Origin of the sequence: Chondromyces crocatus, from assembly GCF_001189295.1 — a bacterium.
In the GTDB taxonomy this organism is placed as follows: domain Bacteria; phylum Myxococcota_A; class Polyangia; order Polyangiales; family Polyangiaceae; genus Chondromyces; species Chondromyces crocatus.
On sequence record NZ_CP012159.1, the window covers coordinates 10195518 to 10310860 of the forward strand.

General features: G+C 68.7%; 82 protein-coding genes and 1 pseudogene (1 of these 83 only partly in view). 47 read left to right on the top strand and 36 right to left on the bottom strand.

Annotation, left to right across the window (positions count from 1 at the left end; all coding sequences use genetic code 11):
* The 4 genes from CMC5_RS36895 to CMC5_RS36910 form a co-directional block, all read right to left on the bottom strand.
* Positions 1 to 487, bottom strand: the 5' portion of a protein-coding gene (locus CMC5_RS36895; protein ID WP_050434791.1) for a Uma2 family endonuclease. 86 nt of this gene lie to the left of the window's left edge; 487 of the gene's 573 nt are visible here — the first part of the coding sequence; it begins with the start codon at positions 485 to 487; its stop codon lies off the left edge, out of view.
* Positions 488 to 1340: 853 nt separating this feature from the next.
* Positions 1341 to 1613 carry a hypothetical protein gene (locus tag CMC5_RS36900; RefSeq protein WP_050434792.1) on the bottom strand — a complete coding sequence of 91 codons (273 nt, stop codon included), beginning with the start codon at positions 1611 to 1613 and terminating at the stop codon, positions 1341 to 1343.
* A 196-nt stretch (positions 1614 to 1809) separates the two neighbouring features.
* Entirely contained in the window at positions 1810 to 2148 is a 339-nt protein-coding gene (locus CMC5_RS36905) for an ArsR/SmtB family transcription factor (RefSeq protein ID WP_050434793.1), read from the bottom strand.
* Positions 2135 to 2629 (bottom strand): SRPBCC family protein, encoded by a 495-nt coding sequence (locus tag CMC5_RS36910; RefSeq protein ID WP_050434794.1) that lies wholly within the window; start codon positions 2627 to 2629, stop codon positions 2135 to 2137. Before CMC5_RS36910 ends, CMC5_RS36905 begins: the two co-directional genes overlap by 14 nt.
* A 185-nt stretch (positions 2630 to 2814) precedes the next feature.
* Here CMC5_RS36910 and CMC5_RS36915 point away from each other — a divergent pair, with 185 nt between their 5' ends.
* From CMC5_RS36915 to CMC5_RS36925, 4 genes are all read left to right on the top strand, one after another.
* Complete coding sequence (locus CMC5_RS36915) at positions 2815 to 9465, top strand: RHS repeat-associated core domain-containing protein (RefSeq protein WP_169796770.1); 6651 nt, start codon at positions 2815 to 2817, stop codon at positions 9463 to 9465.
* Positions 9462 to 10022: a suppressor of fused domain protein gene (locus tag CMC5_RS43600; protein ID WP_169796771.1), complete on the top strand. Its 561-nt coding sequence runs from the start codon at positions 9462 to 9464 to the stop codon at positions 10020 to 10022. The genes CMC5_RS36915 and CMC5_RS43600 overlap by 4 nt, the downstream gene beginning before the upstream one ends.
* A gap of 175 nt (positions 10023 to 10197) precedes the next feature.
* Positions 10198 to 11400: an RHS repeat domain-containing protein gene (locus CMC5_RS36920; protein WP_050434796.1), complete on the top strand. Its 1203-nt coding sequence runs from the start codon at positions 10198 to 10200 to the stop codon at positions 11398 to 11400.
* Positions 11369 to 11668, top strand: coding sequence for a VOC family protein (locus tag CMC5_RS36925; RefSeq protein WP_245678063.1), 300 nt, complete (start codon positions 11369 to 11371; stop codon positions 11666 to 11668). The genes CMC5_RS36920 and CMC5_RS36925 overlap by 32 nt, the downstream gene beginning before the upstream one ends.
* 58 nt (positions 11669 to 11726) lie before the next feature.
* On the opposite strand, the gene CMC5_RS36930 is transcribed toward CMC5_RS36925, so the two are convergent.
* The 4 genes from CMC5_RS36930 to CMC5_RS36950 all read right to left on the bottom strand — a co-directional run bounded on the left by CMC5_RS36930 (position 11727) and on the right by CMC5_RS36950 (position 19186).
* Positions 11727 to 13112 carry a hypothetical protein gene (locus tag CMC5_RS36930; RefSeq protein WP_050434797.1) on the bottom strand — a complete coding sequence of 462 codons (1386 nt, stop codon included), beginning with the start codon at positions 13110 to 13112 and terminating at the stop codon, positions 11727 to 11729.
* A gap of 288 nt (positions 13113 to 13400) precedes the next feature.
* Positions 13401 to 14771 carry an NHL repeat-containing protein gene (locus CMC5_RS36935; RefSeq protein WP_050434798.1) on the bottom strand — a complete coding sequence of 457 codons (1371 nt, stop codon included), beginning with the start codon at positions 14769 to 14771 and terminating at the stop codon, positions 13401 to 13403.
* 247 nt (positions 14772 to 15018) lie between these two features.
* Complete coding sequence (locus tag CMC5_RS36945) at positions 15019 to 15756, bottom strand: YwqG family protein (RefSeq protein ID WP_050434800.1); 738 nt, start codon at positions 15754 to 15756, stop codon at positions 15019 to 15021.
* On the bottom strand, positions 15749 to 19186 hold the full coding sequence (locus CMC5_RS36950) for an ankyrin repeat domain-containing protein (RefSeq protein ID WP_050434801.1): 3438 nt from the start codon (positions 19184 to 19186) through the stop codon (positions 15749 to 15751). The genes CMC5_RS36945 and CMC5_RS36950 overlap by 8 nt, the downstream gene beginning before the upstream one ends.
* Before the next feature lie 287 nt (positions 19187 to 19473).
* Between CMC5_RS36950 and CMC5_RS36955 the strand changes: the two genes are divergently transcribed.
* From CMC5_RS36955 to CMC5_RS36965, 3 genes are all read left to right on the top strand, one after another.
* Positions 19474 to 20877 (top strand): DUF1254 domain-containing protein, encoded by a 1404-nt coding sequence (locus CMC5_RS36955; RefSeq protein ID WP_050434802.1) that lies wholly within the window; start codon positions 19474 to 19476, stop codon positions 20875 to 20877.
* Between the two features lie 195 nt (positions 20878 to 21072).
* Entirely contained in the window at positions 21073 to 21501 is a 429-nt protein-coding gene (locus CMC5_RS36960) for a hypothetical protein (RefSeq protein WP_156339139.1), read from the top strand.
* Entirely contained in the window at positions 21491 to 22423 is a 933-nt protein-coding gene (locus CMC5_RS36965; protein ID WP_050434804.1) for a hypothetical protein, read from the top strand. Before CMC5_RS36960 ends, CMC5_RS36965 begins: the two co-directional genes overlap by 11 nt.
* A 54-nt stretch (positions 22424 to 22477) precedes the next feature.
* On the opposite strand, the gene CMC5_RS36970 is transcribed toward CMC5_RS36965, so the two are convergent.
* Positions 22478 to 24433 carry a hypothetical protein gene (locus CMC5_RS36970; protein WP_050434805.1) on the bottom strand — a complete coding sequence of 652 codons (1956 nt, stop codon included), beginning with the start codon at positions 24431 to 24433 and terminating at the stop codon, positions 22478 to 22480.
* A gap of 120 nt (positions 24434 to 24553) precedes the next feature.
* Here CMC5_RS36970 and CMC5_RS36975 point away from each other — a divergent pair, with 120 nt between their 5' ends.
* From CMC5_RS36975 to CMC5_RS37000, 6 genes are all read left to right on the top strand, one after another.
* Positions 24554 to 25663, top strand: coding sequence for a 2'-5' RNA ligase family protein (locus CMC5_RS36975; protein ID WP_050434806.1), 1110 nt, complete (start codon positions 24554 to 24556; stop codon positions 25661 to 25663).
* Between the two features lie 416 nt (positions 25664 to 26079).
* On the top strand, positions 26080 to 27078 hold the full coding sequence (locus tag CMC5_RS36980; RefSeq protein WP_050434807.1) for a PLL family lectin: 999 nt from the start codon (positions 26080 to 26082) through the stop codon (positions 27076 to 27078).
* Between the two features lie 682 nt (positions 27079 to 27760).
* Positions 27761 to 29059, top strand: a complete 1299-nt coding sequence (locus tag CMC5_RS36985; protein WP_218920155.1) for a hypothetical protein — start codon at positions 27761 to 27763, stop codon at positions 29057 to 29059.
* Positions 29056 to 30177: a metallophosphoesterase family protein gene (locus tag CMC5_RS36990; RefSeq protein ID WP_050434809.1), complete on the top strand. Its 1122-nt coding sequence runs from the start codon at positions 29056 to 29058 to the stop codon at positions 30175 to 30177. The genes CMC5_RS36985 and CMC5_RS36990 overlap by 4 nt, the downstream gene beginning before the upstream one ends.
* A 52-nt stretch (positions 30178 to 30229) precedes the next feature.
* Positions 30230 to 31519, top strand: a complete 1290-nt coding sequence (locus CMC5_RS36995) for a metallophosphoesterase family protein (protein ID WP_245678064.1) — start codon at positions 30230 to 30232, stop codon at positions 31517 to 31519.
* A 311-nt stretch (positions 31520 to 31830) separates the two neighbouring features.
* The gene (locus tag CMC5_RS37000; RefSeq protein ID WP_169796773.1) at positions 31831 to 32919 is read left to right on the top strand and encodes an alpha/beta hydrolase; all 1089 of its coding nucleotides are present in this window, start codon (positions 31831 to 31833) and stop codon (positions 32917 to 32919) included.
* 40 nt (positions 32920 to 32959) lie between these two features.
* Here CMC5_RS37000 and CMC5_RS37005 read toward each other — a convergent pair whose 3' ends face one another.
* Positions 32960 to 33733: an SDR family oxidoreductase gene (locus tag CMC5_RS37005; protein ID WP_050436353.1), complete on the bottom strand. Its 774-nt coding sequence runs from the start codon at positions 33731 to 33733 to the stop codon at positions 32960 to 32962.
* A 136-nt stretch (positions 33734 to 33869) separates the two neighbouring features.
* Here CMC5_RS37005 and CMC5_RS37010 point away from each other — a divergent pair, with 136 nt between their 5' ends.
* The 4 genes from CMC5_RS37010 to CMC5_RS43605 all read left to right on the top strand — a co-directional run bounded on the left by CMC5_RS37010 (position 33870) and on the right by CMC5_RS43605 (position 36927).
* Positions 33870 to 34355 (top strand): hypothetical protein, encoded by a 486-nt coding sequence (locus tag CMC5_RS37010; protein ID WP_156339141.1) that lies wholly within the window; start codon positions 33870 to 33872, stop codon positions 34353 to 34355.
* 118 nt (positions 34356 to 34473) lie between these two features.
* Positions 34474 to 35001: a hypothetical protein gene (locus tag CMC5_RS37015; RefSeq protein ID WP_050434813.1), complete on the top strand. Its 528-nt coding sequence runs from the start codon at positions 34474 to 34476 to the stop codon at positions 34999 to 35001.
* A gap of 167 nt (positions 35002 to 35168) precedes the next feature.
* Positions 35169 to 35960, top strand: a complete 792-nt coding sequence (locus CMC5_RS37020; RefSeq protein WP_050434814.1) for an alpha/beta fold hydrolase — start codon at positions 35169 to 35171, stop codon at positions 35958 to 35960.
* Positions 35961 to 35997: 37 nt separating this feature from the next.
* Entirely contained in the window at positions 35998 to 36927 is a 930-nt protein-coding gene (locus CMC5_RS43605; protein WP_050434815.1) for an STAS domain-containing protein, read from the top strand.
* A gap of 69 nt (positions 36928 to 36996) precedes the next feature.
* Here CMC5_RS43605 and CMC5_RS37030 read toward each other — a convergent pair whose 3' ends face one another.
* Positions 36997 to 37803, bottom strand: a complete 807-nt coding sequence (locus CMC5_RS37030) for an acyl-CoA thioesterase (protein WP_050434816.1) — start codon at positions 37801 to 37803, stop codon at positions 36997 to 36999.
* 108 nt (positions 37804 to 37911) lie between these two features.
* Between CMC5_RS37030 and CMC5_RS37035 the strand changes: the two genes are divergently transcribed.
* Positions 37912 to 39105, top strand: coding sequence for a hypothetical protein (locus CMC5_RS37035; RefSeq protein ID WP_050434817.1), 1194 nt, complete (start codon positions 37912 to 37914; stop codon positions 39103 to 39105).
* A 22-nt stretch (positions 39106 to 39127) separates the two neighbouring features.
* Here the strand turns inward: CMC5_RS37035 and CMC5_RS37040 are convergent, their stop codons facing one another.
* Both CMC5_RS37040 and CMC5_RS37045 read right to left on the bottom strand, forming a co-directional pair.
* The gene (locus CMC5_RS37040) at positions 39128 to 39718 is read right to left on the bottom strand and encodes an FxsA family protein (RefSeq protein WP_050434818.1); all 591 of its coding nucleotides are present in this window, start codon (positions 39716 to 39718) and stop codon (positions 39128 to 39130) included.
* Positions 39719 to 39843: 125 nt separating this feature from the next.
* Positions 39844 to 40761, bottom strand: coding sequence for a diacylglycerol/lipid kinase family protein (locus CMC5_RS37045; RefSeq protein ID WP_050434819.1), 918 nt, complete (start codon positions 40759 to 40761; stop codon positions 39844 to 39846).
* A gap of 171 nt (positions 40762 to 40932) precedes the next feature.
* Between CMC5_RS37045 and CMC5_RS37050 the strand changes: the two genes are divergently transcribed.
* On the top strand, positions 40933 to 43008 hold the full coding sequence (locus CMC5_RS37050) for a protein kinase domain-containing protein (protein ID WP_050434820.1): 2076 nt from the start codon (positions 40933 to 40935) through the stop codon (positions 43006 to 43008).
* Between the two features lie 32 nt (positions 43009 to 43040).
* On the opposite strand, the gene CMC5_RS37055 is transcribed toward CMC5_RS37050, so the two are convergent.
* Complete coding sequence (locus CMC5_RS37055; protein WP_063796418.1) at positions 43041 to 44366, bottom strand: MFS transporter; 1326 nt, start codon at positions 44364 to 44366, stop codon at positions 43041 to 43043.
* A 145-nt stretch (positions 44367 to 44511) separates the two neighbouring features.
* Here CMC5_RS37055 and CMC5_RS37060 point away from each other — a divergent pair, with 145 nt between their 5' ends.
* From CMC5_RS37060 to CMC5_RS37070, 3 genes are read left to right on the top strand one after another with little or no spacing between them, the layout of a single operon-like run.
* Entirely contained in the window at positions 44512 to 48204 is a 3693-nt protein-coding gene (locus tag CMC5_RS37060; RefSeq protein WP_050434821.1) for an ATP-binding protein, read from the top strand.
* Positions 48205 to 48260: 56 nt separating this feature from the next.
* Entirely contained in the window at positions 48261 to 49742 is a 1482-nt protein-coding gene (locus tag CMC5_RS37065) for a formylglycine-generating enzyme family protein (RefSeq protein ID WP_245678067.1), read from the top strand.
* Positions 49739 to 52483, top strand: coding sequence for a glycosyltransferase family 4 protein (locus CMC5_RS37070; protein WP_050434823.1), 2745 nt, complete (start codon positions 49739 to 49741; stop codon positions 52481 to 52483). The genes CMC5_RS37065 and CMC5_RS37070 overlap by 4 nt, the downstream gene beginning before the upstream one ends.
* Positions 52484 to 52491: 8 nt before the next feature.
* On the opposite strand, the gene CMC5_RS37075 is transcribed toward CMC5_RS37070, so the two are convergent.
* From CMC5_RS37075 to CMC5_RS37085, 3 genes are all read right to left on the bottom strand, one after another.
* Positions 52492 to 52869, bottom strand: a complete 378-nt coding sequence (locus tag CMC5_RS37075) for a dihydroneopterin aldolase (RefSeq protein WP_050436354.1) — start codon at positions 52867 to 52869, stop codon at positions 52492 to 52494.
* Positions 52870 to 52943: 74 nt separating this feature from the next.
* The gene (locus tag CMC5_RS37080) at positions 52944 to 53717 is read right to left on the bottom strand and encodes a Crp/Fnr family transcriptional regulator (protein WP_245678068.1); all 774 of its coding nucleotides are present in this window, start codon (positions 53715 to 53717) and stop codon (positions 52944 to 52946) included.
* 194 nt (positions 53718 to 53911) lie between these two features.
* Positions 53912 to 54445, bottom strand: coding sequence for a hypothetical protein (locus CMC5_RS37085; RefSeq protein ID WP_050434824.1), 534 nt, complete (start codon positions 54443 to 54445; stop codon positions 53912 to 53914).
* Between the two features lie 88 nt (positions 54446 to 54533).
* Here CMC5_RS37085 and CMC5_RS37090 point away from each other — a divergent pair, with 88 nt between their 5' ends.
* A complete protein-coding gene (locus CMC5_RS37090; RefSeq protein WP_050434825.1) occupies positions 54534 to 58481 on the top strand; it encodes a hypothetical protein in 3948 nt (1315 codons plus the stop codon).
* 33 nt (positions 58482 to 58514) lie between these two features.
* On the opposite strand, the gene CMC5_RS37095 is transcribed toward CMC5_RS37090, so the two are convergent.
* On the bottom strand, positions 58515 to 61106 hold the full coding sequence (locus CMC5_RS37095; RefSeq protein WP_050434826.1) for a hypothetical protein: 2592 nt from the start codon (positions 61104 to 61106) through the stop codon (positions 58515 to 58517).
* 252 nt (positions 61107 to 61358) lie between these two features.
* Here CMC5_RS37095 and CMC5_RS37100 point away from each other — a divergent pair, with 252 nt between their 5' ends.
* From CMC5_RS37100 to CMC5_RS37135, 8 genes are all read left to right on the top strand, one after another.
* Positions 61359 to 62336, top strand: a complete 978-nt coding sequence (locus CMC5_RS37100; RefSeq protein WP_050434827.1) for a hypothetical protein — start codon at positions 61359 to 61361, stop codon at positions 62334 to 62336.
* On the top strand, positions 62333 to 63481 hold the full coding sequence (locus tag CMC5_RS37105; protein ID WP_050434828.1) for a peptidase MA family metallohydrolase: 1149 nt from the start codon (positions 62333 to 62335) through the stop codon (positions 63479 to 63481). The genes CMC5_RS37100 and CMC5_RS37105 overlap by 4 nt, the downstream gene beginning before the upstream one ends.
* Before the next feature lie 648 nt (positions 63482 to 64129).
* Positions 64130 to 65008: a hypothetical protein gene (locus tag CMC5_RS37110; RefSeq protein ID WP_050434829.1), complete on the top strand. Its 879-nt coding sequence runs from the start codon at positions 64130 to 64132 to the stop codon at positions 65006 to 65008.
* A gap of 94 nt (positions 65009 to 65102) precedes the next feature.
* On the top strand, positions 65103 to 66314 hold the full coding sequence (locus CMC5_RS46725) for a DUF5050 domain-containing protein (RefSeq protein ID WP_050434830.1): 1212 nt from the start codon (positions 65103 to 65105) through the stop codon (positions 66312 to 66314).
* 238 nt (positions 66315 to 66552) lie between these two features.
* Positions 66553 to 67347 (top strand): hypothetical protein, encoded by a 795-nt coding sequence (locus CMC5_RS37120; protein ID WP_156339142.1) that lies wholly within the window; start codon positions 66553 to 66555, stop codon positions 67345 to 67347.
* Between the two features lie 53 nt (positions 67348 to 67400).
* The gene (locus tag CMC5_RS37125) at positions 67401 to 68492 is read left to right on the top strand and encodes a hypothetical protein (RefSeq protein ID WP_050434832.1); all 1092 of its coding nucleotides are present in this window, start codon (positions 67401 to 67403) and stop codon (positions 68490 to 68492) included.
* Positions 68493 to 68686: 194 nt separating this feature from the next.
* Positions 68687 to 69940, top strand: coding sequence for an SPFH domain-containing protein (locus tag CMC5_RS37130; RefSeq protein WP_050434833.1), 1254 nt, complete (start codon positions 68687 to 68689; stop codon positions 69938 to 69940).
* A 99-nt stretch (positions 69941 to 70039) separates the two neighbouring features.
* Positions 70040 to 71326, top strand: a complete 1287-nt coding sequence (locus CMC5_RS37135; protein WP_050434834.1) for a CDP-alcohol phosphatidyltransferase family protein — start codon at positions 70040 to 70042, stop codon at positions 71324 to 71326.
* A gap of 29 nt (positions 71327 to 71355) precedes the next feature.
* On the opposite strand, the gene CMC5_RS37140 is transcribed toward CMC5_RS37135, so the two are convergent.
* The 3 genes from CMC5_RS37140 to CMC5_RS37150 form a co-directional block, all read right to left on the bottom strand.
* Complete coding sequence (locus CMC5_RS37140) at positions 71356 to 72417, bottom strand: serine/threonine-protein kinase (protein WP_169796775.1); 1062 nt, start codon at positions 72415 to 72417, stop codon at positions 71356 to 71358.
* 159 nt (positions 72418 to 72576) lie between these two features.
* The gene (gene glnA, locus CMC5_RS37145) at positions 72577 to 73989 is read right to left on the bottom strand and encodes a type I glutamate--ammonia ligase (RefSeq protein WP_050434836.1); all 1413 of its coding nucleotides are present in this window, start codon (positions 73987 to 73989) and stop codon (positions 72577 to 72579) included.
* 45 nt (positions 73990 to 74034) lie between these two features.
* Entirely contained in the window at positions 74035 to 74373 is a 339-nt protein-coding gene (locus tag CMC5_RS37150; protein ID WP_050434837.1) for a P-II family nitrogen regulator, read from the bottom strand.
* A gap of 343 nt (positions 74374 to 74716) precedes the next feature.
* Between CMC5_RS37150 and CMC5_RS37155 the strand changes: the two genes are divergently transcribed.
* The 7 genes from CMC5_RS37155 (at position 74717) to CMC5_RS37185 (ending at position 85867) form a co-directional block, all read left to right on the top strand.
* Positions 74717 to 77476 (top strand): serine/threonine-protein kinase, encoded by a 2760-nt coding sequence (locus CMC5_RS37155; protein WP_050434838.1) that lies wholly within the window; start codon positions 74717 to 74719, stop codon positions 77474 to 77476.
* A 5-nt stretch (positions 77477 to 77481) separates the two neighbouring features.
* The gene (locus CMC5_RS37160; RefSeq protein WP_050434839.1) at positions 77482 to 78057 is read left to right on the top strand and encodes a GNAT family N-acetyltransferase; all 576 of its coding nucleotides are present in this window, start codon (positions 77482 to 77484) and stop codon (positions 78055 to 78057) included.
* Positions 78058 to 78065: 8 nt separating this feature from the next.
* Positions 78066 to 79604, top strand: coding sequence for a sensor histidine kinase (locus tag CMC5_RS37165; RefSeq protein ID WP_245678070.1), 1539 nt, complete (start codon positions 78066 to 78068; stop codon positions 79602 to 79604).
* A gap of 29 nt (positions 79605 to 79633) precedes the next feature.
* Entirely contained in the window at positions 79634 to 81508 is a 1875-nt protein-coding gene (locus CMC5_RS37170; RefSeq protein WP_050434840.1) for a sensor histidine kinase, read from the top strand.
* 40 nt (positions 81509 to 81548) lie between these two features.
* Positions 81549 to 82571, top strand: coding sequence for a Holliday junction branch migration DNA helicase RuvB (ruvB, locus tag CMC5_RS37175; protein WP_050434841.1), 1023 nt, complete (start codon positions 81549 to 81551; stop codon positions 82569 to 82571).
* Positions 82572 to 82640: 69 nt separating this feature from the next.
* Positions 82641 to 84686, top strand: coding sequence for a PAS domain S-box protein (locus CMC5_RS37180; protein WP_245678072.1), 2046 nt, complete (start codon positions 82641 to 82643; stop codon positions 84684 to 84686).
* 110 nt (positions 84687 to 84796) lie between these two features.
* Complete coding sequence (locus CMC5_RS37185; protein ID WP_245678073.1) at positions 84797 to 85867, top strand: sensor histidine kinase; 1071 nt, start codon at positions 84797 to 84799, stop codon at positions 85865 to 85867.
* Positions 85868 to 85880: 13 nt separating this feature from the next.
* On the opposite strand, the gene CMC5_RS37190 is transcribed toward CMC5_RS37185, so the two are convergent.
* From CMC5_RS37190 to CMC5_RS48165, 8 genes and pseudogenes are all read right to left on the bottom strand, one after another.
* The gene (locus CMC5_RS37190) at positions 85881 to 86396 is read right to left on the bottom strand and encodes a hypothetical protein (protein WP_050434843.1); all 516 of its coding nucleotides are present in this window, start codon (positions 86394 to 86396) and stop codon (positions 85881 to 85883) included.
* Positions 86393 to 87148 (bottom strand): anti-sigma factor family protein, encoded by a 756-nt coding sequence (locus CMC5_RS37195; RefSeq protein WP_050434844.1) that lies wholly within the window; start codon positions 87146 to 87148, stop codon positions 86393 to 86395. The genes CMC5_RS37190 and CMC5_RS37195 overlap by 4 nt, the downstream gene beginning before the upstream one ends.
* Positions 87145 to 87945, bottom strand: coding sequence for a sigma-70 family RNA polymerase sigma factor (locus tag CMC5_RS37200; RefSeq protein WP_245678074.1), 801 nt, complete (start codon positions 87943 to 87945; stop codon positions 87145 to 87147). The genes CMC5_RS37195 and CMC5_RS37200 overlap by 4 nt, the downstream gene beginning before the upstream one ends.
* A gap of 38 nt (positions 87946 to 87983) precedes the next feature.
* A complete protein-coding gene (locus CMC5_RS37205; protein WP_245678075.1) occupies positions 87984 to 88985 on the bottom strand; it encodes a S1C family serine protease in 1002 nt (333 codons plus the stop codon).
* Positions 88986 to 89143: 158 nt separating this feature from the next.
* A complete protein-coding gene (locus CMC5_RS37210; protein ID WP_245678076.1) occupies positions 89144 to 89449 on the bottom strand; it encodes a DUF1844 domain-containing protein in 306 nt (101 codons plus the stop codon).
* The gene (locus CMC5_RS37215; protein WP_050434845.1) at positions 89446 to 89697 is read right to left on the bottom strand and encodes a hypothetical protein; all 252 of its coding nucleotides are present in this window, start codon (positions 89695 to 89697) and stop codon (positions 89446 to 89448) included. Before CMC5_RS37215 ends, CMC5_RS37210 begins: the two co-directional genes overlap by 4 nt.
* Positions 89698 to 89869: 172 nt before the next feature.
* Entirely contained in the window at positions 89870 to 90208 is a 339-nt protein-coding gene (locus CMC5_RS48160) for an FKBP-type peptidyl-prolyl cis-trans isomerase (RefSeq protein WP_245678632.1), read from the bottom strand.
* Positions 90209 to 90226: 18 nt separating this feature from the next.
* Positions 90227 to 90400, bottom strand: a pseudogene (locus CMC5_RS48165) (FKBP-type peptidyl-prolyl cis-trans isomerase); the annotation flags it as partial.
* An 81-nt stretch (positions 90401 to 90481) separates the two neighbouring features.
* Between CMC5_RS48165 and CMC5_RS37225 the strand changes: the two are divergent.
* From CMC5_RS37225 to CMC5_RS37240, 4 genes are read left to right on the top strand one after another with little or no spacing between them, the layout of a single operon-like run.
* Positions 90482 to 91894, top strand: a complete 1413-nt coding sequence (locus CMC5_RS37225) for an efflux RND transporter periplasmic adaptor subunit (RefSeq protein WP_245678078.1) — start codon at positions 90482 to 90484, stop codon at positions 91892 to 91894.
* An 8-nt stretch (positions 91895 to 91902) separates the two neighbouring features.
* A complete protein-coding gene (locus CMC5_RS37230) occupies positions 91903 to 92670 on the top strand; it encodes an ABC transporter ATP-binding protein (RefSeq protein WP_050434847.1) in 768 nt (255 codons plus the stop codon).
* Positions 92667 to 93887 carry an ABC transporter permease gene (locus CMC5_RS37235; RefSeq protein WP_050434848.1) on the top strand — a complete coding sequence of 407 codons (1221 nt, stop codon included), beginning with the start codon at positions 92667 to 92669 and terminating at the stop codon, positions 93885 to 93887. Before CMC5_RS37230 ends, CMC5_RS37235 begins: the two co-directional genes overlap by 4 nt.
* A complete protein-coding gene (locus tag CMC5_RS37240) occupies positions 93884 to 95119 on the top strand; it encodes an ABC transporter permease (RefSeq protein WP_050434849.1) in 1236 nt (411 codons plus the stop codon). The genes CMC5_RS37235 and CMC5_RS37240 overlap by 4 nt, the downstream gene beginning before the upstream one ends.
* Positions 95120 to 95196: 77 nt before the next feature.
* Here CMC5_RS37240 and CMC5_RS37245 read toward each other — a convergent pair whose 3' ends face one another.
* The 4 genes from CMC5_RS37245 to CMC5_RS37260 all read right to left on the bottom strand — a co-directional run bounded on the left by CMC5_RS37245 (position 95197) and on the right by CMC5_RS37260 (position 101402).
* Positions 95197 to 96843 carry a S1 RNA-binding domain-containing protein gene (locus tag CMC5_RS37245; RefSeq protein WP_245678079.1) on the bottom strand — a complete coding sequence of 549 codons (1647 nt, stop codon included), beginning with the start codon at positions 96841 to 96843 and terminating at the stop codon, positions 95197 to 95199.
* 362 nt (positions 96844 to 97205) lie between these two features.
* Positions 97206 to 98306 (bottom strand): Mrp/NBP35 family ATP-binding protein, encoded by a 1101-nt coding sequence (locus CMC5_RS37250; RefSeq protein WP_050434851.1) that lies wholly within the window; start codon positions 98304 to 98306, stop codon positions 97206 to 97208.
* A 172-nt stretch (positions 98307 to 98478) separates the two neighbouring features.
* Positions 98479 to 99783, bottom strand: a complete 1305-nt coding sequence (locus CMC5_RS37255) for a hypothetical protein (protein WP_050434852.1) — start codon at positions 99781 to 99783, stop codon at positions 98479 to 98481.
* A gap of 311 nt (positions 99784 to 100094) precedes the next feature.
* A complete protein-coding gene (locus CMC5_RS37260) occupies positions 100095 to 101402 on the bottom strand; it encodes a hypothetical protein (RefSeq protein WP_050434853.1) in 1308 nt (435 codons plus the stop codon).
* Between the two features lie 181 nt (positions 101403 to 101583).
* On the opposite strand from CMC5_RS37260, the gene CMC5_RS37265 reads away from it, so the two are divergent.
* From CMC5_RS37265 to CMC5_RS37275, 3 genes are all read left to right on the top strand, one after another.
* Entirely contained in the window at positions 101584 to 102282 is a 699-nt protein-coding gene (locus CMC5_RS37265) for a TlpA family protein disulfide reductase (protein WP_245678080.1), read from the top strand.
* A 14-nt stretch (positions 102283 to 102296) separates the two neighbouring features.
* Complete coding sequence (locus CMC5_RS37270; RefSeq protein WP_050434854.1) at positions 102297 to 102845, top strand: peroxiredoxin family protein; 549 nt, start codon at positions 102297 to 102299, stop codon at positions 102843 to 102845.
* Positions 102846 to 102942: 97 nt separating this feature from the next.
* Entirely contained in the window at positions 102943 to 104994 is a 2052-nt protein-coding gene (locus CMC5_RS37275) for a hypothetical protein (protein ID WP_245678081.1), read from the top strand.
* 40 nt (positions 104995 to 105034) lie between these two features.
* Here CMC5_RS37275 and CMC5_RS37280 read toward each other — a convergent pair whose 3' ends face one another.
* Positions 105035 to 106351 carry a hypothetical protein gene (locus CMC5_RS37280; RefSeq protein ID WP_050434855.1) on the bottom strand — a complete coding sequence of 439 codons (1317 nt, stop codon included), beginning with the start codon at positions 106349 to 106351 and terminating at the stop codon, positions 105035 to 105037.
* A 149-nt stretch (positions 106352 to 106500) separates the two neighbouring features.
* On the opposite strand from CMC5_RS37280, the gene CMC5_RS37285 reads away from it, so the two are divergent.
* Both CMC5_RS37285 and CMC5_RS37290 read left to right on the top strand, forming a co-directional pair.
* On the top strand, positions 106501 to 107499 hold the full coding sequence (locus tag CMC5_RS37285) for a diacylglycerol/lipid kinase family protein (protein WP_050434856.1): 999 nt from the start codon (positions 106501 to 106503) through the stop codon (positions 107497 to 107499).
* 34 nt (positions 107500 to 107533) lie between these two features.
* Positions 107534 to 108559 carry an acyl-CoA desaturase gene (locus CMC5_RS37290; protein ID WP_082363146.1) on the top strand — a complete coding sequence of 342 codons (1026 nt, stop codon included), beginning with the start codon at positions 107534 to 107536 and terminating at the stop codon, positions 108557 to 108559.
* Positions 108560 to 109266: 707 nt separating this feature from the next.
* Here the strand turns inward: CMC5_RS37290 and CMC5_RS37295 are convergent.
* Both CMC5_RS37295 and CMC5_RS37300 read right to left on the bottom strand, forming a co-directional pair.
* A complete protein-coding gene (locus CMC5_RS37295; protein ID WP_050434857.1) occupies positions 109267 to 110952 on the bottom strand; it encodes a CTP synthase in 1686 nt (561 codons plus the stop codon).
* A gap of 414 nt (positions 110953 to 111366) precedes the next feature.
* Positions 111367 to 115140 (bottom strand): DUF3857 domain-containing protein, encoded by a 3774-nt coding sequence (locus tag CMC5_RS37300; protein ID WP_050434858.1) that lies wholly within the window; start codon positions 115138 to 115140, stop codon positions 111367 to 111369.
* Positions 115141 to 115343 lie beyond the last annotated feature (203 nt).

The following is a 115343-nucleotide window of genomic DNA, read 5'->3' on the forward strand; positions in this document are numbered from 1 at the left end:
CCAGCTCCCACAGCTTGCGTGGCCCGAGGTGGAACACTTCCAGCGTCTGTGCCAGCGGATCGACGAGCCAGATCCACGGGATGCCCGCAGCCGCGTAGAGCGGCATCTTTGCCGCCCGGTCATGCATCGCCGTCGAGGGGGAGAGAATCTCGCACACCCAGTCCGGCGGAAGCGTGAAGAACGTGGTCTCCGGGATCTCTGGCAGGCGTTCGCGGCGCCACCCACCGAGATCGGGCACGAGAAAGTCTGCGCCGAGCTGGAGCTTCGGCTCCGGCAAGAGCCACCAGCCACCTGGCCCCCCGCGGCCCCGCATGAAGGGACCGCCCAGATCGGCCAGCAAGATGCCTTCTGCCTTGGCGTGGCGGCTGCCCGGCCTGGAGAAGCTGTAAAGCACGCCTCCGATGATCTCCGCGATCATGTCCTGCGGCACCGCTTCGAGATCGGCAACAGTGGCAGAAGCAGGCCGTTTTTCCGCGGGTCCACCCATCGCCACGATGGTAGCGCGCCAGGGATGGCTCCGCGGTCAAATGACGAATGCGCCAGCCGAGCGGAGCAAGGCCAGACGACGCGCCTCCAAAGCGGGATGACCCGCAGGGATGAGCGGAAGGTCGGCTCTCGCGTTCGCGACGGCGGCCACCCAGGTCGGGAGTGATGGTGGTGGTGACGCCAGCACCAGGGCAGGTGCGCGGAGCTCAGACGACAAGGACTGGCGCCCCATCGCATGGCGCGCGTCGCGGCAGCGACAGCATCGTCATCGCTGGCGACGAGCGCCTGCAACGCTGCGATGGCGCCATCGTTGCGTGACGTGAACGCTGGTCGCTTCGTGTCGACTCGCCTTCCCGGGGAGGCAATGGCCGCTCTCTGGGCGTCGGTTTGCTTTCCCGTGACAGCGATCGCCGTTCGCGTGGCGTCGGTTTGCTTTCCCGTGACAGCGATCACCGTTCGCGTGGCGTCGATTTGCTTTCCCGTGACAGCGATCGCCGTTCGCGTGGCGTCGGTTTGCTTTCCCGTGACAGCGAACCGCGTTCGCGTGACAGGCATCCATCGTTATCCCACCTCATGCGCACATCTTCACCATCCAACGGTCCATCACGAGACAGCGAATCGCTTTCGTGTCGCGTCGATTCGCGTTCACGTGCCGTCGAACGAGTTTCCCTTGGCAGCGAACCGCGTTCACGTGCCGTCGATCCAGCTTCCTGCGTCCGTGAATCTCTCTCCTGTGACGGCGAACCTTCTTCCCGTGTCGTCGAACCGTGTTCACGTGACAGCGAATCGGCTTCCCCGTTCAGCCATTGGACCTTCCACGACACGAAGCGTCGACCTTCCCACAGGGTCCGCGTTCACTCTCCGTCGAACCGCTTTCGCGTCTCGTCGAACCGATTTCTCGTGCCGTCGAACCGCTTTCGCGTCTCGTCGAACCGATTTCTCGTGCCGTCGAACCGCTTTCGCGTCTCGTCGAACCGATTTCTCGTGCCGTCGAACCGCTTTCGCGTCTCGTCGAACCGATTTCTCGTGCCGTCGAACTGCCTTTCCGTCTCGTCGGACCGCTTTCCCCTGCCAGCAAGTCGCCTTTGCGTCGCGGCGTAGCCCTTTCTGAGGATCGCGAAGGCCATTCCAGGGGGAAAGAGGTGGCTTTCATCCCGAGCCTCCTCCTCAGCCGAGCACGAGAATCCGCTTCAGCCGCGAAGAGACCGCATCACCTCGGTCGAGACGGAAAGAGAAGCCACGGGAACGAGCCACCCCCGAGCAGGCAGTGCCGGCCTGAAGGCGACCAGTCCCCTCCTCCACAGCGAGGACGCCCGCCCCCCTTCAGGGCGTCTCGACGAACGCTTTGAGGCGGCCGAGCGCCGCGTCCCATTCCCGGGAGATCTCGTCGAGGGCGCGCTGGGCGGCGAGCATGCGCCCGGGATCGAGTTCCCAGATGCTCTCGCGCCCGCGCCGGATGCTGCGCACCAGGCCGGCGCCTTCGAGCACGCGCAGGTGCTTGCTCACGCCTTGCCGGGTGATGCCTGCGCCCTCGGCGAGCCGGGTGACCGACGTGGGACCGCCGCTGCACAGGCGCCGGACGAGCGAGAGGCGGTGCTCGTCGCCGAGCGCTGCGAACACGGGGACCGCCTCTCGGTCGACGGCAGCGCTACCCGCCAGCATGGGCGAGGTACCTGGCGATGAGCTGCGTCTGGATCGCCCAGCCGCCCTCGTTGTCGGCGAAGGCCTTGGCGCGGCGTTCGAGCGGGATCTCGTCGAATCCCGACTCGCTGACCGTGAGGAGCGTACCGCCGTCGGCGTCCTCCAGCTCGAACACCACGAGGGTCGTCGGCGCGGTCCCGTAGTCCTGCTTCTCGACGGTGTACGGGTGCCAGCGGAACGAGAACAGCCGCATGGGCTCCATCTGCTCGATGTAGAGTTCGAAGGGCGCCCCATCGAAGGCCTTCTGCTTCTCGGCGACCTCGGGGTCGACCTGGGTCGGCACGATGCGCGCTCCGAGCGTCGTGTGGGGGGCGAACTCGCCGTCGACCTGCATGCCGAACCAGGTCCCGAACTCGGCCGACCGGCTGATCGCACGCCAGACGCGCTCGCGCGGCGCCCGCAGGTGAACCTTCTTTTCGATGCGATCCGTGGGTGATGTCATCACGCAACCTCCTGGTTGCGTTTCTAGGACAGAACCCCGAGATACGCAACCAGGCGGTTGCTGTTTTCTTGGCGACCGCTCACGGCCACTGGAGGCCGGCTGCTGGTCGCCAAAAGCCGGGGATTAGGATGCGAGGCACGTCTCACCGCGCACCATTTCCCCGCCGGAGACAAGACAACGCGTCCATGTCGACATCCACCCCGCGCGCTCAGCGTGCCTTCCGCTCTTCATCAGCACTCTCGTCACCCTCTCGACGACGCCATCCCTTTCCGTCAGCGCTGCTCTTCCTCATCGCTGTGCTCGTCGTCGGCGCGTGCAGCGACGCTGGCTCTCCGCTCCTCTGGTCCAGCGCCTCCCAGGCCCTCTGGGATGCCTCCCCGATCCCGCCGATCCCTCCGCTCCTGTGCCTCGGCCCCGACGACGGTTCCTCCCCCATCCCGCCTGACCTCGCGCAGGGACCCACTGCTGCGGCGGGGACCCTGCCAGGGAGCTTCTCGGTCACGAGCACGGGCGAGGCGACGTACACGATCCCGGTTCCCACCCTGCCAGGCCGCGCCGGCATCGAGCCTTCGCTGGCGATCACCTACGACAGCGCGCAGGGCGAAGGACTGCTCGGCATCGGCTTCCACTTGCAGGGCCTCTCGTCGGTCGAGCGATGTCCGAGGAATGTGGCGCAGGATGGTCACATCGTGCCGGTCCGGGATGCCGAGGACGACGCCTTGTGCCTCGATGGGCAGCGGCTCGTCCCCGTGGACCCGCAGCCAGGGCGCGTGGCGCGGGAGTACCGCACGTTCCCGGACAGCTTCACGCGGGTCGAGGCCGACTTTGCGGAGAGCGAAGGCTGGCCGGCGACGCGTGGGCCGAAGCGGCTGCGTGCATATGGCAAGGCGGGGCTGATCTACGAATACGGTGGAGAATCGTCGGGCCGGGTGCTGGCGCAGGAGGAGGTGGTGCGGTCGTGGCTGCTGACGCGGCTCAGCGACCGGGATGGCAACACGATGGAGGTGGTCTATCGGAATGACCTCCACGCGAAGGGCTACACGGTCGAGCACGCGCCGCAGCGGATCACGTACACCGGGCATCCGACCCTGCCGGCGTCGCGCACGGTGGAGTTCACGTATGGGCCCCTGGAGGCGGCGGATGTGCGCGTGCTCTACGCCCGTGGGATGGAGCTGCGCCGCTCGCTGAGCCTGCGCTCGATCCAGATGTTCGGGCCGGGGCAGGTGCTCGCGAGGGAGCTGCGCTTGTCGTACGGGCATGGGCCGGCGACGGGTCGCTTGCGGCTGGAAGCCGTCCGGGAGTGCGGGGGAGACGGGACGTGCAAGCCACCGACACGCTTCACCTGGCACACGGCTGGAGCGGCTGGCTACAGGCAGCAGCAGACGCCCGTGGAGGTGCCACTGTCGGAACGCGGGACGCTGATGACGATCGACGTCAGCGGCGATGGCCTCGACGACCTGGTGATGTCCGACATGGTGGTGGAGGCCGGCACGGAAGAGCCGATCACCCGCTGGTCCGTCGCGCTCAACCGAAGCCAGGAGCTGATGCATGCGTTCTTCGAGGCGGCCGTCACTGGACAGGAGCAGCCGCATTTCATCGACGGGGAGCCACCGTACCAGCCGGAGCAGGGGACGCCGCTCGACTACGATCACGATGGCCGGATGGACCTGTTCCTGCACGATGTGTACGGGCAGGCGCTGACGTGGGAGGTGCTGCTGTCGAAGGGCGATGGGAGGTTCACGCGGCGGGATACGGGGGTGCCGCGACCGTTCACGATGGGCATGACGCCGGCGGGATTGCGCAGCCCGGATGCGTCGACGCACCTGGTGGATGTCGACGGCGATGGGATGGTGGATCTGCTCCAGTGCCACAGGAGCGCGCACGAGCAGCTCTGGTATCTGCATCGCTGGACGGCGGTGGCGGAAGGCTTCGAGCCGCATGGGGATCGGGTGCATGCGCTGAGTTCCTATCCGTGCCACGCCGAGCTGCACGCGGTCGATGTCGACGCGGATGGGCGGGTGGACCTGGTGATGCAGGAGCTGGTCCTCGTCGGGAGCCAGGTGCGGGCGGGGTCGCAGTACGTCGCGTTCTCGTACGAGCTGTCCGATGGATCGTGGACGCGCGCGCTGACGAAGCTGCGGCTGACGCCACCGGGTGACCGGGTGTTCTTCCTCGACGTCAATGGCGATGGGCTACCCGATGCGGTGCAGAGCAACCGGGACGATGAGCAGCTGTACACGTCGATGAACACGGGCGCGGGCTTCGCGGCGCCGGTACCGAGCCTGGCGACACCGACGCTCGGGGCTGCGAGGTTCGTTCGTTTCGCGTCGGTGCTCGATCACAACGCCGATGGGCGGCAAGACCTGCTGCTCGCCATGAGCGATGGGGGCTCGGAGTCGCTGCCCGCGTGGAAGGTGCTCCAGGCGACGGGGGAGGTCGGGCCGGGGACGTTCGAGATCGTCCATCCCGGGCTACCGATGGGCATCGTGCTCCAGCAGGACGAGCTGCCCACGCCCGACCATCCGCTCACGCCGCGGGTCACCGATGTGAATGGGGATGGGGCGCAGGACCTGCTCTATGCGTTCAACAACCGGGTCCATGTGTTCGAGAACGTCCTCGGTCAGGAGGACCTGCTCGCGGCCGTGACGGATGGCATGAACGCGCACGATCCGGAGGACGCCGAGTACTTGCCCAACGTGCAGATCCGGTACGACCACCTGATCGATCGTGCGCGCACGACGGCCGGCTTCGAGGACACGCCCGGAATCCCGTCAGCCGAGCAACGCACCTACCGGCCTCTGGAGCACAGCGATGAGGAGCCGTGCCGCTATCCGGTGCGATGCGTGGTCGGGCATCGCAGGGTGGTGAGCGGCTATGTGCTCAACAATGGCGCGGATCGGCCGCGCACCTTCCAGGTGGCCTACCGCAATGGCCGTCATCACCGCCTGGGCCGAGGATTTCTGGGGTTCGGGACGAGGATCGTGCGTGACCTCGACACCGGCGCGGGGACGGCAGAGGTCTACGACAACGTCACGTTCGATGGGGCGTTCCAGGCCTTCCCTTTCCGAGGGCAGGTGCAGCGTTCATGGAGGTGGAGTCCGAGCTTGCCGCTGGACGCGCACAGCGCAGAGCCGGTCTCGGTCGAGCTGCTGACCACCCGCAGTTACCCGGTGGTGATCCCCACGCAGGCGGGGACCTACTTCACGCTCTCGCTGCTGGAGGGCAAGAGCCGTCATCAAGGCACGTTCTCGCCGGGGAGTGAAAAGACGCTCGAAGAAGCCGTGCGCGCTCTGGAGGGAGATCTCGCCTCGCGGATGAGCGACACGCTGCGCACCGTCAGCGACTTCGACCTCTACGGGAACATCCTCGCCGAGCAAACGCAGACGGAGGGCGTCGACCTCGAACTCTCGGTGACCCGCACCTTCGACAACGACCCGCTCTCCTGGCGCCTAGGCGAGCTGACGCGAGAGACGACGTGCAGCAAAGCGGGCGGCGAAACGCAATGCCGGGTGATGCACCGGAGCTATGACGGGCGCGGCCATGTCCGCCTGGAGCGCGTCGGAGGAGAGCCCTTCGACGCCGAGATGCAGCTGGATGTCTGGTTCTCGCGGGATGCGCTGGGCAACATCCACAGCACCCGCTCGCGCGACGGGACGGGGCAGGTGCGCGCGAGCTGCACCAGCTACGACGCGCTGGGCTTGATGCCTTATGCCCACCGCAACCTGGAGGGCCACCAGAGCTATACGCGCTACGACCCGGCCCTGGGCGTGCTGCGGGCGTCGGTGGATCCCAACGGCCTGGTGAGCCGCTGGGCCTACGATGGCTTCGGGCGGGTGACGCTGGAGAGCCTTCCCGGGCGCATGCCTACGGCCATCCGGCGGACGTGGACGAAGGATGGAGGAGCGGCTGGCAACGCCTGGAATTTGAAGCTCCGCACCGCCTCGGTGGGGGGCCAGGACGAGACCGTGCAGTTCGATGGGCTCGGGCGGGAGGTGCGCTGGTGGTGGCAAGCGCTCGACGTGGGGGCAGAGCAAGCGCCGCGGATGATGCAGGAGGTCGGCTTCGATGCACGGGGCGAGCACCTCGCCTGGCGCTCGCTGCCGATCGCGGAGCCCGCGCCACCAGGCTCGGTGCAGGTGCGAGAGACGTGGCAATACGACGGGATGGGGCGGGTGCTCCGGCACGTCACGCCGTGGGGAGCGGCGACGACGCACGAGTACATCGGGCGGGACGAGGTCATCACCGCGCCTGGGCAAGCGGTCACCCGCATCGCCACCGATCCGCTCGGGAGGCCCACGGCAGTGGGTGCTCCCGAAGGTGGCGTCAGCCGGTACACCTACGGTCCCTTCGGGGGGCTGCGCGAGGTGACCACGCCCGCTGGTGCCGTGACGCTGACCGAGCGGGATGCGTTTGGCCGCGTGCGACGGCAGGTGAGCCCGGACCGGGGAGTCTCTACTGCGCACTACGACGGTTACGGGCAGAAGATCTCATCGCTCGACGCGGCAGGACGCGCGGTCACGACCCGCTACGACACGCTGGGTCGGATTTTCAGGCAGGTCGACGAAGACGGCGTCACCGAGTTCCGTTGGGATGACGCGCAGCATGGAGTGGGTCAGCTCGCGCTGGTGGTCAGCCCCGATGGGCATCGGCTGCGCTACGGCTTCGACCACCTCGGGCGACCAGCGACGACGACGCTGGAGATCGGAGGGGAAAGCTTCACCAGCCGGCTGTCTTATGATCTGAGCGGCCGGCTCGAGCGGATCGAGTACCCGAGCGCGCCGGGGATCGGCAGCTTCGCCGTCGAGCGGGAGTACGATCCTCACGGGCGGCTGCGGGCGCTGAAGGATGCGGGGTCGGGGGCGGAGTTCTGGCGAGCCACCGCGATCGATGCGGGGAATCGCATCACGGGGGAGCGCTTCGGTGGGGGGACCGCCACCACGCTCCGCACGTTCGACGCGGCACAGGAGCGGGTGAGTCGGATCGAGACGCAGACGGCAGGGGGGCCCGTCCAGCAGCTCTCCTACCTCTGGAACGATCGTCGCAAGCTCGTCGAGCGCTCCGATGGCCTCCACGCCAACGTCGAGCGCTTTCGTTACGACCTGCTGGACCAGCTGACGTGCGCGCAGTTCGGTCTGATCAATGCTGCCCTCTGCCAGCGACCGTTCACCTACGGACCCGACGGCAACCTGCTCCAGAAGCCCGGCGTCGGTGCCTACGAGTACGACCCCGCGCAGCCCCACGCCGTCATTCGGGCGGGGAGCGCGTTCTACGGCTACGACGCCGTCGGCAACCAGACGTCGCGACCCGGCGCGACCATCGCCTACACCGCGTTCGACCTACCGAAGCGAATCGCGCTCACCAGCGGCGACACCGTCGACTTCGCGTACGACGGCCTCCAGCAGCGGGTGCTCAAGACCACGGCGACGCAGGAGATCGCCTCCTTCGGCGAGGTGTACGAGCGCGTGACCGATGTCGTCACGGGAGCCGTCGAGCATCGCTACCACGTGCGCAACGACGAGCGCGTCGTCACGCTGGTGCGGCGCTCGATCGCGCAAGGCACGCGCACGCTGCATGTCCATGTCGACCACCTCGGGTCGATTGACGTGCTCACCGACGGTGTGACCGGCAGCGTCGCCGAGCGCCGCAGCTACGATGCCTTCGGCGCACCGCGCCATCCCGACTGGGGTTCGGGTCAGCCTCCGTCACCCCACGAGCTGTCGTCGCTTGGCTTCACCGGGCACGAGGCCGATCTCGACCTCGGCCTCGTGAACATGAAGGGCCGCATCTACGACCCCAAGCTCGGACGGTTCCTGACGCCGGATCCGCTCGTACCGCGGCCCCTCTTCGGGCAGAGCTGGAACGGCTATTCTTACGTGCTCAACAGCCCGCTGTCGCTGATCGATCCCAGTGGGTTTCAGGAGCAGCCACCTGCGACAGAGGACGGATGCTCGCAGGGCTGCACCATCTGGGTGTTCGGTCCCCCGCGCGAGCCGAAGCCGCCCGCGCCGCCCAAGGTCGTCGAGGGCAACCTGGAGGAGGCCGCGGGTGCTGGTTCGACCCAGGCGCCGGTCGATGTCGGGACCTCCGGGGTCCGTAGCGGATGGAGTCCGCAGCTCCCGGCCACGTTGCAGACCTTGGGCCGTGGTGACGCCATCGCCAGGCGCATCATGGACGGCGTCCGCATCGGGATGGCCAGGATGCTGCTGGAGTCCGCAAAGCTCGGCATCCTGGGCGGCACCAGCCGCGTCTACGTCGCCTACACCAACCTCACCGCCGCCTGGAATGGCTACAAAGAGAGCGGGCTCCCCGGCGCTCTCGACGCCGTCAATCCCGCCAGCCAGATGGTCCAAGCCGGCGTGGAGGCCTACGAGGCTGCCGCCGCAGAGGACTGGGAGGCCGCCGGCGCCAGCTTGTTCAAGGCCGGGTCGATCGGGATGTCGATCCTGGCGACGGCTGTTGGGGTCGGGGGCGCCATCTCCGCAACCGTCGGGTCAACGGCGGGGGCGGCAGGAAGGGCGGCGGCTGGGACTGCTGGGGGGGTAGCGAAACGGCCGGGGAGTTTTCGTAAAGGCACCGTTCAAGGAGCGTGGGACTCTGCTGCTGAAGGACCGATGGGCGGACGGCTCTGCCCTACCTGTGGCAAAGAGGTTAAAGTCGCACCAGGAAAGGGCACACGCGAAGCACCGAGGGACTGGGACGTGGATCACCAACCTCCATGGAGCACGCGCGAGCAGGTCGGCAAGGCACGCAAGGGGGTCCTCGACGACTACAACAATGGTACGCGCCTAGAATGCCCCTCATGCAATCGGAGTCGCGGAGCGAGGCCTGCAGAATGACACGCACCATCGACCAGCACATGGAGCGCTACCTTGGTCCGATAGCCCGAGGCTGGGGAAGTCGCGTTGGGGAGTCGGCCGACGTTCAGGTGTGCCTGTTCGAAGAATGCCCTATTCCAGGAACCGTGACGTATGCAACGCTTGGACTGAGCCGTCACGTTTTGAAGATGCCACAAGGGCGCGAGGTCCGTCAGGAACTCCTCCTATCTGTTTCGCTTCGCTTCGCTGACGAAAATCGTGCAAGACTGCTGGCGCACATTGCCGACAACCTGGTCCACGACCATCAGGCATTGCTTCGAGGCGAGGTGTTTCACCTCGGGTTTGCCGTCGCGCCTGGCTCCCCTTGCACTGGACTCTATATTGCGCTGCCAGTGGTATTCCCCGACGCATTGGCAACATACCCCGAGACACAACCACCAACCGTTTTCCCTTGGCTTATTCCTGTTCACCGGAATGAGGCAGCGCTCGTTGCAAGACTCGGGTGGGATGCGTTTGAAGATCGCCTCGAACACGCAGATCCGGATCTATTCGACCTCACCCGGCCATCTATCGCATAGCAAGAAGCGGGTGCGCCGTAACATGTGCGACATTGCAGCTTGAGGGGTAGCGCTCCTTCCTTCACGTACCGGCGTACCGTATTGCAATCCATATTCACGGCTTCGGCGAGCTATACGAGCGCGTGGTCACACCGGGGCGGCGTTCGGCCGCGCAAGGCACGCGCGCGCGCTGCATGTGCACGTCGACCACCTCGGATCCATCGATGTGCTCACCGACGGTGTGACCGGGAGCGTCGCGGAGCAGCGCAGCTACGACGCCTTCGGCGCGCTACGCCACCCCGATTGGGGCTCGGGGCAGCAGGCGTCACCCCACGAGCTGTCCTCGCTGGGATTCACCGGGCACGAGGCCGATCTCGACCTCGACCTCGGCCTCGTGAACATGAAGGGGAGGATCTACGACCCGAAGCTCGGCCGGTTCCTCACGCCGGATCCACTCGTGCCTCGAGCTCTCTTCGGGCAGAGCTGGAACGCGTACTCCTACGTGCTCAACAGTCCGCTGTCGCTGGTCGATCCGAGTGGGTTTCAGGAGCAGCCACCTGCGACAGAGAACGGATGCTCGCAGGGCTGCACCATCTGGGTGTTCGGTCCCCCGCGCGAGCCGAAGCCGCCCGCGCCGCCCAAGGTCGTCGAGGGCAATCTGGAGGAGGCCGCTGGTGCTGGTTCGACCCAGGCGCCGGTCGACGTCGATACCTTTGGGGTCCGTAGCGGATGGAGTCCGCAGCTCCCGGCCACGTTGCAGACCTTGGGCCGCGGTGACGCCATCGCTCGGCGCATCATGGATGGCGTCCGCATCGGCATGGCCAGGATGCTGCTGGAGTCCGCCAAGCTCGGCATTCTGGGTGGCCCCAGCCGCGTCTACGTCGCCTACACCACCCTCACCGCCGCCTGGAATGGCTACAAGGAGAGCGGGCTGCCCGGCGCCCTTGATGCCGTCAATCCCGCCAGCCAGATGGTCGAAGCTGGCGTGGAGGCCTCTGAGGCTGCCGCCGCGGAGGACTGGGAGGCCGCTGGCGCCAGCTCGTTCAAGGCGGGGTCGATCGGCATGTCCATCCTGACGACGGCTGCTGGCGTCGGCGGTGCCATCACCGCCACCGTCGGGTCGACGGCAGGCAGGTGCCGCGGGGAGGGCAGATGCGAGGGCCGTCCGGCACTGTCCGATGCCGCGCATGCTCGCGCTCGATGGGGTACCCATGGGCGGCATGGAGCACGCATCACGCAAGGCGACGGATCGGTCGGACGAGTCCGTGGCCTCACGCGCCCGGCCTCGGGCCAGCAAGCTGTTCCCCATGCTGTCGGTCAGCGACCTGAGGCGCTCGCTGGCGTTCTACGGCGGGCTGCTCGGTGGCGTGGAGAGCTACCGTTTCCCCGAGGAGGGTGAACCCGCGTTCGTGGTGCTCACGCTCGGTGCTTCGGAGATCGGTCTGGGGGCGATGACGGCGACGACCGGCATCCACGGGGAGCCCCTTCGTCCAGCCAGCGGCCACCGCATCGAGCTGTGCGTCGACGTCGACGAGGTCGATGCCACCGTTCACGAGGCGCGCGCGGCTGGCTTCGAGGTCGTCGTCGCGCCGGTCGATCAGCCGTGGGGAGAAAGGATCGCGTACCTCCGCGATCCGGACGGGAACCTGGTCATGCTGACGAGCTGACCCGGGGTCGGCGACACACGCCGCGGGCGCTCACGGCAGGCCGGCGTGGCCCGCGCGCTCACCGAGGGAGCTTCGCCACGAAGATGGAGAAGCCATACCCACCGAGGCCGGTCGCGATGCGCCCGCTACCGAAGTCCACCTCGCCTCCGAAGAAGCCGACCATCACCGGGTGGGTCGTGCCGGACATGACCATGTCTTCCACCATCACGCAGGCGATGGCCTTGTCATTGACGAAAGCGTCTCCCCAGCGCGCCTTGCCAGCGGCATCGAGCCGGTAGGCGAAGCCCGTGTGACAGTCTCGCCCGGCGACCCTGACGCCACCGAGGTCCATGGCGTTGTCGAACGTCCCCGCCAGGGCGATCTCGTCGCCCACGGCGGCGATGGCAAGTCCTCCTGAATGATCCCCATCTCCGAAGCGCTCGGCCCAGAGGGGTTCGCCCGAGGGATCGAGCTTCGCGATGAACCCCTCGTGGTCGGTGTTGCCCGGGTCCACCGGGGGGTCCGCGTAGGCCTCCAGGGTCAGCCCAGCGACATCGAGGGAGTCATTGAACAATGCCGTCACGAGCACGTTGCCCTCGGCGTCGGTGGCGATGCGGTTGGAGCGCCCGTAGCTCAACGCGCCCTGGAAGGGCTGGCGCCAGACGATCTCGCCGTTCGCATCGAGCTTCATGACCTCGTAGGTCTGGCTCGTGTAGAGCGACAGGAGGGCTGCTCCCGTCGCGTCGATCGTGAGGCCGTCGCCGAAGGTGCCATCGGCCAGGAGCCGGCTCCACTGGTGGTTTCCCTCGGCGTCGAACTGCGCGGCGAAGGCTGCATAGGAGGAGGCCGTCAGAGGGCCACCACCGAGGTCGAGCGTTCCCCTCAGGGTGCTGACGAGCATGATCTCGCCGCTCTCCTTCAGCGCGAGCGCCGAGATCCCGTACCCCGCCGGCCCGAAGGCGTTGCTCCAGAGATGGTCACCGTTTCCGTCGAGCTTCAGGGTGAAGACGTCGTATTCGTTGGGGTGCGTGAGCGTTCCTCCTCCGAAGTCCGTCGCGCCCTGGAGCATGCCGGCGATGACCAGGTTGCCCGCAGCATCGAACCGGACGTCGATGGGAAGGGCTTGCGGGAAGACGTGGCTCCAGACGATGGTTCCCTTCGAATCGAACTTCACCACGAAGCCCTGCTCCTGGTTGAAGCTCGAGAGCTTCGTGCCACCGAAGTCGATCTCACCCGCCGCGAACCCGACGAGCGCGATGTTGCCGGCCTGGTCGACGGCCACCTTCAGCCTCGAGTCGAACTCATCGCGGAGGACCGAGCCGTAAGGCGCGCTCCAGGGCGTCGCATCGGGCGTAGGGGGAGGTCGATCCTCTTCGCCCTCGTCGGTGGGGTTCGTGTCGTCACCGCCGCAGGCAACCAGGAAGGTGAGAACGAGGGGGGCAAACCAGGAGAGGGAGCGGGGCATGATCAAGGTTCCATGATCGAGGCAGCAAGCGCTCCGCGCCAGAGGTCTCACGGGGTGCTCTCGAAGCGAAGAATTACGCTCTACCTGACGGTGCCTCGTGGCGTGCTTGCCCGAGAGACGGGCGACGGGACGACGTCATGCAACGATCGGGCGCCAGGGGCACCGAAGGAGGCGCAGGCGCACCAGCGAAGCGCTCGGCACACACCGGAGGACTTCGGCGCGGCGCGGCAGGGCCCGAGGGCGCTCCCGTCCATCAGGTCACACGCGCCAGGAGAGCGCGTCCCATGCTCACCGAGGGAGCTTGGCGATGAAGATGGACCACCCGAACCCAGCGAGACCGGTCGAGATGCGGCCGGCGCCGAAGTCGACGTCCCCTCCAAAGAAGCCGACCATCACCGGGTTGGTCGTGCCCGACATGACCATGTCCTCCACCACCAAGCAGGTGAGGGCATTGTTGTTGATGTAAGCATTTCCCCAGCGCGCCTTGCCCGTGGCGTCGAGCCGGTAAGCGAAGCCCGTGCTGCAGTCAGCGCCGGGCGCCCTGCGACCGCCGAGGTCCAGGACGTGGTTGAACGTCCCGGCGAGGGCGATCTCGTCGCCGACGGCAGCAACAGCCATTCCTCGCGCGAAGTTGCCATCACCGAAGCGCTCGGCCCAGAGCGGGACCCCCGAAGGATCGAGCTTCGCAATGAACCCCTCGTAGTCGCGGGCTCCGGATTCCAGGGGTGGGTTCGCATGGGCCTGCAGCCGCAGATCACCGAGACGTAGCGTGTCCGTGAACATCCCCGTCACGAGCACGTTGCCCTCGGCGTCGCAGGCGACGCGGTTGGAGCGGGTATCGCCCGAAGCGCCGTCGAACTCCCTGATCCAGAGGGTGTCGCCCCCCGCGTCGAGCTTCAGGAGCATATGGCCGAGCGACACCAGCACATGCCCCGTCCTGTCGACCGTGAGGCCGTCGACGTAAAATCCATTCGGTAGGCGCCGGCTCCACGCGTGCTCCCCGTCCGCGCTGAACTGCGCGAGGATGGCTTGCTCGGCGCTGGCCGGGAGGGGGCCACCGCCGACGTCGGCCGTGCCCGTCATGGTGGCCGCGAGGAGGATCTCGCCGCCGTCTTTCACCGTCAGGGCGGCGCTGGGATATTCGTCGCTGGGGCCGAAGCGCTGGCTCCAGAGGTGCTTGCCATCCCCGTCGAGCTTGACGAGGAAGAGGCGCGCTTCGTCGGCAGGAGCGAGGGACCCTCCTCCGAAATCCGTCTGCCCCAGGAGCGCGCCCGCCACGATCACGCTGCCAGCGCCGTCGAAGGCGACGTCGTAGGGGCGCGTCTCGGTGAGCACGTGACTCCAGACGAGCTCCCCCTTCGGATCGAATTTCACCACGAACCCAGCCAGCTGCGGTGAGCTGGCGAGCTTGGTGCCACCGAAGTCGATCTCGCCAGCGGCGAACCCGGCGAGGGCCACGTTGCCGCTCCCGTCGACGGCCACCTTCAACCTCGGCACCCGCAGCTCGTTCTCGATCGAGCCGTACACGACGCTCCAGGGCGTCGCGTCGGGCGCCGCCGGGGGCGGGTCGACCTCGATGCGGCCGTCGTCCGCGTCGCCGCCGCAGGCGACCAGGAAGGTCAGGGCGAGGGGGGCGAGCCAGCGAAGGCCGCTGGGCACGCCAGGGACATCAGGGCCATGGCGACGTCGGCCTGGCGCGGGAAGAAGCCTCCCGGCGGTCTCTCGAAGCGCAACATCACGGTCATCCCTGATCTCCTTTCCCTTCGGCTGATGGATTCGCATGTCCGAGGGACGGGCAGCGGGACGACGTCATGCATGGTTCGAGCGCGGAAAACCTGCTCTCCAGACGCGAGGGAGAAATCTTCAGCCCGTGCGGTTCGGAGCAAGGTCTCGGGGGGCGCTCGGGTCAGGTCGAGGACCACGAGAAGGCGAGCTTCGTCGGGTGCTTCGCGCACTGGTGGACGTAGCCGAGGCCGGCGTCGCCGAAGTCGACGAGGCGAGCGCTGAGCTGGAAGACGAAGCGCATCGGGGCGTCGCAGGTGGGGCACGAGGCGGGCTGAGGTGCCTGGATCCAGCTCGGGTAGCCGCCGAGCTTGTCGCCGCCTCGGCTGCGCTGCGCTTGCGTGAGGCGGAGCTCCTTGGCGTCGAGGCGCAGCGCGTCGGCGTCGCCGCTGCTCGGGAGGTCGACGCCAGGCTTCCAGCCGATGATGCGGCTGGCCTGGCCCCGGGCGACGGGCTTGGCTTTCTTCGAGGTGGCGCTGGTGGCCCTGGAGGAAGCCTTCGGCAAGCCGAGGCGGAGGCGCACGCCGGTGCCGCCAGGCGCGTGGGTGAGATCGCCGTGGTCGCAGTCGTGGTTGCCGCAGTGGAAGACCTGCAAGGGGCCCTCGCCGACGAGAGGCGCCCCTTCGGGCAGGGTGGCCGGGTCGAGCTGAAGAAGCAGCACCATCGTCCGCTGGCAGCCCTTGCAGACGGGGGAGGCGCCGAGGGGCGTGCCGCCCATCTTGGCGTCGTCGGGCGTGCCGTCGCCAGGCTCCAGGAGGGGCTCGAAGCAGGGGCGTCGCGCAGCGTCGAGCCAGGTGGCCAGGCGCTCTCGTCGCAGGTCGTCGGAGCGGAGGATCGGGTCGAGATCCGTCGTGTCAGTCATCACCGGCCTCCTCGCTGTCGTCGCTGCTTTCGTCGTCGCTGCTTTCGTCGTCGTCGCTGCCATCGCCTCCGTAGCCGCCGTGGGAGCTGCTGCGGGTCGGGAGGCCGAGCGCGCGCTTCACCTCGGCGTCGCTCCAGCGGGCCCGGTGGGCCACGGTCTCGCCGTTCTCGTTGGCGTGGCCTGCGCGCGCGCCCCGGGCGAGGAGGAGCTTGATCAAGGCGATGTTCTCCTGTTCGACGGCGTAAAAGAGGGGGGTCTCGCCGCGTTCGTCAGGGATGTTCGGATCTGCTCCAGCGTCGAGGAGCAAGGCGGCGAGCGCCGCGTCGGCGAAGGCTGTCTGGTGGAGTGGGGTGCGGGCCCAGGCGTCCTTCGCGTCGAGGTCGACGCCGAGGGTGTCGAGCACGTACCGGATCATGGCGGGGTTCCCGGAGTCGACGGCGCCATGCAGCACGCCTTCCCGGGACGAGCCGAGGCGGAGGACCTCGTCCAGCACGGCGCGGACGCCGCTCTCTGCGGCAGCACGCGCGGCGGTGAAGCCTTGCTGTCGGACGAAGGCGGCGGAGGCGCCGAGTTCGCTGGCGAGGGCGACGGCGGCGAGGTCGCCGGTCCCGGCAGCCGCGTGCAGAAGCCAGGTGGTGGAAGCGCCGAGCGCCACGAGCTCGCGCGCCCTGTCGAGCTGCTTCATGGCGAGGTGGTGGGCGGCGGTGCTCCAGTGCTCGTCAGAGCCCGCGGTGAGGCTGGCCCCCGCCTTCGTGAGCAGGTCGACGACGGGGGGGTGCTTCTCGGCGAGGGCGAGGAGGAGGGGGGTGAGGCCGTCGGTCGTGAGGCCGTCGAGGGGGGCGTTCGCGGCGATGAGGGCCTCGACCGAGGCCTCGTCGCCCGCCTTGGCGACGTGGTGGAGTGCGGTGAGGCCTTCGTCGTCGGCGGTGTCGAGCCGGTCGCCTCCGGCGAGCGCCGCCTCGATGGCTTCCGCGGTGATCGGGTCGCCAGCGTTCGCGCGCTGGAGGAGGCCGCCGACGGCCTTCGCGCCATGCGCCTCGAGCAGCGCCTCGATGGGCGCTTCGGCGCGGGCTCTCGCCCGGAGGAGGGGGGTGTCGCCGTGCTCGTCCTTCGCGTTCGGGTCGAGGCCGTGTTCGAGCAAGGCGCGGAGCACGTCGAGGTCGTCCGAGGTGGCGCTCTCCAGCACGGCCGCGCCGGGGTCGTCGAAGGTGGCGTCGACGCCTTCGGCCCAGAGGGCGACGGCGAGGCGGCGCGCGGCGCTGGCGTGGCCAGGGAGCGGGAGGCCCCGCTGGATGAGGACGCGGGCGATGTCGGGCTTGTCGTCGAGGGTCAGCGCCAGGGTGGTGGCGTCCGCGCTGGCGCCGAGGGCGAGGAGGGCGAGGGCCGTCTCGTCGTTGCCGTAGTCGAGCGCCCTGTCGAGCGCGCGCTTGCCTTCGCCGTCGGCCGCGTCGACGTCGGCGCCTGCGGCGGCGAGAGTGCGCACGATCTCGGTGTGGCCACGGGCGGCCGCGCTCACGAGCGCAGGTTCTTCGTAGGTGTCGGTCGTGCTCGGGTCGGCGCCACGGGCGAGCAGCTCGCGCACGATGTCGACGTGGCCTGCGGTCGCGGCGGCGAAGAGGGGCGTGCGCCCGGAGCCATTCCGGTCGTGTGCGGACAGGCCGCGGTCCAGCGCGAAGCGCACGACGTCGAGGTGCCCTGCCTCGGCGCTGAGGTGCAGGATCGAGGCGCCGTACTCGGTGAGGTGCAGTGGGCGCCCCTTCTCGTGGAGCCGCACCAGCGCGGCGCGATCGCCTGTTCGGGCGGCCTCGAAGAGGTCGGGGCGCCAGTCGCGATCCACCTCGCGCTCGCGGAAGAGGGTGATGACGGCGCGGTGGCCGCCACGCTCGGCGAGGGCGAAGGCAGTGAACTGCTGGGCGTCCTTCACGAAGGGGTCGGCTCCGGCATCGAGCAGGGCTGCGGCGATCGGGGCGTGGCCGAAGTCGGAGGCGTCCATGAGCGGCGTGAAGCCGTCGTCGTCGGTGAGGTTCGGGTCGGCGCCGGCCTGGAGGAGCGCGTCGACCACGGCGGCGTGCCCGAGGGCCGCGGCTTCGTGGAGCGAGGTGCGCCCGAGCTGCGCCCGCACGTCGGGGTTCACGCGCTCGTCGAGAAGCGCCTGGACCCGGGCGAGTTCGCCACACGCGGCGTGCTCGAAGAGCTCTTTGCGTTCGGCGCGGCCGCCACGGGAGACGAGGAGCTGCGCGACGTCGTGCGCGCTCCGATCCACGGCGAGGCGGACCGGGCTCTTGCCGTCGCCGTCCTTCGCGTTCGGGTCGGCGCCCGCGTCGAGCAGGAGCTTCACCGCGTCGAGCGCGCCGGCTGCGGCGGCCGCGGCGAGGGGGGTGCGCTTCCAATATCCGCCCGGGGAGTCGGCCGGCTGGCCGCGGTCGAGGGCGAGCTTCACGAGCGTGGCCTGGCCGCCCTCGGCAGCCTTCATCAGGAAGTCGTCGGGCAAGGGTGCGCCGGCGGAGAGGAGTCGCTCGACCACGGCCTCGTTTCCGCGCTCCGCCGCGTTCAGGATCGCGCGCTCCGAGAGGGCGGCGCCTCGGGCGAGGAGGAGGTCCACGGTCTCCAGGTGGCCGCCGCGGGCCGCGCGAGAGAGGGCGGTGTCGTCGTCGAGGGCGTCGCGCGTGTCGTTCACGTCGGCACCAGCGTCGCAAAGACGGGCGACGACGGCGGTGTGGCCCTCGGACGCGGCGGCCTGGAGGGGGTGGACCGATCCCGTCCCGAGGAGGAGCGCGCCCGCCCCGAGGAGGGCGTTCACCACGTCGAGGTGGCCGCGGGACGAGGCCCACGAGAGCGCCGTCTCCTCCCCGAACATCGAGGTGTGGTTCACGGTGGCGCCACGGTCGAGCAGGCGCTGGACGGCGCTCAGGTGGCCCTCACCGGCCGCGCGCATCAGGGCAGTCCAGCCGTTGATGTTGGCGCGATCGAGGTCGGGCTGATGGGCGAGGAGGGCGCGGAGCACCTCGACGTCGCCCCGCTCGGCGGCCTTGTGGAGGGCGGTCTCGCCGTACTCGTCGTGGGCTTCGAGCGACGCACCGCGCGCGAGGCAGAGGTCCACGCCGGCCGCATGCCCATGGCTCGCCGCCTCGACGAGGGCCCTGTCGAGGGACGCGCCACGGTCGGCGAGCGCCTGGAGGACACCGAGGTGCCCCTCTTTCGCGGCGCTGGCGGCCGGCGTGCAGCCGTCCCGGTCTTCGGCGTCGAGGTCGGCGCCGAGCGACAGCAAGTGAAGGGCGAGCGCCTGGTGGCCGCCGCCGGCTGCGTGGTGGAGCGCCGTGGCTCCTTGCTCGTCCGCCCTCTCCAGGCGCGTGTCGGCTTCGAGGAGGCGTGTGACCGTGGCCTGATCCCCTCGCGCGGCTGCCTCCAGCAGCTCCTGGTGTGCATCCATCTGCAACGTTCCTCCCGGGTCTCCCAGCGGCGACGCACCGTCTCACGGTTGAGTGCCTCCGCGAAGGGCCCAGACGAGCCGAAGCCCTCGGCGCAGGGCATCGTCAGGGCGCAGGCTCACCCGGGCGCGACCGCTTGCGAGCCGCCTTCAGCGACCCAACGATTCTCACCGAGAATGCCGCGGTCCCGGCGGATGGACGGGCAACCCGTCCACCTGCGGCTGGCTCCACCCCGAGACGCGCGCCTCCGCCCGCGAAGATCCGGGGGTTCCTGGATGGGAGGCCGTTCATGAAACATCGAGCGATTCTCACGCTGGTCACCCTGGGCGCGCTGAGCGCTGCCCCCAGCCACGCGGCGCCAGCAGCCAAGGTGGGCGAGAAGGAGGCGCTGGCCATTGGCACGGAGGCCTATGTGTATGGCTATCCGCTGGTATCGATGGAGATGACGAAGCGCAAGTTGACCCGTGTGGCAAAGCCCGCAGGTCTCAAGGGCGCTCCCATCAATCAGTTCGCACATGCCAGGGAGTTCGTCTCCGCCGGGTTCACCGACGTCGTCGCGCCGAACAACGACACGCTCTACTCGCAGGCCTGGCTCGATCTCTCCCGCGAGCCCATCGTGCTGCACATCCCGGAGTCGCAGGGCCGCTACTTCCTGATGCCGATGCTGTCCGGCTGGACCGAGGTCTTCGCCTCGCCAGGGACGCGGACCACGGGCGCGCAACAGAAGGAGTTCGCGATCGTCGGGCCCTCGTTCCACGGGAAGCTGCCAGCGGGCCTCACGGCAATTCGCGCTCCCACGAACATGGTGTGGATCCTGGGGCGGACCTACAGCAGCGGCACGCCCGCCGACCTGGCGAGGGTGCACGCCTTCCAGGACGCGCTGTCGCTCACGCCGCTCAGCGCGTACGGGACGCGGTACACGCCGCCCGAAGGTGCGGTCGAGCAGGAGGTCGACCGGAAGAAGCCGGTCGTGGATCAGGTGAACGGCATGGATGCACAGGCGTTCTTCTCGATGCTGGCAGCGCAGATGAAGGACGACCCGCCAGCCAGAGCCGACGCGCCCCTGGTCGCGAAGCTCGCCCGCATCGGCATCGTCCCTGGGCAGCCGTTCGACATGAAGAAGCTCGACCCCGCCGTGGCGCGCGGGCTGAAGGGCGCGCCGAAGGCAGGGCTCCAGGCCATCAAGGCGCACGAGCAGAAGGCCGGCGACATGGAGAACGGCTGGCTCGTCAGCCGGAAGACCGGGAGGTACGGGACGGATTACTTGCAACGGGCATACGTCGCGCTGATCGGGCTCGGCGCGAACCGCCACGAGGATGCGATGTACCCTGTCACCCGGGTGGACGAGCGCGGTCATCGGCTGAATGGGACCCAGCGCTATGTGCTGCACTTCAATGCAGGCGCGATGCCGCCCGTCCAGGGCTTCTGGTCGGTGACGATGTACGACGAGAAGATGTTCTTCGTCGACAATGCGCTCGATCGGTACGCGATCCACTCCGTCGACCAGCTCCAGCACAACGCGGACGGGTCGGTGGACCTCTACATCCAGTCGACGTCGCCTGCCGACGAGAAGGTGTCGAACTGGCTCCCTGCACCGAAGGGCGAGTTCGCGCTGATGCTGCGGATGTACTGGCCGAAGGAGTCGGCGGTGAAGGGCACGTGGGAGCCGCCGGGCGTGAGGCGGATGCCGTGACGCTGGACTGACGCGATTTCATGGGCGCTGCAGCCGAGGACTGCGACCCTGGAATCGGGCAGTTCTCGCCTCGCCCACGATGCCGCAGTGGCATCCACATCGACCGGAAGTCGGAGAGCCCTCGAACAGGGAATGTCGTGGCACGACGCCCAGGCCGTCAGGGCTTTCTGTGATAGTTCTGTCGTGCATCCCAGCATGAGAATCACCGCCCACCAGTTCTCGGTGTTTCATCAGCGTGAGGAAGAGAGATTCGTCGGGCGTGTGGCTGCCTGCCTCGTGGAGCACGATCTGGGCGGCGCGCGGTCGCTTTCTCCGGAAGAGCTACGCCGGCGGGCGGGCATTGCCGTGGCACGGGGCCGTCGGCACGGGTTTACCTGGCAGTCGGCGCTGACGGCGTTCGCGGCGCTCTGCTTCGCCTTGGGACCCCGCTTCGACGAGCAGCCAGATTTTCTCGTCTGGCTGCGCTGGGAATACCCGGATGAGAACACGCGGGTGTTGATGCTGAGCGAAGGCGTACCCCCGAGCGCCTGGGACGAGGCTCATGACGCCCACGACGACCATGCGTGGAACGGGCCATTCCTGACGGCCGAGGAACAAGGGGCGCCAGGGGACCATGACACCTGACGATGAAGACGATGACCGCCAAGCGAGCGAGATGACATCGCGCTGGAGCGCGGTCATGTCCGCGGTGCGGGGGTTGGCGGATGGGCAGGCGCTCCCCGGCAGGCCTCCTGCGGCGTTCACGCCATGCTCGGACCCATTGTCTCGGTTCTATTCAAAGATGACCGCCCACCCCGAGTGGCCGACCTTCTCGCGGCTGATGCGAGAAAGCGGGGTCCCTCCCCTGAAGATCAATCAGGCGTGGGGGCTCCTCATGAGTGGCATCGAATATCTGGACGAGCTGAAAAAGGCCAATGACAGCTGGGGGTTCAACCCATATTACGAGGCCCTCGGCCGTCTGGTCAGCGAAGAGCTGGAGATCACCCCCGGCACCACCATGGCGCTCTGGGCGGGCGGTCTCGGTGTGAGTGACTATGCCGAGGCCAAGGGGCACACCACGCTGGAGTCTTCCAGGCTCGGGAAAGTGATCATGGCGCTCAAGTTGCACTCGAGCTGGCCACTCCTGGGGCCGATGTGGAACGTGCTCTCCCGGGCATTCGTTGCGCGGGCGAGCAGCGACGTCCACATCTACATGCGTTCCTATGATCCCAACAGCGTGTTGATCCGTGCAGAAGTTCCCGGTCTGCGCGAGGTGCAAGCACTCAATGAAAACGTCAGGTTGCACTGGCACGCCCTCTACACCGACAAGGACGGCAAGACCTCCGAGATCACGCCGAAGGGTGACCTCTCCAAGGATGCCGAATTCGCCAACCGCGATCTGTGCGTGGCGGCGATGTTCAACTATCTGATCTATCGCAATGAGGACCCCGACAACATCTCTGCTCAATTGATGAAGGAACTCCTCGGAGACAAGCTCCCCGAAAGCACCACGGGCGAGGCCAAGACGAGCACGTCGAGTCCGAAGAAATATTCGCTCAAGAAATGAAGAATGGCGCTCGGCGGACCGCGGCGACGGCGGCACCTCCGTGAAGGATGCAGCTCAGGGTTGCTCTTCACCTCGCTGAGCCCCCGCGAGGAGGGCCGCGCGCAGCGCTACGAGAAGCTCCGCAGCGGGGGCATCACGGTCGTCGACCTGGGCTTCGAGGGTGCCCATCACCCGCTCCGCCAGGTCGAGCACGGCCTGGTACTCTTGCGGGGTGAGCATGCCCTCGTCGAAGTGGCGATGCGTGGTCTCGACGGTCGAAGGCAGGCGCGCGAGAACGGGCAGCGCCACGGCGCGGCTCGGGCCGTCGTCCGGAGCGGCGGCGAGCAGCAGGAGGGCCGCTTCGACGTCGTTCTCGGCGGCGCGCTGGAGCCAGGGGATGGCCGCTCGGCCGGCGCCGCTCGACCGGAGCGCGTTGACCACGGCGGTGGCGCGGTCGGCGCCGGGCGGGATCGCGTCGAGCACGGTAGGGGCCTCGCCGAGGTCGCCCAGCGCGAGCTGCACGCAGCGGCGATCGATGCCGGTGAGGAAGGCGTCTGGCGGGTCGCGCCGCGCGCGCTCCAGGAGCCGGGCGCGGGCGCGGGGGTCGAGGTCGGCGTCGAACAGCGCGCAGGACCAGGACAGGAGCTGCTGGCGGAGGGTCTCCAGGGTGGCAATGTCGTCGGGAGGTGGGTCGTCGAGCCCCGCATCGCGAGGGGCCGTGTGCAAGCTCGCGAGGGCCAGGGAGCGGGTGCAGGAGAGTGCCCGCGCGAGGGCGAAGGCGATGAGGGGGCCCGAGGTGGAGAGCGGGGGGAGGCGCCAAGGGCGCACGTGGTTCGCGGCGAGTCGCTCGATGGTGGCCAGCGGGTCGTGGGCGCAGAGGGGGCGGTCGGTCGTCCCGAGGGCGGCGATGCGTCGGGCAAGGAGGACGTCGGGATCGGAGGCGTCGTGGGGCGAGGTGCCGTCTTCGCACCACGTGAAGAGGGCGAGGCGGACAGCCGCAGGGCAGTCGGCCTCGCACTCCACGGCGACGGCGAGGGGCGCTGCCAGCGGCTCGGTCATGCCGCGGAGGGCTTTGCGCACGGGGGCGTAGCGACGGGGGCGCGCCCGGGACAGCGCCTCCGCTGCGGCCGGTCGAGGGTACTGGCGCAAGGGGTCGAAGGAGGCGGGTCGTCCCGCGACGAGGTCTTCGGCCACCTGGGCCGCGGCTTCTTTCAGGCCAGGGTGATGCTGTGCGCCGCGCCAGGAGCGGCGCTGGAGTCCCTTGTACGGGGCGAGCGCTGGCTGGATGGCGTCGATGAGCACGCGCTCCAGGGTCGCGGCGGTCTGGGGTGTGCTGGTCTCGTCGACCAGGAGGACGGTCGTGAGGACGTCGAGCTGGTCGTGGGCGAGGAGCACGTGGTCGAGCGCGGTGGCGACGGAGCGAGCGGGGTTCATCGGGAGGAGGGGTTGCTCTGTCCAGGCCCACGCGAGGGAGGGGGGCTGCCTGGGATGGGGATCGGAGACGGGAGGGTTGCCGAGCACCTGGCCGGAGACGGCGCTGGCGAGCGGGCCACTGTGTTCGGCGAGGGCGAGGCGTCCGTCCTTCACCTGGGTGCCTGACAGGGAGAGGGCCTCTCGCCAGTCCGACACGAGCGTCGCGGCGGTGTTGCCCGCGAAGGCCTGCAGGGCGCGGCGGGTGTCGTCGGCCCAGGTGTTCAAGAGTTCGTCGACGAAGAGCTGGACGTGGGTGTCGTGCGGCGCTTCCGAGAGCGCTGCTTCGAGCAGGGCGAGGCCGTCTGCATGCGCGCCGGCGGCCGCTCGCAGGTGGGGACCTCGGGTGCGCAGCCGGTGGAGCGCGCTCTCGGCGCGGGTGAAGAGGGTGGGGATGAGGCCTGATGGTGTGCGCACGGGAACGACGTCCTCGGGGTCGAAGAGCAGTGCCCAGCCGAGGGGGATGAAGGCGCGCGCGTAGGCGAGGAGCGTGTCGGCTTCGGCGCGTCGCTCCGTGGGGGTGGTTCGTGAGGTCGCGACGAGAGAGAGGTCGATCCCCATGGAGGGGCGGGTAGCACCGGGAAGAGGGCGCTTCCATGGCCGAGGATGCTGGAGCTTCTGGCGCCCTCGTGTCGTCCGACGCGACAGGAGGCGCGAGGGCCGGCTACCTTCGTTCACGCCATGTCGGCCATCGTCTGGTTCTCGGGCTCGTCTTCCTCGGATGCGACGGCGCTCGCGCGGCGGGCTCGGGAGCGCTTGCTCTCGCGGGGTCGTGTCCCCGTCGTCCTCGATGGGGAGGGGCTGCGGCCTCTCCTGGTGCTCGGGGACGGAGAGAGCGATGGAGAGGGCCGAGGCGTCGCTGCTTCGAGCGCGCTCGCGGGGATGCTGGCACGGCAAGGGCATGTCGTGCTCGTCGCGGCGGGGCCTCCGCCTCCAGCGCACCCCGGGAGGCTGCGGGCTGAAGGGGTGGCGTTCATCGAGGTGAGGATCGGCGCTGGTGTCGAGGCCCGAGACGGGCAACCCAGCGGCGAGGAGCGCGCAGGCGAATCCCTCCCGGGCGAGACGACGGCCGGACCGGGGGTCGGAGCGCAGGGGGACGCCCTGGAGCACGCAATGGTGAGCGCGCGCGGCGCCGACGACGACGGGGCGCTCGATGCGGTCTTCGCGCGGCTGGCCACGCCGGAGCGGCGGCCGATGGAGACGGTCTACGTCGCGCTCCGCGTGGCGCCGACGCCCGAGGTGCTGCGGGCGCAGCAGGCTTTCTGCGAGCGCTTCGGCCTCGTGCCGCGCGAGGAGCTGCACCTGACGCTGGCGTACCTCGGAGAGGTCGAGCCGGAGTCGCTGGGCGCCCTCACGACGGCGCTTCTTCGCGTCGCGCGGGAGCGGCCGCTGCTCACGGCGCTCTCCCTGGAGGGAGGCGGGGCCGCGGTGCGCTCCGCGATGGACGGCGCGCCCCTCGAGCTCACCGTGGAGGCGTTGCGGCGGACCGACGTGCGCAAGGTGGCGTGGTGGGCGGTGCGATCGAGCGAGGCGCTCGACGCGCTCCACCGCGAGGTTTCCAGGGCAGTGCGCGCGTGCGGGCACGCGGTGGAGAGCGGTTTCTGGCCTCACGTGACGCTGGGCTCGAACGCGCCCACCTGGGCCGAAGCGCGCTTCGATGTGCACGGGGTGCCGAAGCGCGGGGCGTTCGGGGATTGCCCTGCCGTCGTCACCGTCGATCGGCTCCACATCACCGACACGGTGACTCACCCCGAGAGCCTGGTGCTGCTCGCGAGGCCAAGCATGCCGTAGGGGGAGTCTCTGACCACGCCGAGCGAGGACCACGCCGAGCGAGGACCACGCCGAGCGAGGCGACGCAGCGACGGCGTGCCGACCATGCTGGAGACGGAGCGCTCGCCGATTCACGAAGGATGGGATTCGGGTCGCGACGATGGAAGCGGATTCGGGCGAGAGCCGGATGAGACGCGCCAGCGCGACGAAAAGGTGCAGCGCCGCGAAGTGGAATCCCTGTGCTGCGCGAGGAAACACGGCCAGCACGAGCACGGCAAGAAAGTCGCGCGTTTCGTCCTTCGAATGGCTTTCATCATCACGCGCCTCATTACGTCGGTAGCCCAATGCGGCATGCGCGGTGCCTGTGGACGTACGCGTGTGATGCATGGGTGCATCGCCGACCGACCACGGCTTCGGCCGTGAAGCGAGGATGAGCCATGAGTACGTTCCAGAAATTGTTCTCGCCGCTCCGACGTCCCACCGGGTGGATCCTGGGGCTCGCGGCAGGCGCGTTGACGCTCCACGCGATGGGCTGCACGGCCAGCGCCGAGGACGTCGATCCTTCCGATGACGAGAGCGCCATCGCGGCCGAGGGCACGGCCGGAGAGGGGGTCGAGGACGTCGGGACCTCGACCGAGGCCGTCTACTCCGACTGGGAGTCGCTCGGTGGTGTGCTCACCTCGGGACCCGCGGTCGCGTCCTGGGGTCGTAATCGGCTCGATGTGTTCGGACGAGGATCCGACAATGCGCTGTGGCATCGCTGGTTCGATGGGCGCTGGCGAAACTGGGAGTCACTCGGCGGAATCCTGACCTCCGATCCCGCCGCCGTGAGCCGCGGGCCGGGACGCATCGACGTGTTCGTGCGCGGGACCGACGACGCGCTGTGGACGATCCGGTTCGATGGGCGCTGGCGAAACTGGGAATCGCTCGGCGGGAAGCTGACCTCGGGGCCCGCCGTGGCCTCCTGGGATGGGAACCGAATGGATGTGTTCGTGCGCGGGACCGACAATGCGCTCTGGCACAAGTCGTTCGACAGGCGCTGGAGTGAGTGGAAGTCGCTCGGCGGGATCCTGAAGTCGGATCCAGCCGCGGTGAGCTGGTCGCGCGGACGCATCGATGTGTTCGTGCGCGGGACCGATGATGCGCTCTGGCACATCTCGCAGGATCGTTCGCGCTGGAGCGACTGGGAAACGCTCGGCGGGAAGCTGAAGTCGGCGCCAGGTGTGGCGTCGTGGGGGACTGGCCGGCTGGACGTGTTCGCACGGGGGCTGGACGATGCGATGTGGCATCGGGCGTTCGATGGGCGCTGGCGGAACTGGGACTCGCTGGGAGGCGAGATCACTTCGGCACCGGATGCGGTGAGCTGGTCGCGGGGGCGCATCGACATGTTCGCACGCGGACGCGACAACGCGCTCTGGCACAAGAGCTGGGAGTGATGACGCACAACAGCTGACAGTGATGGCGCACAACAGCTGACAGTGATGACGCACAACAGCTGACAGTGATGGCGCACAACAGCTGACAGTGATGGCATGAAGGAGCGTCGGCGCGTCTTCGGGCGCGCCGCGCCGTCCGTTGCCATCGAGCCACCTCATCGCTTGACCACGCCACGAAGGGAATCGTTGGAGCGCCATGGGATGTCCACGGACCTGCCTGCCCGCACCAGCTCGGTCGCCGCATGATGGTCGCTGCTTGAAGAAGCGTTAAGAGCGACCGAGGTGGGTCGATGAGGCTGGTCATGGTCGCCCGTAGCCCCTATTCACGGGAGACGTGCAGCTCACCTCGCTTCACAAGGGTCAGCTCGGTCTCCTCCTTGCTGCCGTTGCAGCGCTCTCGACGACCACAGTGGCTGGAGAGGCTGTGGCGCAAGGGGCAGACGGGTCGAGGTCCCCTCGTCGTTCGACGGGGAACCCGGCGACGGAGGCAGCCGTCGACGACGCCGCTGCACCGAAGGGAGCCACCCCATCAGGGGTGCCAGGGGTGATCGCGGCGCCGAAGGCGTCAGCGGGATCGGCATCGACAGACGCTGGAGCGTCAGCGCCGGGCGGTGGTGCGTCGGAAGGCGCAGCGTCGGAAGGACGTGAACCGGTCGCGGCAGGCGGATGGGATGACCGCTGGTTGGGGCTGACTGGGTCCGGCGGGGCTCAGGTGGGATGGGACGAGCGCTGGCTGGGTGTGCGCGGGTCGCCGAGCCTGATGGCCACGGGAGGCGGGCTGGCTGGCCACTCGTTGATGGCTGGAGGGAGCGCGAGGGCGCAGACCGCTGGGGGTGGCGTGGTCGGGGGGCCGCTCGGGGGCGATGGGGTCGCGCCGAGCGACGAGGGAGCGACGACGGGATGGCGGCCGCTGTCGGCCACGGCGTCGTCGGTCACGCCGTCGATGACTCCGACGCATCCTTCGCAGCTCTCGGGACCGCGGCGAGGGCTGGCCATCGGGACGTCGTTCGTGCCCGGGCTCGTGGTGCATGGCACGGGGCACTTCGTTGCAGGGCACCGGAGCACGGGGTGGAAGCTGCTCGCGATGGAAGGCGCCGGGGCGCTGGGCGTCGTGGGTGGGTTCGCGGCGCTCGCGGCGACGGGCGCGTCACGGCGCATCGTGGCGCCAGTGACCTCGGTGATCGTGGCGAGCGCGGGGCTGTTCGTGATCTCGGGGCTCGCCGACATCTACGGGGTGCTGGCGCCCGAGGGGGGAACGGGGAGCCCGCCGTCGGTGCTGCCGTGGGTGGAGACGCAGGTGGGGCTCCGGTACGTGTACGATCCGGTGTTCTCGTACCGGGCGCTCTCGGTGATCGGCGCCGATGTGCGGGTGGGCGGGCTGCGGCTGAATCCTTCGGGGTGGTTCGCGCTCGACGATCCGAACAAGCGGCTGCGGATGCTGGCGGGGTATCGATTCCTGGGACCGAGGACGCCGAAGAAGGGGCAAGAGCGTCCGCTGGGTCGAGGGGATGGGTCGTTCCTGGAGATGGAGGGGGCGGTGACGCATCACCGCTACGGGAGCGAGCACTTCGAGGTGACGACGGGAGAGCTGTCGCTGCAGGGCCGGCTGGATCTGCACCACATCGGGCCGACGCTGCGGGGTTCGTTCGCGGAGCTGGGCGGCGGGATGGCGCTGGAGAACTACGCTTTCACGCGCAGCACCGAGGCGAACATGCTGCTGCTGATGCGGTTCGCGTTCGGGATGTACCTGGGGCACACGGGCTACCCGCGCGGGGAGGCGCAGGTGTTCTACGACCACCGGCATGATGGGTACGTGGGGGGGCTGAAGATGACGGGGCTGGGGAGCGGGGTGCCCGGTCACTTCGGGGCTGAGGGGCGCATCTATCTGTCGCCGCAGTGGGGTCTCCTGCTCGATGCACAGGTGGGGTCGGCGTACATGGGCGGGTTGTCGGTGCTGTTCCGGCACGGAGGAAAGCCATGAGGCGAGGGTTCGGCACCTGGAGCGCGCGGCTGTGGCCCGCGGTGATGGCAGGGGTTGCGGGCGCCTGTCTGCACGTGGCCGAGTTTCGCGCCGAGCATGATCTGACGGTCGGGAACGCTTCGACGGGGGACGTGTCCGTCGCCGTGGCTCAGGGGATGGCAGCGGTGCGGGGGCTGTCGTCGGGAGAGCTGTGGCTGTGGGCGAGCGCGCCGGAGCTGTCGATCCAGCTGAGCACGGGGTCGAGCGGGGGGCGACGCTGGTCGGTGCGGATGGAGAACCAGCTGTCGGACGCGATCCTGACGGCAGAGACGAGCACGGGAGAGGCGCTCGCCGTGACGCTGGCCGAGGAGCCTTACGCGACGGAGCGGCGATGGGAGGTGGACCTGCCGGCGTCGGCGGAGGTGACGCTGCGGCTCGTGGCACCGGACGCGGGCGAGATCACGCCCTGGCGGTTCGCGGCCCTTGCGGACGTGCAGGAGAAGATCGACACGGTCCAGGACATCTACGCGAAGATCAACGAGCGCACGGACGTGCGGTTCGCGCTGTTCAGCGGGGACCTGACGGAACAGGGGACGCCAGAAGAGCTCACGCGTTTTCAGAAGGAGATGAAGACGCTGCGGCTGCCGTTCTACTCGACGCTCGGCAACCACGAGCTGGGGACGCGCGACGAGCTGTACCACGAGTATTTCGGGCGAGGAAACCGGAGCTTCGTGTTCCGAGGGGTGCAGTTCACGCTGATCGACTCGGCGAGCGCGACGCTGGATCCGCTGGTGTACGAGTGGCTCGACGGCTGGCTCGCCGAGGGGCGGGACCGACTGCACGTGGTGACGATGCACGTGCCGCCGTTCGATCCGATCGGGGAGCGGAACGGGGCGTTCGCGAACCGGGGGGAGGCGGGCAAGCTGGTGAACCTGCTGGCGTCAGGGAACGTGGACATGACGATCTACGGTCACCTGCACTCGTTCTACGCCTACCAGAACGCTGGAATCCCCGCGTACATCACGGGCGGGGGTGGCTCGATCGAGGAGCGGATGGACGGGATCTCCCGGCACTTCATCGTGGTGGACGTGGATCCGCCGCGCTCGGTGGGGCCGGTGGCGATCGTGCGGGTGGACTGAGCGTTCTCGGGGGGCGAGCCGGAGGCGCACGTGGGCGGGTTGAAGGCGGGGCTTGCGTGGGCTACGCCGCGGGGAGCCCTTGAAGATCGTCCACGCCGCCGACCTGCACATCGATAGCCCGCTGCGCGGGCTGGAGCGCTACGAGGGCGCGCCGGTGGCGCAGATCCGGGGGGCGACGCGGCGGGCGTTCGAGAACCTGATCGGGCTGTGTCTCGCGGAGGAGGTGGATCTGCTCCTGCTCGCGGGCGACATCTACGATGGGGACTGGCGGGACTACAACACGGGGCTGTTCTTCGCGGCGCAGCTGTCGCGGCTGCGGTCGGCGGGGGTGCGGGTGATCATGGTGCGCGGGAACCACGACGCGCAGAGCCAGATCACGCGGCACCTGGAGCTGCCGGAGCACGTGCGGGTCCTGGATCATCAGGCGCCGGAGCGGATCGTGGACGAGCGGCTGGGGGTCGCGGTCGTGGGGCAGAGCTTCCCGACGCGGGCGGTGACGGACGATCTGGCGGCGGCGTACCCGGACGCGCTGCCAGGGTTGTTCAACATCGGGCTGCTGCACACGGCGCTCGGGGGGCGCGAGGGGCACGAGAACTACGCGCCCTGCACGCTGGGGACGCTGCTGGGGCGGGGCTACCAGTACTGGGCGCTCGGGCACATTCACGCGCGGGAGGTGGTGAACGCGGACCCGCTGGTGGTGTTCCCGGGGAACCTGCAAGGGCGGCACGCGCGCGAGGCCGGGGAGAAGGGGGCGACGCTGCTGACCGTGGAAGGCGGGCGGGTGACGTCGATGGTGCACCGGCCGCTGGATGTGGTGCGCTGGCAGGTCTGCGAGGTGGACGTGAGCGGCGCGCAGAGCGGGCTGGACGCGGTGGACCTGGCGCGGGAGCAGCTGGAGCAAGCGCTGGCCGAGGCTGGTGGGCGTGCGGTGGCGGCGCGGGTGGTGCTGCGAGGGAAGACGCGGGCGCACGCAGAGCTGCACGGGAAGCTGGAGCAGTGGACGCAGCAACTCCGGGCCGCAGCGAACGACGCCGGTGGCGAGGGGCTGTGGGTGGAGCAGGTGCGGCTGAAGACGTGGGCGCCGGTGGACGCCGTGGCGCTCGGGGAGCGCGACGACGCGATCGGGCAGCTCGCGCGGTCGCTGCGGTCGCTGCGGGACGACGATCAGGAACTGGGGCGGCTCCTGGGGGAGCTGTCGGGGCTGCGGGCGAAGCTGCCCGCGGAGGCGCGGGAGATGGACGAGGGCCTGCGGCTGGAGGATCCGGCGCTGCTGAAGGACGCGCTGGAGGATGTGGAGCAGCTCCTGCTGTCGCGGCTGCTGAGCAAATCCAGCGAGGGGTGAGCAGTCGCCAGGGTGGGCACGAATGCCGCCAGGGTGGGCACGAATGCCGCCAGGGTGGGCACGAATGCCGCCCTTCCAGCGCACCAGGGTCCGGCGCGTCCGACGTCCGGGGCTCGGGATTCGTGCTCAATGAAAGGGTTCGGCGCACGACCCACGCAATGCAATGGCGTCGTGCCCACACCAGGACGATTGGGTAGGCCTTTCTGCGACGATGTCGCCGCATGGAGCACGGCAAATCATTCGTGGAGGAAGGCACAATCCCATTGCCAGTGGTCGTGGTTCTGGAGAGGCTCGATCGTGGAGGTCTCCTCATGAACAAGGTCGCTCGTTTCGCGCGCGGGTCGGGTCTGCGCGCCATTTCAGGGCTGCTGACAGGGGCGGTGATGATGGCGGTGTCCGCGCTCTCGGGGCAGGCCGAGGCGGCGCAGGACCATGCAATGGCGGCACAGGGTGGGTCTGCTGGAAGGACGTGCACGAGGTTGCAGGTGCCTGTCGCACTGACGCAGGGCGCAACGCAGGATCACGAGATCGCGGCGGACCTGTGCGTACCGTCGGGCGCGGTGCGGGAGACGGCGCTGGTCACCATTCACGGGGTGACGTATTCGACGCTGTACTGGGATTTCCCGTATGAGCCCGAGCGGTATTCCTTCGTCCGGCGCGCCAATGAAGCGGGGTATGCGACGCTGAATTTCGATCGGATATCGAGCCGGGACAGCTCGCGGCCGGTGTCGCTGCAGGTGACGTTGACCTCGCAGGCCTACATTCACCACCAGCTCGTGAGCGCCTTGCGGAGCGGAGAGTTCGGGCCCGCCTTCAGCAAGGTGGTGCTGGTGGGGCACTCGCTCGGGTCGGTGCTCTCGCTGGCGCAGTCGGCCTGGTACGGGGACGTGGATGGGCTGGCGTTGACGGGGTTCCTGCACATGGTCGGGGCCGGGTTTCCCATCGGGCTGCTGAACCTGGTACCGGCGGTCACGGAGCCGCGGTTCGCGAGCCTGGGGCTCGATCTGGGCTACGTGACGACGCGCGCAGGGGCGCGGGGGTCGACGTTCTACCACCTGCCGAATGCAGACCCGGCGGTGATCGCGGTGGACGAGCAGAACAAGGAGGTCCTGTCGCTCACCGAGCTCGCAGAGTTCCCGGTCGTGGCGAGCCCGCTGGTGAGCCTTCAGGTGAAGGTTCCCGTGCTCAATGTGATCGGGAGGCACGACGCGCTGTTCTGCGGGCTGACGCCCTGCGGGACGCCACTGAGCGGGACGTCGACGGAACCGCTCGCCTACGGGCCGGCGGCGGAGCTGGAACAGGTGGTGATCCCGTCGGCGGGGCACGACCTGAACTTGCAGCGCAATGCGCCCGTGACCTATGCGGCCATCCTGAGCTGGCTGGAGAGGCGCTTCCCGTAGCGTGCGGAGTGACGCCGCGCAGGTCACGCGGCCGGAGACGTCAGGAAGCGGGGCGGCGGCTGACGGCGAAGGGGCCGAAGGCCTGCATGGTGGGCATCAGCTCCAGGCGGTTGACGTTCACATGGGGGGGGCGGGTGATGGCCCAGTGGATGGCGTCGGCGACGTCCTCGGGGCGGAGCGCCTGGAGACCGGCGTACACGGCGCGGGCGCGGTCGCGGTCGCCTTCGAAGCGGACCTCGGAGAACTCGGTCTCGGCCATGCCCGGCTCGACGCTGGTGACGCGGATGTTCTTGCCGACGAGGTCGGCGCGGAGGTTCAAGGAGAGCTGGTGGACGAAGGCCTTGGTGGCACCGTAGACGTTGCCGCCCGGGTAGGGGTACGTGCCGGCCACGGAGCCGAGCTGGACGATGTGGCCGCGGTCGCGGGCCGCCATGCCCGGAAGGACGGCGCGGACGACGTACATCAGGCCCTTGATGTTGGTGTCGACCATGGTCTCCCAGGCGTCGAGGTCGACGCGATCGGCGGGTTCCAGGCCGAGGGCGAGGCCCGCGTTGTTGACGAGGACGTCGATGGCGTCGAAGGGAGGCGGGAGGGCGGCGAGGACTTCGGCGACGGCGCTGCGGTCGCGGACGTCGAGGGGGAGCAGGTGCACGGGGACGGCAGAGAGCTCGCGCTGGAGTGCTTCGAGGCGGTCGATGCGGCGGCCGGCGAGGACGAGGGAGATGCCTTCGGCAGCGAAGCGACGGGCGCAGGCAGCTCCGAAGCCGGAGGTGGCGCCCGTGATGAGGGCGACGGCGGGGCGGGCGAGGTCCATGCGGCGCTGATAGCACAGCGCCAAGGAGAGGTGCGGAAGGCGGGTGAGGCGTGGAAACACTGCGTGCTGGTGACGATTCCGTGCGTGCGGTCGCGCGCTCGTGGTGGGTCGCTACAGTGGAAGGATGAACCTTCGCTTGTCGCGCTCGGCCCTCCTCGTGGGGGCATTGCTCGGGTTTTCGACCATGGGGACCGTCTGCGGACCGGCGGTGGAGTCGCCGCCGGCCGAGGTGACGTGTGACGGCATGGCGGCCCCAGGAGAGGGGGAACCGGTGCTCCTGCTCGTCGATCCGGAGACGAAGACGCCGCTCCTCGAGGGCGCCACGCTGCAAACGGAGCGTGGTCCCGAGCTGGGGACGTACGTCTACGTGACCCTGCGGCACTACACGGCCGACGTGGAGGGATACATCTACGCCTTGCGGGTGGTCCAGGACGGGTATCCGGAGACGGGCGCCCTGGTGGCGGAAGGCACGTCGTTCGTTGGATCCTGCTCTGGGTGGACGGAGGTGGTCGTGCCCCTGGCGCTGAATCTCTTCGAGACGACCCCTGCGACGCTGCGGCTGCAAGCGCAGGGCGGTGGCCAGGTGATCGAGGCCGAGATGCGGGTGAACGTCGCCTACTGAGGGGGCGCGCCGCGCACGGCCACGGAGGAAGCGCACCGCGCACGGCGCCGCTGGCGGTCGACCAGCCATCCGAGCAGGCAGGGAGGCCGTTCCTCGGCCGATCCGCTATCGTGCGAGGATGAGCGTTCGGACGTCGCGCGCCGCCCTCATCCTGGGTGCCCTCCTGGGCTTCTCGATCCTCGGCGGAGCTTGCAAGCCGATGCAGGTCGATGAAGAGAGACCCGTCTCGTCCTGTGACGCTTCCTCCCCGGGGCCACAAGGTGGCGAGCCGCTGCTCCTGTTCGTCGATCCCGACACGGAGGAGCCTCTGAAGAAGGACGCCATCGTGGTCACGACGAAGGAGCCGGATGGCGAGGAGTACCTCCGCGTCGGCTTGAGGCACTTCCCGGACGACGCTGGCGAGTACACCTATGTCATCCGCCTCGTGGCGGGACACGAGGACCCTCCCGAGGGGCCCGTGCTCCTCGAGGGGAGCGCCGTCAGCGAGGCATGCTGGCCAACCTGGGAGCGGCTCAGAACCTCGCTCACCTTCGATCCGACCGTGTCCTTCCGCCCCACCAAGCCGGAGGCCGCCACGCTGGAGGTGCTGGCCGTGGGGAGCGATCACGAGCTGAAGGCGTCGGTTCTGGTGGTGTTTCGGTATTGATGCACGCCGCTCGCGGCGCGTCGTCACGCGAGCTGCGGTGGCCTGGCCACGTTTCTCCGGAAAGATCGCGAGCGACGCGCGGCGTCGAACCGCTGCACGCTGCGTCGAGGTCGCGGGGCGCTTGAGCATGGCGCTGCATGGTGCGATGGTGCCCCGAGGAGGCACGAATGCAGGGTCGGCTCGTGCGCGACGGGGTAGAGCTCGCATACCGGTGTGTCGGCAATGGACCGGATGTGGTGATGCTGGTGCACGGCTGGATGATGTCCGGCGCGGTGTACGATGATCTCGCCGAGGCCTTCGGGGGTGGTGCGGAGAACCGGTACCGGCTGGTGATCCCTGATCTCCGAGGCGCCGGGCAGTCCGAGAAGCCGGAAAGCGGCTACACCCTCGCGGCCTACGCAGCCGATGTGCTGGCCGTGGCGGACGCGGTGGGGGCGCGCTCGTTCGTGCTCGTCGGACACAGCATGGGGGGGCAGCTCGCGCAGTGGATCGCGTCGAGCGCACCGCGGCGGGTTCGCGGGGCAATGCTGCTCTGTCCGGTGCCCGCCTCGGGGATGGCCCTCCCGGAGGAAGCCAAGGCGCTGTTCAGGAACTCGGGGGGCAACCGGCAAGCGCAGGAGACGATCCTGGGGATGGCGTGCAAGGATCTGTCGGCCTCGGCGCGCGAGCGGTTGCTCGATGTGGCGGGCGCCATCCCGGCCAGCTGCATCGAGGAGACGTTCGATGCGTGGACGGGCGGTGGCTTCGCGGAGCGGCTCGGGGCGATCCGTACGCCGACGCTGGTCGTCGCCACCGACGACCCGTTCCTGCCGCCGGACTTCCTGCGCAACGAGATCGTGGCGCACATCCGCAACGCGGAGCTGTCGTACCTGCCAGGGGCCGGGCACTACGTGCAGGTGGAGCGGCCGCGCGAGACGGCGGCGTTGCTCCGGGCGTTCCTGGCAGGGCTCAGCGGGTGAGCTGCGGCGTCGACGCAAGCTCGCCCGGCACACGACGATGACACCAGAGAGCCGCAGTCTCCTCGCAGCGCTGCTCGAGAGAGCGCGCGAGGAGATCGTCGAGAAGGCGACGGACTGGGTGATCGCGGCCGCGGTGGATCTGCGGGGGCAGCGGCCCCGGGAGGAGACGCGGAGGCTGGTGGCGCAGGTGGTCTCGGGGAACGAGGCGGCGCTGCTGGGCGAGGATCCGCGTCCGCTGAACGCCTTCGTGGATCACGTGATCTCGCTGCGCGCGGCGAGCGAGTTCCACCCGTCGACGGTGCTGCGGGGGCTCCTGTCGTTCCGTCACGTGCTGGAGGGGCTGCTGCGAGCTCACGGAGGCGATGGGTGGGCAGCGCTGGATGTGTTGACGGCGGTCGATGATGTGTATCACGCAGCCGCATTGCGGGTGGCCGACCAGTACGCAGCGAAGCTGACGGAGACGGTGCAGCAGCGGCGGCGTGAGCTGGAGGAGGAGCTTCACCGGGTGGCCGAGGCCGGGCAGCGGGCGCTCGACGAGAAGCTGGCGACGATCGAGGCGCAGCGTCTGGATCTGGCGCGGATGGCGTCACCGGTGATCCGGGTCTGGGAAGGGGTGCTGGTGGTGCCGCTGGTGGGAGAGCTGCACGCGGAGCGCGCGGCGCTGGTGGGGGAGCGGGTGCTCGCAGCCATCAGCGGCGGTGATGAGCACGCGGTGCTGCTCGACATCACGGGGCTGACGCGGGTGGACGCGTCGGTGGCGGCGTCGCTGCTGCGCCTGGGTCAGGCGGTGCGGCTGCTGGGCGCGCAAGGGATCCTGGTGGGGGTCTCGGGGGCCGTGGCGCGCACCCTGGTGGGGCTCGACGTGGATCTGGGGGTGATGCCGACCTTCGGCTCGCTCGCAGATGGGCTGCGCGAGGCGCTGCGACCAAGGAAAGTCGGTCGTGCCGCAGGGCTCCGCGCTTCGTGAGCGCAGCGGAGGAAGAGGCCGTGAGCGGAGGACAGCGGAAGAAGTCGTGGTGGGCTCGAGGTGCGCTGGCTACTTGATGATGGCGAAGGTCTGCTGGTTGAGCGCCAGCAGCTCGCCGTCCTCGGTCCACAGCTCGCGCTGCTCGACGAAGTAGCCTTCGTGTTGCACCCAGACGTGGGCGCGGTAGGCGAGCGGTCGTGCGGGGTCGATCGGCTCACCGCTGCCGACGATCTGGAGCGTGTAGGCGACCGTGCCGATCGGAAAGGGTTGAGAAGCGCGGCTGAAGGTGGCGGGCCACCAGGCGTCGGCCATCGCGGCGAGGTAAGCGCCCCGGCTCATCGGTCCAGCGGCTCTCGGGCGTACCCAGCCCGTGACGCGCGCCTCCTCGTGAGACGAGAAGGGAAAGGGGCCGTCGGAGCGGTAGACGAGATGCTGGGCGAAGGTAGGGAAGAGACCCGTGTGGTAGGGGAGCTCTTGCGTCTCGTCGAAGGGGCGCAGCGGGGGAGCGGTCAGCTCGCGGAACGTCGCTGCGGAGGGGGCGCGTGGCTTCGCGAGGATGGCGACAGCGTGTGCGCAGACCTCACCGTTCTGCAGGGCCCTCGCGGCGAAGGTCGACTGTCCAGAGCCCACGCGCAGCGCTTCGACACGGAGCTCGGCAGGGCCGACGAGCGTGGGGCCGGGAAGCTCCACGGTGAGGGAGCGCAACGGGCGATCCGGCGTCTCCGCGAAGCCCTCGATGGCGCGGACGAGAGAGGCGATGACGACGCCGCCGTAAGCCCCTCGCCCTTGCTGCCAGCCGTCCTGGATCTCCAGATCGAAGGTGCTCGCGTCACGTCGTCGTGGCCTGGTGGCCGCCTCCAGGTCGTGGATGCTCATGGGGCGAGACGGTACCGCGGCAGAGAACCGGAATGAAAATTCAGGGTCTCCCCCTTTGACAGAGCAAGGGACATCCCGGTAGGACGCGGCTCTCTCAGCGAGGTCATCATGCACACACGAGCTATCGTCCTTCGTTCGAGCGCCGCCCTCCTCCTCGCCACGACCGTCGGCTTCGGCTGCGCCGGGGCCGCAGGGGGTTCGGCCAGCGAGCAGCAACGCATCGCAGCCCTGAGCGCGTCCGACGTGGGGCTGTGTTTTCCGGCTCCGATCGCGGTTCCCAGCGGGGTGAACGGGGAGGTGCTGACGGGGATGCTGGTCGCCGCGCGGCCCGCAGTGATGGAGTGTCTCGTGAGTCCCCAGAGCCGCGGGGCAGCCGACGAGACCAGCGTGTCGCTGAAGACGACGGCAGGCGGCGGGAAGGTCTCCCACGCGGTGAGCGGACAGAACCTGACGCCCGCGGGTGAGCAGTGCATCCGCGCAGCGCTCGATCGGCACTTCGCGGCGGCCGAGGGGTTCGCCGAGGCGGCGAGCGCGGTCAACCCGCCGGTGACGGGTGACGCGCAGGTGAACCACGTGAAGGGGGTCTCCCCCTCGGTGGTGCTCGGGGAGAACGAGGCCTCCGACATCACGGGGGCGGTGCGGTTGGCACAGTCAGGGTGGTGTGACTGCTACACGGAGTGGAAGGCTGGAGCGCCTCACCCGTTGAAGGCGACGCTCCAGACGCAGGGGACGGAGCTGAAGGCGACGTTCGAGGCGGTGAGCGATCCTGCTTCGCAAAAGGTGGTCGCCTGCCTGACCGAGAAGGTGAAGCAGGTGAAGGTGACGCCGAAGTCGGCGCAGCTCTCCGTTCCTTACACGTTCATGTTCGTGCACTCGGGCCACGCCGCGCAGCTCACCGACGAGCCGCCGCAGGTGCAGATCCGTCAGCTCGACGGGCTGCGCACGCAGCGGGCAGCGCGGGCGGTGATCGCGCTCGGCGGGCGCACGGCGGCCGCGATGGCGTACGACGCGCTCGGGAAGAAGTACAACGCCGATCCCGCGTCGGTGTCGGTCGAGGATCTGACCAAGGGGTGCGATGCGCTGCTCGCCGCGGACGATGCGTGGTTGGCGAGCCTGAATCAGCAGCTCGAGATCGATCAGCAGACGCTCGCGCTGGTGCAGCAGCTCAAGGCGACGGACTCGGCCTGGGAGCGGGCGGAAGCGGCCTCGAAGAACGGCGTGGAGACCACGAAACAGGACATCGAGTCCGCGAAGCAGATGAAGGTCGGCGACGCTGGCGCCTGCCCACGCCCCGCGCAGTGAGCATTCCGGTCGCGTCGGGGGCTCAGTTCAGGAGCCCCTTCACGTTGCCCTTCCCGCTCGGCTCGGACACCTCTTCCACCACGTAGTCCTCGGGCTTCACGTCGATCACCTGGCCGCCCCGACGGCGTGCAGCCGGCGGATCGGGCCAGAAGGCGCCACCGCCAGGGATGGAGCCGCCGAAATGGATCACGCGCATCTGCACGCCAGGTCGCGCGAAGCCGCCGGCGAAGCTGCTGCCGAGGGGGTTGCCCTTGGCAGCACGTCGCTCCAGGGCCGCGCGCACGGTCGCGGCGAGGCGGCGGCGTACGGGCGGGAGGAGGAGCAGGAGGCCCACCACGTCCGTGAGCACGCCAGGGAGGACCAGGAGCCCTGCGCCGATGAGCACGAGGAGGCCGCTGGTGATGCCTTCGTCCGGGACCTGGCCGGTGGCCATCGCGGTCTGCCAGCTCGTGAGCACGCGTCGCCCTTCGTGCTTGGCGAGGGTGACGCCGAGCACGGCCATGCCGATCACGAGGCCCACCGTGGGCCAGAAGCCGATGGCACCGCCGATCACGAAGAGCAGCCACAGCTCCACGAAGGGGATTGCGAGGAGGAGCAGCGCGTACTTGGCCATACGTTCGATGTAGCGCCGATTCGCGTGGCCTGCACGTCTTCGACGCTCGCTCGCCGGTAGGGAGGCGTGTTCATTTCGACGAGGGGTGCCTCGGCCGCGCAGTCACCACCCGGCCGCAGGGAAGCTCAGGTGGGTTCCGGACCGGCCGGGACCGGCTCGGGAGGCACGAGCACGGAGATGGCACCGGGGACGACCTCGAAGGACACGGGCGCGTTGCCGATCAGCTCTCCGTCGATGTTGAACCACATGCCCGGTTCGGAGGTGATCCGGATGCGGCGCACCCGGCGGAGCGAGACCTCTTCGCAGCCGAGGTAGTCGCCCGCGAGGAGCCGCGTCGCCACGCTGGCGAGGTCGAGGAGCGAGCCGTGGCGGACGACGACCACGTCGAGCAGGCCGTCCGAAGGATCGGCTTCGGGCGCGACGCGGATGCCGCCCGCGCAGGTGCGGCCGTTGGCGACCACCACGTTGAGCGCCTCGACACGCTCGAACTCGCCGTCATCCCAGGCGAGAGAGGTCTGGTACGAGGTGAGGTCCGGCAGCACGCCCACGGCGCCGCGCACGTAGGCGAGCGGTCCCCAGGTGGACTTCATCTCGTCGGTCATGACCTCGTTCACCTGACCGCTGAAGCCACCGGCCGACACGTTTGCGCCGTAGTAGGTCTTCCCATCCATCTGGACGCGCATCAGGTCGAGGGGGCGAAGGACGCCGTGGTCGAGGAGGGCGAGGGCCTCGACGGGTTCGACCGAGATGCCCAGGGTGCGCGCGAGGTCGTTGCCCGTGCCGAGCGGGAGCAAGGCGAGCCGCGGAGGCGAAGCGGCGACGGCGAGCCCCTGGACCACTTCGTGGATGGTGCCGTCCCCTCCGGCCGCCATGACGCAGTCGATCCCCTGGTCGGCCGCCTCGGCGGCGAGCACGCGGGCATGGCCGGGCTCGGTGGTCACCTTCAACTCGACGAAGGGACGCTCCGCGATGAGATCACGGACACGGTCGAGCTTGGCTTGGGCAGAGCCAGAGGTGGGATTGGCGATGATCCAGGTCTTCACGCTTTCGGGCTTTCTTGCCGGCTCTCTGCCGGCTCCTTCACCGGCATCGCGCCGGCCTCGTGGGCGTCTGGCTCTCCCGCGTCAGGCTGCCAGCGGCCCATCGCGCAGCATGGCACAGGCGCTGGTGGCAGAGCTTGACGATCCAGGGTCTCAGACCCATTTCCGATCCTGATGGATATCCGGCCTGGCGATGTCCTCGCGGGCAAATACAGGGTCGAACGCACGATCGGCGCCGGAGGAATGGGCGTCGTGGTGGCGGTGCGCCATCTGCGCCTCAACGCGCGGGTCGCCTTGAAGCTGCTCCGCCCCGAGGTGGCTCAGCGGGAGGCGTCGGTCGAGCGCTTCTTGCGAGAGGCGCGGGCGGCGGCGCAGATCCAGAGCGAGCACGTGGTGCGGGTCTTCGATGCGGACGTGCTCCCATCAGGCATCCCCTTCATGGTCATGGAGTACCTGGAGGGCGAAGATCTCGGGCAGGCGCTGAGCGAGCGCGGGCCCCCACCGGTGGGAGCGGCGGTCCAGATCATCCGGCAGACCTGCGAGGCCATCGCAGAGGCGCACGCGCTGGGGATCGTGCATCGGGACCTCAAGCCGGCGAATCTGTTCCTGGCCCGCCGCGGCGACGGGGTGGAGCAGATCAAGGTGCTCGACTTCGGGATCTCCAAGCTGCTCGGAGGTGGACCAGGGGAGAGGAGAGGGGCGCTTTCCCCTCCGGTCGGGCTGACACAGGCCCAGATGATCCTGGGGTCACCGCACTACATGTCACCGGAGCAGATCCGGTCTGCACGGGATGTGGACGCGCGCACGGACATCTTCTCGCTGGGCGTCATCCTTTACGAGCTGCTGACCGGGTCCCAGCCGTTCCACGGGGACACGCTGGAGGAGGCGTGTCGCGCCACGCTCTTCGGGGAGCCACGGCGGTTGAGAGAGCTGCGAAGCGAGGTCCCGCGAGCGCTGGAGGCGGTGGTGCTGCGCTGTCTCGACAAGGATCCCGCGCACCGGTTCGGTGAGGCGACGGAGCTTTCCGCGGCGCTCGCGCCGTTCGCAGCGGGCTCGATGCGGTGGGGCTCTCCACGGGTCGCCGCGCCCCAGCAGGCCGCGCAGAGGTCACTCGTGCCGCTCGAGGAGGCGCGGACCGAGCCTGCTCCATCGCCGATGCCCATGGGGGTGACCGTGCCCGCAGCGCCGCTCGGGGCGAAGACGGCGGCAGGTCCGAGCGAGCCTCCTCCGATGGCAGCCACCGTGCCTGCACCGGCGAACGAAGCGCGGGAAGGATGGCCCGCCCCCGAGAAAGCGCCGAGGCGACGTCGAGGGGTCATGGCGAGCATCGCGATGGCGCTGCTCACGATGGCCGGCCTCGGGGCCGCCGCCTTCGTCGTCACCGACCGCTATCTGGCCTCCGAGCGTGACGACCGCGACGCAGACGACAGCGCAGCGCGAGCATCTCTCGAAGCTGCGCGCCCTCAGGAGGGGGCTCACACGGCGGTGACAGCGACGGCATCCCACGAGCAGCGCCCTCCGGGGGAGGCGTCCTCGGCCACGGAGCACCCCTCGTCCTCACCGCAGACAGCCGGCACCGAAAAGCCAGCGGCCCCGCCGCCTGTGCCGCAGGTACCAGCGACCCCGAGACCGCAGCCGGCCCCCAGGCCGACGACGACGCAGGGGCTCCCCGAGATCCCGGTGCCGATCCTGCCCTCGACACCGATCCCGACGATCCCTGCACCGCCAGCACCGACGATCCCCGCAGCCCCCTCGCTGCCGGTGCCCACCGTGCCCTCCGCGCCCGCCGAGCCTCCCGTGGCGACGATCCCGACGATCCCAGCCCCCCCTGCGAGCCCACCGCCCGCCGCACGGGACACGGTGGCGCCCGTGCTCACGCTGCCTGGAGAGCAGGTCCACATGACGAAGAAAGCCTCGGGGGGCGAGGTCGTGCGCTTCAGCGTCCACGCACAGGACGATGTCGATGGGCGCGTCCCCGTCCAGTGCACGCCGGCGTCGGGCGCGCTGTTCCCCCTCGGGACGACCCGCGTGACCTGCACGGCGCGTGACAGGGCGGGCAACGTCGCCAGTGGTCAGTTCACGGTGCGCGTGACGAACCGCGGCATCATCCGGCTCCCCCTGCCGCCGAGCCCCACAGCGCAGCCCGCGCCTCGACCCGAACGCCCCCCGGCGCAAGACCGACCGCCGTCCAGCAGCGGTCAGGGGTCGAAACGACCGCGCACACGGATCCACATCCCGGAGCGGCCCTGAAGCACACGACGGGTGCTCACGCGTTCGTCGCGTCAGCGTGTCCGTGACGACAAGGGAGTATCCGCGGAGGCAGCGGAGAGTTCCGCCTCGCGCGCCTGGATGAGCGCACGAGTCTCCTCGCCCAGCTTCTGGAGGCGGGTCGCGAACAGCGCCGCGCCGGCGAGGCAGCAGGCGCTGTTCAAGGCGAGGGCCTGCGCTGGGCCGAACCGATCCGCGAGCCAGCCCGTGAACAGCGAGCCCAGGGGCGCGATCCCCATGAAGGTCATCGAGTGGACGGCCATCACCCGGCCCCGCAGCGCGTCCGGCACCATGGACTGGACCAGCGTGTTCGTACCGGCCAGGTGCACCATCATCCCGAACCCCGTCGGGACCAGGAGCAACCACGAGAGCCAGAAGCTCCGCGACAGGGAGAACAGAAAGAGGGAGGTGGCCATGAGGGCGCTCGCGCCGAGGACCCAGTTGCCGAGGTCCTTCAGGCCTCTACGGGCCGCGAGGGTGAGCGCGCCGATGACCGCGCCGACGCCCGCCGCGACCATCAGCAGGCCATAGGCGCGCGGGCCGCCGAGCAGGATGCGGTCGGCGAACGGGGGCAGGAGCACGCCGTAAGGCGCCGCCGTCAGGCTCATCAAGCCGAGCAGGAGCAAGAGGGCGCGCATGGCCCGCGTCCGTGCAACGAACTGGAAGCCCTCCAGGGCGGCCGCGAGGGGGTTCGCGTGCGCCGGTGGCCGCGGGCGGGGTGGGACGCGGATGGCGAGGAGACCGGCGAGGACGGCGAGAAAGCTCAGGCCGTTGAGGAGGAAGCAGTAGCCCTCGCCGATCATCACCACGAGCACGCCGGCCACCGCGGGGCCCACGATGCGCGCGCCATTGAAGATCGAGGAGTTCAGCGCGATGGCGTTCGGGAGATCTTCGCGCCCCACCATCTCCACGATGAACGACTGGCGCGCGGGGATGTCGAAGGCGTTCACCACCCCGAGCAGCGACGCCATGACGAAGACATGCTCGATCCGCACGAGGCCGCTCAGCGTCAGCGTGGCCAGCGTCAGCGCGAGCGTCATCGCGGCCGTCTGCGTGCAGAGCAGGACCGATCGCCTGTTCCGCCGATCGGCCACGGTGCCTCCGACCGTGGCCAGGAAGAAGACGGGGATCTGATGCGCAAAGCCCACGGCGCCGAGCAGCAATGAGGAGCCCGTGAGGCGGTAGACCAACCAGGCCTGCGCGACCGACTGCATCCAGGTGCCGACGAGCGAGACGAGCTGGCCCGAGAAGAAGAGGCGGTAGTTCCGATGCCGCAGCGCCCGCACCACGGCCGGCAGTGCGCGCTTTTCGCGCGCGCCGCCGCTGCCAGAGTCCTTCACCGCGGGCAGTATGGAATCCCTGGCAGCCCGCTCGCCAGCTCCGCTGGGGCGATGTCCGGCTTTCTTGCTCGTCGTCGTGACGATCGACCCGGGGCATCGACGCCGGGTTCCATCTGTGGGACACCGGGCATCACCCGTTCAGCCCGTGCGGATCCTCGAGCTTCATCTCCTGGCCTTCGGGCCGTTCACCGATCTCCGGCTGGATTTCTCCGCCCCGGCGCCGGCGCTCCACGTCCTCTACGGGCCGAACGAGGCGGGCAAGAGCACGGCGCTGCGCGCGATCAGCGGGATGCTCTATGGCATCCCTCACCTCTCTCCGGACGATCACCTGCACCGCGCACCCGATCTGCGTGTGGGTGCGCGGCTGGAGAGCGCTTCCGGACGCACGCGGACGTTCATCCGTCGCAAGGGGCGCGTGAAGACGCTGCTGGACGAGCACCAGCAGCCACTCGACGACGGGGAGCTGCGGCCGTTCCTGGGAGGGGTGAGCGAAGATCTCTTCGACACGATGTTCGGGCTCGATCACCAGACGCTCCGGCATGGCGCCGAGGCGCTGCTCGCGGGCCGGGGAGACGTGGGCGAGAGCCTGTTCGGTGCGAGCCTCGGAGGTGCCGCGCTGCACCAGGTGCTGGCCGAGCTGCGCGCGGAGGCGGAGAAGCTGTACACGCCGCAGGCGCGCATCAAGCCGGTGAACGACGCGATCCGGGCGCTGCAGGACGCGCAGAAGAGAACGCGCGACGCGGCCGTCCTGCCGACCACGTGGGAAGCACACCAGCGCGAGCTGGCCGAGGTGGAGGCGACCCGCGACCATGTCGACGTGGAGGCGCGGGAGGTCCGCGCGCAGGAGAAGCGCCTCCAGCGGGCACAGCGGGTACTGCCGTTGCTCGAGGCGCGGCGCACGTTGAAGGCGTCGCGCGAGGCCCTCGGCGACGTGGTGCTGCTGCCCGAGCACGCGACGCGGGACCGTGAGGATGCGCTCACCCGCGCCTCGGAAGCCGACGCCGCGCGGGCGCGGCTCCAGCGCGATCTGGCCACGCTCGAGGCACAGCGCGAGGCCCTCTCGGTGCCGCACTCTCTGGTCGAGCTGTCGGAGGAGGCGCTGGACGAGCTCGGGAACCGGCTCGGGAGCCACCGCAAGGCGACCGTGGATCTCCCGCGGGTGCGGGGAGAGCTGCGAGCGCTCGAAGACGAGGTCGAGGAGGCGCTCCGTCGACTGGGGCGCGATCCGTCACTGGAGGCGGCCCAGGTGCCGCGGCTCGACGTGGCCACGGAGGCGCGCATCAAGAAGCTCGCCAGGGAGCATGGTCAGGTCGAGACCACGCTGCGCTCCCCGAGCCGCATGCTCGCCGAGCAGCAACAGCGGCGTGCGCAGTTCGCGACGCGGCAGGGCGAGCTGCCACCGCCTTCGAGCGTGGGTCCGCTCCGGAGCGCGCACGGGAGAGCACAGCGGCACGGGGACCTGGAGCAGCGCCTGCAAGAGGCCGAGGCGAGCGCGCGGCAGCTCGGGGGTCAGGCGATGGCGCTGCGCGAACGGCTCGGGCTCTTGCCAGCGCGCGACGTGGACGATCCGCTGCCGACCCCGGCCACCCTGGCGGCGCTCCCCTTGCCAGCACCGGAGACGGTGGAGCGCTTCGAGGCGGAGCGGGCGGCGCTCGCCCAGCAAGGTGTGCAGCTCGCGAAGAGCGCCGCGACCGCGCGCGAGCGACTCGCGGTGCTCGGTCGGGACATCGACGCGATGCAGCGGGCGGGCGACGTGCCGACCGAAGGGCAGCTGGTCGACGCGCGGCTGCGGCGCGATCACGCCTTCCAGACGCTGATGCGCGCCGCAGGTCCCACGCGCAAGTCGGGACGTGCTCAAGCGAGTGCGCACGGGAGCGGCGCGACTGCCGGCCTCTTCGATGCGAGCTTCAACCTCACCCCGCCCGAGGAGACGACGAAGGTCCACCCCGAAGCCTACGGGGAGCTGGTCAAGCAGGCCGACGCGGTCGCCGACCGGCTGCGCCGCGAGGCCGAGCGGGTCGCGCAGCTCGCGCGACTGCTCGCGGATCGGCGGTCGGTGGACGACGAGCTGACCCGGCTGGGGACCGAGCAGCAGGCCCTCACCCTGCGCAAGGCGGAGCACATCGAGGCCTGGAAGGCGCTGTGGGCCGACTCGGGGCTCGACCCGCGCACGCCGGCCGAGATGCGCGGCTGGCTCACGCGGCACGCGGCGCTCTGCCATGGCGTGGACCGGGTGCGGGAGGCCGACGAGCGGGTGGACGTGCTGCGACGGCAGCGGGCGGCACTCGGTGACGAACTCCGGCAGGCGCTCCGCACGGTGGGCGCGGCCGAGATCCCCGAGGGGCCGGACACCGGGGCGCTGATCGAGGCGGCGGTGCAGACGCTCCGTGCAAGGGACGAACTCGAGCGAGACCGGAGCGACCTGTCGCGGCAGCTCGCCGATCTGGAGACGGAGATCCGCAAGCTGGAGCGCGAGCGCGAGGCGCACGAGGGAGCGCGCGCGACGTTCCGCGATGCGTGGGCAGCGGCGATCGCGCAGCTCGGGCTCGGGCCCCAGGCATCCCCCGACGAGGCGATCGCCATCCTGGATCAGCTCGCGGAGCTGCACCGCAAGATGGACGAGGCCGCGCACACCCGGCGACGCGTCCTCGGCATGGAGCGCGACGCCCAGCAGCTCACGGCGAGCGTCACCGAGCTGACGGCCGCACACGCGCCCGATCTCGAGGGGTTCCCGGTCGACACCGCGGCCGATGCGCTCCTCAAGCGCTACCGCAAGGGGCAGGCCGATCTCCGCGAGGGGGAGGCGCTCGCACGGCAGATGGCGGAGAAGCGGCGGGAGCTGGCGGAGGAAGAGGCGAAGCTCGCCGACGCCGAGGCGCGCCTCGTCCGGCTCCGCAGCGCAGCGCGCGCGCCGGATCTCGACGCCCTGGAGGTGGCAGAGGCGCGCTCCCGTGACGCGCGCGCGCTGGATCAGCGCATCCGCGAGGTGGAGGACAAGCTGCTCGACGCCGGCGAAGGCAGGAGCATCCCCACGCTCACGGAGGAGACGGCCGGGATGGAGCGCGACGCGCTCGCAGTGCTGCTCGAGCGCGCCGAGGAGCGCGCGAAGTCCCTGGAGGAGCAGCGCCGCCAGCTCGACCGACAGCTCGGGACGCTGGAGGCGAAGCGAGAGCAGCTCCGCAACCCAGTGGAAGACGCCGCCGAGGCAGCAGCAGAGACAGCGGCGTGCGTGGCGAAGTTGCGGACGCAGGTGGACCGTTATGTGCGTGCACGCCTCGCGGCGGTGCTCCTGGAGCGTGAGATCGAGCGATACCGGGAGCAGAACCAGGGACCCATCCTCGGTCGCGCCAGCACGCTGTTCCAGAAGCTGACGCGCGATACGTACGCGGGCCTCAAGGCGAGCTTCGACGACGAGGACAAGGCCGTGCTGCGCTGCGTGAAGCGGATCGGCCTCCGCGGCGAGGGGAGCGAAGGCGTGGGGGTCACACCTCCCTCGACGGCAACGGAGCTGCTACCGCTGCCCGAGGACGCCCGCGCCGTCGCGCTCACGAAGGAGATCGCCGTCGACGGACTGAGCGATGGGACGCGCGATCAGCTCTACCTGGCGCTGAGGCTCGCGAGCCTGGAGCACCACGCGCGCCGGGGAGAGCCGATGCCGCTCGTGCTCGACGACATCCTCATCCACTTCGACGACGATCGGGCGAGGGCTGCGCTGGTCGCCCTCGCCGAACTCGCCGGCACGATGCAGATCCTGTTCTTCACGCATCATGCCCGCCTCCTGGAGCTCGCGCGCGACGCCATGCCGACGGGTGTCCTCCACGAGCACCGGCTGGGGTGAGCCAGCGCTCTCCGCCGAGGTTGTTGGCCAGCCCTGGCGCCCGTAGCATGGGCGCGATGTTCCCGGTGCAGGTGAGGCAAACGGTGGCCGTGATGGTGGCGGGCGTGCTCACGCTCGGCACCGCGACGGCCGCGGCACAGCAGGAGGACATCTCGCTCGATCTCGGTGGCCCTCGCCTTCTGTTGCGACGGGTGCCGAAGGGCTCCTTCACACAAGGGTCCCCGGCTGGCGAGATCGGTCGGGAGAGCGATGAGGTTCAGCGACAGGTCACGCTGAGCATCGACATCGATGTCGGGAAGTACCCCGTCACCCGCGGGCAGTTCGCACGCTTCGTCCAGGAGTCGGGCTACAAGACCGAGGCCGAGCAGGGAACGAGTGGTGGCTTCGGATGGAACGGTCAGGTGCTCGTCCAGCAGCCAGGCTTCAACTGGAAGACGCCGGGCTTTTCACAGACCGACGAGCACCCCGTGACGCTGGTGACGTTCAAGGACGCGCAGGCGTTCATCACCTGGGCAGGAAAGAAGACCGGCCGACGCCTGCGGCTGCCCACCGAAGCCGAGTTCGAATACGCGGCACGCGCGAACACGCAGACGCCCTGGTACGGCGGCGCCACCGAGGCCTCTGCGCTGCAAATCGGGTGGTTCAAGTCGAACTCTCCGGGCGGCGGCACACGTCCCGTCGGGCAGAAGGCGCCGAACGCCTTCGGCCTCTTCGACATGTCCGGCAACGTCTACGAGTGGTGCAGCGATTTCCATGCGCCGTACCCGCCGGGTCCGGCCTCGGACCCCGTGAGCGTGAAGCCTCCTCCCGGGAGTGAGCCCGCGCGCAACGTGCTCCGCGGCGGCTCCTGGCTGAAGGATCCGGTGCGCGGACGCTCGGCGGCGCGCTACCGGAACACGCCCGGGAGCCGCAACGCCGACAACGGCTTCCGCGTGGTGGCCGACCTGGGACCGCCCCTCGTCGAGCAAGCCGGCAGCGCCGGCTCGACCCCCGCGACGAAGAGCGCGACCGGGAAGAGCGACGACGGCGGCGCTGGCACCGTCGTGGCCATCGTGCTGGGTTTCCTCGGGGTGGTGGCCCTGCCTCTCGGGATCCTCGCGATCATCCTGGTCGCTCTCCGGAAGAGCAAGTCCGTGCCTCCACGGACGCCATCGGTGTTCGTCACGGCCTACCCCGCACAGGATGGCTTCTGGCTCCGTGCCCGCGGCCCTTCCGCCGGGACGCGCGTGCAGTACCACTGCGTGATGGGTGCGAACCAGCGCCGTGACGAGGTGATGCTTTCCGGTGGGCAGGACACCTTCGTGTACACGGGCGCGACGCCGAACATGGTCAACATCCTCGCCGTCATCGAGCCCCAGCGAGGAGTCGCCCAGGCGGGCGGTGGTCACGGAGGCGGGGGTCGAGGAGGCGGCGGCGGCGTGAGTGGCGGCCACCACCAGGCCGTCGGCGTGTGGGGCGCGGTCCACGACAGCTCCTGGCACAACAACAACAACAACACGAGCAGCGAGCCCTTCGCGGGGTACCCGAGCGCGTATTGAGCCATCGCGTCACGCCGGTGGGGTTCGTCTTCGGCGGGGCTGAGCCTGCCCTGTTCGAACGAACACGGCGCGCCCTCGCTCAGGTCGGCGTGCCCGCGGAGCGCTGCGCGGACGAGGGCGCGCTGACGCGGGCGCTCTGCTCGGCCTCGGGCCCCGCGTGGATCCTGCGCTCCGGGGCCTGGCCGATCGCCTTCGCGCCACCGCCGCCGAGCGCCACCGGCAAACCCTTGCTGGGGGTGGGGGCGCTCCACGCACCGGACCAGGACCAGCTCGCGGGCGGCTGGGACACCTTGCTGGCGAGCACCGGCGGCGATCTCTCCCGCTGGCCGGAGCGCGTCGACGTCGCGCTGGAGAGTGTCTGGACCGAAGCCCCACAGGCGCTCGGCGCGCTCCTCGATGAAGGCCACTCGCTGGCAACGGCCACGAGGAAGCTTCTGGACCACGGCCACCGCGCGGTGCGCGTGCCATCGCTCGACGTCCGCTACGACGCGCGCCTCCGCATCGTGCAGGCCATCACCGCGCTCCACCGGGGTGGCGCCGAGCGCATCGCCCTCGATCTCACGATGGGCCTCGAAGCCGCGGGCGAGGCCGTCCAGCTCCTGGTGATGGATCGACCAGCGCGCGCTGCCTTTGCTCCCTTGCCGGGCGCCGTGCTGCTCGGTGGCTACGCGCCGCACCGGGAAGCGCGCACGGCTGCCATGGCGCGGATCGCGGCCGCCATGGGGGCCGACGTGGTCCACGCGCACCTGCTCGATGCCGATGCGCTCGGAGAGATGGCGTCGCGGGGGCTACCGCTCGTGGTGACCCTCCACAACGAGCAGCCTGGCTGGCCTCCGGGCGTCGACGCGCTTTGTGAGGATGCTCGCGTCACCTGGGCCGCCTGCTCGCTGGGGGTGCACCGTGACGCGAAGGAAGCCGGGCTCCGCGGCACCATCCGCACCGTGTGGAATGGCATCCAGCCGCCTGCTCCGCAGGACGCGGCGCGGAGCGCGGCCCAGCGCGTCGCCACACGTGACGCGCTCGGCATCCCCGAGCGCGCCCGCGTGCTGCTCTCCGTCGCCAACTACCGGCCTCAAAAGCGACTCCACGAGCTGCCCGCCGTCCTCGCGCACCTCGTCGCCCGTGGCATCGACGCACACCTGCTCCTCGTCGGCGAGCGGGAGCGTGGCCCCGCTGCGGCAGCAGCCGCCACGCTCCGCGATGCGGCAGCGAAGCACGATGTCCTGTCCCGGCTCCACGAGGTCGGCGACCAGGAAGACGTGGCCCCCTACCGCGCGGCCGCGGACGTCCTGGTGACGGCGAGCCTCCACGAAGGCCTGAGCCTCGCTCAGCTCGAAGCCCTCGCCGCGGGCCTCCCGATCGTGACCACGGACGTGGGAGGCGCCCGGGAGCTCGCCCGGAAGCACGCCACGGTACGCGTCGTCGCCCGAGAGGCCTCGACCGACGCGCTGGCGGCCGCCACGGCGGAGGTGCTCACCACCTCTCCCCTCCCCTCCCCTCCCTCCGAAGTTCTCTCCCTGGCCGAGGACTTCACGACCCGGCGCATGGTCGATCGCTACCGCGATCTCTACCGCCGCGCCGTCGCTCCTCCCGCACGATCCGAGGGCGGCCTCGTCCTGGTGACCAACAACTTCACGACCGGGGGGGCGCAGTCGAGCGCGCGGCGGCTCCTCCTCGCCCTCGCAGCAGCGGGGGTCTCCGTTCGAGCGGTGGTCATCGAGGAGCAAGCTGCCTACCCCACACCGGGCCGCACTGCCCTCGAACAGGCGGGCATCCCTGTGTTCGTCGCCCCCCGCGCAGGAGCCCACGATCCCCTGCACACGGCCCGCGTGGTCGCTGCCCACGTCGACGCCGAGCCCACCGCTGCGGTGATGTTCTGGAACGCCATCCCGGAGCACAAGATCCTCATCACCGATCTCCTTCACCACGTCCCCGTCTTCGACGTGAGCCCGGGCGAGATGTATTTCGCCTCCCTCGAGCGGTACTTTCGGCGTCCGCGCCCCGGGATGCCCTACATCGACGCGCGTGATTACGGCGCGCGGCTCGCCGGCGTCGTGGTGAAGTACGGCGCGGAGGCACAACGCGCGGCCGACGTCCTCGGTGCCCCGGTGCACGTCATCCCCAACGGCATCGTCGTCCCGGCCTCTCCCCCCGCGCGTCGTTCGGAGAAGGCTCCAGACGCGCCGCTGATCGTGGGGACCCTCGCCCGCATCGGCCCCGACAAGAAGCTCGAGCAGCTCATCGAGGCGGCAGCGCTTGCCGACGCGCGGATGCCTCCCTGGGAGCTCTGGATCGCTGGCGCCCCCGAGCGAGGCGCCGAAGCCTATGCGGCGACGCTCCAGACGATGGCGCGTGGCCTGCCCGTGCGCTGGGTAGGCGAGCAGGCTGCCGCGCCATTCCTCGCAGACCTGGATCTGTTCGCTCTCGTGGCCGAACCGGCGGGCTGCCCCAACGCCTCCATGGAGGCCATGGCAAGCGGCCTCGCGGTGGTCGCGACCGACGTCGGCGGCATGGCCGAGCAGGTCACCCACGAAGAGACAGGCCTGCTCGTCCCGCGCGGCGATGTCTCCGCCCTCGCAGACGCCCTCATTCGGCTCGCGGGCGACGCAGCCTCGCGGGCGGCCATGGGGCTCGCCAGCCATCGGCGCGCGGCGGCCCACCTCGACATGGGTACGATGGTGCGCCGCTATGCGCAGCTCTGTCTGAACCGCACCCTCGACGCCGCGCCCATGCGGGGTTGATCAGCGCGTCAGTCGCCTCGCCGCCCCGTCAGCTCGATGGCCACAGCGTCCACCGAGGCCGAGGTCGGAGGCCCGAACTTCTTCACCTGGACCGTCACGGCGACCGCGGGCGTGTTCTCCAGGATGCGGTCGATGATCCGCTCCCCGAGGATCTCCAGCAGCTTGTACGACGTGCTCGTGCCTGCCTCCACGACCAGGGTCGCCAGGCGGTCGTAGTCGAATACCCGCGCGCGGCTGTCGGTGGGCGGCAGCGAGGAGACTGGCAGCTCCACCTTGAGGTGCACGACGAAGTCCTGGGGGAGATCGCGCTCCGCTCGGGAAACGCCATGCTTCGCTCGGAAGCGGATTCCCTCCAGGAAGATCCTGTAAGTCTCGATGGACGTCACGGGCCGCGCGTACCACCGGAGGCCGCCGCGCGGCAAGCGGCTGCTTGCAGGGCGACCGCTCCGCTCGGTCTACCTCAGGGGGACAGGCTCCTGCTGGCGCGCTGCACCAGCGCGTCCCGCTCACGCAGGATGAGCCGACGACCTGCCACATCCAGGATGCCCTCGCGGCGCAGCATCCCGAGGGTGAGCGTCACCGTCTCCCGGGTCGAGCCGATCACCTGGGCGATCTCGAAGTGCGTCAGCGGAGCCGAGATCAGCACGCCGCGCGGCGTCGAGACGCCCCAGCGGTCGGCAGCGGAGATCAGGAATTCCGCCAGCCTTCCCTCCACGTTGCGGAAGAGCATGGACTCGATCCTGTCCTCGACCTCACGTTGACGCGAGATCAAAACCGAGACCACCGCGTGCCCCAGGTCGGGATCCCTGGCGAGCAGCTCGCGGGCGAGTGCGACCGGAATGCGGACGATCTCCGCCTCTTCCATGGCCACCGCGCGCTCGGTCCGCTGCTCGTGACCACCCAGGCACGACTCGCCGAGCAGGTCGCCGCTGCCGCGGTAACCGAGCGGGATCACGCCGCCCGACAGCACCCGCTCGATGCGCGCCCGCCCGCGACCGCCGAGGGAGACCAGGGTGTCGACCGGCGTGTCCTGATCGAAGATCGCGGTCCCCCCGGGCACGATCTCGCTCGTGGCCGCCGCCATCACGGCGTTCCGCGTGGCCGTCGCGGCCTTGTCGAAGAAGAAGGACAGGCGCACGCCTGCGCTCACGTCGTGGAGGCGAGAGGCCTCCGAGGGTGAGCGCCTCGGGTCGGCGTCCGTCGCGGCGGAGAAGGTGGGTTCGATCTCGGTCACGGCAAAGACCGAACGTTAGCCGAACTCCAGCCTCGTGGGGGCCGAAACCTCCCCCAGAAGCGCTCAAAATCGCCGAAGGTTTCCCGGAAATCCACGCATGGACGGCGGCACTTCGTGTCATTCAGCGCGGACGGCGGCGCTTCGTGTCGTGCGGCGCTTCGTGTCGCGTTGCGTGGATGCGGTGCAGGGCCACGCTACACACGCACCTCCACACCCGCCTTGCGAAGGAGCGCGACGGTGGGGCGCAGCGCGTAGCCGGGTCCCTTGCCCAGCCGCAACCGCGCGCCATCGCGCAAGAGCAGCTCGAGCCAGCGCGCCTCCATGCCCGGCTCCGCCGCCTCGGCATCGGGTCCCGTCACCACGGGCAGCGCCACGGCGACGATCGCCGAAGCGGGCCAGCGCCTCTCGAAGCCACGCCCCACCTGCACGACCTCGGCACGCTCGAAGTCCACGCGGAACTTCCCGTGCAACCGGCGCCGACGCCAGAGGATCCAGCGCGCCACGATCACACCGATCAGCCAGATGCCGGGGATGAACCCCATCGGCCACGGCACCACGCGCAGCGCGACCAGCCCTGCCACGATGCACCCGATCAGCATCACGAACGACGTGACCACCCGGATGCCCAGCTCCAGGGCGGCTCCCTGACACTCACAGAGGAGCACCAGCGGTCCCTGAGACTCGATCGTGCAGTCCTGGTTCGCGAGCAGCGTCTCGGCAAAGGACACGGGGGTCGAAGCACTGCTTGGAGGATCCGCGCCCGGCGTGCAAGCGGCCCCTCGCACCCAGGGCGCCTCCGCGCTAAGCACGGCAGCGATGCGCGCCCGCACCGCCCTCGCCGTCGCCCGCCGCATGGCAGCGGCCACTGCCCTCGCTCTCGCTGCGAACGCCTGTGGTGCTGGCAGCACGCCGCCGCCCAAGGACCCGCTCGTCAGCCTCCGTGAGCTCGGCGCGACGGCGCGAGACGGCGAGGCCGTGGGCCGCTGGCTCCTCGGCGAGCTGCTCGTCCCCGGGGGCACGCCAGAGCGCGCCCGCGCGGCCCGGAAGCGGCTCGACGAGGTGGGCCCCAGGACGCTCCACGGAGCCCTTGCCCGCGCGGTCGACGACGAAGCGCACGGGCGCTTCAAGGCCGCGACCGACGCTCACCTCGACGCCATCAGCGCCGCACGGACCAGTGAGCACCCGGACGCGCCCCTGGTCGCCTGGTACGCCGCTCACCGCCTGCTGACGCTCCGCCATAGCGTCGCCGGCCTGTGGCAGCGCGGGCGTGACATCGTCCTCCGAGCGCTCGACCAGCCTGGCAACATCGGCTGGCGCGCGCGCGGAGAGCTGGTCGAGTGGTGGAGCCTGGACGGCGTGTCCGATGCACCAGCGAATGCGGACGCCAGCACGCCCCGGATGGACCTCTCGGCCAAGCGCTTCGGGTGCATCGAGAAGGCCAGGATGGCTGGTCCCTTCGGGCACCTCGCGCGCAGTGACCACCGCGTCCATTTCCCCGCCGAGCGACCCGGCCCCTGGCCTCCCGTCTTCCCGCTGGATCCCTTCCGCGTCGAAGCCCCGCGCGTGCTGGAGACCGAGCGGCGCGGCTGCTTGATCGCGCCCACCACAGCCGTCGAGAGCGGCGTCTTTTACCTGGAGACCTTCCTCGATCTGCCCGCCGAGCGCGACCTCCTCGTCGCCGTACAGGGGGCCTTCGCCATCTTCATCGACGACGTCGAGGTCCTCACCCGGGATACACGGCAGTGGGGCGTGTGGCCGCGCTTCGGGGCGCGTGTCCGCCTGAGCAAGGGCCGCCACCGCATCCTGGCTCGTGTCGGCGGCCGCGAGACGTCGATGCGCCTCATGACGCCCGACGGTCTGCCGCTCGGCTTGCCCACCTCCGACGATCCCACGCCCCCGTACAGCATCATGCCCCCGGAGAGGCTGCCCGATCCGAACGTGCTCGAGCCGTTCCTGACCGCCGTCGGCGTGCGACCGCAGCCCGGGACACCGCCAGGAGATCCCACGCGCAACGTCGCTGATCCCATCTCTCGCTGGCTCGCCGCCCAAGTGGCGCACATAGAGGGGCAGGACGACGTCAGCTCGGTGCTCATCGAGCCGCTCGTCAAGGACCTCTCCCGCGCCACCGGCATCGCGCTCGCCACCCAGGCCGACTTCATCGCCCGCGATCCGATCTTCCCCGAGACGGACGGCCGCGATCTCGCGAAGGACTTGCGCACCCGAGCCGCCGAAAAGGATCCAGAGCTGTGGGAGTCGCGCTTTCTGCTCGTCCTCGAGAGCATCGACAAGGAGGGCTTGCCCCAGATGCCTCGTCAGGTGGAGGCGCTCGCCGACCACTTTCGCGATGTGCCAGAGCTCATGAAGGCGCTCTTCGGCATCTACAGCCGGCTGGGCTGGAACGTGGAGCGAAAGCGCACCCTCCGCGAGGCGGCCGCACGCTTCCCCGACGATGTCGACATCCTGCAGTCGCTGCTCCAGCTCCAGGAGCAGGAGGGTGAGCGCTCCCAAGCCGACGCGACCGCGGCGCACATCCGCAAGCTGGATCCCAACGCCGACGTCGATTTGAACCGCGCGATCAAGCGGCAGGACTGGGAGGGCGCCATCAAGGAGCTCCGACGCCTGGGCGAGCTGCGCAAGGACCGCAAGGACATCGCGCGTCGCATCGCCGATCTGCTGACCCGCTCGGGCAACCGCTCCGAATCGCTGGAGCAGCTCGAGCAAGCCCTCGTCCAGAACCCGACCGACGCCGATGCGCGCATGGCGCTCGCCGATGCCCGGTTCGCGCTCGGGGAACGCGACGCCCTGCAGAAAGCCCTCGTGGAGGCGATCCGCACCGGCTCCGACAGCGATCAGCTCCGTGAGGCCATCGAGCTGGTCGAGGGCACCACGGAGCTGAGCCCGTACCGGCAAGATGGCGCCAAGGTCATCCGGGATTACGAGACCGCCGCCGCCGAGATGCCCGGCAACGCGGCCCGCGTGCTCGATTACTCGGCGCTCTGGGTCCACCCCGACGGCTCGGCGCGCATGCTGGAGCACGAGATCATCCGCATCCAGTCCCGCGAGGCCATCCAGGAACTCGCGGAGCAGCAGATGCCCCGTGGCCTGGTGCTCAAGCTGCGCACGGTGAAGCGTGACGGGACGATCCTCGAGCCGGAGATGGTCGAGGGCAAGCCGACGGTGACCATGCCCCACCTCGAGGTCGGGGACTACATCGAGACCGAGAGCCTCTTCACGCTGCGCGGTGACGGCCGCGGGGGGCGCGTCTTCCAGGGGCCACGGTGGTTCTTCCGTGAAGAGAAGGTGGCCTACTGGCGCAGCGAGTTCGTGGTGATTTCGCCGAAGAACCGCCCCCTCGACGTCGAGGTCGGAGGCGACGTCCCGCCGGCGCAGGTCACCGAGAGCGGCGCCCTGGTGACCCGTCGCTGGCGCGTCGATCGCAACCCGGCGCTCCCCGAAGAGCCTGGCAGCGCACCCCTCTCGGAGTTCCTCCCGAACGTGCGCATCGGCTGGGGCATGAGCCTGGCCGACACCGTGGCCCGCATGGTCGACGCAGCCGCCGACGAGACGCCGCGCGATCCGAGGATCGTGCGGGTCGCTCAGGCCATCGCGCGGGACGCCGCCGCGGCCGGGACGGGAACGAAAAAGGGAGCCAAGACGGAGGGGTCGGCCGCCGAGCTTCCCTCGCAGGACGAGCAGGCCCGGCGCGTCTACCGCTGGGTGCTCGCGAATGTGGAGACGGGGCGAGAGACGGATGGTCGCCGGGTGGTGATCGGCAAGAGCGGCAACCGCTCCGAGGCCTTCGTCTATCTCTGCCGGCTGCTCGGCATCGACGCCTCGTATGGTCTCGTGCGCGATCGGCTCACCCCGCCGCCGCGCGGCCCGATGAGCGAGGCCGAGACGTACAGCGCGCTCGCCGTACGGCTCACGCTGAAGCCCAGCGAGCGCCCCTCCACCGAGGGTGAGGCCGTGAAGTCCGCGAGCGCGACGAACCGCTGGCTGGTCATCCGGGAGAAGTACGCGCCCTATGGCTACCTCCCGAGTCCCCTCCGAGGGCAGCCGGCGATCCTGCTCGTTCCAGGCGCGCCGCACGAGACCACGGCCACCACGGGTCCCGCCGACGGTCTCACCAGCGAAGGCACCGCCGAGCTCGCCGAGGACGGGACGGCGACGGTCGAACTACGCCAGTCCTTTGCGGGCAAGCTCGCCATCGGTCTGCGCACGGCGCTGGAGACCTTGCCGGATGCCCGGCTGCAGGACGTGGTCGAGTCGAAGCTGCTGCAGCAGGCGCTCCCTGGCGCGCGCCTCCTCGACATGGAGGTGAAGAACCTCGCGACCCTGGACGCTCCGCTCGTCCTCGTGATGAAGGCGCGGATGCCCAACTTCGCGCGCCGCCAGGGCGACGAGCTGGTGATCACGCCGCCGTGTCTGGTCCACCTCTCGAACCTGGCCACCCTGACCACACGCGAGACGCCGCTCTACATCTCGGAGGGCGTGTCCACCCGCTCGGTGATCCGCTTCCAGGTGAAGCTCCCCGCCAACGCAGAACTCACCACCCGGCTGGCCCCCACGTCCGTCGAGAACCAGGGGCGCTCGGTGATGGTGCGAGATCGGATGGAGAAAGGGACGCTCTTCTTCGATCGGGTCCTCGACCTCCCTGCAGGGCGCGTCCAGCCCGAGGACTATTCCACGTTCCAGAGCTTCGCCCGCAAGGCGGACAGCGCCATCACCCAGGAGGTGGTGGTACGGCTCGGTCGGGCACGCTGACCGCCTCGGCGCGCAGCGCGCGCCGAGCCCACTTCAGGTCGCGGCGTTGGCGACCTGGTGCAGCAGGACGGCCTGCTCGATCACCGCGGAGGGGACCGGCACGTCGCCGAACGACGCCGAGGGCGTCTCTTGCTCCTCGGGCGCAGGGGCAGCACCAGCGCCCCGCCGCAACCCCTCGACCTCGGCACGCGCAGCGATGAGCGCTTGCTCCAGCTCCTCGTGGACCAGCTCGGGCGCAGCGGCGCCCTGGCGAGCTTCATCGAGCTGGCGTTCGAGCTGGGCGATCTTCCACTGCGCGGCCTGCAGATCGGCCTCGCAGCGGGCAGCTCCCTGGGCGAGCGTCGCGAGCTGATGCCGCAGGGCTTGCGCGTCGCCACCGCCTGGCCCTCCCGCCGTGCCAGCGCCTCCCACGCCTCCCACGCCTCCCACCCCTCCTGCGCCTCCAGGCGCTGAACCACCTGATGCGGCGCCGCCGTTCGAGCCTCCCACCGTCGCGCCTGCGGCGATGGGGAACAGCCCTCCCAGCTCGTCCAGCAGCTCGCGGCCGACCCGCTCGCTCTCGCGCAGCTCGGCTTCGAGCCGGGCGATGACCCGCCCGCGCTCTTTCAGCGCGGCCTCCAGCGCGGCGACCTCGCCTCCCAGTGACTCGCTCACCTTCGACTCGGTGTTCGAGAGCGCATCGCGCTGCGCCGAGAGCACCTCTACCTGACGCGACAGATCGGCGATCTGGGCGGTGAGGGCCTCTTCACGCGCGCTCGCCTGCCGCTCCCGGGTCTGCCGATCACGATCGGCCCGCGAGAAGCGCTCCTCCAGGTCACGGCGCGAGCGGAGCAGCTCCGTGCGCTGCTCGTCCACGGCGGCGAGCTGCTCGGCCGCGCTCTGGCGACCGCGGCGTTCGTTCTCCAGACCGCGCTCCAGGTCTTCCAGCCGCGAGCGCGTCGCGTCGCGCTCACCGCTCACCCGTGTGAGCTCCCGCTTGGCCGCGCTCACCGCCGACTCGAGCTCTTCCAGGCGCAGCATCAGCTGGGGATCGGAGCGGTTCGCCGCCGCGAGCTGGGTCGACAGCTCGGAGATCCGGGCTCGCGCCGCAACGATCTCCTCGCTCGTCGCCTCCAGGGCTGCGATCCGGGCACGCGCCGCCGTGAGCTCGCCGCTCGTGCTCTCCAGCGCCGCGATCCGGGCGCGCGCCGCCGCGAGCTCGCCCCCCGTGCTCTCCAGCGACGTGATCCGGGCGCGCGCCGCCGCGAGCTCGCCCCCCGTGCTCTCCAGCGACGTGATCCGGGCGCGCGCCGCCGCGAACTCTCGGCTCACTCCCTCCAGCTCCGCGAGCCGCGACTGCGCTGCGGCCAGATCGTCGGCAGCGCCTTCCAGCGTCGCGAGCCGCGCCTGCACCGCCGAGAGCTCGGCGCTCGCGCCCTGAAGTGTCGCGATCCGAGCGTGCGCCTCCTCCAGCTCGGCGCTGAGGGCGTCGATACGATCCTTGCCGCCGGCGATCTCGGGCTTGTTGCGCACCATCCCGAGCTCCAGCTCGACCCGGGTGCGCGACTTCTTCTCATCGTCGAGCTGCTTGGTGAGTCGCACACCGCGATCCCGCTGGTGGCGCAGCTCCTCCTCCAGATCCCGGATTTTGTGCGCGTTACGCTCGGCGCGCACGTGCGCGTCGCCGGCGCGCGCCTCGACGTCCTTCAGCCGCGCCGCGCGCTCCGTCGCATCCCTTTCCAGCTCGGCGAGCCGAGCCGTCGCCGCGTTGGCGGCCTCGGCCCTCGCTTCTGCACGCGCGGCCTCGGTCTCCAGCTCGCGCTCCAGCCGCGCCCGCAGCTCGGAGAGCTCCACCTCCAGCTTCGACGCGCGCGCCTCCGCTTCGGCCAGGGCCTCCGGCGAGGGCCCCAGCTCGCGAACCCCCGCCGTGCCCGGCGCCGGAAAGGCAGGAAGCTCGGCGAGAGGCACCTCGACGACCGCGTACGTCTCCAGTCGGACGTGGCGCTCACTCGCCAGCGCGATGAACCACTCCGGCTCTTCCGAGCCCGAGAGGAGTGAGGTGTCGACGCTGACCTCGGGCTCGCCCTCCTGCGTGAACGACGCCACCGTGTAGCCCACGAAAGGCGCCTGCCCGATCATCTGGACCTGGCGGAACTGGAGCGAGACGAGGTCGTAGAGCGTGTAGTAGTCAGGCCCCGTCGTTCTGCGCGGCGACGTCGGCAGGAGTGCACGCTGCGAGTCCGGGTTCGGGGTGGCGATGATCGCTGCGCCCCCCTCCGAGACCAGGCGCCTGGCACGCCGCAGCACCTCGGCGGCGTCGCCGAACAGGCTGAGGTCCGGGATCACCACGGCGTCGAACGCGCCGTCGCGCACCCCGAGATCTCCTTCGAGCACCGCGAAGGTCGGGTGCGGATGCTGCCCCGCGGTCCTCGCCAGCGACTCCGCAACGCGCGCGGCATCGGGATCGTAGGCGTGAACGAGGCGGGCGCCTCGCTCGACGAGCCGCTCGGCCAGCCCGATGGAGGCGTCTCCCAGCACGGCCACCCGGCGGCCGCGCACCAGCGGCTCCAGGTAAGCGCTGAGGACGATGGAGGGATGAACGCCGACGGTTTCGGCGGAGGCCCGCGAGGTGGTGGCCGGAGACATCCTGCCCCTCTTACGGCGCAGGCGACCGGGTGTCCATCGGGGAGGGCCAGGGCCGCTCCCGGGGCCTCGAGGAGAGGCTCGAAGCCCGTCCCTGCCTGGAAGCGGCGCGCCCCCAGCAGTGGCACCGACCGACCCCAGCGAGCGGCACCGCGCTCAACGGGCTGCACCGCGCTCCCCTCCTCGGAGCTTCACGCCTGCCCCTCTCGGTGCCCTCCCTTTGACGCTGGCGTCACGGCTTCGTACGGTAGCCCCATGATCGTCCGCCGCCGCACCGTGCCCTCCGCGCTCCTCGCAGGAGCGCTGGCGCTCGGTCCAGCGGCGCTCCATGCGCAGGAGGCACAGCCTTCTGCCTCCGAGGCGCCGACCCCCCCGCTTTCTTCCGAGGTCACCACGACCCCGCCGCCCGGCGCTCAGCCCGCAGCACCGCCGCCCGGCGCTCAGCCCGCAGCACCGCCGACCAGCGCCCAGCCTGCCAGCACCCAGCCAGCGTCGCCCACGCCCCGCGCCCGGTCCGCCAAGAGCCCGACGTCCGGTACACAGCCTGCAAAATCCAGGGGGCGCGGGGCCATCGTGGTCACCGTCGACCGCGCAGCGGCCCGGGCGGCACGCGCCCTTGCGCGCGTGGTCTACGCGGATGCCGCACTCCGCCCCACGATCGATGAAGCCACCGCGCTCGCGCTGACGGGCGACGGCCGGGAGGGTATGCTGGCAACGGAGCGCGAGGCCGAGATCGCCTCCGTCCGCGAGGCCGCGGCGAACGCCACCGCCGAATCGGCAGGGAGGCGCCTCCTGGCGTCACTCGGCTCCGACGCTGGGGCGGCGCTCGTCGTGCTCGTCGAGGTCGCCGGGAGCCGACCCACGGCGCGGGTCATCCAGGTCGACTCGGCGAACTACGTGCCCCTGGAGCTGGGCGCCACGCTCCATGAGACCGACGGAAAGGGCCAGCGCATTTCCTGGCCTGGCGCCACCGAGACGTTGCGCACGTTGCTCCCCCCTCCTCCAGCGGCCACGGTGAGCGCCGTCCAGCTCGCCACGCCCAAGCCCTCGGCACCGGTCCGGGAGACGCCGAAGTCCGACGACCGCACGGAGACGCCTTTTTACCGGTCGCCCTGGTTCTGGATCGCGCTCGGCGCCGCAGCAGCCGTCGGGACCACGGCGTTCGCCATCACCCAGCTCGGCGACGCCGGCACCGGCCCCACCGTGCACCTCGTGGGCCGAATCGCGCCATGATCGGCCGGCGCGTCCCTCCCGCTGGCTTCGCCGCGGCGGTCGCCGTCACCGTCGGCCTTCTCCTGGCGGCGCCTTGCCCTGCAGCCAACCGCAGAATCTACGACGCTCCGGCGGCCCGGATCCCCCTCACCCAGGGCAAGGGCCCCGCCCTCCAGCCTGCCCCCGCCACGTACCTCCCGGCAGAGCGCGGCTGGATCAAGTTCGTCTACCACCCTTCGACACGCGATCGCGTCCTGCCTCTCCTCACGCGCGTCGATGCGTTCCACGAGGAGCTCAACATACTCCTCGGCCGCGAGGCCTTCCCCGAGACCGTCGAGGTCCGCATCGCACCACCGGCGGAGCTCGATCAGATCGCGCATGGTCTCGATCTCGGCGGAGCGTCGACCGCCGTGTTCGGCGATCTCAGGCTCGTCGTGCTGAGCGCCGCACCGCGCGGCTCCCTCGACACCCCCGAGCTGGAGAGCATGCTCCGTCACGCGCTCGCTCACCTCGCCCTCGATCAGGCGACGAAGGGCGCCACGCTCCCTCGGTGGCTGCACGAGGGCTTCGCCGTCCATGCGGCCGGCGATCACAAGGGCCTCCGCGCGCAGACGCTCTGCCTCGCCGCGCTCCGCGGCCAGCTCTCCCCGCTCTCCAGCCTGGACGACCTCTTGCCTGCCGACGCGCCGGAGCCCAGCGTCGCTTACGCCCAGTCCGCGGATTTCGTGCGCTTCCTCCTCGATACGTCACGTCGCGAGCACTTCGTCGGGTTCGTGGAGCACGCGCACGACGGCGAGCCGTTCGCCGAAGCCGTCGGACGCTCTTACGAAGGCTCCCTGGCAGAGCTGGAGCTCTCGTGGCGCGAAGACGTCGCGCGCCGCTATGCGTTCTTCCCCGTCCTCGTCGGAGCGCTGTCGCTGCTGACGCTGCTCTGCGCCAGCGCCTTCGGCCTGCGCCGCTGGCGCGAACGCCGCCCCGTGTCCGCCCCTCCCCCCCGCAAGCGAGTCCACATCGAACGCGAGGAGCCCGAACCACGCTCCTCCCGCAGCTCCCTTCCGTCCGTCACGCCCGCGCTGGCGAGCAGCGCGCGACGCCGCGCTGAGTTCGACGCCGACGAGGGTGTGCCCAAGGTGGAACACGGCGGACGCTGGCACACGTTGCACTGAGGCCTCGAGCACCAGATCCGTCCGGACTGCCGCCCAGAGGCGAGCACAGCACCCTTTGCGGTGGCGGACGTGAAGCTGCCCGCGGAACAGGCCCCGTCGGCCGTTGATGCGACCATGTCACGCCCCGGACCGGGTCCCGTCGGCCGTTGATGCGACCATGTCACGCCCCGGACCGGGCCCCGTCGGCCGTTGATGCGACCATGTTTCGCAGCGCCGACCCATGAGGTCCGAGCCCCGGCGCCTGGGTGATCCCACCCCTGGACACGTCGGCCGCGTCCGCCCCCTGCTCCCGAAAACCACCGTCGCTGCCATGTCTTCTGACACCAAGCGACGAGGCGTCCCGGTCCTCCTCCTCTGCGTGAGGGGGTCTGTCCGGCGGGCCCAGCGCCCTTCCACGACCGCCGCCGTCAGGTTCGAAGCTCCCCTCACCCCCGTCGCCCGCGCCCTTCACCAGGTCACGATCGTGACCCGACGAAAAATTTTCCGCCGACATCTGGTCCGCGCGGAGAGTCCTGGAGGCCTCCCTTCGCGCGGTTACAGCTGGAAGCATGCTCACTTTTTTCGAGATGCTGGCTGGGTCCGACGCCTCTCATCACCACGACCTCGGCGGGACGTTGACGACACGATGGACTACGTTGCACCGCCACCGTGCAGCGCTCCGCCGTCTCCGAGATCGCCCGAGGTGCAGCCTGGTTCGTCGGCCTTCATGCCGTCGTCCAGCTCGTCTCCGGGGCCCTCGCCGCAAGCCCGCTCGCCACGGCGCTCGCTGGCGCCGTCATCGCCGATCTCGGCGGCGGGTACGCCGGGGTGCGCTGGGAAGAGCCCGGGGATGCGGGCAAGTCAGGGGGGCTCTCACGGACCCTCCGGCGGCTGGCGCTCGGCGCCGCAGCAGGCGCGTGCGCCGTGGTGCTCACCCTCCTCGTCGCGCTTCTGCTGGGCCTCGCGTCGATCGAACTCGGGCACCCTTCGTGGAGCCTGGCCCTCGCCCTTCTGCGCACCTCGGCTGCCGCAGTGCGTGACGAGATCCTGCTGACGGGGATTCCCTTCATCGCAGCAGAGCGCGCCAAGCTGCCAGCCCCGTACGCGCTCGCCTTCGCGACGGCAGCTCACGGCGTCGCGTTCGTGCTCTTGCCCGGGGTCGGCAGCGCGGCCGTACCCCTGGCCCTCGCGCTGGGCGGGCTTGCGGCGACGATGTGGTGGCGGTGGGGTGGGCTCCCGGCCGCTGTGGGTGCCGTCGCGAGCTTCGGCCTGTTCACGGGAGCCGTGCTGCGTGGCGCGGTGCTCGACGTGACCTGGTCGGGCTCGGTGGTCCACGCTGGCCCCGGCGCATCGGGCCCGGCCGCGTGGCTCGCCGCGGCTGTCCTGGCTGCCATCACGGCAGTCGTCGCGCGGCGTGACGGGCGCGAGGAACGCCGGGAGCGCGGGGAGCGCGGGGAGCGCGGGGAGCGCGGGGAGCGCGGGGAGCGCGGGGAGCGCGGGGAGCGCGGGGAGCGCGACGGCGCGCCTGGGCAGCGGCAGAGCGAGTAGTCCTCACGCAGCATCTCAGGATAGGCTCTGCGGTTGGCGTGGTGATCCTGCGCAACGCGCCGGCAGCAGGGCCGGGCGTGCAGGGGAGGTTCTGATGACATCCTTGGTGCGGTACGGTTCCATCTTCGCGCTGGTCGCCCTCGGCGCTGCTTGCGGCGGCGACGACGACGGCAACCCGCTGTTTCCCACGGGCACGGGGGGCTCGAACACGGGCGGCGCTGGCGGCATGGGCGGCGCTGGCGGCGCGGGTGGCGCCGGGGGAGAGGGTGGGGAGGCCGGCTGTCCCGACGGCTTCGAGGACTGCGACGGCGATCCGACGAACGGGTGTGAGGTGGAGTTCGCGTCCGATCTCGCGAACTGCGGCGCCTGCTTCTCGGTGTGTCTCGGCGCCAGCGCGACGTGCTCTGGTGGCGAGTGCTCCGGCGTGACGGAGCTGGCGGGCCTGCAGGGCGAGCCGAACCACTTGGCCGTCGACGGCACCAACCTCTACTGGACGTCGGTCACGGATGTGAACCTCGGAGAGGTGCGGCAGATGCCGAAGCAGGGCGGCGCAGTGCTGAACCTGGGGGTCGATCAGCCGCTTCCTGGCGCCATCGCGGTGAACGCAACCAGCGTGTTCTGGGCCAACCTGAACAGTCCGGTGATCAACCGGGCGACGATCGGCATCCCCGATGCCGGGCTCTTCGCGCAGGACGCCGGCGCCCTCTGGGGTATCGCTGCCGACGCAGAGGCCGTCTACTGGACGCGCGACGATGGCGAACTCGCCAACAGCGGCATCGTCCGGGCTCCGCTGAATGGCGGCGCGCACACGTTGATCGTGCCGGGCAGCGAGACGCCCTATGCCATCGCGATCGACAGCACGTCCGTCTACTGGACCGATCGGTCCGCGGGGCAGGTGCTGAAGGCCCCGCTCACGGGCGGCACCCCGGAAATCCTGGCAGAAACTCAGCCGCAGCCCTACTCCATCGCGGTCGACGCCGCCCATGTCTACTGGACCAACCGCGCCTGCAGCCCGGGTGGGGGTCAGGCCGTGGACTGCGTCATGCGCGTCCGGAAAGATGGGATGGATCAGCCGGTCTCCCTGGCCGATGGTCAGTCGGTGCCGTACAGCATCGCGGTCGATGGTCAGCACGTGTACTGGACCGACGCCGGCCTGCAGCGCGTGCTGCGTACGCCTGTGGAGGGAGGTGCCATCGAGACCCTGGCAAGCACTCAGGCCGGGCTCGTCCACATGGTGATCGACGACACCCATGTCTACTGGGCCAATGAGGGAGACGGCGGCAGTATTCGTAAGTTGCGCAAATAGGGAGAGTCCCTCTCATTCCCTGACGCACACCCACATTGAGCACCGGCACGTCAGGTCGTCATCCCCAGATCCAGCCATGATCCTGCCTGTTTCAGGGGTAGGACATTGATGCACGCACCGCGTTAGATAATCATTGACGCGCGGCTGTCCGCGCGGCATCGATTGTATGATGCACCGCGCCACCACATTCGCGTCGACGGTCTTGTTGGCCTGCCTCGCCGCGCTTCCGGGCTGCGGCATGGCGTCGATGATCGAGGCGAACACCAGCACGATCAAGGACACCACAGCGACGATGCGGGAGACCTCCGCGACGCTCGACGCATCGAACCGCATGCTCGCCGAGATGAAGGCCGACCTCACGCGCGTCGCTGCGCTCGACGAGCCGATGGCGCGCGTCGCCGCGCTCGATGCGCCCATGAAGCGCCTCGCCGAGCTGGAAACCACAATGGAATCGATGCGACGCAGCATGGATCAGATGCAGCGCAGCATGGATCGCGTCGCCGCACTCGATACGCCGATGGCGCGCGTCGCCGCGCTCGAGACGTCGATGCAGCGCCTTTCCACGCTCGAGAGCGCGATGTCGGACATGCGTCACAGCATGCAGTCGATGCAGGGCAGCATGGCCACCATCGCCTCGCTGGAGACGCCCATGGAGCGCGTCGCGTTGCTCGATGATCCGATGGGTGAGGTCGCCGCGCTCAAGGAGCCGATGCGCGAGGTGGCGATGCTGCACCAGCCGATGGTGGAGATCGGCAAGCTGTCCCAGCCCATCACGAAGCTGACGGAGATGGGACCGCTGACGACGGTCGGGCTCCTCTTCGCGGGCCTTTTCGCCTGGTTCGCCGCAACCTTCGGTGCAATCTTCCTGGGGGTGAAGGCGGCCACGCGGCGACGCAACGGCGCCCGGTCACATCGCGCACGCGACGACGAGGCCCTCGCCCGTGAAGCCTCGAAGCCACGCCGCGACCTGCGACGCACCCTCGCGGCAGCCCCCGCCGCACGCGTGAGCAGCCCGAGCTTCCCTCGCGTCTGAGCGCGTGAGCGCACCAGCTTGACGCAAGCGCGACGCGCTCGTCTCCTCAGCGGGTGCGTTCTGCCACGTCGGTCCAGGGAGCAGCGCAGGGGACGTCTCGCAGCTCGGTGATCGAAGGGGCGCTCGAATCGCTGCTCGCTCCCGCCGATGTGCTGCGACGGCAGACGCTCCTGCTCATCGGTCCCTGGGCCGCGACGTGGGCACGACAGCGGGAAATGCGGGTCGCGGTCCTCGGCGCGATCGCGGTGGTCGCCAGCTTTCTTGGCGCGGCGCTCGCGCCCCTGTGGATGCTCGCGCTGGGACCGATCCTGCTGGGCGTGCCCCACCTGCTCGGTGACGTGCGGTATCTCTGGGTGCGCCCCGGCTTCCATCGGCGGGCACTCTGCTGGCTCACCGGGGGTGTCCCGCTCCTCGTCGGCGTGCTGACCGCGCGGGTGGTGTGGGGGCTGCTCGGCGCAGCGGCAGCGCTGTTGATCGCGCGGACTTCGTGGCGCCGCCGGTGCCTCGGGCTCGCGATCCTCGTTCCTCTGGGCGCGCTGTCGGTCCATTACAGCGGCTGGGCCGAGCTGCTCTTCGCGCACCTGCACAACGTGATCGGGATCGCGCTGTGGTGGGCCTGGCGCCCTCGTGCGGGGCGCCTGCACTGGGTGCCCCTCGGGCTGTTCCTCCTCGCCTCCGCGGGGTTGCTCGCCGGGATGGCGGCGCCTCTGCTGGCCTGGAGCGGCGGCCTCAGCGCTCCCGGCTCGGGGACCTCGATGAGCTACCACATGGCGTCGCTCGCACCTCACGCAGGCCGTGAGCTCGGCCTACGGCTGGTGTTGCTCTTCGCGTTCGCGCAATCGCTTCATTACGCCGTCTGGCTGCGCTTGATCCCGGAAGAGGACCGGCCACGTGCAGCGCCACGCACGTTCGTGGGGACGTTCCGCGCCCTGCGCGACGAGTTCGGGGTGTGGCTTCTGTGCGCCGTAGGAGCGCTCGCGCTCGGCCTCGCGGTCTGGGCCTGCGTGGATCTGGGCGCCGCGAGGACGGGATACCTGCGCTTCGCTGGCTTCCACGGGCAGCTCGAGCTGGTGGCAGCGGCGCTGCTGTGGGCCGAGGGACACTTCGGATCGCGTCGCCCTCCGACCGAGCGCACGAGCGGCTGAGCGGCCGTCTCTCCTCCGAGGAGCAGGGTAGACGCTACGAAGGAACGCTCACGCCGCTTCATTTCGGAGCACTCGCGTCAGAACGGATCGCCGGAGAACGGCGGACCGAGACCAACGATGCCTTTTCAAGGGCGCTACGCCAGCAGAGGGCGCTGGCCTCCCGTGTGCAATGAGCAGAACGCGGAGGACAGGCGATGGACAGGATCCCGAGCTGGGGGCGCGTCACGGCACAGCCAAATGAGTTCTTGATTCAGATCCGTGATGGGAAGGTTCGTCGTAGTGGGCAAGGGGTGAGCTGCTTCAAGCTGTCGGGGGACAGCGTGACGCTCATCCCGACGTCGATCAGCAAGCTGTCGTTCCGGGCCGATCAGGTAACGCTGGAGAAGACGGGCGTGGAGGTGACCGGACTGGCCGTCTATCGGATCGTGGAGCCCCTGCTGGCGTTCCGGATGATCGATCAGGACCGGGGCTCACTCACCGACATCCTGCAGGAGATGTTCGTCGGCGCGACCCGACGCATCGTCGCAGGGCTGACGCTGGAGGCGTGCCTGACTCACCGGAAGGAGCGGGTCGCAGCGGCACTCCTGGCAGAGATCACGCCGGTGCTGGCTGGCGAGGGGTCCCTCGGCGATACGGCGACGGCAGGGTGGGGGGTGGTGATCGACACGATCGAGATCCAGGACGTCCGGGTGCTGTCGCAGGAGGTCTTCGCGCGGCTGCAGGCGCCCTATAGAGAGAAGCTCGCGCTGGAGGCGCTGGAGGCGCACGCAAAGGTGGCGCAGCGCGAGGCTGCGCTGGAGGCGGAGAAGCGGCGGGCAGCAGAGCTGGCGCGGCGCGAGCTGATGAAAGAGGAAGAGGCGCGGCTCATGGCCGAGCGTCAGCGAGAGATGGAGGCGCTGGAGCACCGCCAAGCGCTGGAGCGGAGGACGGTGGAGGCGCGCGCACGGACCGCGCAACGCGAGGCAGAGCTCGCCGCGGAGCGACAGCGGGCGGCAGAGCAGGCGCACCGAGAGCTGATGGCGGAGGAGGAGGTGCGTCTCTCGGCGGAGCGACAGAGAGAAGCCGACGCAATGGCACATGAGCAGGCGCTCGAGCAGCGGGCACTCGACGCGAAGCTGTCCCAGGCGCGCCAGCGAGGGGAAGCCGAGCGGGAGAGAGGGCGAGGAGAGATGGAGCTGCGGCGGGCTCAGGGGGAGCTGGAGGCGACGCTGCTGCGGCTCCAGCGCGAGAGCTGCGTCGACCTGAGCGCAGCGAGGCTGGAAGAGGTGATGCTGACGGAGACGCTACCCAAGGTGGCCGAGTCGTTCCGAGGGACGTTCGACAAGGTGAACGTGACCTCATCGGACGGCGATCTGTTCGGGTTCCTGTCGGCCGGGTTGGAGCAGGTGATGCGTGTCGCCCGCACGCGCGGACAGGCGCCGCGCGAGGACGAGCCACAGCGGCCGTGATCGAGCGTGTCGAGGAGCGCGCCGCGGGCCGCCAGCTCGCCGCGCGCACAGCCACGTGGTAGCGACCGCAGACTGAATTCGACGTTTTCGCCGTCTGCCGTGGTGCTGGCCTCACCAGCCCCAGAGGGGCAGCTCCAGACGCTGGTGGCAGGCGTGCCGCTCGTGCTGCGTGCAGCGCTGGCGCTGGAAGGCGCGGGTGCGAGCCGCATCTTCCTGGTGGTGAGCGCAGAAGATGCGTCGAGCGCAGCGAACCTGGCGAAGGATCCTCGGCTGGGTGTGCAGGTCTCGGTGATCACGGCGGCCTCATGGGAGGCTGGTGTGGCCCAGGTCTGCGAAGGTGCTGCAGGGCCGCTGCTGATCACGTCTGCACACATGGTGGCCGATCCGGCGATCTACCGGCGGCTCATGGAGACTTCCCTCAACAAACGAGACGCGGCAGCCGCCTGTCGAAACGGACGGGCACTCGGGCCCCTCTTCGTGACGCCTGCGCTCGGGAGCCAGCTCTTCCACGAGAGCACCACCGTCGTCTCTTCGGACGACGCGACCTCCAGCGCCAGCTTCGCAGCGGCCGTCGACGCGCTCATCGCCAGTGGCAAGGCAATCTCCATGGACGTCGGCGCCCGATGGGCGGTGCGCGTCGACACAACGGAGGGACGACGGCTGGCAGAGGACGCACTGCTCGAGGCTTGTCGAAAGCCCGTGGATGGTCTCGTCGCGCGGTACATCAACCGGCCCGTGTCGCTCGCCGTGTCGCGACGCCTGGCCGGTGTGGGGATCACACCGAACGCCGTCACGCTGGCCACGCTCGCGATCGCGCTCGGCGGCGCCGTGGTCGCGTCGCGCGGAGGGTACGGGCCGATGCTCCTGGGCGCGGTATGTCTGCAGGTGAGCTCGGTGCTCGATGGGGTAGACGGTGAGCTTGCTCGTCTACGGTTCCAAGGTTCGCCGCTGGGACAGTGGCTCGACACCGTCTCCGACGACCTGTCGACGCTCGCCTTCTACGGTGGCATCACGATCGGGTTGCTACGCGGAAGCGCTTCCTCGGGGGAAGCCCTCCTGAGTACAGAGAGCGTGATCGCTTGCGGGGTGGTGGCGATGGTCACGCTGGCCCTGACGTCGGCACAGTACTACGCGGAGCTCTGGCGGCTCGGCGCGGGTGATTTCTATGCGCTGGAGTGGGACTTTGCCGAGACCGGAGGCGGGCTGCGGACGAGGGTCGTGCGGCTTGCCCGCTTGTTGCTCAAGCGGGACCTCTTCACACTCCTGTATCTCGTCCTCGCCCTTGCCGGCGCGCTGCCCATCGCCCTGCTGCTCGGCGCGGCGGGGCACTCGGTCACGCTGGCGGCAGCGACGGCGCGCACGCTGCGCCGAAGGCCGGCGTCATGACACGCCTGCGCTTCTCCGGGGGTCCTATGTCAACGCAGCCAGGTCATGCTCAAGATGACGAGCACGCTGAGGCCGACGCCGAGACCGATGCCAGCCGCGATCAGGATCAGCGCCGTACGGGTACGTCGTCGCTGTCGGGACACGGAGCGGGCGGAGCGAGATTCGCCGGGCGGAGGAATGGAGGACGGCAGATGTCGGTCGGAGGAACGTCGGCCCCCTTCAGCTCGATAGCGGGCAGCGCGTAGCTCGCGGAGGATGCCTTCGAGCTGGCTGGCGAGGAGACCCGCCGATGCCGTGCGCTGCTCGCGCTCCCGCTTCAAGCAACCGTCGACCACGGCGCACAAACTGGGCGGGAGGTCGGGCTTGCGGGTCATCACCGGGTCGCAGTCCTGCGTCAGGATGCGGACCATGAGTGCGTTGTAGTTCGGCGCCTGGTGCGGCAGCGTGGCCGTGAGCGCCTCGTACATGACGACGCCGACCGACCAGATGTCTGCTCGGCCATCGAGGTCCTCACGCCCGGAGGCTTGCTCTGGCGACATGTAAGCCGGTGAGCCCACGACGCAGCCGGTCCGGGTGAGGGTGAAGTTCTGGGTCGTGTCGAAGATCTTGCTGATGCCGAAGTCGAGGATCTTCCCCACGAGCTCCCCATGCGAGGTGCGGTGGATGTAGAGGTTCGCCGGCTTGAGATCCCGATGGACGATGTTCTGCTGGTGGGCGAGCTCGAGGGCTCGCGCGATGCCGATGAAGATCTCGACCAGGACCTCTGGGCTGAGGATGCCTTCTCTGAGGAGCTTCTGATCGAGCCCTTCCCCGGTGAGCAGCTCGAAGACGAGGAATGGAGAGCCGTTCTCCGCCTGGCCGAGATCGAGGATCTCGACGATGCTCGGGCTGCGCACACGGCCGCTCGCCTTCGCTTCGTTGAAGAAGCGCTGCAGAGCAACGGCGTCTTCGGCCACCTCGGGCGGCATCACCTTGAGGGCGACATCGCGGTCGATGAGCTCGTTTTTTGCGGCCCACACTGAACCACTGGCGCCAGCTCCGAGGAGCTGGCCGAGCCGATAACGAGACTGAATGAGATCGCCGGGCTTCAAGACGCCGCGAGCATAGCCTGACCGGAGTGCGAGCGGAATCGTCGCTCGGCGGTGCTCGAAATGATCCGGCGCAGGCCCGTCGCTCCAGGTGAGACGACGGGCGGACGCGGGGGTGAAATGCCAGCGATCTTCAGGTCGCCAGGCGCCGAGCGTGGCGGCTCAGACGTCGTAGTACAGGAAGAACTCGTAGGGAACCGGCCGGATCCGGACAGCGTCGACTTCCCGCTCACGCTTGTAGTCGATCCATGTCTGGATGATGTCACGTGTGAACACGTCGCCACGGAGGAGGAACTCGTGGTTTCGCTCCAGTGCGTCGAGGGCTTCGTTGAGCGCGCCAGGGACGTGGGGGACCCCCTTCAGCTCCTCGGGAGAGAGGGCGTAGATGTCCTTGTCCAGCGGATCACCTGGATCGATGCGGTTCATGATCCCGTCGAGTCCGGCGAGCATCATGGCGGCGAAGGCGAGGTAGGGGTTGCAGGTCGCATCGGGGAAGCGCACCTCGATCCGGCGGCCCTTCGGGCTGGAACCAGGGGGCAGGGGAATGCGGATGGAGGCCGAGCGGTTGCGGCTCGAGTAGGCGAGGTTCACCGGGGCCTCGTAGCCAGGGACCAGGCGCCGGTAGCTGTTGGTCGTCGGGTTGGTGAGGGCGGCGAGCGCGCTGGCGTGCTTGAGGATGCCTCCGATGTACCAGAGGCCGATGTCGGACAGGCCTGCGTAGCCGTCGCCAGCGAAGAGGGGGCGCCCCTCCTTCCAGAGGGACTGGTGGCAGTGCATGCCGCTGCCGTTATCGCCATAGACGGGCTTCGGCATGAAGGTCGCCGTCTTGCCGTTCCGCTTGGCGACGTTCTTGACGACGTACTTGTACCACATGAGGTTGTCGGCGACCCTGGTAAGGGTGGAGAAACGCATGCCGATCTCACACTGGCCTGCGGAAGCCACCTCGTGATGGCCCACCTCGACCTCAATGCCGCTCTCCATGAGCTGGCTCATCATCTCGGCGCGGAGATCATGCAGGACGTCTGTCGGAGGGACCGGGAAGTAGCCCTCCTTGTGCCGCACCTTGTGACCGAAGTTGGGGCCCGGCTTGCCGGTGTTCCAGGCCGCTTCATCGCTGTCGATCTCGTAGAAGGAACCGCGCGGGGAGACGTCGTAACGCACGGAGTCGAAGACGAAGAACTCCGCCTCGGGGCCGAAGAAGGCGGTGTCGGCGATGCCGCTCGCCTTGAGGTAGTTCTCGGCCTTCTGAGCGATGTATCTCGGATCGCGGCCGTAGGGCTGGCCGGTGACCGGATCGCTGATCTTGCAGATCAGGCTGAGGGTCCTGTGGGCGTGGAAGGGATCGATCTTCGCCGTCGTCGGGTCCGGCGTCATCAGCATGTCGCTGGCGTTGATCGGCTGCCAGCCGCGCACCGAGGAGCCATCGAACCCGATCCCCTCCTCGAAGAGGTCTTCATCCAGGCGGCTGGCAGGGATAGTGGTGTGCTGCCAGATGCCAGGCAGATCGATGAACTTGAGATCGACGAACTTGCAGTCGTTCTCGCGCGCGAATGCGATGACCTCTTTCGGCTTCATGCTCTCCTACCTCTCTCCACGTTGATGAGCGGGCGCGCCTTGGCCCTAGATCGCGTCCTCGCCCCGCTCCCCGGTGCGGATCCGCACTGCCTCTTCCACGGGCATCACGAAGATCTTCCCGTCGCCGATCCGCCCAGTTTTCGCGCTCTTTTCGATGGCGTCGATGACGTCGTTCACCATGTCGTCGGGGACGACGATCTCGATCTTCACTTTGGGGACGAAGTCGACGACGTAGGCGGAGCCTCGATAGACTTCCTTCTTGCCTCCAGTCCGACCGAAGCCCTTCACTTCGGTGACGGTCATGCCCTGGATGCCAACCTCGGCGAGGGCGTCCTTGACCTCGTCGAGCTTGAACGGCTTGATGATCGCCTCGACCTTCTTCATGTGCTCTCGCCAGGGCCCCGGGCGCGGGCCGTCGCGGTAGGGGCCCCCCCCGCCGGACGGATCCCCCAGCGCCCACGATCCCGCGGCCGCTGGGATCCGCTTCCACATCGACCAGCGATCTACCCGGAACATCCGGACAGACCCGGCCCTGACCGTCATGGTGGCGGTCAGGGCCAGGCGTGGTGTAGCTGGGCACAGGTTTCCGGAGTGTTTCAGGGATGCATCGGAGCGAGGAAATGAGTTTTCACCCCGGGGGGGATGAACGGAACGCCGAGCGCTCCTTGTTCTCCTGGTGCGCCTCGCATAGGCTGCCGGTCCGAACCCGCGGGACAACGCTGCCCTGATGGCTTTGCCGAACAAAGCGAAGATCCCGGTAGGTACGCTGCTTGCCGGAAAGCACCGCATCACGCGCGAGATCGGCCGGGGCGGGATGGCTGCGGTCTATGAGGCCGAGAACATCGACATCGGCAAGCGCGTAGCGATCAAGGTCCTGGCCCAGGAACTCACGACCTCGGCGGTGGTCGTGGAGCGTTTCCTCCGGGAAGCACGCGCGGCAGCGGCCATCCGGAGCCCCTTCATCTGCGATGTGTACGACTCCGGGCGCCTGGAGGATGGGCGGCCGTTCCTCGTGCTGGAGCTGCTGGAAGGGGAGTCTCTCTACGAGCGCATGACCGTCGTCCGGACCCTCGACTTCGAGACGACGGTCGTGGTGATGACCCAGGTCTGCCGTGGGCTCGCGAAGGCGCACGCGGCGTCGATCGTTCACCGCGATCTGAAGCCGGAGAACATCTTCCTCACCAAGGACGAGGAAGGGCGGCTGTGCGCGAAGATCCTCGATTTCGGGCTGGCCAAGTTCTACACGCCGATGGACGGCGGGGACAAGCAGGCGAGGCTGACGCGCGAGGGCGCGGTGTTCGGCACGCCCGCATACATGAGCCCCGAGCAAGTGCGCGGTCAGGGCGCCGTGGATCATCGAGCGGATCTCTGGGCGCTCGGATGCATCACGTTCGAGTGCCTGACCGGCCGCACCGTGTGGCAGACCGATCAAGGCGTGGCGATGACGTTCGCGCAGATCGCGAACGCGCCGCTGCCTCGTCCCGCCGAGATGCGACCCGATCTGCCGCCGTCGTTCACGCTGTGGTTCGATCGGGCGCTGAACCGGTCGATCGAGAAGCGTCATCAGACGGCGAAAGAGTTCGCCGACGAGCTGGCCATCGCGCTCGGGATGAACGCCTCGGGTGCGCGTGGGGTAGAGCCGGCACTCGGGACCCCCTCGCTCGATGACATCCCGGTGGAGCTTCGCGGCGGGGAACCGTCCCTGGATGGCGGCTTCGGCATCGCGAGGACCTCCGCACCGTTCTCGGCCTCTCAGCCCGGGCACCTGTCCGCACCCGGCGTGGAGCGTCGTCCTTCTCCAGCCGGCCTCCCCACACCCGATCCCGAGCTGCGCTCGCTTCCTCCGCAGAGCCCGGGGCTCGCCTTCGCTGGACCTCAGCCGACTGGTCCCGTGGGACCTGGGGGCGAGAGACCACTGCCACGCCACGACGTGGAGGAGCCTCTGCGAGCACGACGCCCAGGTGGCTGGGGACGCGCGCTGCTCGTGTTCGGCTTCCTCGTCGCCGTCGGAGGTGCGGGCTACGCCAGCTACAAGCAGTTCCTGCAGGTCCCACAGGACGCGCCTCCATCCACTGCTGCGAGCGGCACCGCGTCGTCGACCGTCCCCACGCCGAGCACAGCAGAACCCACCGCGACCCGTATCGCGTCACCCCCGCCAACGAGTGACCTGCCCTGGATACCCCACGTGGCGCAGGCGCAGAAGGAGCTCGCGCAGGGCAACCTCAAGGAGGCGCTGGGCCCCTTGAAGGAAGCGTACGACAAGGGGGCGCACGGCGTCCCCCGCACCCTGCTCGACCACGTGCAGGTGGCGCTCAAAGAGGCGAACGGACGAGCCCCCTGCTCGCTGACCGGGCTCGGGCGTCCTCGCACTTACGATCTCGTGGGGCGGGGCGTACGCCTCGTCGCAGGCAGCCGTCCCTCGATCGCGTTCGGGCCACGCGGACCCGTGGTCGCCTGGACCGATGCGCACGAGGGGAGCGAGCATGCGTATGCGGTGCTGCTCGACAACACGCTCAGGGCGACAGGTCCCGCCGTGGATGTGACCCCCGAGGGGGCTGCAGTGGGTCGGCCCGACCTGAAGCGGGTGGGCGACAAGTTGGTCCTGACCTACTGGGATGCAAAGGGACCGGAAGCCGGGGTCCACGTGCGCTGGCTCGACCCCGACGGGCGGATCGCCGGGCCGGCGGTCTCCGTGGCGAGCATCCCTCGAGGCGGCAACTTCTGGCCTTCCCTCGCCATCGCGCCCGATGGGTTCTTCGTCGTGTGGTCGGACGACACCGACATGACGTCGGACTCCGAAGACCTGTTCCTTCGACGCCTCTCGTCCAACCTAGAGCCTCTCGGGGCCCCGGTTCGGTTGACCGACGTGGTCCCCGCAGGCCCGGTCAAGCCGCGCGCTCGGTTCCCATCCGCAGTGGTGCACGGCGATGCGCTCCACATCCTGTTCCGACTGGAGCGGGAGCCACGGCACATGATCCAGCACATGCGCCTGCCGCTCGCCGATGCCGACAAGTCCGTCGAGCCGGCGCGGCGTGGTGAGCGGGTCGATCGGTTGGCCGGCGAAGTGGCCATGGTCGAAGCGGAAAAGACCAGGAGTGACGGTCCAGCGATCGCGTGCGGGGCCGAGTCTTGTTACCTGGTGTGGCACGGCGACCCGCCCACGGGCTCCGCTTCCGCTGCCTACGTGGATCCAAGCGCGGCGCAGCCCCTCTGGCGGAAAAAATTCGCGAAGCACGGGATGCACCCCGCGGTGGCGGTCGATGCGGAAGGCCACGCTCAGCTCTTCTGGTACGAGGGAGGTCGTGTGGTCACCGCTGCCCTCACCCGGGACGGCGTGGGCCCACCGACCCGCTTCGCCCGCGTGACCGGAGACCAGCCAATGCCCTCCGTCACGCCAGGCACCAAGCCAGGCGAGTGGTACGCAGCGTGGCTGGATTACGAGGCGGGGCACCTGGAACCCTACGTCGCACGGGTGCAGTGCCGGTAATCCCCATGCTGATCCTGCCGCCTCGCCAGGAGCTACGCTCCAGGCCGATCGAGACCGAGCGGCTGTTGCTCTTCCCCATCGATGGTTCGGACGGTCCCGAGATCTGGCATGCCGTCAGCAGCTCGCGAAGCGCACTGCAGCGCTGGTTGCCCTGGGTCCAGTTCCACACGGACGCCGCAGCCAGTACCCGGTTCGCCGAGGCGTGCGCCTCCGACTGGGAGCACGGGCGTGCCTTGCGCTTCGTGATCCGCGAGCGGGCACACCGCAGCTTCGCGGGTGTCGTCGGGCTGGAGTCCTGCGTTCACATCCACCGCTCTTGCGAGCTCGGGTACTGGCTACGCAGGGAGTCGACCGGGCGCGGCTTGATGACCGAGGCCTGTCGCGCAGTGCTCACCTTCGCGTTCCAGCAGATGGGAGCCCACCGGGTCCGCGTGGCAGCTGCCACGGACAATGCCGCTTCCCTGGCCGTGATCGGTCGACTGGGGTTCCGCTTCGAAGGGATCGCGCGGCAGGCCGAGTGGTGCGATGGACGGTGGCTCGATCATGGGGTCTTCGCGCTGCTGGCCACCGACCCGAGGTAGATTGAGGCGTGGCTCAGTTTCCGGCCCGCTGGCCTCGGGGCTCGCTGCCCCTCGTCCCCCTGGCGCCCGCGATCGTCGTCATCGTCGGTGTGACGACGGCCGTGATCATCGCGCTGCTCGGGAGCGGACAGCTCAAGAAGACGAGTGATCAAGCCTCGGCGCTCCGGGCCGAGGTGCTGGCCGCGACACTCGCAGCGCGACTGCGCTCGACGCCACTGGAGGAACAGGCGGAGCTGGTCGGGCGGGCCGCTCGGCGCTCCGCATCCGAGATCCTGGTCACGGATCAGACGGGGCAGGTATTGATCAACGAGACGTTCGGCTCTCCACCGCGCGAAGAGCTGCTCCGGATGCTCACGGCCGGCAAAGGGGAGTCCACCACCGCACTCGGCAGGGTGCGGTACGCCTCGCGGCCCCTGCCTCCGCCGCTCTCGAGCCAGTTCGTGGTCACGTTCGTCGCAGCGCCGAACCCTCCACCAGGCTCGATCACCCTGTGGAATGCCGTCGCGGCGTTGACCACGCTGCTGCTCGGGGTGGCCGTGGCCATGGCGCTGTCGATCACCCGCTCGGCGCGCGCCGACGTCGACTACCTGCGTCAGCGGATCACCTTGATGGCCCGTGGACCCGGATCATCGGAGTCGACCTCCGGCACGATCGCCATCGGCCCTGTTCCGATACGCTCGTTCGATCAGATCGGCGTCCTGACGTCTGCCTTCAACCTGCTCGTGGCGCGGTTCGCCGCGGCCGAGCGGAGCTACCGGGCCGACCTCACGCAAGCCGCCGAGATGGATCGAGAGCGCTCCGAGTTCCTCGCCGGATTGAGCCACGAGCTGCGTACGCCGCTCAACGCCATCCTGGGGTTCGCTCACGTGCTGGAGAGCGAGGTCGACGGCCCCCTCAGCCATGACGCCCGAGAAGCGCTATCCGTGATCCGACAGAGCGGCGAGCACCTGCGCACCCTCATTGATGACATCCTCGATCTTTCGGCGCTGGAGAGCGGAAAACTCCAGCTCTCGCGGCGCGCCGTGGATGTGCTGCAGGTCGCGGAGCAGGTGCTGCGCGAGATCTCGCCGGCAGCACGCGACAAGCCGGTTCGGCTCTCGGTGGTGGGGATGGGCGAAGTCCTCGCCAATGCGGACCCGAGGCGGGTGAGGCAGATCCTCACCAACCTGATCTCCAACGCAGTGAAGTTCACCACCCGCGGCTCTGTCACGGTGACGGTGGAGGCACGCGGCAGAAGCGCGGCGGTCACGGTGCACGACACGGGGCCCGGCATCCCCCCCGAGGAGACGTCCACCATCTTCGAAGAGTACCGCCAGGTGGGTGATCTCCGCTCACGACGCGCCGGGACGGGGCTCGGTCTGTCAATCGCTCGGAGGCTGGTGCTGATGCACGGCGGAACCATCCAGCTCAAGACGGCGATGGGGCAAGGCTCGACGTTCACTTTCACGCTGCCCATGTGGGTGGAGCCCCCGGCCAATCACTTGCTCGTCCCCACGCCGACGCCATCGCCGGTCGATGAGCTCTCCTCCGAGGGGAGGATCGCTTGAGCAGCGCGCACAGACGGTATGGACACAGGGTGCTCGTCCAGCAGCTGCTGGTTGGGCTCGGCGCATTTGGTGCGCTCGCGCTGCTCGGGCCGAAGCTGCTGTCGCTCGAGGACGAGATCGCCGCGGAAGTGCTGTCAGCGTGGGCCCGGCTTGCGGTCGTGGCGCTGATGGGGACGGGGGCCCTCACCCTGGCACGCCTGCGCGCTGACCAGCCCAACATCGAGGCGCTCGCCCGGAGCGCGGGCCCCAGGCACCCCCAGGAAATCGAGCGGGTGGCCGATCTACCCACCATCTTGACGATGCGCTTCTTCGCGCTGAGCTCGGTGGTGTCCAGCGCGCTCTTCATCCGCGGAATCCGACCTGACAAGCTCGATGACGAGCGAGCCATCAGCCTGCTCGTCCTCGCCATTACCATCCACGGCGCGGCGGCGCTCCCCCACTACCTGCTGACACGCGCCGCGACCGTGGGGCTCCTGGAGCGCAGTCCCATCGAGCAGGTCGGAGCGCTCCTGGAGAAGGCAGAACTCTACCAGACACCGCGCAGGCGCGTGACGCAGAAGCTGCTGCTCGCGGTGGCCGCGCCGGTGCTCCTCGTCGGCGTCGGTGCGGTACTGACGGCGCACGCGCACCTGCGCACGTTCCTCGAGCAGAGCCGTCAAACGACGGCAGTACTCATCGCGCGGGCTGCCCTCGAACCATCGCGCTCCGGGCGAGGGGAGCCAGGACGCGCCGACGCGATCGCCGCAGCAGCGGAGCTGGGCTTCATCGCCACCCGCCGACCGGAACGCCTCTTCGAGGCCGAGCCCTCGTTCGAGCGCGAGAATGACGGCCAGATCGCCGTGACCGTGCCCCTCGACGATGGTCGTGCGGTGATCCGCTTCTCCGCCAACCTGGATCCAGCCATCGGCACCTGGGGTGCACTGACGGCCATCCTCGCCGTGCTCGTCGCTGGAGCAGCAGGGCTGATGTTCGGGCGCGTGCTGGCAGGTGACCTGCTGCACGCGACGAGGCGCGTGCGACTGCTCGGTACGGACAGCGTGCTCCGAGGCGCCACGCAGATCGCACGGCCGGCCCGCTTCAAGGTCGTGGCGCGGCTCGGTCTCGCCATCGAGGACCTCACCGCGCGCTTCCGGGTTTTCGCGGCCGCCCAGGAGCGGGCGCTGGAGGCGCGCGAGGCCGCCCAGCGCATGCGTGGGCTGCTCTTCGCCAGCGTGAGCCATGATCTCAAAAGCCCGCTCAACTCGATCCTCGGGTTCGCCGAGCTGGTCGGGCAGGAGCGTCTCACACCTGCGCAGCAAGAGAGCCTCGGCCTCATCGCCACACGTGGACGAGAACTCCTCGGCCTCATCGAGACCATCCTCGACGCGGCGCGCGTGGAGGCAGGGCAGCTCACCCTGGAGTCTCAGCCCACGGACGTCGCGGAACTCGTCTCCGGGGCCATCCGGAAAGCGCACGAGCTCGCGAGCGACGTGAACGCGGACATCGCAGTGGAGATCGCTGCTGGGTTGCCGTGGATCCCCGTGGATCGTGCCTACGCGACGAGAGCGCTCGCCGTGATCCTGGCGCATGCCCTCCGCGTGGGGACCGCAGATCCATCGGCGCGCATCGTGCGCCTCACGGCCGCCTTCGCCGATCTGAACGGAGACTACATTCGCATCGAGATCGATTACGGCAGCCGCGATGTGCCGCCCGCCGAGCTGGAGGCCCTCTTCAATCGCCAGACGACGGCGCGCGGGCGGGGACTGACGCTCGGACTGAGCCACGCCCGGTCGGTCGTGGAACTGCATGGCGGCTCGCTGGAAGTCCTCGGTGCGCTCGACGGCCGCCCCCTCTGCCTCGCCTTCTTTCCGAAGACCCCTCCGCACGTGCGACCGAGGCTTTCCTCCTTTCCGACCCTGGGTTGATGCCCTTCCCTCCAGCGGCTGCACACGCTAGGTCCTGAGCATGGCTGAACGGGTGATCTCCCCCGGCGAGACGGGCGATGACGATCGGTTTGACCGCCTCTTTCGCCCGGGCTCGCTCGACGAGTACGTCGGCCAGGAGAAGCACAAGGACAACCTCAAAGTCTTCGTCCAGGCCGCACGACGGCGTCGCGAGCCGCTCGATCACATCCTCTTCTGCGGCCCTCCGGGGCTAGGGAAGACGACGCTGGCGCACATCCTCGCCAGGGAGATGGGGGTCACGCTCCACGCTACGAGCGGCCCCGCCGTGGAGCACAAAGGGGCGCTCGCAGGCCTCCTGACCAAGCTCGAGGAGAATGACGTTCTCTTCATCGACGAGATCCATCGGCTGACCCCCGCCGTCGAGGAGAGCCTCTACCCCGCGATCGAGTCCTTCAAGATCGACATCATGACCGGTGACGGCCCCTATGCGACCACGATCCAGCTCGGCCTGAAACCATTCACCCTGGTGGGCGCCACGACGCGGACCGGACTGCTCACGGCCCCTCTCCTCTCGCGCTTCGGCTACGTGATGCGGCTCGATTTTTATCCAGTCGAGGAGCTGGAACAGATTGTCCAGCGGAGCTCACGCCTCCTCGATATCCCCATCGAGCCTGCCGGCGCTCGCGAGATCGCTGCACGCTCACGGGGAACGCCGCGCGTCGCGAACCGTCTGCTGCGAAGGGTGCGCGACTTCGCCGAGGTGCTCGGCGACGGCCGTATCACCGCGGAGATTGCCCGCAAGACCTCCGAACGGCTCGAGATCGACGCTGCTGGCCTCGACGAGATGGATCGCCGGCTGCTGCGCGTGATCATCGATCACTATGACGGTGGTCCCGTCGGGATCGACACGCTCGCAGCGGCGCTGAGTGAGCCTCGTGACACGGTGGAGGACGTGTATGAACCCTTCCTGCTTCAGCAGGGATTTCTGGGTCGTACACCACGCGGTCGCATCGCCACGAGGCGTGCGTACGAGCACCTCCGCATCCCCCTCCCGGGCCCTGATCAGGGAAATCTGTTCTCCTGATCGATACGACGCAGCGCGCTGCGCTGAAGTCCCTTCATCCTCGAGCCTCGATGCCGATAAGCTCGCGTCGTGACCCGCGGCGATACGGTGCTCGTAGTCGACGACGACGCGGTCAGCCGTACCGTGCTGGCGAGGGCGCTCGTAGGCGCTGGATTCGAGGCCGAGGTGGTCGGCTCGGGTGGACAGGCGCTCACCTGGCTCGCTGAGCACACTCCATCGGTGATCCTGCTCGACTTGGTGATGCCTCCGCCCGATGGCTACGTCGTCTTGCGCTCCGTCCGGCGCGATCGGCGCACCGCCGAGGTCCCCGTGGTTGTGCTGACGGCCCTGGACAAGGATGAGGAGGTCGCCCGCGCCTTCGAGCTCGGGGCTGACGACTTCATCCGCAAGCCCTTCCGCCCTGTGGAGCTCGTTGCTCGCGTGCGAGGACAGATTCGCATGCGCGACTACGTCGTGGCGCTGGCGCGCAAAGAGCACGACGCCAAGGTGATCCTCGAGCTGACCCAGGCGCTCTCCTCGGCGCTCGACATCCGCGAGATCCTCTTCACCGTCGTCCGCCGCATCGCGGATGTCGCGCAGATCGATCGGTGCAGCATCATCCTCGTCCGCGAACAAGGCGACGTCGGCTATGTGGTCGCGTCGAGCGACGACAAAGATCTCCGCGATCTCCCCCTCGATCTCTCGAAGTACCCCGAGATCCAGCAGGTCCTCGGGACGGGTGAGGTGCTGGTCATCGACGATGCGCGGTCGAGCCCCATCTTCGATCTGGTCCGCACCATCCTCCCACCGGACAGCTTCCGCTCGCTGGCCATCTTGCCGCTCCTCTTCGAAGACAAGGCAATGGGCGTATTGTTCTTGCGAGGGCGGCGCCCTGTCGCGCTCCGAGAGCACGAGCTGTCTCTGGCGCGCACGGTCGCCGGCGCGACGGCGATCGCTCTGCGCAACGCCCGCATCCTTCAGTCACTGCGCGATCAGACCCAGCAGATCAGCTTCGCCCGATTCGAAGCAGAGCGACGACTGGCAGCCCTGCAGCCGTACGCCGACTTCTTCCATTCGGCAGCCGACGGGATCATCGTCATCGATCCGGATGGCCGCATCCTCTTCTCCAACCCACGTGCGCAGGCCATCACCTGCCGCACCGACTCGGAACTCTCGTCGATGACGCTGGCGGGACTCATCGATCCTCGCGATCGTGCCCTCCTCGACGATCTCAGAGGTGGCTTCGGACGAGGCGTCTTTCCACACACGGTCGACCTCACGATCCAGCGCTGTGACGAGAACCAATGCGAGCGTCGCGTCCTGAGCTGCAGCTTCAGCAGCGTGCTGCGTGAAGACGGAGGCGCCATCCTGATCAACTTTCACGACGTGACCTCCGAGCGCGCCACAGAGGCCGAACTCACCAAGACGAAGGAGTTCCTCGAGCGGGTCATCGAGAGTTCCGTCGACGCGATCATCTCTGCCGACATGAACGGCGTCGTGCTCCTCTTCAATCGCGCCGCAGAGCGCATCTATGGCTACACATCCGCAGAAGTCGTGGGGCTCAAGACCCTCCATGATCTCTATCCCGACGGCAGCGCCACCCAGATCATGCGCCTCATCCAGTCCGGAGATCATGGGGGCCCAGGAAGGCTGGAAGGCTACCGGACCGAGGTCCTCGCAAAAGATGGAACGAGGATCCCCATGATGCTGTCGGCGGCGCTGATCGTCGAAGGCGGCAGGCCGACGGGTTCCGTCGGAATCTTCACCGATTTGCGCGAACTCGTACGCATGGAGACTCAGCTCACCGCTGCCCAGGAAGAGCTACGCACCCGCGAGAAGCAGGCGCTCATCGCAGAACTCGCAGGAGCTACGGCCCATGAGCTGAACCAACCACTGACCTCTGTCCTGGGCTATGCCGAGATGATCCTTCGACGCGTGGATGCCACGTCTCCCGCTCAAGCTGCGGCGGCGACGATCCGCGCAGAAGCAGAGCGCATGGCGGAGATCGTCCGCAAGATCGGCAAGATCACGCGCTACGAAACGAAGAGCTACGTCGGGAGCGCGAAGATCATCGACCTCGATCGTTCGAGTGGAAATGATGATGGTTCGAGCAACTCCTCCGGGTCGGCGCAATGACGGTCAAGGCCGCGAGAAGAAAAGCCCCTCTGCAGGAGACACCGGCCGGCGCTCGTGAGTCACAGCCATCCGCCATACCGCCGGGTTGGCTGGAAGGTGTGCTCCTCGCGATGAGCGAGGTCGATCCTGAAGCAGACTCCGAGGAACGCATCACCGCCCTGGTGGAAGCTGCATTTCAAGCGCTCCCGGACTGCGCCATCGGCGTCCTGATCTCCCGCCCCCCTCAGCGGCCGCTGGCGATCCTCCGCTCTCCGCTCGGCGTGACCGCCGATTTTCAACACGACCGGCTGTTTCCCGAGTTCCCTTTCGAACGCGCCTTCCCCTTCGGCTCGGAGGATGGGGCCGTACTGCGCCTGGCCACGAGCACCCTGGACCAGCTCCAGGATCCGGCGATGGAGGCGTTCATGAGACATCTCACGGCCGCCCTGCGAGGCTCACTACGCCATGGCCGCTCACGCGAAGCCTTTCGTGAACAGATCATCCAGTCCGACAAACTCGCGAGCCTCGGTCAGATCGCCGCCGGCGTGATCCACGAACTGAACAATCCCCTCACCTCGATCCTGGCCTACACCGACTACCTGCACCGAAAAGGTGTGCGCACGGGCCTCGATGCGGCCGATCTGGAGCGCCTCTCGCGGATCCACGAGGCCGCGACGCGGATCCAGCGCTTCTCTCGCGATCTCACGACCTACGCGCGACCCTCCCTGGAACGACCGATCCCCCTCGCCATCCACGATGTGATCGATCGAGCCTTGCTCTTCTGCGAGCACGTCCTGGAGCAAAGCGGGGTGGTCGTGCTCAAGCGCTTCGGTGAGATCCCGCTCGTGCTCGGGGTTCACGAGCAACTCACGCAGGTCTTCGTCAACCTGTTCACCAATGCGGCCCAGGCCCTGCGCTCGCGTGGAAGCACGCTGGAGATCAGCACGAGGCTCGCCGAGTCGGGCGAGTTCGTCGTCATCGAGGTCAGCGACGACGGCTCAGGTGTCGAAGCCGATCATCTGCCGCACATCTTCGATCCCTTCTTCACGACCAGGACCGACGGTACGGGCACAGGGCTCGGGTTGAGCATCGTGCGCAACATCATCCACGCGCACGGCGGACACGTCCGCGCTTCCGCGCAGACGCCTCACGGGATGAGCTTTGCCCTGGAGCTACCTGCCGTCCTCGAAGTCACCCGGTAGCCCGAGAGTGCCCTCAGGGGACGACCTTGAAGCCGATGACGAGGATCCCGCCCTGGTGCTTCTGCCCAGCGACGAAGAAGTTCTCCCCCGCCTTGGCATTCACCTCGAGGAGGGGGAGGAAGCTGTCCCCGCCAGGCTGCTGAATGCTGGCAGACAGCACGTACCGCTGCGGCTCGTCCTTCTTCTTCGAGGCGACCACCTCTTTCAGAGACAGGCGCAGCACGCTCTGGTTCGGCAGCTTGAGCGTCGTCGGGTTGCTCTTCGTCACGCTCAGCCGGGTTCGCTCCAGCAGCTTGTAGCTGTTGTAGGCAGAGAACGGCGGCTTCGCCAGCTCGGGCATCGGACCGATCTTCGCGTCGATGCCCGTACCGTCATTGGTCGCATGCAGTACGACGATCTCCGTGGAGATCGCGGATTGAGCAGCCTGCGCAGGCGGGGCCGTCTTCTCTTGAGCGACCACGGGCAGGGTTCCAGAGACGAGCGCCAGCCCGAGCGCCGCCCCGATGAGTGCACTCGCTGAAAGTCTCATCGTTCTCCTCCAATACCCTCGTCGGAAAGCCATACAACTGCCGTCGTCGGACTAGCTTCGCTAGGCCCTGTCGCCACGTAGAAGATCGTGCCCATGCGTGCGCCGAAGTCCACCGCGGCGATCTCCACGCTCGGCTCCCCCTCTTCGTCCAGCTCTGCCGCTCGCGGGACCAGCACGCCAACCGAAGATGCCGTCTCCGTCGTCGTCGTCAGCGGGGGCGCGGTCGCAAGCTGCGGCAGCTCGCTGTCCAGTCGGCCCCAGATCATGAATCCTGCGGCGGCAGCCACCGCGATCGCTGCCAGGCCGAAGATCGTCCGAGCATTGTCGTTCGCTGCCTGCTGACTGCTCTTGGCTCGCGCCTGCATCAGCCTCGCGTCTCGACGCGGGATCGGGCGCTCCGCTGCAGACTTGCCGCTCTCCTTGAGCCCGTCCCCCGCCTCGGGCTCGTCGCTCGGCTTGGTCTCCCTGGAGACAGAGACCGCGTCGCCAGCGCCCTCCTTCTGCACACGCGCCATGATCAGATCGGCGAGTTCGATCGGAGGAAGCGCAGACGCCTGCTTGCGGACGGCCGTACCCACCACATCCATGGCCGTGAGCTTCGCTCTGGCCCTCGCGTCGTGCCTCAGGTGGGACTCCACCTCCAGGGCGCGCGCCTCATCCAGCTCCCCGTCTGCATAGAGCATCAGCTCCAGATCCGTCGGCCGAGGACCCATGCTCGCGTGGCCGGGTTTGCTGCCATTGGCACTCATCATGACCCCTCCTCCACGCCGTCTGCCTGACCATCGGGACCTTCCTCGGCATAGCAGTCAGCCAGCGCACGCTGAAGCTTCTGCCGAGCGTGAAACAACCGGCTCATGATGGTTCCCTTGGACACGCCCATGGCCTGAGCAATTTCCTCGTAAGACATCCCGTCCACTTCGCGCATCAGGATCACCCCCCGGTGGTAAGGGGGAAGCGCTTCCAGCGCCGCCTGGATCCGAGATGCGATCTCCTGACGCCGCATGACGTCGAGCGGGTCGGCCCCATCGATCCGGGAGACGAGGGGCAGCTCCTCGTCTTCATCGATGGTGCGGTTCTCCTGAAGCTCCAGGTCTCGCCGACCGGGCTTCCGCAACAGGTCGATCGAGAGATTCATGATGATCCGGTACAACCAGGTGAAGAAAGACGATCCCCCCTTGAACGAGGGGAGACCCCGATAGACGCGGAGAAAGGCCTCCTGGACGAGCTCTCGGGCGTCGTTCTCGTCCCGCACCAGACCGATGGCGATGCTGAATGCGCTGCGTTGATGGCGCTCCACGAGCTGGCGAAATGCCGCCCCGTCCCCCCGCTGCGCCCGCTCGATGAGCTCACGATCTTCCTCCGCTGCACGACGCCGTACCTCGCGGTTGGACGCCCGATCGCGTGCTCTATTCACGAGCGGACTGCTCTGCAGGTCCATCGCCGGCCCGAGAGGGATTTCCCCGACCTCGTGGTCAGCCTGCACCTGACCGTCCTCATCTGGACAGAGGTCCTGGTCCGTCTCGTCCAGGGGAGTGACGCTCGGAGGCACGGCGTTAGCCTACCCGAGCCCGAGGCGGAGGTGGCGCCTCACCGCTCTTCCTGTTCTTCAGGGACTTCCTGCTGTTCACCCAGCGTCACGCGCACGTCGAAGACGCGCTCGTGACGCCCGAGCCTCAGAGAGACGGGCTTGTTCACACCCGCGATGCTCACCAGCCAGCGCAGCTCGTTGGGGTTGGAGACCAGCTTGCCATCGAAGGCGAGAATCACGTCGTCGGGAGCAACACCGGCTTTGTCAGCGGGACCACCCGCTGCAACCGATTTCACCCAAGCGCCCTTCCGATCAGGCCGTTTCAGTCGCGCCGCTTCGATGGCGTTCAGCGAATCGACGACGACCCCGATGGCGCTCCGCCGGATTCGCCCTTCACGAAGCAGCATCGGCAGCAGCTGCTTCACCATGTTGATCGGGATGGCGAATCCAATGTTGTTGGCATTGGCACGGACGGCCGCATTGATTCCGACGACCTCTCCCCGAAGGTTCAGGAGAGGGCCACCCGAGTTGCCAGGGTTGATGCTCGCGTCCGTCTGGAGAAAGCTGAAGTAACCGCTCGGATCCAGGCCCTTCACGTCATCGCGCGTCCGGCCCTTGGCGGAGAGGATGCCCGCCGAGACAGTGTGCGACAGACCGAATGGATTCCCTATGGCCACGACCCAGTCGCCCACCTGGATCACGTCCGAGTCGCCCAGCGGGAGCGCTGGCAACCCCTTCTCTTCGACCTTGAGGACAGCGACGTCCGTCCTCTTGTCGCGCCCGATGACCGAGGCCTGCAGCTCCCGCTCGTCCACGAAGCTCACCACGATGTCGGTCGCGTCCTCGATGACGTGGTTGTTGGTGAGCAGGTAGCCGTCGGAGTTGTAGACGAAGGCCGTACCGAGACCTTCCGCCACGGTGCGCTTGCGGCCCAGACGGCCTGGACGTTCCACCCGGGCTTTCACCGTCGCGACGGCAGGATCGGCCTGCTGGGCCAGGGGAGCGAAAGAGCTGGGCATCCCCTCGCTGTTGACCACCGCAGGTGCAGGAGGAGGAGACATGGGGTGCGCGCTCGCGTGGCTCCCCGAGGGACTCGCTGAGCCGACACCAGAGAGCGACTCGGGACTTCCGGCGCCAGAGAGAGAACCATCCGTGCTCTTCCCGCAAGCCACGCTCAGGAGGCAGCCGAGAACGAGCAGGAGGATCCGCTCTGGAGCTCTCACGACCCTTTCGCGACCTCCACGTACCGGACGCGCAGGTCATAGAGGGCCTGGCTCAGCAGCCTCTCCTCTTCACCATTCAGGTTTCCGCGCGTCTTCTCCTCGAGCAGGCTGAGAAGATCGATGTCCTGACGCGCCAGCAGCAAGTTCTGCCCTTCGGCCTCGCCCGGACTGGGAGCATCCCCGAGATGCACGTAGGCCGAATGAATGATCGACAAGACGAAGGTGGAGAAGTCGAGCTTCGGAAGGTCGCCTTCGTCCAAGCCGCTCCCCTCCCCCTCGTTCGGCTTGCTGGCGTCGCTCACTCGACCCCGTCGTCTGCGGAAACGACGGATGCCGTGGAAACGACGGCCGCTTCGACGCGCGGAGCACTGAACCCCGAGGAGAGCGCCGGCTGCTCGAAGGGGATGCTCTCCGCCTGCGCTTCGACATCCGCCAGCCCAGCCGTGTAAGCCTCGATATCGGCGGCCGTGATCGCGCCACTGGCCAGAAGACGCTCCCTCACCCGCGTGTCGAGCTGGAGATCCGTCAGTTTACGTTCTGAAGTCGTCATCCTCGTTTCGTCTCCTTCGCGCGCCAGCAATGCTCGATCTGCAGCGGGGCAGCCCGCTCGAGGGGCGTCTCCACTCCATGCTCCATGGAAGGGCGACAGCTCCGATGCCTACCCCTACGACGACTACCTGCCGGACGCCATCACCGGCGTGAGCTTCTCGACAGGCCCGCTCCTAGTGGGCGTGCTCGTGACCACATCCGCACGCTCCGTCGTGGTCGCCTTCGTGGTCCATTTCGTTCTGGGCCTCCTCCAGCTCCTCGGCGCTCGCGGGCCGCACGCTGCAGACCTCCACCTGAAAGCGCACCGTCTGGCCAGCGAGGGGATGATTGGTGTCCACCTTGAAGGCATCCGGGAGGATCTCGATCACCCGGATCGCGATCTCGTCGCCTTCCGGACTGGGCGCGATGAACTCATCGCCGAGCTGCACACTCTCCGGATTCGGGAAGCCGTCACGCGCCACCGTGAACACCCCCTCCTTCTCATGCTCGCCGAACGCCTCCTCGGGCTGCACGACGATCTCTCGCTGCTCTCCGGCACGCATGCCGACGAGGGCAGTCTCCAGCCCTGGCACGATCTGGCCATAGCCATGAACGTACGTCAGCGGCTCGGCCGTGGTGGCCTGCTCGACGGTATCGCCGCGTTCGTCGAGGAGTACATAAGCCAGGGTCACGACCGTATCTCGGCCGATGGCAGGGGTGTTCATGCGCGACGACGCTTTGCCATGGTTCGTCACCGCTTTCAAGCAGGGCGCACCCCCACGTCCGCCATGATATGGAAGCGCTCCATGGGTGATTCTTCGCCTCCGGTCGTGCAAGAGCGAGCGGCCAGAGGGCACTCCACGATGGTCCCATCACCTCGAGATCCAGCCAAGCTGGAAGGCACGAACAGCATCGAGCCGAGCACGACGGCACCGACCCCGCGCTCGAAAACGTCGAAAGGCGCGCCCGATCGGATTCGGCTCGAGCGAGAGCTCGCCGCGGCTGGCAAAAAGCGCTGGGCCAGCCGCCTCGCAATCGTGGGCGTCCTCTGCGCCTTGATCGCAGGAGGCGTCACCTGGCGGATCAAGACGCGGCCGCCTCCGCCTCCACGCTACGTCACGGGAGAGATCAGCACGGGGGATGTCGTCGAGATCATCCAGTCCACGGGTCAGATCAAGCCATTGACCGAGGTCCAGGTCGGCGCCCAGGTCTCGGGACGGATCACCAAGGTTCTCGTCGATTTCAACAGCGTGGTGAAAGCGGGCGATGTCCTCGCGGAGATCGATCCCACGCTGTTCGGTGCCCAGATCGACTCCAACCAGGCGCAGGTAGTCGCTGCCAAGGCGAGCGTGGTGCGCGCCGAGGCCTCGTTGACCACGGCCAAACAACGGCTCGATCGCGCCAAGAGGCTGGTCGCGGAGGGCGTCGGGACTCAGGCCGACCTCGACACCGCCCAGGGGGCCTACGATGTCGCGCTCGCCGACGTCGCTGCCTCCAAAGCGCAGGTTTCGCAGCTCGCCGCGGTGCTCCGCTCCTCGCGCACCAACCTCGATTTCACGAAGATCTACTCCCCGATCAACGGCATCGTCATCGATCGCGCCATCGATCCGGGCCAGACCGTCGCGGCCAGCTTCCAGGCCCCTGTCCTCTTCGTCATTGCCCAGGACCTGCGCAAAATGCGCGTCTTCGCCGATATCGACGAGGCGGATGTCGGGCATGTCGCGGAAGGCATGATCTCCGACGTGACGGTCGACGCCTTCCCTGGGGAGCCCTTCAAAGGCACGGTCAGCCAGGTCCGGTTCAGCCCCCTCACCCAGTCGGGCGTGGTCACCTATGCCGCCATCATCGAGGTCGAGAACCCCGATGTGAAGCTTCGCCCTGGCATGACGGCGACGGTCTCGATCCGCTCCGCGGAGGCCCTCGGCGTGAAGCGCCTCCCGAATGCGGCCCTGCGCTTCAAGCCGTCGCCCGAGAAAGACAAGGACGGCAAGGAGATCAAACCGCCCCCCCTCGAAACCTTGCCGCCACGCAAAGGCCGGGTCTGGGTCCTCACGGACACGACGCCGGGCGCGGAGAAAATCGAACCCCGCGTCGTCGACGTGGGCATCACCGACGGGACCCAGACGGTTCTCCTGTCGGACCTGGGCAGCGCCACGATCGTGATCGACGAGGCGGACGATGCAAGCGCGGGCAACCGGCGAGGGCCGCGGATCTTCTGAGGTGCGCGATGACACAGGAGCCTGATGAGCCCCTGATCGAGCTCGAACACATCGGCAAGGACTACGTGACCGACGCGGTCGTGGTTCGCGCGCTCAGGTCCGTGGATCTGACCATCCTGCGGGGCGATTTCGTCGCCATCGTCGGGCAGAGTGGCTCGGGCAAGAGCACGATGATGAACATCATCGGCTGCCTGGACCGACCGACCCGTGGGACGTACCGCCTCGACGGCATCGACGTCACTCACCGGAGCAACGACGCCCGGGCCATCATTCGCAACCGCTTGATCGGCTTCGTCTTCCAGGGGTTCAACCTCCTGCCCCGGACCACCGCGCTGGAGAACGTGGAGCTGCCCCTCGTCTACCGGGGTGTCGACGCCAGGAAGCGTCGCCAGCTCGCGCTCCACGCCTTGACCTCGGTCGGGCTCGAAGACCGCCTGCACCACACCCCCAACCAGCTCTCGGGCGGCCAGCAACAGCGTGTCGCCGTGGCCCGCGCCCTCGTCACCTCCCCCCCTCTCCTCCTCGCCGACGAGCCCACCGGGAACCTCGACACCCGGACGAGCCTCGAAGTCCTTGGACTGCTTCAGGAACTCAACCGGACGAGTGGGATCAGCATCGTCCTCGTCACCCACGAGCCCGACATCGCAGCCTGCGCGAAGCGCGTCATCACCATGCGTGACGGCGCGGTCCGCAGCGACGTGCGCAACGAAGCGCCCCACGACGCGGCTGCGGCGCTCGCTGCGCTGCCCCTCCCCGAGGAAGACGCGGCCGAATGAAATCGTTCATCGCCGCGGTACGCATCGCCTTCCTGGCCATCCTGCGCTCCAAGCTGCGCGCAGCGCTCACGGTGCTCGGGATCTTGATCGGCGTCGCGGCCGTGGTGGTGGTCGTCGCCCTCGGTACGGGCGTGCGCCAGCGGGTCCTCCAGGAGATCTCCTCCATGGGGGCGAACATCATCTACGTGTGGCCTCAGACGACGCAGCAGTCCGGCGCGCGACGAAAAGAGCCCACGCAGATGACGGAGAACGACGCCGAAGCCATCCGCAAGGAAGCGCTGAGCGTCAGCGACGTCACCACCTTCAGCTCGACCACCACCCAGGTCGTCGCGAGCGAGCGCAACGTCTCGACGTCCGTCATGGGGACGACGAGGACCTACTGGGGCATTCGCTCCTTCACCTTCGCGCGCGGCGAGAGCTGGTCGGAGTCCGACGAGCAGCTCAAGGCCAAGGTCTGCGTCATCGGCGAGACCGTTCGCGAGAACCTGTTCGACTCCAAGGACGCCCTCGGCCAGTACATCCGGATCGGCAAGCACCCCTTCAAGGTGGTCGGTGTCCTCGCGCGGAAGGGACAATCGTCCTTCGGAGAAGACCAGGACGACCGACTCCTCATGCCCATCGGCAGCTTCCGCTCCCGCATCATGCCGGCCCCTCCCGGCAAGGTGGACCAGATCATGGTCTCGGCCACCTCCGAGCGCACCGTCGAGCGCGCCGTGAAGCAGATCCGCGACATCCTGAAGCAACGCCACCGCCTCGATCCTGACGACGAGCCCGACTTTTCCATCAGCACCCAGGCCGAGTTCCGCAAGTCGCAGGAGGTCATCTTCGACACCCTGACCGTCCTGCTGTCGTCCATTGCCGGGGTCTCCCTGCTCGTCGGCGGGATCGGCGTCATGAACATCATGCTCGTCAGCGTCACCGAGCGGACCCGCGAGATCGGCATCCGCATGGCCATCGGCGCCGACGAGGGCGACATCATGGTGCAGTTCTTGGTCGAGGCCATCGCCCTCTCCTGCATCGGCGGCCTCTTCGGGCTCGCCGTCGGCGTCGGCCTCATCTTCGCCCTCACCAGCGTCCTCGGCTGGTCCATGTCCCTCCCCCTCCCCGCCGTGTTCGCCGCGCTGGGGACCAGCACCGCGATCGGCATCATCTTCGGCTACCTCCCGGCCCGCCGCGCCGCCAAGCTGGATCCCATCCTCGCCCTGAGGCACGAGTGACCGCGCAGCTCAAACGCTTCCTCGCCTCGGTGCTCATTGCATTCCGCGCCGTCAGGCGGAACAAGCTGCGCGCCTCGCTCACCATCCTCGGAATCACCATCGGCATCGCCGCCGTGGTCACCGTCACCTCCCTCGCCACGGGCGCACGGGAGCGCGTCCAGGGCCAGATCTCCGGCCTCGGCTCGAACGCCTTGCTCGTCTTCTCCCGGTCCACCCGCACCTCGGGCCTTCGCAACGCCGCCGAGGGCTCACGCCTCTCCGAACTCGACGTCCAGGCCCTCGTCCGCGAAGCCACGAGCATCCGCTGGGCCGCCCCCTTCCTCCGCAGCAATGGCCAGGTCGTCCACGAAGGCCAGAACGTCACCTCGTCGCTGATCGGCACCCGCCTCGCCTACTTCTCCATCCGCAACTGGAACATCGCCGAAGGGGAGCTGTGGAGCGCGACCGCCGAGAACATCGCCGAGCGCGTGGTGGTCATCGGCAAGGACACTGCCGCGACCCTCTTCGGTGCCACCGATCCCATCGGTCGCAACATACGCATCGGGCGACACACCTTCCGCGTGCTTGGCGTCCTCGAAGAAAAGGGCTCGTCCCCCTTCGGGAACAGTCAGGATGAAATCGTCCTCATGCCCAGCACCACCATGCGCTCGTTCCTGCTATCGACGCGGCCTTACGAGACGCACGCCATCATGCTGAGCGCCACGGGCGAGGGCACGACCGCGCGAGCGAAGGCGCAGACCGAGGCCATCCTCCGACAGCGACACCGCATCCGCGAAGGCGAAGAAGACGACTTCCGCGTCCGCAGCCAGAACGAGTTCCAGGCGATGCAGGACACCATCTACGGCGCCCTGTCCGCCCTGCTGATCAGCATCGCCGCCGTCTCTCTGGTCGTCGGCGGGATCGGCGTGATGAACATCATGCTGGTCTCGGTCACGGAGCGCACCCGTGAGATCGGCATCCGCATGGCCATCGGCGCCCGGGAAGCCGACATCCTGACCCAGTTTCTGATGGAGGCGCTCGTGCTCTCGACCGTGGGAGGGCTCGTGGGCACCACGGTCGGCTATGGAGCCATCCTCGGCTTCGCGACCGCGCTGGACTGGCCGATGAAGCTCGACCCTGTCGCGCTGGCGATCGCCCTCGGCATCAGCACCACCATCGGCCTGGTCTTCGGCTTCTTCCCTGCACAGCGCGCGGCCCGGATGGATCCCGTGCAGGCACTGGGACGGGAGTGAGATCTTGCCGACAGGTGCTGGAACGGGTGTGAAACCCACCCGGGAGGGGCCCCATCGACAGGGGCCCCACCGAGAAGTCAGCTGTTCTTCTGCTTCATCAGGTCGGCGAACGTCCCGAACTTCGCCTCGCGGGCGACGCCAGCGCGGTACTGCTGGTAAGCGTGCCGCTCTGCGTCTTCCTTGAGCGCGCGGATCGACAGCTTCGCCTCACCTCGGCGCGGGTCCACCTCGATCACCTTCGCTTCCAGCTGGGTGTCGATCGGGAACTCCTTGCGCAGATCCGTGCCGCGCTGGGTCCCGGTGTGGCCGGCGGGGATGAACCCACGCGCCGCGCGACCCGTGACGCCGAGCACGCGAACGATGAGTCCACCGTCCGTCACCTGCATGACGGCGACCTTGACCATGCGGCCCTGCTGGACGCGCTGCCTCGTCTCCTGCTCTTCGCCTTCGCCGAGTGCGGGGTGCAGCCCGATCCGACGACCGGCGACATCGCAGTTCGAGACCGTCACCTCGATCTCCTCGCCGACCTTCACCACCTCGCTCGGGTGCTGGATCGGCTTCATCGTGAGATCGGCGGTGTGGATCAGCCCATCGATCCCCGGCTCGAGCTCGATGAAGGCTCCGAACGGCTGCAGACGCGCCACGCGGCCCTTGTGGCGCGTCCCTGGAGCGTACTTCTCTCGCGCCGCTTCCCAGGGGTCGACGGTGATGGCCTTGCGGCTCAGCCACAGCTTCCCCTTCTCGTCCACGCGCAGGACCTTGACCTCGACCTCGCTGCCCGGCTTGAACAGATCGTTCAGCTTGGCTCCGCGGTCATGGCTGGCCTCGCTGAGGTGCACCAGGCCCTCCACGTTCCCCGCGTCGGGCAGCGCCACGAACACGCCCCACGCCACGACCTTGCGTACGATCCCCTTGTGGACCGAGCCAGGCTCGACCGCGCTGAGCGCCTCGGTGCGCGCCTTCCGCTGCTCCTCCTCGAGGACGTGTCGCCGGGAGACGACGATGTCGCGCCCCTTCTTGGCGTACTGGGTCACCATGAAATCGAGGCGCTGACCCACCAGGTAGTTCAGGTCGGCCCCGTGGTGGAGGTCCACATGAGAGGCCGGAGCAAACGCCCGCAGTGCCCCCAGGTCGACCTCGAGGCCTCCCTTCACGACACCAGTGACGAACCCGGACACGGGCTCGTTGCTCTTCGACGCGGCCTCGATCCGGGTGCGCGTCTCGTCCAGGCTCGCCGTCGCTCGGGAGAGCACCAGCATCCCACCGCGCATCCCCGTACTGGCGACCGTGGCGATGAACTGATCCCCTTCGGCCGGAGGGTCGTCATCCATCAGCTCGCGTCGATCGAACAAGCCGGTCGCTTTCCCGGCGATGTCGATCCAGACCGCGTGCTCCGTCACACGGCTCACGCGGCCGAACACCTCTTCACCGATGCTGAACGCCGGTCGCTCACGGGGCGGCTGGGGCGCTCCTCGGGGGCGACGCTTCTGCCCCTCTCCGCCTCCCTGCTCTCCACCGGCCTGCTCGGCGTCGTCGCCCTCGCCTCCCTCGGCCTCTTCACTCCCCTCGGGCGCGGCGGCGTTCTCACCGGCCTGGGCTCCCTCGCCCGGGCCCTTGCGCCGACGCCGACGCTTCTTCTTGCTCGCGCCCTCTCCATCACCCGACGGAGCGGGACCACCAGGCCTCCGGTTTCCGATGTCATCGGGAAGCGACGCCCCCCTCACGCGGTTTCCGATGTCGTCGCCAGGCTGATCGGCCCACTGCTCCGAATCGCTCTCCGCTGAGGAGGACGAACTGGTCTCAGAGGCGGCGGGGGCGGCGACGCCTTCCACCGGCTCCGGCGCTGCCTCGACCGCTTCGCTGGGTGCGGGAGCAGACGGAGATGATTCAGATGCTCCCTGGTCAGCGTGATCCTGGGAGGCATGAGCCGGCGTTGTGTTGTTCTCGTCGCTGTTCATTCGCGCCTCATGCGACGGCACTTGCTCACTTGGTGGAGAGCGTAGTCGCTCTTGCGACCGTCGCCCCTTCCGTCTCGGGAAAAGGGGCCGGAACCATATCCTACCTGGCGGGCTTGCGCGAGCCCTAGCTAACGCATGATCGGCAGGTGACGGTTCACCCCGCCACTCCGGTCGATGCGGGGCCCGCCCTCGCTCGACAGCCCCTGAGCGCTCGCGCGGTCGGCGAGCCGCTCGGCAACGGAGAGGAACGCCTTGGCCGCCTCGCTATCGGGCGCGGCCTGGACGATGGGTGTCCCCGCGTCTCCCCACTCCCGAATGGCTGGCACGATGGGAATTTGCCCGATCAGCGGTGCCGCGGCGAACTCCGCGATCCGCTGCCCACCGCCAGAGCCGAACAGCTCATGGCGCTTCGTGCACCCATCACAGATGAAATAGCTCTCGTTCTCCACCACCCCGAGCAGCGGGATGCCCACCTTCTGCGCCATGGAGACCGACTTGTAGACATCCTGCAGCGCGACCTCCTGTGGGGTGGTCACGATCACCGCGCCGGTCGTCCGGAGCTTCTGGGAAATCGTCAGCGCGATATCGCCGGTGCCAGGAGGAAGATCGAGGATGAGGTAATCGAGCTGCCCCCAGTCCACGTCGCGCATGAACTGGAGCAACGCATTCTGGAGCATCGGCCCACGCCACACGACGGCGGAGCGCGCGTCCTCGATCAGGAAGCCGATCGACATCAGCTTCACCCCGAACCGCTCGAGCGGCAGAAACCTCTGACCATCCGCCGACGTGGGGCGCCCCATGACGCCGAACATGGTCGGGACGCTGGGCCCGTACATGTCGGCGTCGAGGAGGCCCACCTTCGCCCCGGCACGGTTCAGCGCGAGCGTCAGGTTCGCGGCGACCGTGCTCTTCCCGACGCCCCCCTTACCGCTCATCACGAGGACGATGTTCTTCACGCCCGGGCTGGGATCGTCCTCCTGGATGTCCCTCGATGGGATCTGCAGATCCCAGGTGATCTTCACCTCTCTGGCGCCCGCGCCTCGAAGCGCCTGCTCGACGGCGGCCCCGAGTTGCGCCTTGAAGGGGCTGGTGGCCACGACCTCCAGCGAGACGTCGTCCCCCACGATCTCCAGATCGTGAACCCGATCGATCTCGGTGAGCGGTCGCTCCATGTCGGGCGCAACGACCTTGCGAAGCGCAGCGACGGCTGCATCGAACGTGATGGCCATGGCCCGTGGCTGTTAGGACCGGGTGCCGGGCCAGTCAATCGCTAAGCGCGCCGGAGAAAGCGAAGCGCGACGGCCCAAGAGACGCGAAGAGGAAGGGCCGCGACAAAAGAGCGACGCCCGCTCGGCGAGGTGCCAGGCGGGCGCCAGCTTGGCCTGAATGGCCGTTGGTCGACTACCCGCCGATCGCGCCCTGGATCTCCGCCACCGCGCTCAAGCTCGCCTGGAGCTTGGTCGTGGACGCCTGGATGGAGGTCGCCACGTCGGGAAGCGCCACGAGCGCGCAGCCAGCACCGATGCTCGCCTTCAGGTCGGCCTCGGCCGACAGTCCGTCGAGCGCGCCCTTCACGGCGCCCTGACCAGCAGCCACGAGGTTGGCACCGCTGTCGACCAGGATCTCGGCCTTCGCCACGCCGGCAACCATGCCGGAGAAGTAGCCCTTGAAGTTGCCGATGAAGGCCTTGAAGTCAGCCTGCGCATTGACATCGCCCTGCACGGCCGCGCTCCACTGCCACGCGATGTCGATCGAGGGCGGCGTGCACTCGACGCTCGCGCTGGCCTTCGCCTCGACGGTCGCCTTGCACTCCGCGGACACGCTCGGCGGCGTCACCTTGCCGTCGCAGCCGCCCTTGCACTTCACGTCCGCCTTGCCGTTCGCCTCGCAGCGCGCCTCGGCAGTCGCCTCGCACGAGCCGCTGGGCGGCGTGTACTCGCACGACCCCTCGCACTTGCCAGAGCAGCTCCCGCCCGCGGTCAGCTCGCAGGTACCCCGGCACTGGCCGTCGCACTTGCCCTTGCAGTTACCCGCCGAGTCCTCGACGGAGCAGGTTCCCTGGCACTCGCCTCGGCAGGTCCCCTCGCAAGTGGCCGCGACCGAGAGGTCGCAGTCACCCGTGCAGGTCCCGCTGCACGCGAGGTTCGGCGCCTGACCCTTGCAGGAAAGCTTCGCCTCACCCGTGCAGCTCGCCTGCACCGATGCATCGATCGTGCAGGAACCCGAGCACGTCACCTCGACGCTGCCCGGATCGACGTTCACGTCGCACGAAGCCGCCGCGCTCGCCGTCACCTCGACGGACGCCTCGCAGCGCGGCTCCTGCACCTTCACGGTCAGACCACCGGACACATTGGCGTTGATCTTCGCCGTGAGTGCAGCACGGACATCGGCCACAGGCGCGTCCGCCTCCAGGCCGAGGCTCGCCTTCAGCGCGTCGAGCTGGGTCGTGATGCCCCCGGTGACCTGCCCGGCCGCCCCGGTGAAGTCCACGACCGCGCCGAAGAAGGCGTCGATGCTCGCGATGCCGGAGATGGATGCGTTGCCTTCGAGCACGCCGTCCACCGGACAGACGAGCCCGCACTGCGCCGCCAGGTTCCCCAGGGGACCATCGCCGTCACAGCCGGTCATCACGGCGGGCGCGGCGAAAGCGGCAGCCATCACCGGCAGCGCAGCGAGACGCAGCGACCGGGCCGTATCCTTGAGCATGCTAGTCTTCTTATTCATTTCCGAAGCACTCCTTGGTGAGTCCAGTGACTCGGGTTCCACCGGGTTCGAAGCGGCCTTGTCGCCAGTGACGCGCCTGATGTGGTTCGTGTCCAAAGACGTATCGGACGGACCGAGAATTCAAGCCTGCACGTCAACAGCCACTGGTCGGCCGACGTTAGCCCGCCACACTGGAGTCGTCTAGACCCGTCCACCGTCGGGCACCCTTCCGACGGTCGAAGAGCAGGGTCAACTCCACGGGAGTCCACGCTCGCCCCGAGGTCAACCTCGGGGCAACCCGTACATCTCGTGGGTCATTTGCAGAACCCTTCCCGACATGTCGTCCCCGAGGGGCAATCGATCCGAGGATTCGCCGGCTCCGGCGGGAACCCCGGCCCACCGACGTCGCACTCGTACCAGCAGCCGAACCGCTGCACGGTGGCGCTGTACGGGAAGTAGCAGCGCCCGTACCCGCTATCGCCAGGCTCGTAGTTGTTGTCCTCGTTCAGGCACTCGCCACGCATGATCCCGCTGGGTGAGAGCGGGCAATCGTCGTCCGTCGTGCAGGGCAACGCCGGAACGACGCCGGGGCCATTCGGATCGGGGCGCTCCCAGGGCAAGCACGCCTTCTGCTTGTCGAGACCGGCGATCGGCGTGCAGAGCGCGTTCGGCCCACAGTCGAGATCGTCCTGGCAGGGCTGGCAGAAAGCCCCCTCCCCGGCGCAGCTCCCGAAGCGCGGCTTGCAGGACCCCCCCTGGCACGCATAGTCCACGTCGCAGTCCGAGTCGGCATTGCAGGCGCGAGCGCACCGGTTCGATCCGCCGATGTCCACGCAGGTCGTCCCATCGGCCAGCGAGCAATCGAGATCGCTCTCGCACGGATCGCACTGGTCCCGCTTGATGCACGTCTTCCGCAGCGCGCACATCGAGCCCTCGGCATACGTGTCGCCGGCGGTCGCGAGGTCGATGCACGGCTCGCTCGAGAACCCGCAAGCGGCGTGGTTCCCCTTGTCGGTCCCGCACACCGCCCGCGGATCCCGCGTCACCCCGCAGGCGTAGCCGCCCGGGCAATCCTCGTCACCGCTGCACCCTCGCAGGCTGCAGTAAGCGTCGGCGTCTCCCTCGCCCGACGAGAGGCAGACCAGGCCAATGCATTGCTCCGCAGGGCAGCATGGTGACCCGTCGGCGCACGTGGTCGTCCCGTCACCGCGGTCCGTGCATTGCTCGGGGCGTCCACCGCACGCATCGGCTCCACACGCAGAACCATCGGGACACGCGGCGAGCCCTTCGCATTGCTGCTGACCAAACGGACAGACCACACCGAACCCCGCCGCCTTCTGCTTCGGCTGGCAGACCATGATGTTCGCGTTGGTCTCGTCCTCGACCGCCGGCAAACACTCCTGCGTGTTCGTGTTGCACGCCTGGTGGGAATCGCAGAGCAGCTTGCACTGGTTCCCCACACAGGTGTTCTGATCCTTGCAGAGGCTCGGCTCGCATTTCCCCTGACAGACCCCGTCGATCACGATACCGCCGACGCACTCCTCCACCGAGCACGCGGCGAACCCCGTCACCGCCCCGCCGACGAGGGCCGCCAGCGCGAACGACGCCCGGAGAGCTCGCATTGCGCCTCGCCACCGCCCCGCGGTATGCCCGGACGCAGCGCTCGACGTGGACCCGGAAGAAAGCAACGGCTGGTACATGATTCGACCTCGGGGCGGACGGCGAGGCTCCGCCTGACTCTTGACTCGCACCAATACGCCCGGAAGAATGAACCTTCTACATCAAAACGCAGGCGGGACCTTCATGCAGAAAGACGAGCTGGTACGTTGGGCCGGAGTTGGCGCGGTCGGGCTCTCGCTCCTCAGCGGCTGCGTCAGCGAGGAGCTGGCTCCTCCATTCCCTAATGGTAGCGGGCAGGACGCGATCGACGTCGCCGCCTATCCCGAGAGTCCTTATGGAATCCGGGTCGGCTCCACGATCGCGAACTACAAGTTCGTCGGCTACGCCAATGCATCGGAGGTGAACGATGCGTTGCAGGAAATCCGTCTCTCCGACTTCTACAATCCCACCGGCGAAGACGTGTATTCGGACGAGGGCCGGGACGTTCAGTACGGCGCCGGAAAGGCGAAGCCGAAGGCCCTGCTGATTGTCGTCTCCTCCGTCTGGTGCGGCCCCTGTAACTACGAGGCGGAGAAGGTCTTGCCGGACGAGTACAAGCGCTTCGCGCCCCACGGCGAGTTCCTGCTCCAGCTCGCGGACGGCGGGACGCCAGGCGACCCCGCAAAACAGCGGGACCTCTACAACTGGACGCGCAAGTACAAGGTCGATTACCCCTCGGCGATCGATCCCTCGTACAAGCTGGGCTCCTTGTTCAACGCGGACGCTTACCCGGCGAACATGATCGTCGACACGAGGGACATGTCGATCGTCCAGGTGGTCTCGGGCTCCCCCAGCTCGGGCTTCTGGAACACCTTCCAGCGTGTGGTCGACGGCACGCTATGAGAGATGGCGCGCCCATGACGCATTTCACGCGCCGCGGTCTTCTGCTCACCGCCATCGCCGTGAGCCTCTCCCTCAGCGCCTGCTCGGGTGCAGCCGGCGGAGGTGCTGGTCGACCCGCTTCCACGGGTGGCGCGGGCGAGGCCCCTGATTTCTCGCTGCCCACCCTCGATGGCAAGACGGCGCGCCTGTCGGACTACCAGGGCAAGGTCGTCCTGATCGATTTCTGGTCGACCACCTGCGACCCGTGCATCGCGGCGATGCCGCACCTCGTCGAGCTGTACCAGAAGAACAAGGATCGGGGCTTCGTCGTCCTGTCCATCGCCCTCGACGGCCCCGAGTCGCGCTCGCAGGTCAGCAACGTCGTTCATCAGCGAGGCATGGTCTTCCCCGTCCTGCTCGACGAAGAGACCACGGTCACGGCCCGCTACAACCCCAAGCGCGAGCTTCCGTTCACCGTCCTCGTCGACCGCTCCGGCTCGATCCTGAGAAAGCGCGGCGGCTACCAGCCCGGCGACGAGGCAGCGCTGGAAGCCGAAATCGAGAAGGCGCTGGGCAGCCCCTGAAGCGCTGACCGGAACGGCGTCGCGACGCTCACCATCTCCCTCTCGGGGCCCAGAGGAGCGTCGCCAAGACGTCGAACGGGCATGGTACAAGGCCAGCGTGTCGAGCCGTACCCTCGCTCCCGCGCTGTGCCTGCTCCTTGCTGGTGCCCTCATGGCACCCCCGGCAGCGGCGGTCGAGGTCGGCACCCTCGACGGCAAACCCGTCACGCTCGACGTGACGAACACCGCCGTCGTCGATTATCGCTTCGACAACCGCAATGACGATCCGCGCTATCCCACGCGCTACGTCGACGACGAGTTCGGCGAGTGGATCGATCGCTTCAACGTGCAGCTCCTCTGGTGGCGCTTCCAGCTCGGCGTCCGCATCGACGCGGCCACCTACTTCATCGTTCCCTCGGTGGGAGACGCCGAGCTTCAGCGCCTCATCGCCACGAACGAGGTGGCCTTCGGCAGGCCCGCGCTGCTCCGCGAGCTGAACACCCGCTTCCTCAACACCTATTATCCCGCCAAGCTCAACCTCGCCTACAACCAGCCGGGCCTCGAGGTCACCGTCGGCGACTTCTACGCCCAGCTCGGCCGCGGCCTCGTCTTCAGCGTGCGCAAGCTGGACGAGCTGGCCATCGACACCACGGTGCGCGGCGGGAAGGTGGCTGCCAGCCGGGAGTTCGGACCCGTGCGCCTGGGCAGCACCCTCTTCGGGGGCCAGATGAACCCCCTGCGCGTCGACGAGGTGAGCGGGCGCCGCCTCCACGGAGACGGCTCTCCGCTGTTCTTCGGCTTCCCCGGCCGCGGCAGTGTCAATGATCTCGAGAACGTCGAGGCCTACGCCGACAGCCAGGGCAACCCGGTGAACGTCACCCAGCTCGGGCGCCCCAGCTACCTGGAGGACAGCGTCCTCGGTGGGCGCCTCGAAGGCGGGACCGAGCACGTGCAGCTCGCGCTGAACGGGGCGATGCTCTTCCGCAAGTCCTACGCCCGCGAATACCTCGACTGCATCGCGCGCGGCGAAGACGAGATCCAGAGCGGCAGCGTGCTGATCACCGGCCGCTGCGCCAACCAGTACCCCGAGTTCACGCGGAACAACCCCGCCCGCCTTCACGATGCCGTCCGCAATTTCGGCGGCTCGATCAGCGTTCCCTCGCTCGGAGGCCACGGCGATCTCTACGTCGAGGTGGTGGGGCAGCAGCTCCGGGACGGCCGCCTCGACTCGACGGGCACCCCGGCCGAAGACCTCTCCGGCTACGCCGTGTACGCCGCGGCGAACGCCCGCGGGGGTCCTCTCTCCGTGTCACTCGAAGGGAAGCACTACCGGAGCTTCTTCCCGCTCGCAGCCAACATCGATGCCGATCCGGTCTCCGGCATCGGCTTCGGCGCACCGGAGTTCAGCCTCGTCAACTACAGCCAGCCACCGACCGCCGAGCCCATTTACATCGAGCCCATCGGCGCCCCCAACGTGTGCATCACGGCGGGCCGCTCACGCGTCGACTACCGCTTCGACCGCGAGACCGCCGTGTACGCATGGCTCGGTCGGTACATCAGCTGGTCCGAGCTGAACCCCGAGAATGCCACCTGTGACACCTCGAAGGGCAACCAGACGAACGCCTGGGATTACGGCGCCGGGACCGACCTGGAGTTCGAGCGAGGCCGCTCTCACGCCCGCGTCTGGGCCGGCGTCAGGCACACCGAGACCGCTCAGCCCTACAGCGGCTTCGTCGGTGGCGAGGGCGACATCTTCTACAGCGAGACCTACGTGCGGTACGACATCGTGAAGCACCTGACCGGCCCGTTCTCGCTGCAGTTTCAGGGTAACCATCGGCGCCGCTACCGCCCCGAGAACTTCGTCAGCTGGTGGATCGAGGGCGAGAACTACACCGCGCTCCAGTGGGCGCCGAACCTCGTCGGCATCTTCGGCGTCGAGTACACCTCGCAAGAAGGATGCGAGCCCGGCCGCACCGAAGGGTTCTGCCACTACTTCAACGGCGGCCTTCAGTGGAAGTCGACGAACCACGAGACGCTCGCCGAGCAGATCTTCGACACCGTCAACCTCTTCGTCGGGCAGCGACGCGGCGGCTTGCGCTGCGTGTCGGGCGTGTGCCGTTTTTTCCCGCCGCTCGAAGGTGTCCGCCTCGAGCTCGTCTCGCGCTTCTGACGTCGAGACACGTCGAGGCACACGGCGAGCCCCCCGACGATCAACGCCCTGAAAGGATCGCGCAGGCGACCACGGTGCGGACGCGCGGATCGGCATCCGCGAGCAGCGGCGCCGCGCGCCCCCACTCTTCCAGCTCGACGAGGTGGACACCGGCCTCTTCGCGCAGCCGCGCATCCTTCGAAGGCACGTCGCGCGCAAGGAACGGGACGACCTCCCGCACTCCCGCGCGTGCGAGCATCCCCTTGGCTTGACTCGCCTGATTCGAGCTTCCCCCCGCGATCTTCAGGAGCTGGGGCATCACGCGCGCTCGGCCGGGGGCCGGCGGCGTCGCCTCGAGGTCACGCGCCAGAGCGGCCAGCGCCACGACCGGATCCTTGTCGGTCTGCGCCTTCGTCACGACAGCGCGCGCCGTCGGCGCGTCGAGCGGAATGACGCGGAGCGCGTACACCCGATCCCGAGTGAGCCCACTCTCGACCGCGCGCACCAGGACGCCCAGCGCATCTGCCGACGCTTCCTGTGCGACAGTGCGGACCAACGCTGCCGCCGCCGCGATCGCCGGCGCCCCTTGCTGCGTGGCGATCACCCATTGCAGCTCTCGTGTTCCCCCTGCCTCCAGGGACGCTGGCGCAGCCCACGCCTCCACGATGCCCTGCCGCAGCGGCTCGTCTCCTCGCACCCACAGATCCTTCAAGGCGAGCACCACCGCCTCGCCTCCGATGCGCGACACCGCCCGGAGCGCGAGGGAGCGCGCCATCGGGTTCGGATCGTGTCGGGCCACATCGAGGAGAGCCTGTCGATCGTTCGGATCCGCCGTCAGGATCGACGCTCGCAGCGCCGCCGTCCGCACGTGCTCGTCTCCGTCGAGCAGCCGTGCCCGCCGCATCGGCCCATCCGCCCCCTTCATCAGCGTGCGCGCGTACACCGCGCGGAACCCGCCCTCCACCTCCAGCGGCCGCTGCGTCATGTCCCGACCGGCATGCTCACGCAGCGTGTCGACGTCCGCGAGTCCACCATCGAGCAGGATCATCGCCGCGAGCGGTGCCAGAGCGTCTTCCCCGAGCGCGCGCTCGCTCAGCTCCGATCGCAGCGCGCGAGCACAGGGGCGAAGCTCCCGCAGCCGGTGCTCGCCTTCAGGGTAGGCCGCACGTCGAACCTCCCCCTCGGCCAGCGCCTGAGCCACCTCACGCGCGTCCTGCGCACCGAAGGCCCCGCGTCGAAGCTCCTCCGCAAGGAGCCCACGCAGCTCCCCGAGCCGCCCCCCTGCAGCCGCCCGCGCCGGAGCAGAAGCCCCGCACCCGGCAGCGCAAGCGAGCAGAACGCCACCCATCAGGAAATTTCGAACGACGGCGCGAAGCATGCAGACGCTTCATACCGCGGCGATGCGCCGGAGCGAAGCCGACTGGCGCTCCTTCGCGGCCGAGCAGAGGACCGATCCGGGGTGCACGGCACGGCGACGTCGGGCGCGTGTTCGTCTAGCCTGGCCCGCCTCGACGCCTCCCCCTCTCCATGCGCATCGACGTCATCGTCAACACGACGGCCCGGAAGCTCCGGACGAACCCCGCCCTCCTCCGACGCATGGCCACCTCGTGCGGCCGCCATGCCACGCTGCACCCCACACGGACTTCGGCCCAGCTCGGCGCGGTCTGTCAGTCGATCGCCGACCGCGGCACCGATCTGATCGTCTTTTCCGGTGGGGATGGCAGCTACATGGCTGGCATCACGGCCTTGACCCGGACCCTCGGCGACGACGCCCTGCCGCCCATCGCGCTGCTCCCTGGCGGCACCGTCTCCACGGTGGCCCGCAACTGGGGGATGACCGGTGATCCTGCCGAACTCCTGGAGAGGCTCCTCGACCAGGTCAGACGCGGCACCGCGCCCCTGGACTTCGAGCCGCGCCCGACCTTGCGCGTCCACGCGACCACCACCGAGGGGGTCGAGGCGAGGACCGGCTTCATCTTCGGGACGGGCCTCGTCGCCAAGTTCTTCGACCTCTATTACGCCGGCGGCGCCGAGGGCTACACCACCGCGGCCCGGATCACGGCGCGCGTCCTCCTCGAGTCCTTCTTCGATGGCGCCTATGCGCGTCAGGTCCTCGATCCGCTCCCGTGCCGGATCGAGGTCGACGGACGCCCGCTGGCCCCGGCCTCCTGGTCCCTCGTCGTCGCCTCCGTGGTCCCCGACCTGGGACTGAACATGCGCGTCACCTACCGCGCGGGCGAAGATCCCCAGCGCCTGCACTGCGTCGCCAGCCCTCTCCCGTCCCGACAACTGAGCCCGCGCATCACCCGCGTGCTCTCGGGCCGCTCCATCGGCGGCGACGGACATTTCGACGACCTGGCCCACCGGCTCGCGATCCAGGCCGAAGGTGGCTTCCCCTACATCCTCGACGGCGACCGCCTCCAGGCCCGACGGGTGGAGGTCACCGCGGGCCCCCTTCTCCGTCTCGTGTCCTCCTCCTCCATGAGGGACAGCGCGAGGGACGGGCCTGGCATGACCCAAAAATGACTCACGCAGGGAGGACCGACGACACGCACCGTCGATGCTCATCGACCACGTGAGCGACCTCGAAGCCTCCTCCAGTCAGCCATCCAGCCCACCTCCTGCTGCCGGCACCGTCCGGATCGCCGGCCCCAAACCGCCGCCCACCTTCGGCCAGTGGGTCAACGTCACGGCCATCCTTCTCATCCACGTGGGCACGGTGATCGCGCTCATGCGTGGCGTGACCTGGAAGCTCGTCGCCCTGGCCGTCGCCAGCTACGTCGTGCGCATGTTCGCCATCACGGCGGGCTACCACCGCTACTTCTCGCACCGCAGCTACAAGACGAGCCGCGCCTTCCAGCTCTTCCTCGGCTTCCTCGGCACGACGGCCGTCCAGAAGGGCCCGCTCTGGTGGGCCTCGACCCACCGGGTCCACCACCGCTTCTCGGACACCGAGCGCGACGTCCACAGCCCCCTGCAGCGCGGCTTCTGGTACTCGCACATGGGCTGGTGGCTCGGCCGTGAGCACGAGCATACCGACCTGGAGAAGGTCCCCGACTTCGCCGCATACCCCGAGCTGCGCTGGCTCGATCGCAACCACATCGTGGGTCCCGCCGTGCTCATCGCCGGACTCTGGCTCGCTGGCGGCTACGACGCCTTCCTGTGGGGCTTCGTGGTCTCCACCTGCGCCCTGATGCACGGGACGTTCACCATCAACTCCCTGGCCCACGTCATCGGCCGCCGCCGCTACGCGACCACGGACACCAGCCGCAACAACTTCGTGCTCGCCCTCATCACCCTCGGCGAGGGGTGGCACAACAACCATCACCACTACATGAACAGCGCCAACCAGGGCTTCTTCTGGTGGGAGATCGACATCAGCTACTACGTGCTGCGCGCCCTGGAGTCCGTCTCCCTCATCTGGGATGTGCGGCGCCCACCGGCTCAGGTGCTCCGACGCAACCTGCTTTCGGAGGTCGGTGAGCGCGCCCCACTGCTTCTGAAGCCGAAGAAGCAGAAGACGAGAGAGTTCTCCTCGCCTGTCCCGACCCCCGCCCCTCACGTAACCCAGCACACCGCTTCCTGACGCTCGCGTCACGGAACGCCCGCGGCTCCGACCGTCCAGGTGATGGACGGTACGGAGCCCCTCAGCCCTGGCTCGACGCGGCCACGGCTCGTCACGAGCCCTCCAGCAAGAGCGCGAAGACGAGCAGGTAGGGCATCCCAGACCTAGGGTTCCCGAAGGCTCACAATCAGGACATCACTCCTCGGGTCCACGACCCACTTTCTCAACGCCAGAGAGCCGACGACGCTGGGTCGGAGGACCTAGACCACTAGGTCGGAGGACCTAGACCGCTGGGTCAGAAGACCCACGCCTCCAGGTCCCTCACCGCCTTCACGGCGACTGGAGATTGAGACATCTCGATCCGCCATCACGTCCAAGGCATCGGAAGACCCAGACCACTGGGTCGGAGGACCTAGACCACTGGGTCGGAGGACCTAGACCACGGAGTCGGAGGACCCAGGTCTCCAGGTCCCTCACCGCCTTCACGGCGGCCGAGGATCGAGACCACGCGATCCGCCACCGCCTTCACGGCCTTGGATGACCGAGAGCGCTGGGTCGGAGGACCTGGACGTCCAGGTCACCCACCGCCTGCATGGCGTCCGATGACCGAGAGCTCTGGGGTCGAGGACCGAGACCTCTGGGTTGGAGGGCCGAGACCCTTGGGTCCACGACCGCCTCTACGGCGTCGGGTCCCTTCGAGGGTCCCGTCGTTCGACGAGTCTGCTGGATCAGTTGATGGTGGAGCTGGGCTGCTGTCCTTGCGACAGCTCTCCGGACTTGGCGCGCTCGACGACGCGGCTGCGCTGACGCTCCAGCGCTGCACGGACGAAGCGGGCGAAGAGCGGGTGCGCGTTGTGCGGGCGGCTCTTGAACTCCGGGTGGAACTGGCAGCCCACGAAATAAGGATGGTCACGCAGCTCGATCATCTCCACGAGGCGCTGATCGGGAGAAGTCCCCGAGAAAATCAGGCCCTTCTGCGTCAGCGGGTCGCGGTACTTGTTCGAGAACTCGTAGCGATGGCGGTGCCGCTCGCTGATGCTCGTCACGCCGTACACGTCTGCGGCGATGGTCCCCTTTTCGAGCACGCACGGGTAGGCGCCGAGACGCATCGTCCCGCCCTTCTCGATCACACCGCGCTGATCGGGCATGAGATCGATGACGGCGTGCGGGGTGGCGCTGTCGAACTCGCTCGAGTTCGCGCCGGTCAGGCCGCAGATGTGACGCGCGAACTCGACGACGGCGAGCTGCATGCCCAGGCAGATGCCGAAGAAGGGGATCTTCTGCTCGCGAGCATAGCGGATCGCCTGGATCTTCCCCTCGGTTCCGCGATCGCCGAAGCCACCGGGGACGAGGATGGCGTCGAGGCGACCGAGGCGCTCGGCGACCGCTGCACTGTCGAGCTGCTGGATCTGCTCCGAGTCGATGTATTCGAGTTCGAGGCCGACGTCGTTGTAGAGACCGCCGTGCACCAGGGCCTCGTGCAGCGACTTGTACGAGTCGCGGAGGTGTACGTACTTCCCGACGACGCCGACGCGCACGGAGCCGCGGGACGGCTTCTTGAAGCGCTCGACGATCCGCTGCCAGGCGGAGAGATCGGGCTGCCGTGCCCAGATGTTGAGCAGCTCGGCAAGCTTCTCGTCGAGGCCCTCGGCGTGGAGCGCCAAGGGAAGCTCGTAGATGCAGCCGACGTCGATCGCGGCGATGACGCAGTCGACCGGCACATTCGAGAAGAGCGCGATCTTGTCCTTGATGTCGCGGGGAAGAGGGCGATCACAGCGGCACAGGAGGATGTCCGGCTGGATGCCGATGGCCCGCATCTCCTTCACGGCGTGCTGGGTCGGCTTCGTCTTGATCTCGCCGGAGGTGGAGATGAAGGGGACGAGCGTGACGTGCACGGAGAGCGCGTTCTGGGAGCCCGATTCCACCTTGAGCTGTCGAATCGCCTCGATGAACGGCAGGGACTCGATGTCGCCCACGGTGCCACCGATCTCGACGATGGCCACGTCGGCGCCGTCGGCGGCGGCACGAATGCGAAGCTTGATCTCGTCGGTCACGTGCGGAATGACCTGCACGGTCGCACCGAGGTATTCGCCGCGGCGCTCTTTGGAAATCACCGCCTCGTAAATGCGGCCGGTGGTGAAGTTGTTCTGGCGTGTCATTCGCGCGAGCGTGAACCGCTCGTAATGACCCAAATCGAGATCGGTCTCGGCGCCGTCGTCCGTCACGAAGACCTCGCCGTGCTGGTAGGGCGACATCGTGCCGGGATCGACGTTGATGTAGGGATCGAGCTTGATGTGCGTGACGCGGAGCCCGCGGGTCTCCATGAGCGCGCCGATCGAAGCCGCAGCAAGCCCCTTTCCGATGGAGGAAACAACCCCGCCTGTGACGAAGACGAACTTGGTCCGCTTGCTCATGACTCTTGGCTCCGCGGCGCGGCGTTTCCGCCAGCCGGCCTGTGTACCTTCTTCACCTGGGTGCCCCCGCGCAGATCGTGCGAGTCCGAGGCACGCCTGCCAGGTGGACTCCCAGAGGCGAAGACCGCGGGCATTCTAGGCTGTCGTGGGAACACGTCAACGAACCTCCTGTTCCGTCAGTAGGGGAAGCAGGGCTGTCTGTACCAGACTCGACCCCGCGCGGGCTACCGATGGGTCGCGTCGAGCGCGTCGGCGTGCTCCCTCCAAGGACGACGCAGCACGCACGGCTGCGGTGGCGTCGAAGGGGCAACCTCGACCGGATGAGCAGCGGCGCCGTGACGCAGCCAACACCGTGAGTTTTGACGGAATTTCAGGGTGTCGCCGAGGGAGTCGGGCGGCGACGGGCGGGCGCGTTCACAGGCCGACGACCAACCGCTGACCAAATGCGCGGTCGACCGTCTCGCAGAACGCAAGAAATTCCTTGTACTCGGCCGGTGTGATGCGCGCCTTCGAGAGGTTGAGCCGACTCTTCACCACCACCTTGCTCGGCGTCTCCTCGACCGTGATGGCGAAGCTGCCGAACGGCGAGTCCACGTTCTGCACGAGCGGCATGCGGAGCACGCGCATGTTCGCAGGCAAAATGAACGTCCACTCTTCCTCTCGCGACGTGAGGGAGGACAGGACGAGGTCGAGCTTGCGGGTCGACAGCGAGCCATAGTCCGCGGCCATGTTTTGCTGCGGGACGGCGGGGACCGAGAGTTTGTCGCCCTCACGCCTTCCCAGCGAGGCGATCTGCCCGCGTGCGCGCAACTGGACGGGCTTCTCGATGTCCTCCAAGTCGCTCACGTCGAGTCCGTTCTTTCCCGCGAGCAGGTCGACCGTCCCGAAGTCGGATGCGATGTCCTGCGCCACCCGAGCGCGCCGCGTCCCTTCGGCCATGAACCGGGTTCGCCACTGGGGAGCGAAGACGCCGGTGACCTCGGTCTCGACCTTCAGGCGCGCAGACGTGTCGGTGGAGAGAACCAGCTCGACGTGCCGTCGCAGCACCGATGCGGAAGGTGGGGGCTGCGGCAGACGAACGAGCTTCGGTTTTCCTTCGTTGATCTGGAGAGCGATGGCGCCTCGATCCATCGCGGGCAGCTCCATCGAGCCCGTGTGCTCGGCGGTGCCGTCGAGGTAGAGGTCGAGGGAGGGGACATACGCGATGGCGTGATCGAAGGGCGAGAGCCCTGCCGGCTCGGACGGGATGAGGCCGCGGAGGCCGGTGCGCACGAGGACGATGGTGGAGGGGATGCCCAGCTCTCTGAGCATGGTGACGATGAGGGTCGCCTTGTCCTTGCAGTCACCCCACCCGCGGGCGAGCGTCTGGGCCGCTCGACGAGGTCGGATCCCTTCGAGGCCGAACTCCAGCGCGACGTAGCGCGCCTCGGTCGCGTACTTGTAGACCGCGCGGACCTTGCTCCGATCGTCGGTGAGGCCCGCCGTGATCTCGCGGGTCTTCTTGCGCACCTCGTCGTCGACGTCGAACTGATGCCGGACCAGGCCCCAGTACCAGGTGCCCACGTCGTCCCATGATTTGAACGTGGAGACGTGGATGTGCCCGAGCACCTCCGCCCAGGCAGGCATGCCAGGCTCGGGCGCGAGCGGCGGGAGCTGGTTCGCGACCATGCGGTAGATGCGCTGGTCGGAGGTCTCCTTCACATCGCGGGTGAGGCCGGGAAGGCCCGTGGCCCGGACGTCGAACCACTTCGCTTTCGGCGTGATCAGCACGTACTCGCTGCTCCCCACCGGCTCGTCGCTCTGGAGGTACTCGATCTCGCCGAAGTGATCGGCCATCTCGTTGCGCGGGCTGACGTCCTCGATGCGGTAGCGCAGCTCGACGACGTCCCCGGCGTTGAGGCGAGGGAAGCTGACGTAGAAGGTGCGCGCCGACGTGTACATCGAGATGTCGGGGTTGTTCACGGCGCCCTCGCCGTTCTCGATGGCCTCGTCGACCTTGCCATCGCGGCGGAACACCCGCGCCGCACGCACCGTCACCACCTGTCGATCCCCCTGGTAGTCGAAGGTGTACTGGCGGGCACGCGCGGCGGCTTCGTCGGTGAGGGGCTGGAAGACGACCTGCTTGAAGCGGCTCGCCAGACCGTTGGGAAACACGGTGGTGACGGTGAGGTTCCGGAGGGTCCGGCGCGGGTACGACTTCCCGGCGGCCTCGCGGAGGCGGAGAAACTGCTCGGGCGTCCACGCGTACGCCTCGTCGGCGCGCGGCTTGGCGGGAGCGAGGTTCTCGATGTACTCCCGCACGTCCTTCGCCTGGGGGCTGATCGAGGTGATCAGCCGCAGGGTCTCGAGCTGCTTCGCGCGATCTCCTCGGTCGCCGAAGTGGTCCGACAAGAGGCGCAGCGTCGCGAGGTCTTCCGGGGCGAGAGCGCGGGCCGCTTCGAGCGAGGCGAGGGCGCGATCCCGCTGGCCGAGCGCGCCATAGGCCCGGGCCGCCACGGTCTGAGACCAGACCGCGTCGTGCTCCACGGCGAGGAAGCGATCGAGCCAGCGTTTCGCTCCACCGTCGTCGTGACGCGCCACGGCCAGGTCGACGAGGTCGATGAGCAAGGGCGAGTCGTCGAAGCGGAGCGCCGCGTGGCGCGCCTCGACTTCGGAGGCCTCCCGATCGCGCCCCAGGGAGCGGAGCTGAGAGGTGTAGGCACGCAGCAGAGAGACGCTCTGGGGCTGGCGGTTGACCGCATCCTCCAGGATGGAGAGCGCCGTCCGCTGCAGACCCGCTTGTGTGTAGAGATCGGCGAAGCCGAGGAGGCCGATGGCGTGGTCCGGTTGCAGGGCGAGGATGCGCTCGTAGATCGGGACGGCATCACGCCAGTTGGGCCCCGTCTGCGCCAGACGCGCCTCCGCGAGCAAGATCTCGATGTCGTCGGTCGTCGTGAGCGCAGCCGCCCGCTGCACCCACATGCTTTGCTGATTTCGATCCTCGGCGAGCTGCCCCGCGAGGAGGTAGCGCCGGACGGTGGGCTCCGCCTCGGCCGCACGGCGAGCGAGATCGCGCGCCTGGTGCGTCCCCTCGGCGTCACCACCGGTGAGCATCAGGTAACGCGCGAAGGCCTCGGTGATCCGGGGCGAAGGTCGCCCCTCGGAGGCGCTCTCGAACGCCTGCTGCGCTCCCAGGAGGCTCGACCTGGGCTTCTGCGCAGCGCGAGGAGCAGGAGCTTGCGGAGCCGTCGCCGGTTGCGTCTCCAGCTCCGCAGAGACCTCGACGTTCGGATCCGGGGCGCCCTTGTCGTCCGCGACGCGGAGGGCGAACTTGGGAGCGGACGCCGATCCGCACACCTTGATGGTGAGACGCCCGTAGCCCGACCCGAGCGAGGCGACGGTCGCGTGGCGGTCGACGTCGAGCTTGCGATAGCCGCTGTCCGAGAGGACGTTTTCGCCGTTCCAGAAGAGCTTGAATGCGCCCTCCGACCCGACCCATAGCGACATGGGCCGCGGGGACGGGCTGCCCTTGCGGGCCTTCAGGAATGTCGTCGCGTACGCGCAGCTCGATTCGGCAGGACGGATGAGATTGCCGAAATCGAGCCAGCCATAGAATGGAAAGGCGGGCGGGAGGCGCCACCGCGTGCTGCGCTCCCGGCCATCGTAGGTCTGCCCCGCCAGAATCGCTTTTCCGATGTCCGCCTCGGGGCCGAATTCTCGCTCGAAGCCGACCTTGTTCTCGTTATCGAAGGGCCCCACGGTGGCCCAATCACGGATGAACCCGAGGCGCCGGATCTGAGCCGCCGAGCCCTCGAGATCACCTCGTCGTCGCCGCGCATAGGACGAGAGCAGGCCGGCGTAGACGCGGGCCGAGGGCGAAAGGCCTTTCGCTTCCGCGAGGACGTGCAGCGTCTCCTCCACCTGATCGGGATCGGCGCGATCCCAGGTGCGCCAGATCTCGCGGAGGAGCACGTAAATCTCGGGGCCTTTCGCCTGGCGCGCCTGCTGGGCGAGGTCGTGGAGCTCGGCGGAGGGCGCTCCCGGCTGGGCGACCGCAATGGAAGGGGAGAGCGCCACGCCGCCACCGATGAGCGCAGAGATGGCGGCTGCGAGCCCCCTCGGACCGAGCACGGACCCGAGCACGAGTGGCGTCCGTCGGCGCGAGGAGATGTAGGCACGCGTGGGTTTCCCCGACAAGGCGGCTCGCATGGGGCGCACGCTAGCCTGCCTGGGACGACGTCGGTCAAGAACTACGGGCGGTACGGGTGAACCGGCTGCCACGGAGACGATCCAGCCAGGCTCTGGTGGTGACTCATGCTACACCAGACAGACAGGGACGGTCTCCCGGGCCCGGAGCGGTTACGCGCGGTTCTGGGAAGGGCCACCTTGCTCCCTCGTGCCCCCTTCGGATA

Coding starts and splice junctions, on each gene's coding strand:
- CMC5_RS36900 (WP_050434792.1), bottom strand. CDS start 1,613: ATGGCCTTCGCGATCCTCAGAAAGGGCTACGCCGCGACGCAAAGGCGA.
- CMC5_RS36905 (WP_050434793.1), bottom strand. CDS start 2,148: ATGCTGGCGGGTAGCGCTGCCGTCGACCGAGAGGCGGTCCCCGTGTTC.
- CMC5_RS36910 (WP_050434794.1), bottom strand. CDS start 2,629: ATGACATCACCCACGGATCGCATCGAAAAGAAGGTTCACCTGCGGGCG.
- CMC5_RS36915 (WP_169796770.1), top strand. CDS start 2,815: ATGTCGACATCCACCCCGCGCGCTCAGCGTGCCTTCCGCTCTTCATCA.
- CMC5_RS43600 (WP_169796771.1), top strand. CDS start 9,462: ATGACACGCACCATCGACCAGCACATGGAGCGCTACCTTGGTCCGATA.
- CMC5_RS36930 (WP_050434797.1), bottom strand. CDS start 13,112: ATGCCCCGCTCCCTCTCCTGGTTTGCCCCCCTCGTTCTCACCTTCCTG.
- CMC5_RS36945 (WP_050434800.1), bottom strand. CDS start 15,756: ATGACTGACACGACGGATCTCGACCCGATCCTCCGCTCCGACGACCTG.
- CMC5_RS36950 (WP_050434801.1), bottom strand. CDS start 19,186: ATGGATGCACACCAGGAGCTGCTGGAGGCAGCCGCGCGAGGGGATCAG.
- CMC5_RS36955 (WP_050434802.1), top strand. CDS start 19,474: ATGAAACATCGAGCGATTCTCACGCTGGTCACCCTGGGCGCGCTGAGC.
- CMC5_RS36960 (WP_156339139.1), top strand. CDS start 21,073: ATGAGAATCACCGCCCACCAGTTCTCGGTGTTTCATCAGCGTGAGGAA.
- CMC5_RS36965 (WP_050434804.1), top strand. CDS start 21,491: ATGACACCTGACGATGAAGACGATGACCGCCAAGCGAGCGAGATGACA.
- CMC5_RS36970 (WP_050434805.1), bottom strand. CDS start 24,433: ATGGGGATCGACCTCTCTCTCGTCGCGACCTCACGAACCACCCCCACG.
- CMC5_RS36975 (WP_050434806.1), top strand. CDS start 24,554: ATGTCGGCCATCGTCTGGTTCTCGGGCTCGTCTTCCTCGGATGCGACG.
- CMC5_RS36980 (WP_050434807.1), top strand. CDS start 26,080: ATGAGTACGTTCCAGAAATTGTTCTCGCCGCTCCGACGTCCCACCGGG.
- CMC5_RS36990 (WP_050434809.1), top strand. CDS start 29,056: ATGAGGCGAGGGTTCGGCACCTGGAGCGCGCGGCTGTGGCCCGCGGTG.
- CMC5_RS37000 (WP_169796773.1), top strand. CDS start 31,831: ATGAACAAGGTCGCTCGTTTCGCGCGCGGGTCGGGTCTGCGCGCCATT.
- CMC5_RS37005 (WP_050436353.1), bottom strand. CDS start 33,733: ATGGACCTCGCCCGCCCCGCCGTCGCCCTCATCACGGGCGCCACCTCC.
- CMC5_RS37015 (WP_050434813.1), top strand. CDS start 34,474: ATGAGCGTTCGGACGTCGCGCGCCGCCCTCATCCTGGGTGCCCTCCTG.
- CMC5_RS37020 (WP_050434814.1), top strand. CDS start 35,169: ATGCAGGGTCGGCTCGTGCGCGACGGGGTAGAGCTCGCATACCGGTGT.
- CMC5_RS43605 (WP_050434815.1), top strand. CDS start 35,998: ATGACACCAGAGAGCCGCAGTCTCCTCGCAGCGCTGCTCGAGAGAGCG.
- CMC5_RS37030 (WP_050434816.1), bottom strand. CDS start 37,803: ATGAGCATCCACGACCTGGAGGCGGCCACCAGGCCACGACGACGTGAC.
- CMC5_RS37035 (WP_050434817.1), top strand. CDS start 37,912: ATGCACACACGAGCTATCGTCCTTCGTTCGAGCGCCGCCCTCCTCCTC.
- CMC5_RS37040 (WP_050434818.1), bottom strand. CDS start 39,718: ATGGCCAAGTACGCGCTGCTCCTCCTCGCAATCCCCTTCGTGGAGCTG.
- CMC5_RS37050 (WP_050434820.1), top strand. CDS start 40,933: ATGGATATCCGGCCTGGCGATGTCCTCGCGGGCAAATACAGGGTCGAA.
- CMC5_RS37065 (WP_245678067.1), top strand. CDS start 48,261: ATGTTCCCGGTGCAGGTGAGGCAAACGGTGGCCGTGATGGTGGCGGGC.
- CMC5_RS37090 (WP_050434825.1), top strand. CDS start 54,534: ATGCGCGCCCGCACCGCCCTCGCCGTCGCCCGCCGCATGGCAGCGGCC.
- CMC5_RS37095 (WP_050434826.1), bottom strand. CDS start 61,106: ATGTCTCCGGCCACCACCTCGCGGGCCTCCGCCGAAACCGTCGGCGTT.
- CMC5_RS37100 (WP_050434827.1), top strand. CDS start 61,359: ATGATCGTCCGCCGCCGCACCGTGCCCTCCGCGCTCCTCGCAGGAGCG.
- CMC5_RS37105 (WP_050434828.1), top strand. CDS start 62,333: ATGATCGGCCGGCGCGTCCCTCCCGCTGGCTTCGCCGCGGCGGTCGCC.
- CMC5_RS46725 (WP_050434830.1), top strand. CDS start 65,103: ATGACATCCTTGGTGCGGTACGGTTCCATCTTCGCGCTGGTCGCCCTC.
- CMC5_RS37120 (WP_156339142.1), top strand. CDS start 66,553: ATGGCGTCGATGATCGAGGCGAACACCAGCACGATCAAGGACACCACA.
- CMC5_RS37130 (WP_050434833.1), top strand. CDS start 68,687: ATGGACAGGATCCCGAGCTGGGGGCGCGTCACGGCACAGCCAAATGAG.
- glnA (WP_050434836.1), bottom strand. CDS start 73,989: ATGAAGCCGAAAGAGGTCATCGCATTCGCGCGCGAGAACGACTGCAAG.
- CMC5_RS37150 (WP_050434837.1), bottom strand. CDS start 74,373: ATGAAGAAGGTCGAGGCGATCATCAAGCCGTTCAAGCTCGACGAGGTC.
- CMC5_RS37155 (WP_050434838.1), top strand. CDS start 74,717: ATGGCTTTGCCGAACAAAGCGAAGATCCCGGTAGGTACGCTGCTTGCC.
- CMC5_RS37160 (WP_050434839.1), top strand. CDS start 77,482: ATGCTGATCCTGCCGCCTCGCCAGGAGCTACGCTCCAGGCCGATCGAG.
- ruvB (WP_050434841.1), top strand. CDS start 81,549: ATGGCTGAACGGGTGATCTCCCCCGGCGAGACGGGCGATGACGATCGG.
- CMC5_RS37185 (WP_245678073.1), top strand. CDS start 84,797: ATGAGCGAGGTCGATCCTGAAGCAGACTCCGAGGAACGCATCACCGCC.
- CMC5_RS37190 (WP_050434843.1), bottom strand. CDS start 86,396: ATGAGACTTTCAGCGAGTGCACTCATCGGGGCGGCGCTCGGGCTGGCG.
- CMC5_RS37195 (WP_050434844.1), bottom strand. CDS start 87,148: ATGATGAGTGCCAATGGCAGCAAACCCGGCCACGCGAGCATGGGTCCT.
- CMC5_RS37205 (WP_245678075.1), bottom strand. CDS start 88,985: ATGTCTCCTCCTCCTGCACCTGCGGTGGTCAACAGCGAGGGGATGCCC.
- CMC5_RS37215 (WP_050434845.1), bottom strand. CDS start 89,697: ATGACGACTTCAGAACGTAAACTGACGGATCTCCAGCTCGACACGCGG.
- CMC5_RS37225 (WP_245678078.1), top strand. CDS start 90,482: ATGGGTGATTCTTCGCCTCCGGTCGTGCAAGAGCGAGCGGCCAGAGGG.
- CMC5_RS37230 (WP_050434847.1), top strand. CDS start 91,903: ATGACACAGGAGCCTGATGAGCCCCTGATCGAGCTCGAACACATCGGC.
- CMC5_RS37235 (WP_050434848.1), top strand. CDS start 92,667: ATGAAATCGTTCATCGCCGCGGTACGCATCGCCTTCCTGGCCATCCTG.
- CMC5_RS37250 (WP_050434851.1), bottom strand. CDS start 98,306: ATGGCCATCACGTTCGATGCAGCCGTCGCTGCGCTTCGCAAGGTCGTT.
- CMC5_RS37255 (WP_050434852.1), bottom strand. CDS start 99,783: ATGCTCAAGGATACGGCCCGGTCGCTGCGTCTCGCTGCGCTGCCGGTG.
- CMC5_RS37260 (WP_050434853.1), bottom strand. CDS start 101,402: ATGCGAGCTCTCCGGGCGTCGTTCGCGCTGGCGGCCCTCGTCGGCGGG.
- CMC5_RS37265 (WP_245678080.1), top strand. CDS start 101,584: ATGCAGAAAGACGAGCTGGTACGTTGGGCCGGAGTTGGCGCGGTCGGG.
- CMC5_RS37270 (WP_050434854.1), top strand. CDS start 102,297: ATGACGCATTTCACGCGCCGCGGTCTTCTGCTCACCGCCATCGCCGTG.
- CMC5_RS37280 (WP_050434855.1), bottom strand. CDS start 106,351: ATGCTTCGCGCCGTCGTTCGAAATTTCCTGATGGGTGGCGTTCTGCTC.
- CMC5_RS37285 (WP_050434856.1), top strand. CDS start 106,501: ATGCGCATCGACGTCATCGTCAACACGACGGCCCGGAAGCTCCGGACG.
- CMC5_RS37290 (WP_082363146.1), top strand. CDS start 107,534: ATGCTCATCGACCACGTGAGCGACCTCGAAGCCTCCTCCAGTCAGCCA.
- CMC5_RS37295 (WP_050434857.1), bottom strand. CDS start 110,952: ATGAGCAAGCGGACCAAGTTCGTCTTCGTCACAGGCGGGGTTGTTTCC.
- CMC5_RS37300 (WP_050434858.1), bottom strand. CDS start 115,140: ATGCGAGCCGCCTTGTCGGGGAAACCCACGCGTGCCTACATCTCCTCG.